The organism is Falsiroseomonas sp., assembly GCF_051860665.1.
GTDB lineage: Bacteria > Pseudomonadota > Alphaproteobacteria > Acetobacterales > Acetobacteraceae > Falsiroseomonas.
This window is the reverse complement of sequence record NZ_JBHYDM010000005.1, coordinates 1-108,568: the sequence shown is the minus strand read 5'-3', so window position 1 is coordinate 108,568 and position 108,568 is coordinate 1. Positions and strand designations below refer to the sequence as shown.

At 72.0% G+C, this 108,568-nt stretch carries 112 protein-coding genes (1 of these 112 cut by a window edge); 51 read left to right on the top strand and 61 right to left on the bottom strand.

The genetic code is table 11. From position 1 onward, the window contains the following. Window positions 1-2,368: the 3' portion of an FAD-dependent oxidoreductase gene (locus tag ACTIF1_RS07270; protein WP_439595724.1), read on the top strand. It extends 500 nt beyond the left edge of the window; the window shows 2,368 of its 2,868 coding nt (coding positions 501-2,868); its start codon lies beyond the left edge, outside the window; it ends in the stop codon at window positions 2,366-2,368. 6 nt (window positions 2,369-2,374) lie between these two features. Here the strand turns inward: ACTIF1_RS07270 and ACTIF1_RS07265 are convergent, their stop codons facing one another. The 4 genes from ACTIF1_RS07265 to ACTIF1_RS07250 form a co-directional block, all read right to left on the bottom strand. Then, on the bottom strand, window positions 2,375-2,671 hold the full coding sequence (locus ACTIF1_RS07265) for a hypothetical protein (RefSeq protein WP_439595723.1): 297 nt from the start codon (window positions 2,669-2,671) through the stop codon (window positions 2,375-2,377). Window positions 2,672-2,752: 81 nt separating this feature from the next. Next, window positions 2,753-3,745: a S1C family serine protease gene (locus ACTIF1_RS07260; RefSeq protein WP_439595722.1), complete on the bottom strand. Its 993-nt coding sequence runs from the start codon at window positions 3,743-3,745 to the stop codon at window positions 2,753-2,755. A gap of 192 nt (window positions 3,746-3,937) precedes the next feature. Next, window positions 3,938-4,267 (bottom strand): hypothetical protein, encoded by a 330-nt coding sequence (locus ACTIF1_RS07255; RefSeq protein ID WP_439595721.1) that lies wholly within the window; start codon window positions 4,265-4,267, stop codon window positions 3,938-3,940. An 80-nt stretch (window positions 4,268-4,347) separates the two neighbouring features. Continuing rightward, window positions 4,348-6,513 (bottom strand): malate synthase G, encoded by a 2,166-nt coding sequence (locus ACTIF1_RS07250; protein WP_439595720.1) that lies wholly within the window; start codon window positions 6,511-6,513, stop codon window positions 4,348-4,350. A 225-nt stretch (window positions 6,514-6,738) separates the two neighbouring features. Between ACTIF1_RS07250 and ACTIF1_RS07245 the strand changes: the two genes are divergently transcribed. The 5 genes from ACTIF1_RS07245 (at window position 6,739) to ACTIF1_RS07225 (ending at window position 11,617) form a co-directional block, all read left to right on the top strand. Then, on the top strand, window positions 6,739-7,488 hold the full coding sequence (locus ACTIF1_RS07245; protein ID WP_439595719.1) for a GntR family transcriptional regulator: 750 nt from the start codon (window positions 6,739-6,741) through the stop codon (window positions 7,486-7,488). 73 nt (window positions 7,489-7,561) lie between these two features. Continuing rightward, window positions 7,562-9,136 carry a gamma-glutamyltransferase family protein gene (locus tag ACTIF1_RS07240; RefSeq protein WP_439595718.1) on the top strand — a complete coding sequence of 525 codons (1,575 nt, stop codon included), beginning with the start codon at window positions 7,562-7,564 and terminating at the stop codon, window positions 9,134-9,136. Then, window positions 9,133-9,798 (top strand): GOLPH3/VPS74 family protein, encoded by a 666-nt coding sequence (locus ACTIF1_RS07235; protein ID WP_439595717.1) that lies wholly within the window; start codon window positions 9,133-9,135, stop codon window positions 9,796-9,798. Before ACTIF1_RS07240 ends, ACTIF1_RS07235 begins: the two co-directional genes overlap by 4 nt. 116 nt (window positions 9,799-9,914) lie before the next feature. After that, window positions 9,915-10,904: a Bug family tripartite tricarboxylate transporter substrate binding protein gene (locus ACTIF1_RS07230; RefSeq protein WP_439595716.1), complete on the top strand. Its 990-nt coding sequence runs from the start codon at window positions 9,915-9,917 to the stop codon at window positions 10,902-10,904. Window positions 10,905-10,957: 53 nt separating this feature from the next. Further along, entirely contained in the window at window positions 10,958-11,617 is a 660-nt protein-coding gene (locus ACTIF1_RS07225; RefSeq protein ID WP_439595715.1) for a GOLPH3/VPS74 family protein, read from the top strand. A 15-nt stretch (window positions 11,618-11,632) separates the two neighbouring features. Here the strand turns inward: ACTIF1_RS07225 and ACTIF1_RS07220 are convergent, their stop codons facing one another. Both ACTIF1_RS07220 and ACTIF1_RS07215 read right to left on the bottom strand, forming a co-directional pair. Then, on the bottom strand, window positions 11,633-13,156 hold the full coding sequence (locus ACTIF1_RS07220; RefSeq protein WP_439595714.1) for a TRIC cation channel family protein: 1,524 nt from the start codon (window positions 13,154-13,156) through the stop codon (window positions 11,633-11,635). Beyond that, a complete protein-coding gene (locus ACTIF1_RS07215; protein WP_439595713.1) occupies window positions 13,143-14,036 on the bottom strand; it encodes a polysaccharide deacetylase family protein in 894 nt (297 codons plus the stop codon). The genes ACTIF1_RS07220 and ACTIF1_RS07215 overlap by 14 nt, the downstream gene beginning before the upstream one ends. A gap of 69 nt (window positions 14,037-14,105) precedes the next feature. Between ACTIF1_RS07215 and ACTIF1_RS07210 the strand changes: the two genes are divergently transcribed. The 4 genes from ACTIF1_RS07210 to ACTIF1_RS07195 are packed head-to-tail and all read left to right on the top strand — an operon-like array spanning window position 14,106 to window position 18,246. Next, a complete protein-coding gene (locus ACTIF1_RS07210; protein ID WP_439595712.1) occupies window positions 14,106-15,533 on the top strand; it encodes an amidase in 1,428 nt (475 codons plus the stop codon). Window positions 15,534-15,545: 12 nt separating this feature from the next. Beyond that, window positions 15,546-16,427, top strand: coding sequence for a fumarylacetoacetate hydrolase family protein (locus ACTIF1_RS07205; protein WP_439595711.1), 882 nt, complete (start codon window positions 15,546-15,548; stop codon window positions 16,425-16,427). A 32-nt stretch (window positions 16,428-16,459) separates the two neighbouring features. Then, on the top strand, window positions 16,460-17,431 hold the full coding sequence (locus ACTIF1_RS07200; protein ID WP_439595710.1) for a Bug family tripartite tricarboxylate transporter substrate binding protein: 972 nt from the start codon (window positions 16,460-16,462) through the stop codon (window positions 17,429-17,431). An 8-nt stretch (window positions 17,432-17,439) separates the two neighbouring features. Then, window positions 17,440-18,246 (top strand): alpha/beta fold hydrolase, encoded by an 807-nt coding sequence (locus tag ACTIF1_RS07195; RefSeq protein WP_439595709.1) that lies wholly within the window; start codon window positions 17,440-17,442, stop codon window positions 18,244-18,246. Here ACTIF1_RS07195 and ACTIF1_RS07190 read toward each other — a convergent pair. Continuing rightward, window positions 18,243-19,865, bottom strand: coding sequence for an ABC transporter substrate-binding protein (locus tag ACTIF1_RS07190; RefSeq protein ID WP_439595708.1), 1,623 nt, complete (start codon window positions 19,863-19,865; stop codon window positions 18,243-18,245). The two genes, ACTIF1_RS07195 and ACTIF1_RS07190, sit on opposite strands and share 4 nt — an antisense overlap. 144 nt (window positions 19,866-20,009) lie before the next feature. Here ACTIF1_RS07190 and ACTIF1_RS07185 point away from each other — a divergent pair, with 144 nt between their 5' ends. After that, entirely contained in the window at window positions 20,010-21,188 is a 1,179-nt protein-coding gene (locus tag ACTIF1_RS07185; protein WP_439595707.1) for a M20 family metallopeptidase, read from the top strand. Window positions 21,189-21,330: 142 nt separating this feature from the next. Here the strand turns inward: ACTIF1_RS07185 and ACTIF1_RS07180 are convergent, their stop codons facing one another. Continuing rightward, the gene (locus tag ACTIF1_RS07180; RefSeq protein WP_439595706.1) at window positions 21,331-21,906 is read right to left on the bottom strand and encodes a histidine phosphatase family protein; all 576 of its coding nucleotides are present in this window, start codon (window positions 21,904-21,906) and stop codon (window positions 21,331-21,333) included. Window positions 21,907-22,013: 107 nt separating this feature from the next. On the opposite strand from ACTIF1_RS07180, the gene ACTIF1_RS07175 reads away from it, so the two are divergent. Further along, window positions 22,014-22,349, top strand: a complete 336-nt coding sequence (locus ACTIF1_RS07175; protein WP_439595888.1) for an acyl-CoA thioesterase — start codon at window positions 22,014-22,016, stop codon at window positions 22,347-22,349. Next, window positions 22,346-22,747, top strand: coding sequence for an acyl-CoA thioesterase (locus ACTIF1_RS07170; protein WP_439595705.1), 402 nt, complete (start codon window positions 22,346-22,348; stop codon window positions 22,745-22,747). Before ACTIF1_RS07175 ends, ACTIF1_RS07170 begins: the two co-directional genes overlap by 4 nt. Before the next feature lie 16 nt (window positions 22,748-22,763). On the opposite strand, the gene ACTIF1_RS07165 is transcribed toward ACTIF1_RS07170, so the two are convergent. Then, complete coding sequence (locus ACTIF1_RS07165) at window positions 22,764-23,735, bottom strand: tripartite tricarboxylate transporter substrate binding protein (RefSeq protein WP_439595704.1); 972 nt, start codon at window positions 23,733-23,735, stop codon at window positions 22,764-22,766. A 198-nt stretch (window positions 23,736-23,933) separates the two neighbouring features. On the opposite strand from ACTIF1_RS07165, the gene ACTIF1_RS07160 reads away from it, so the two are divergent. Continuing rightward, window positions 23,934-24,467 carry a hypothetical protein gene (locus ACTIF1_RS07160; protein ID WP_439595703.1) on the top strand — a complete coding sequence of 178 codons (534 nt, stop codon included), beginning with the start codon at window positions 23,934-23,936 and terminating at the stop codon, window positions 24,465-24,467. On the opposite strand, the gene denD is transcribed toward ACTIF1_RS07160, so the two are convergent. Continuing rightward, on the bottom strand, window positions 24,387-25,373 hold the full coding sequence (denD, locus tag ACTIF1_RS07155) for a D-erythronate dehydrogenase (RefSeq protein ID WP_439595702.1): 987 nt from the start codon (window positions 25,371-25,373) through the stop codon (window positions 24,387-24,389). The two genes, ACTIF1_RS07160 and denD, sit on opposite strands and share 81 nt — an antisense overlap. Before the next feature lie 118 nt (window positions 25,374-25,491). On the opposite strand from denD, the gene ACTIF1_RS07150 reads away from it, so the two are divergent. The 3 genes from ACTIF1_RS07150 to ACTIF1_RS07140 all read left to right on the top strand — a co-directional run bounded on the left by ACTIF1_RS07150 (window position 25,492) and on the right by ACTIF1_RS07140 (window position 28,854). Next, window positions 25,492-26,661 carry a diaminopropionate ammonia-lyase gene (locus ACTIF1_RS07150; protein WP_439595701.1) on the top strand — a complete coding sequence of 390 codons (1,170 nt, stop codon included), beginning with the start codon at window positions 25,492-25,494 and terminating at the stop codon, window positions 26,659-26,661. Between the two features lie 84 nt (window positions 26,662-26,745). Then, window positions 26,746-27,735, top strand: coding sequence for a Bug family tripartite tricarboxylate transporter substrate binding protein (locus ACTIF1_RS07145; protein ID WP_439595700.1), 990 nt, complete (start codon window positions 26,746-26,748; stop codon window positions 27,733-27,735). Between the two features lie 117 nt (window positions 27,736-27,852). Beyond that, window positions 27,853-28,854, top strand: coding sequence for a Bug family tripartite tricarboxylate transporter substrate binding protein (locus tag ACTIF1_RS07140; protein WP_439595699.1), 1,002 nt, complete (start codon window positions 27,853-27,855; stop codon window positions 28,852-28,854). A 4-nt stretch (window positions 28,855-28,858) separates the two neighbouring features. Here ACTIF1_RS07140 and ACTIF1_RS07135 read toward each other — a convergent pair whose 3' ends face one another. Further along, window positions 28,859-30,529: an acyl-CoA dehydrogenase family protein gene (locus tag ACTIF1_RS07135; protein WP_439595698.1), complete on the bottom strand. Its 1,671-nt coding sequence runs from the start codon at window positions 30,527-30,529 to the stop codon at window positions 28,859-28,861. Then, on the bottom strand, window positions 30,526-31,809 hold the full coding sequence (locus ACTIF1_RS07130; RefSeq protein ID WP_439595697.1) for an ABC transporter substrate-binding protein: 1,284 nt from the start codon (window positions 31,807-31,809) through the stop codon (window positions 30,526-30,528). Before ACTIF1_RS07130 ends, ACTIF1_RS07135 begins: the two co-directional genes overlap by 4 nt. 162 nt (window positions 31,810-31,971) lie before the next feature. Between ACTIF1_RS07130 and ACTIF1_RS07125 the strand changes: the two genes are divergently transcribed. The 5 genes from ACTIF1_RS07125 to ACTIF1_RS07105 all read left to right on the top strand — a co-directional run bounded on the left by ACTIF1_RS07125 (window position 31,972) and on the right by ACTIF1_RS07105 (window position 36,287). Continuing rightward, a complete protein-coding gene (locus ACTIF1_RS07125; protein ID WP_439595887.1) occupies window positions 31,972-32,970 on the top strand; it encodes an NAD(P)H-quinone oxidoreductase in 999 nt (332 codons plus the stop codon). A gap of 10 nt (window positions 32,971-32,980) precedes the next feature. After that, window positions 32,981-33,178 (top strand): hypothetical protein, encoded by a 198-nt coding sequence (locus ACTIF1_RS07120; protein ID WP_439595696.1) that lies wholly within the window; start codon window positions 32,981-32,983, stop codon window positions 33,176-33,178. 10 nt (window positions 33,179-33,188) lie between these two features. Next, window positions 33,189-34,544 carry an NAD(P)H-dependent oxidoreductase gene (locus tag ACTIF1_RS07115; protein WP_439595695.1) on the top strand — a complete coding sequence of 452 codons (1,356 nt, stop codon included), beginning with the start codon at window positions 33,189-33,191 and terminating at the stop codon, window positions 34,542-34,544. A 121-nt stretch (window positions 34,545-34,665) separates the two neighbouring features. Next, the gene (locus tag ACTIF1_RS07110) at window positions 34,666-35,523 is read left to right on the top strand and encodes a DMT family transporter (RefSeq protein WP_439595694.1); all 858 of its coding nucleotides are present in this window, start codon (window positions 34,666-34,668) and stop codon (window positions 35,521-35,523) included. Beyond that, complete coding sequence (locus ACTIF1_RS07105; protein ID WP_439595693.1) at window positions 35,520-36,287, top strand: alpha/beta fold hydrolase; 768 nt, start codon at window positions 35,520-35,522, stop codon at window positions 36,285-36,287. The genes ACTIF1_RS07110 and ACTIF1_RS07105 overlap by 4 nt, the downstream gene beginning before the upstream one ends. A gap of 4 nt (window positions 36,288-36,291) precedes the next feature. On the opposite strand, the gene ACTIF1_RS07100 is transcribed toward ACTIF1_RS07105, so the two are convergent. Both ACTIF1_RS07100 and ACTIF1_RS07095 read right to left on the bottom strand, forming a co-directional pair. Beyond that, window positions 36,292-36,492 carry a hypothetical protein gene (locus ACTIF1_RS07100; RefSeq protein WP_439595692.1) on the bottom strand — a complete coding sequence of 67 codons (201 nt, stop codon included), beginning with the start codon at window positions 36,490-36,492 and terminating at the stop codon, window positions 36,292-36,294. An 88-nt stretch (window positions 36,493-36,580) separates the two neighbouring features. Beyond that, on the bottom strand, window positions 36,581-37,477 hold the full coding sequence (locus tag ACTIF1_RS07095) for a metallophosphoesterase (RefSeq protein ID WP_439595691.1): 897 nt from the start codon (window positions 37,475-37,477) through the stop codon (window positions 36,581-36,583). Window positions 37,478-37,537: 60 nt separating this feature from the next. Here ACTIF1_RS07095 and ACTIF1_RS07090 point away from each other — a divergent pair, with 60 nt between their 5' ends. Beyond that, window positions 37,538-38,737: an FAD-binding domain-containing protein gene (locus ACTIF1_RS07090; protein WP_439595690.1), complete on the top strand. Its 1,200-nt coding sequence runs from the start codon at window positions 37,538-37,540 to the stop codon at window positions 38,735-38,737. Here ACTIF1_RS07090 and ACTIF1_RS07085 read toward each other — a convergent pair. The 7 genes from ACTIF1_RS07085 to ACTIF1_RS07055 form a co-directional block, all read right to left on the bottom strand. Then, a complete protein-coding gene (locus ACTIF1_RS07085; RefSeq protein ID WP_439595886.1) occupies window positions 38,679-39,356 on the bottom strand; it encodes a DNA-3-methyladenine glycosylase family protein in 678 nt (225 codons plus the stop codon). The two genes, ACTIF1_RS07090 and ACTIF1_RS07085, sit on opposite strands and share 59 nt — an antisense overlap. After that, window positions 39,356-40,633 (bottom strand): TRAP transporter large permease, encoded by a 1,278-nt coding sequence (locus tag ACTIF1_RS07080; RefSeq protein WP_439595689.1) that lies wholly within the window; start codon window positions 40,631-40,633, stop codon window positions 39,356-39,358. Before ACTIF1_RS07080 ends, ACTIF1_RS07085 begins: the two co-directional genes overlap by 1 nt. Then, window positions 40,630-41,226: a TRAP transporter small permease gene (locus ACTIF1_RS07075; RefSeq protein WP_439595688.1), complete on the bottom strand. Its 597-nt coding sequence runs from the start codon at window positions 41,224-41,226 to the stop codon at window positions 40,630-40,632. The genes ACTIF1_RS07080 and ACTIF1_RS07075 overlap by 4 nt, the downstream gene beginning before the upstream one ends. Window positions 41,227-41,284: 58 nt before the next feature. Further along, on the bottom strand, window positions 41,285-42,256 hold the full coding sequence (locus ACTIF1_RS07070; RefSeq protein WP_439595687.1) for a DctP family TRAP transporter solute-binding subunit: 972 nt from the start codon (window positions 42,254-42,256) through the stop codon (window positions 41,285-41,287). Window positions 42,257-42,388: 132 nt separating this feature from the next. Further along, complete coding sequence (dctP, locus tag ACTIF1_RS07065) at window positions 42,389-43,354, bottom strand: TRAP transporter substrate-binding protein DctP (protein WP_439595686.1); 966 nt, start codon at window positions 43,352-43,354, stop codon at window positions 42,389-42,391. 206 nt (window positions 43,355-43,560) lie between these two features. Then, window positions 43,561-44,190, bottom strand: a complete 630-nt coding sequence (locus tag ACTIF1_RS07060; RefSeq protein WP_439595685.1) for a YjbE family putative metal transport protein — start codon at window positions 44,188-44,190, stop codon at window positions 43,561-43,563. Between the two features lie 136 nt (window positions 44,191-44,326). Beyond that, window positions 44,327-45,760 (bottom strand): aldehyde dehydrogenase family protein, encoded by a 1,434-nt coding sequence (locus tag ACTIF1_RS07055; protein WP_439595684.1) that lies wholly within the window; start codon window positions 45,758-45,760, stop codon window positions 44,327-44,329. An 84-nt stretch (window positions 45,761-45,844) separates the two neighbouring features. Between ACTIF1_RS07055 and ACTIF1_RS07050 the strand changes: the two genes are divergently transcribed. After that, a complete protein-coding gene (locus tag ACTIF1_RS07050) occupies window positions 45,845-46,075 on the top strand; it encodes a hypothetical protein (protein WP_439595683.1) in 231 nt (76 codons plus the stop codon). On the opposite strand, the gene ACTIF1_RS07045 is transcribed toward ACTIF1_RS07050, so the two are convergent. After that, window positions 46,053-47,450: an L-lactate permease gene (locus tag ACTIF1_RS07045; RefSeq protein ID WP_439595682.1), complete on the bottom strand. Its 1,398-nt coding sequence runs from the start codon at window positions 47,448-47,450 to the stop codon at window positions 46,053-46,055. The genes ACTIF1_RS07050 and ACTIF1_RS07045 overlap by 23 nt on opposite strands. A gap of 41 nt (window positions 47,451-47,491) precedes the next feature. Here ACTIF1_RS07045 and ACTIF1_RS07040 point away from each other — a divergent pair, with 41 nt between their 5' ends. Next, the gene (locus ACTIF1_RS07040; RefSeq protein ID WP_439595681.1) at window positions 47,492-47,908 is read left to right on the top strand and encodes a gamma-glutamylcyclotransferase family protein; all 417 of its coding nucleotides are present in this window, start codon (window positions 47,492-47,494) and stop codon (window positions 47,906-47,908) included. Here the strand turns inward: ACTIF1_RS07040 and ACTIF1_RS07035 are convergent. Continuing rightward, window positions 47,839-48,810: a DMT family transporter gene (locus tag ACTIF1_RS07035; RefSeq protein ID WP_439595680.1), complete on the bottom strand. Its 972-nt coding sequence runs from the start codon at window positions 48,808-48,810 to the stop codon at window positions 47,839-47,841. The genes ACTIF1_RS07040 and ACTIF1_RS07035 overlap by 70 nt on opposite strands. After that, window positions 48,807-49,661: a DMT family transporter gene (locus ACTIF1_RS07030; RefSeq protein ID WP_439595679.1), complete on the bottom strand. Its 855-nt coding sequence runs from the start codon at window positions 49,659-49,661 to the stop codon at window positions 48,807-48,809. Before ACTIF1_RS07030 ends, ACTIF1_RS07035 begins: the two co-directional genes overlap by 4 nt. Window positions 49,662-49,767: 106 nt before the next feature. Between ACTIF1_RS07030 and ACTIF1_RS07025 the strand changes: the two genes are divergently transcribed. Next, window positions 49,768-50,820, top strand: coding sequence for a ketopantoate reductase family protein (locus tag ACTIF1_RS07025; protein WP_439595678.1), 1,053 nt, complete (start codon window positions 49,768-49,770; stop codon window positions 50,818-50,820). Continuing rightward, complete coding sequence (locus ACTIF1_RS07020) at window positions 50,817-51,575, top strand: SDR family NAD(P)-dependent oxidoreductase (RefSeq protein ID WP_439595677.1); 759 nt, start codon at window positions 50,817-50,819, stop codon at window positions 51,573-51,575. The genes ACTIF1_RS07025 and ACTIF1_RS07020 overlap by 4 nt, the downstream gene beginning before the upstream one ends. Window positions 51,576-51,577: 2 nt before the next feature. Here the strand turns inward: ACTIF1_RS07020 and ACTIF1_RS07015 are convergent, their stop codons facing one another. Next, complete coding sequence (locus tag ACTIF1_RS07015) at window positions 51,578-52,408, bottom strand: oxidoreductase (RefSeq protein ID WP_439595676.1); 831 nt, start codon at window positions 52,406-52,408, stop codon at window positions 51,578-51,580. A 97-nt stretch (window positions 52,409-52,505) separates the two neighbouring features. Between ACTIF1_RS07015 and ACTIF1_RS07010 the strand changes: the two genes are divergently transcribed. After that, window positions 52,506-53,402: a LysR substrate-binding domain-containing protein gene (locus tag ACTIF1_RS07010; RefSeq protein ID WP_439595675.1), complete on the top strand. Its 897-nt coding sequence runs from the start codon at window positions 52,506-52,508 to the stop codon at window positions 53,400-53,402. A 4-nt stretch (window positions 53,403-53,406) separates the two neighbouring features. Here ACTIF1_RS07010 and ACTIF1_RS07005 read toward each other — a convergent pair whose 3' ends face one another. Next, complete coding sequence (locus tag ACTIF1_RS07005) at window positions 53,407-53,610, bottom strand: hypothetical protein (RefSeq protein WP_439595674.1); 204 nt, start codon at window positions 53,608-53,610, stop codon at window positions 53,407-53,409. 175 nt (window positions 53,611-53,785) lie between these two features. Beyond that, on the bottom strand, window positions 53,786-54,937 hold the full coding sequence (locus ACTIF1_RS07000) for a M20/M25/M40 family metallo-hydrolase (protein WP_439595673.1): 1,152 nt from the start codon (window positions 54,935-54,937) through the stop codon (window positions 53,786-53,788). A gap of 196 nt (window positions 54,938-55,133) precedes the next feature. Between ACTIF1_RS07000 and ACTIF1_RS06995 the strand changes: the two genes are divergently transcribed. From ACTIF1_RS06995 to ACTIF1_RS06975, 5 genes are all read left to right on the top strand, one after another. After that, on the top strand, window positions 55,134-56,099 hold the full coding sequence (locus ACTIF1_RS06995) for a TauD/TfdA family dioxygenase (RefSeq protein WP_439595672.1): 966 nt from the start codon (window positions 55,134-55,136) through the stop codon (window positions 56,097-56,099). Between the two features lie 4 nt (window positions 56,100-56,103). After that, window positions 56,104-56,835 (top strand): aspartate/glutamate racemase family protein, encoded by a 732-nt coding sequence (locus tag ACTIF1_RS06990; RefSeq protein WP_439595671.1) that lies wholly within the window; start codon window positions 56,104-56,106, stop codon window positions 56,833-56,835. Window positions 56,836-56,894: 59 nt separating this feature from the next. Then, window positions 56,895-57,734: a KPN_02809 family neutral zinc metallopeptidase gene (gene ypfJ / locus ACTIF1_RS06985; protein WP_439595670.1), complete on the top strand. Its 840-nt coding sequence runs from the start codon at window positions 56,895-56,897 to the stop codon at window positions 57,732-57,734. A gap of 65 nt (window positions 57,735-57,799) precedes the next feature. Next, complete coding sequence (locus tag ACTIF1_RS06980) at window positions 57,800-58,537, top strand: metallophosphoesterase family protein (RefSeq protein WP_439595669.1); 738 nt, start codon at window positions 57,800-57,802, stop codon at window positions 58,535-58,537. Between the two features lie 46 nt (window positions 58,538-58,583). Continuing rightward, window positions 58,584-60,044: a M81 family metallopeptidase gene (locus tag ACTIF1_RS06975; protein ID WP_439595668.1), complete on the top strand. Its 1,461-nt coding sequence runs from the start codon at window positions 58,584-58,586 to the stop codon at window positions 60,042-60,044. 10 nt (window positions 60,045-60,054) lie between these two features. On the opposite strand, the gene ACTIF1_RS06970 is transcribed toward ACTIF1_RS06975, so the two are convergent. Together ACTIF1_RS06970 and ACTIF1_RS06965 are read right to left on the bottom strand one after the other, a co-directional pair. Continuing rightward, the gene (locus tag ACTIF1_RS06970; RefSeq protein ID WP_439595667.1) at window positions 60,055-61,047 is read right to left on the bottom strand and encodes a Bug family tripartite tricarboxylate transporter substrate binding protein; all 993 of its coding nucleotides are present in this window, start codon (window positions 61,045-61,047) and stop codon (window positions 60,055-60,057) included. Between the two features lie 153 nt (window positions 61,048-61,200). Next, window positions 61,201-62,199 (bottom strand): Bug family tripartite tricarboxylate transporter substrate binding protein, encoded by a 999-nt coding sequence (locus ACTIF1_RS06965; RefSeq protein WP_439595666.1) that lies wholly within the window; start codon window positions 62,197-62,199, stop codon window positions 61,201-61,203. Window positions 62,200-62,364: 165 nt separating this feature from the next. On the opposite strand from ACTIF1_RS06965, the gene ACTIF1_RS06960 reads away from it, so the two are divergent. The 5 genes from ACTIF1_RS06960 to ACTIF1_RS06940 all read left to right on the top strand — a co-directional run bounded on the left by ACTIF1_RS06960 (window position 62,365) and on the right by ACTIF1_RS06940 (window position 67,717). Then, window positions 62,365-64,131, top strand: a complete 1,767-nt coding sequence (locus ACTIF1_RS06960; RefSeq protein WP_439595665.1) for a glucan ABC transporter ATP-binding protein/ permease — start codon at window positions 62,365-62,367, stop codon at window positions 64,129-64,131. 139 nt (window positions 64,132-64,270) lie between these two features. Continuing rightward, window positions 64,271-64,708, top strand: a complete 438-nt coding sequence (locus ACTIF1_RS06955) for a CBS domain-containing protein (protein WP_439595664.1) — start codon at window positions 64,271-64,273, stop codon at window positions 64,706-64,708. A gap of 4 nt (window positions 64,709-64,712) precedes the next feature. Beyond that, window positions 64,713-66,275: an ABC transporter substrate-binding protein gene (locus tag ACTIF1_RS06950; protein WP_439595663.1), complete on the top strand. Its 1,563-nt coding sequence runs from the start codon at window positions 64,713-64,715 to the stop codon at window positions 66,273-66,275. 103 nt (window positions 66,276-66,378) lie between these two features. After that, window positions 66,379-66,645, top strand: a complete 267-nt coding sequence (locus tag ACTIF1_RS06945) for a hypothetical protein (RefSeq protein WP_439595662.1) — start codon at window positions 66,379-66,381, stop codon at window positions 66,643-66,645. A gap of 88 nt (window positions 66,646-66,733) precedes the next feature. Continuing rightward, window positions 66,734-67,717, top strand: a complete 984-nt coding sequence (locus ACTIF1_RS06940) for a TRAP transporter substrate-binding protein (protein ID WP_439595661.1) — start codon at window positions 66,734-66,736, stop codon at window positions 67,715-67,717. Window positions 67,718-67,738: 21 nt separating this feature from the next. Here the strand turns inward: ACTIF1_RS06940 and ACTIF1_RS06935 are convergent, their stop codons facing one another. Then, a complete protein-coding gene (locus ACTIF1_RS06935) occupies window positions 67,739-68,644 on the bottom strand; it encodes a DMT family transporter (RefSeq protein ID WP_439595660.1) in 906 nt (301 codons plus the stop codon). 114 nt (window positions 68,645-68,758) lie between these two features. On the opposite strand from ACTIF1_RS06935, the gene ACTIF1_RS06930 reads away from it, so the two are divergent. Further along, on the top strand, window positions 68,759-69,208 hold the full coding sequence (locus ACTIF1_RS06930) for a carboxymuconolactone decarboxylase family protein (protein ID WP_439595659.1): 450 nt from the start codon (window positions 68,759-68,761) through the stop codon (window positions 69,206-69,208). Next, window positions 69,205-70,092, top strand: coding sequence for an RNA polymerase sigma factor SigJ (gene sigJ, locus ACTIF1_RS06925; RefSeq protein ID WP_439595658.1), 888 nt, complete (start codon window positions 69,205-69,207; stop codon window positions 70,090-70,092). Before ACTIF1_RS06930 ends, sigJ begins: the two co-directional genes overlap by 4 nt. Here sigJ and ACTIF1_RS06920 read toward each other — a convergent pair. From ACTIF1_RS06920 to ACTIF1_RS06865, 12 genes are all read right to left on the bottom strand, one after another. Continuing rightward, window positions 70,089-70,268, bottom strand: a complete 180-nt coding sequence (locus tag ACTIF1_RS06920) for a hypothetical protein (protein WP_439595657.1) — start codon at window positions 70,266-70,268, stop codon at window positions 70,089-70,091. The genes sigJ and ACTIF1_RS06920 overlap by 4 nt on opposite strands. A gap of 70 nt (window positions 70,269-70,338) precedes the next feature. Continuing rightward, window positions 70,339-72,012, bottom strand: a complete 1,674-nt coding sequence (locus ACTIF1_RS06915) for an acyl-CoA dehydrogenase family protein (protein ID WP_439595656.1) — start codon at window positions 72,010-72,012, stop codon at window positions 70,339-70,341. Window positions 72,013-72,017: 5 nt separating this feature from the next. After that, window positions 72,018-73,226, bottom strand: coding sequence for a CoA transferase (locus ACTIF1_RS06910; RefSeq protein WP_439595655.1), 1,209 nt, complete (start codon window positions 73,224-73,226; stop codon window positions 72,018-72,020). A 43-nt stretch (window positions 73,227-73,269) separates the two neighbouring features. Then, window positions 73,270-74,973: a ShlB/FhaC/HecB family hemolysin secretion/activation protein gene (locus tag ACTIF1_RS06905; protein WP_439595654.1), complete on the bottom strand. Its 1,704-nt coding sequence runs from the start codon at window positions 74,971-74,973 to the stop codon at window positions 73,270-73,272. Between the two features lie 105 nt (window positions 74,974-75,078). Then, on the bottom strand, window positions 75,079-75,870 hold the full coding sequence (locus tag ACTIF1_RS06900) for a heme ABC transporter ATP-binding protein (RefSeq protein WP_439595653.1): 792 nt from the start codon (window positions 75,868-75,870) through the stop codon (window positions 75,079-75,081). 13 nt (window positions 75,871-75,883) lie between these two features. Further along, entirely contained in the window at window positions 75,884-76,960 is a 1,077-nt protein-coding gene (locus ACTIF1_RS06895; RefSeq protein ID WP_439595652.1) for a FecCD family ABC transporter permease, read from the bottom strand. Beyond that, the gene (locus tag ACTIF1_RS06890; protein ID WP_439595885.1) at window positions 76,960-77,826 is read right to left on the bottom strand and encodes a heme/hemin ABC transporter substrate-binding protein; all 867 of its coding nucleotides are present in this window, start codon (window positions 77,824-77,826) and stop codon (window positions 76,960-76,962) included. Before ACTIF1_RS06890 ends, ACTIF1_RS06895 begins: the two co-directional genes overlap by 1 nt. After that, a complete protein-coding gene (locus ACTIF1_RS06885) occupies window positions 77,826-78,854 on the bottom strand; it encodes a hemin-degrading factor (protein WP_439595651.1) in 1,029 nt (342 codons plus the stop codon). The genes ACTIF1_RS06890 and ACTIF1_RS06885 overlap by 1 nt, the downstream gene beginning before the upstream one ends. 19 nt (window positions 78,855-78,873) lie before the next feature. After that, window positions 78,874-80,898 (bottom strand): TonB-dependent hemoglobin/transferrin/lactoferrin family receptor, encoded by a 2,025-nt coding sequence (locus tag ACTIF1_RS06880; protein WP_439595650.1) that lies wholly within the window; start codon window positions 80,896-80,898, stop codon window positions 78,874-78,876. An 88-nt stretch (window positions 80,899-80,986) separates the two neighbouring features. Then, window positions 80,987-81,157 carry a hemin uptake protein HemP gene (gene hemP, locus ACTIF1_RS06875; RefSeq protein WP_439595649.1) on the bottom strand — a complete coding sequence of 57 codons (171 nt, stop codon included), beginning with the start codon at window positions 81,155-81,157 and terminating at the stop codon, window positions 80,987-80,989. Between the two features lie 141 nt (window positions 81,158-81,298). After that, window positions 81,299-81,649: a hypothetical protein gene (locus ACTIF1_RS06870; RefSeq protein WP_439595648.1), complete on the bottom strand. Its 351-nt coding sequence runs from the start codon at window positions 81,647-81,649 to the stop codon at window positions 81,299-81,301. A gap of 9 nt (window positions 81,650-81,658) precedes the next feature. Further along, entirely contained in the window at window positions 81,659-82,621 is a 963-nt protein-coding gene (locus tag ACTIF1_RS06865; protein ID WP_439595647.1) for a LysR family transcriptional regulator, read from the bottom strand. A 129-nt stretch (window positions 82,622-82,750) separates the two neighbouring features. Between ACTIF1_RS06865 and ACTIF1_RS06860 the strand changes: the two genes are divergently transcribed. The 4 genes from ACTIF1_RS06860 (at window position 82,751) to ACTIF1_RS06845 (ending at window position 87,089) form a co-directional block, all read left to right on the top strand. Then, window positions 82,751-84,292 carry an MmgE/PrpD family protein gene (locus ACTIF1_RS06860; RefSeq protein ID WP_439595646.1) on the top strand — a complete coding sequence of 514 codons (1,542 nt, stop codon included), beginning with the start codon at window positions 82,751-82,753 and terminating at the stop codon, window positions 84,290-84,292. 73 nt (window positions 84,293-84,365) lie between these two features. Next, a complete protein-coding gene (locus ACTIF1_RS06855; protein WP_439595645.1) occupies window positions 84,366-85,496 on the top strand; it encodes a bifunctional 2-methylcitrate synthase/citrate synthase in 1,131 nt (376 codons plus the stop codon). A 408-nt stretch (window positions 85,497-85,904) separates the two neighbouring features. Continuing rightward, on the top strand, window positions 85,905-86,543 hold the full coding sequence (locus ACTIF1_RS06850) for a hypothetical protein (protein WP_439595644.1): 639 nt from the start codon (window positions 85,905-85,907) through the stop codon (window positions 86,541-86,543). A gap of 75 nt (window positions 86,544-86,618) precedes the next feature. Then, window positions 86,619-87,089: a GNAT family N-acetyltransferase gene (locus tag ACTIF1_RS06845; RefSeq protein WP_439595643.1), complete on the top strand. Its 471-nt coding sequence runs from the start codon at window positions 86,619-86,621 to the stop codon at window positions 87,087-87,089. Window position 87,090: 1 nt separating this feature from the next. On the opposite strand, the gene ACTIF1_RS06840 is transcribed toward ACTIF1_RS06845, so the two are convergent. From ACTIF1_RS06840 to ACTIF1_RS06780, 13 genes are all read right to left on the bottom strand, one after another. Further along, on the bottom strand, window positions 87,091-89,436 hold the full coding sequence (locus ACTIF1_RS06840) for a polysaccharide pyruvyl transferase family protein (RefSeq protein ID WP_439595642.1): 2,346 nt from the start codon (window positions 89,434-89,436) through the stop codon (window positions 87,091-87,093). Between the two features lie 7 nt (window positions 89,437-89,443). Continuing rightward, window positions 89,444-90,079, bottom strand: coding sequence for a 3-oxo-tetronate 4-phosphate decarboxylase (otnC, locus tag ACTIF1_RS06835; protein WP_439595641.1), 636 nt, complete (start codon window positions 90,077-90,079; stop codon window positions 89,444-89,446). Beyond that, a complete protein-coding gene (gene otnK, locus ACTIF1_RS06830; protein WP_439595640.1) occupies window positions 90,072-91,355 on the bottom strand; it encodes a 3-oxo-tetronate kinase in 1,284 nt (427 codons plus the stop codon). Before otnK ends, otnC begins: the two co-directional genes overlap by 8 nt. 4 nt (window positions 91,356-91,359) lie before the next feature. Next, complete coding sequence (locus tag ACTIF1_RS06825; protein ID WP_439595639.1) at window positions 91,360-92,235, bottom strand: class I SAM-dependent methyltransferase; 876 nt, start codon at window positions 92,233-92,235, stop codon at window positions 91,360-91,362. Between the two features lies 1 nt (window position 92,236). Continuing rightward, entirely contained in the window at window positions 92,237-93,277 is a 1,041-nt protein-coding gene (locus ACTIF1_RS06820; protein ID WP_439595638.1) for a glycosyltransferase family 4 protein, read from the bottom strand. A 3-nt stretch (window positions 93,278-93,280) separates the two neighbouring features. Continuing rightward, window positions 93,281-93,679 (bottom strand): 6-pyruvoyl trahydropterin synthase family protein, encoded by a 399-nt coding sequence (locus ACTIF1_RS06815; RefSeq protein WP_439595637.1) that lies wholly within the window; start codon window positions 93,677-93,679, stop codon window positions 93,281-93,283. Between the two features lie 14 nt (window positions 93,680-93,693). Then, window positions 93,694-94,671, bottom strand: coding sequence for a zinc-dependent alcohol dehydrogenase (locus ACTIF1_RS06810; protein WP_439595636.1), 978 nt, complete (start codon window positions 94,669-94,671; stop codon window positions 93,694-93,696). Beyond that, on the bottom strand, window positions 94,668-95,447 hold the full coding sequence (locus ACTIF1_RS06805; RefSeq protein ID WP_439595635.1) for a RibD family protein: 780 nt from the start codon (window positions 95,445-95,447) through the stop codon (window positions 94,668-94,670). Before ACTIF1_RS06805 ends, ACTIF1_RS06810 begins: the two co-directional genes overlap by 4 nt. 161 nt (window positions 95,448-95,608) lie before the next feature. Then, a complete protein-coding gene (locus ACTIF1_RS06800) occupies window positions 95,609-96,121 on the bottom strand; it encodes a hypothetical protein (protein ID WP_439595634.1) in 513 nt (170 codons plus the stop codon). Beyond that, a complete protein-coding gene (locus ACTIF1_RS06795; RefSeq protein ID WP_439595633.1) occupies window positions 96,118-96,684 on the bottom strand; it encodes a hypothetical protein in 567 nt (188 codons plus the stop codon). Before ACTIF1_RS06795 ends, ACTIF1_RS06800 begins: the two co-directional genes overlap by 4 nt. 72 nt (window positions 96,685-96,756) lie before the next feature. Further along, a complete protein-coding gene (locus tag ACTIF1_RS06790; RefSeq protein WP_439595632.1) occupies window positions 96,757-97,152 on the bottom strand; it encodes a hypothetical protein in 396 nt (131 codons plus the stop codon). After that, entirely contained in the window at window positions 97,149-97,517 is a 369-nt protein-coding gene (locus ACTIF1_RS06785; protein ID WP_439595631.1) for a rod-binding protein, read from the bottom strand. Before ACTIF1_RS06785 ends, ACTIF1_RS06790 begins: the two co-directional genes overlap by 4 nt. Then, a complete protein-coding gene (locus tag ACTIF1_RS06780) occupies window positions 97,517-98,626 on the bottom strand; it encodes a flagellar basal body P-ring protein FlgI (RefSeq protein WP_439595630.1) in 1,110 nt (369 codons plus the stop codon). Before ACTIF1_RS06780 ends, ACTIF1_RS06785 begins: the two co-directional genes overlap by 1 nt. 193 nt (window positions 98,627-98,819) lie before the next feature. On the opposite strand from ACTIF1_RS06780, the gene ACTIF1_RS06775 reads away from it, so the two are divergent. Together ACTIF1_RS06775 and dksA are read left to right on the top strand one after the other, a co-directional pair. Beyond that, window positions 98,820-99,248 carry a flagellar assembly protein FliX gene (locus ACTIF1_RS06775; protein WP_439595629.1) on the top strand — a complete coding sequence of 143 codons (429 nt, stop codon included), beginning with the start codon at window positions 98,820-98,822 and terminating at the stop codon, window positions 99,246-99,248. Between the two features lie 134 nt (window positions 99,249-99,382). Further along, window positions 99,383-99,796, top strand: coding sequence for an RNA polymerase-binding protein DksA (gene dksA, locus ACTIF1_RS06770; RefSeq protein ID WP_216836391.1), 414 nt, complete (start codon window positions 99,383-99,385; stop codon window positions 99,794-99,796). Between the two features lie 168 nt (window positions 99,797-99,964). Here the strand turns inward: dksA and rsgA are convergent, their stop codons facing one another. Together rsgA and ACTIF1_RS06760 are read right to left on the bottom strand one after the other, a co-directional pair. Beyond that, window positions 99,965-101,038, bottom strand: coding sequence for a ribosome small subunit-dependent GTPase A (gene rsgA / locus ACTIF1_RS06765; RefSeq protein ID WP_439595628.1), 1,074 nt, complete (start codon window positions 101,036-101,038; stop codon window positions 99,965-99,967). Between the two features lie 11 nt (window positions 101,039-101,049). Next, window positions 101,050-101,778, bottom strand: a complete 729-nt coding sequence (locus ACTIF1_RS06760; protein WP_439595627.1) for an SOS response-associated peptidase — start codon at window positions 101,776-101,778, stop codon at window positions 101,050-101,052. A 152-nt stretch (window positions 101,779-101,930) separates the two neighbouring features. Here ACTIF1_RS06760 and ACTIF1_RS06755 point away from each other — a divergent pair, with 152 nt between their 5' ends. Then, a complete protein-coding gene (locus ACTIF1_RS06755; RefSeq protein WP_439595626.1) occupies window positions 101,931-102,752 on the top strand; it encodes an alpha/beta fold hydrolase in 822 nt (273 codons plus the stop codon). Between the two features lie 8 nt (window positions 102,753-102,760). On the opposite strand, the gene flgH is transcribed toward ACTIF1_RS06755, so the two are convergent. Genes flgH through ACTIF1_RS06735 form a run of 4 tightly spaced genes read right to left on the bottom strand, consistent with a single transcriptional unit; the run spans window position 102,761 to window position 105,995 of the window. After that, window positions 102,761-103,489: a flagellar basal body L-ring protein FlgH gene (gene flgH / locus ACTIF1_RS06750; RefSeq protein WP_439595625.1), complete on the bottom strand. Its 729-nt coding sequence runs from the start codon at window positions 103,487-103,489 to the stop codon at window positions 102,761-102,763. Beyond that, window positions 103,486-104,406: a flagellar basal body P-ring formation chaperone FlgA gene (flgA, locus tag ACTIF1_RS06745; RefSeq protein WP_439595624.1), complete on the bottom strand. Its 921-nt coding sequence runs from the start codon at window positions 104,404-104,406 to the stop codon at window positions 103,486-103,488. Before flgA ends, flgH begins: the two co-directional genes overlap by 4 nt. 5 nt (window positions 104,407-104,411) lie before the next feature. Then, window positions 104,412-105,197 carry a flagellar basal-body rod protein FlgG gene (gene flgG / locus ACTIF1_RS06740; RefSeq protein ID WP_439595623.1) on the bottom strand — a complete coding sequence of 262 codons (786 nt, stop codon included), beginning with the start codon at window positions 105,195-105,197 and terminating at the stop codon, window positions 104,412-104,414. Between the two features lie 51 nt (window positions 105,198-105,248). Further along, window positions 105,249-105,995 (bottom strand): flagellar hook basal-body protein, encoded by a 747-nt coding sequence (locus tag ACTIF1_RS06735; RefSeq protein ID WP_439595622.1) that lies wholly within the window; start codon window positions 105,993-105,995, stop codon window positions 105,249-105,251. 250 nt (window positions 105,996-106,245) lie between these two features. Here ACTIF1_RS06735 and ACTIF1_RS06730 point away from each other — a divergent pair, with 250 nt between their 5' ends. The 4 genes from ACTIF1_RS06730 to ACTIF1_RS06715 all read left to right on the top strand — a co-directional run. Further along, complete coding sequence (locus ACTIF1_RS06730) at window positions 106,246-106,782, top strand: flagellar basal body-associated FliL family protein (protein WP_439595621.1); 537 nt, start codon at window positions 106,246-106,248, stop codon at window positions 106,780-106,782. Then, window positions 106,779-107,897 carry a flagellar motor switch protein FliM gene (gene fliM / locus ACTIF1_RS06725; RefSeq protein ID WP_439595620.1) on the top strand — a complete coding sequence of 373 codons (1,119 nt, stop codon included), beginning with the start codon at window positions 106,779-106,781 and terminating at the stop codon, window positions 107,895-107,897. Before ACTIF1_RS06730 ends, fliM begins: the two co-directional genes overlap by 4 nt. A gap of 24 nt (window positions 107,898-107,921) precedes the next feature. Further along, window positions 107,922-108,380: a DUF6468 domain-containing protein gene (locus ACTIF1_RS06720; RefSeq protein ID WP_439595619.1), complete on the top strand. Its 459-nt coding sequence runs from the start codon at window positions 107,922-107,924 to the stop codon at window positions 108,378-108,380. Continuing rightward, on the top strand, window positions 108,380-108,568 hold a 189-nt coding region (locus ACTIF1_RS06715), incomplete at its 3' end, for a hypothetical protein (RefSeq protein WP_439595618.1). The genes ACTIF1_RS06720 and ACTIF1_RS06715, both read left to right, overlap by 1 nt.

Below are 108,568 nucleotides of genomic sequence, written 5' to 3'. Positions count from 1 at the left end.
CCGCCAGGGCGCCGAGATGCGCGCGCGCGCCATCGCCGCGGGCGTCGATTTCCGCTTCGGTGCGACCGTCTGGGGCGGGTTTGCGGCCGATGAGATCGCGGCGCTGGTCGAGGGCCGCAATGTCGTGTTCCGGCCGAAGCGGCTGGTGATCGCGGCGGGGTCGCATGAACGCCCGGTGCCGATTCCCGGCTGGACCCTGCCGGGGGTGATGACCACGGGCTGCCTGCAGACGCTGGCGCGGGCGAATCGCGTCTCGCCCGGGGACCGCGTGGTGATCGCCGGCAATGGCCCGCTGAACCTGCAACTCGCCTGCGAATTGGTGGAGGGCGGCGTGCAGGTGGTGGCGGTGCTGGAAGCCGCGCCCTTTCCCGGCTTTCGCGGCGTGCGCCAGGCGCTGCGGCTGGCCGCGGGGGCGCCGGACCTGGCCTGGGACGGGGCGCGCTACCTGGCGTTGCTGAAGCGCGCCGGCGTGCCGGTGATCTGGGGCGCCCGGCCCCTGGCGGCGGAAGGCGAGGGCCAGTTCACCGCGCTGCGCGCCAGCACGCCCAAGGGCGAGATCCGCCTCGTGGCCGATGCGCTGGCCCTGAACCTCGGCTTCCAGCCCGAGACGGGCCTGGCCCGCGCGCTCGGCTGCAGCCATCGCTTCGTCGATAGCGGCCTCGGCCGGCTGGAGACGGTCACCGACGCGGACGGCCGCACCAGCATTGCGGAAATCTTTGCGGTGGGGGATGGCGCGCAGGTGGGTGGCGCGCGCATCGCCTTGGCGCGCGGCCGGCTGGCCGGGCTGGCGGCGGCGCGCGATCTGCGTCCGGGCCTGCCGGACGATACCGCCAGCCGCCGTGCCCTGGCCCGCGCGGTGGGCTTCCAGGACGCGCTGTGGCGCTTCTTCGCCGTGCCGGAATTCGATGCGCGCAGCCTGGCGGACAGCACCACGGTCTGCCGCTGCGAGGAGGTCTCGGCCGGCACGCTGCGCGCGGCCATGGCGGCGGGCGCGGAATCGCTCGGCGCGGTGAAGAAGGCGACGCGCGCCGGCATGGGCCGCTGCCAGGGCCGGATGTGCGGCGCGACGGTCGCCCGCATCGTCGGCGCCTCGGAGGAAGCGGGCTTCGCCGCCCCCCGCGCGCCGCTGAAGCCGGTGCCGGCCTTGGCGCTCGCCATGGAGAAGCCGGAATGGCTGGAGGGCCCCAGCGCCATCCCGCGCCCCATCCTGCCCACCCACCACACCCCCGCCACCGGCCCGGCCGAGGCCTGCGACGTGCTGGTGGTGGGCGGCGGCGCGCTCGGCCTGTCCACCGCGCTCTATTGCGCCCGCGAAGGCCTGTCGGTGATTGTCGCCGAGCGCGGCGAGCCCGGGCAGGGCGCCACCACCGGCAATGCCGGCAGCCTGCATATCCAGCTGCATGCCTATGACAGCGCCGGCGCCGAGGAAGGCCCGGAAAGCGCCGCCGCCCAGGTGCTGACCATCGGCCCGGCCTCCGTCGCGCTATGGCGGGAGATCGCGGCGGAGGCGGGCGAATCCCTCGGCATCCGCACCGAGGGCGGCATCATGCTGGTCGAGACGGCGGAGGAGCTTCGCCGGCTGGAAGCCAAGGTGGCGATGGAACGCGCCTTCGGCGTGGACAGCCGGTTGCTGGGCGCGAATGAGCTGATGTCCGTCGCGCCCTATCTGGCGCCCGGTTTCGCCGGCGCGGCCTTCTGCGCGCCCGAGGGCCAGATGGACCCGCTGCGCGGCCTTTCGGCGCTGCTCGCCCTGGTGCAGCGGGCCGGCGCAACCGTGCGCGGCCATACCACCATCGCGGCCATCGCGCGGGAGGGCACGGGCTTCCGGGCGGAGACGGCGGCGGGCGGCGTGATCCGCGCCGGCCAGGTGGTGAATGCCGCCGGCCCCTGGGCCGGGGAATTCTCCCGGATGCTGGGCGCGCCGATCCCGGTGGGGGCGGCGGTGCAGCAGGTGATGGTGACGGAGGCGGCGGGCGGCGAGATCATGCGCCACCTGGTGCTGCATGGCAGCCGGCACCTCTCGGCCAAGCAGGGCGATGCCGGGCATCTGGTCCTCGGCGGCGCCTGGCCCGGCGTGCTGGACGGCTCGGGCCGCCCGCGCAACCTGCGGCCCTCCATCGAGGGCAATCTCTTCGTCGCCGGCACGGTGCTGCCGGCGCTGGCCGGGCTGCATGTCATCCGCGCCTGGACCGGCCTGAACGTGCAGGTGCCGGGCCCCATCCTGGGCGCGGACAGGAGGGTGCCCGGCCTGCACCATGCGGTGACCTTCAATGGCTGGACGCTGGGCCCCGTGGCCGGGCGGCTGGTGGCCGATGGCATAAGCGGGCGCACCGGGGCCGGGCGCGCCTTCTCGCCAAACCGGTTCTGAGGCCCTTCAGATGGGTCCGACCTCGGCAAAATAGCGCCCGACTTCCACCGGCGTCACCGGCAGGGTGCCGCTGCGCAGCAGCCGGTGCGCGCGGCCCGGGAAGCGCCGCGCCAGGGCGGCCACCGCCTGGTCGAGTGCATCCGCCGGCGAGAGGGTGGAGAAGCCGAGCTCCGTATCGCCGCGCCCATCCGGCGCGCGATCCGCCGCCGGGTCCGCGTGGCGCGGCGCGGCGTGCTCCGCCCATCGTTCCGCCTCATACCCGCAGGGGCGGGCTTCGAGCTCCGTCGACTGGGTATCCAGCATCGGCTGACCTCACGAAACCGTCAGCACCACTTTATCAACTGCTGGAGGAAGCGCAACAACTTCCGATTGATCTGCGCCGGCTCAATGCAGCCGCGGGGCCTTCAGGAAGCTGCTGCGATCCGCACTCACCACCGGCAGCACCAGCCGCCGTCCGTCCCGCTCCGCCGCCACATTCACCGAAACCCCCGCCGGGCCGCGCGACCAGAGGCTGCGCCACAGGCCGGCCAGGTCCGGCGCCTCGCTGTCGTCCAGGCCGAGGATGCGGTCGCCCGGGCGGATGCCGGCGCGTTCGGCGGGACCCCGCGCGGCGACCGAGGCGACCACCACGCCCTCCTCCTGATCCGCGCAATAAAGGCCGAGCCAGGGCCGCGGCGGCTTGTTGACGCGGCCATAGGCCAGCAGGTCGTCCAGGATGGGGTGCAGCAGGCCGATCGGCACGACCAGGTTCAGGTCCAGCTTGCGCCCCTTCGCATCGCGATGCTGCAGCACCAGCGACCCGATGCCGAGCAGCGTGCCATCCGGCCCGATCAGCCCCGCCCCGCCCCAGGAGGGATGGGCTGGTGCGGTGAACAGCGCCTCCTCCAGCAGATATTCCCAGTAGCCGGCAAAAGGCTCCTTCGCCACCACGGAGCAGGCCAACGCGCCACCCCCGGCGGCGGCGCGGCCGGTCTGCGGGGCGGCGGCCAGCACGGTCTGCACGCCGGCATCCGGCAGGGCGGCGGCGCCGAGCGGCATGGCCGGCGCCTCCAGCCGGCCCAGCGCCTGCACCAGGCCGAAGCCGGTCTCGAAATCATAGGCGAGCGCATGGCCGGGCACGACGCGGCCGGCGGCGGTCTTGATCCAGATGCTGTCGGCCTCGCCGATCAGGTAGCCGATGGTCAGCACCAGCCCGTCCTCGCGGATCACCACGCCGCTGCCCTCGCGCTCCGTCCCCAGGGTGCGGGCGGAGAAGGCATCGGCCGGCACGCGCGTCTTCAGGCTGACCACGGAGGCCAGGGCGCGGGGCAGGTCGAAGCTGTAATCGGCCGGGTCCGGCCGGGAGTCCTCAGGGATGTTCCAGTCCTCGTCCGCCATCCATCCACCCGTCTCTGGCCGCCCGCCGCAGGACCATCGCTTCTAGAACAACTCCGCCGCCGACCAAAGCCGCCGGGGCGGCCGGCGAAACCTTAGGCAACAGAGGCCGCAGGCAATAATCGGGCCGCCGCCTGGTCTTCAATGGCGCAGGGCCGGGCGGGTTCCTTCGCGCGATGTCGGGAGGCGAGGAGTCTAGTAGAGGTCGCCAGTCGCCGCGGGCGGTGGCGGCAGCGGGCTCGGCGCCAGGACCGGCTGTGCCAGGTTCGGCTGCGCCAAGGTCGCCGCCGGCAGTCCCTCCGCCCGCGGGCAGCGGAAGGCGATCTTATAGTCCCGCGCGCCGATCTCGCTGCGCGTCGCCTCGAAGCCCCGGCCCTGGGCTGCGCAGAACTGCCGCGCCCGCTCCACCCCCAGGCGCGCCGCGGTAGCGGCGGTGCTGGCATGGGTCGTCAGCCCATGGATGCCGGGTGCCAGCTCCGCCACCGGGCTGGCGGAGGTGCAGGCCCCGAGGGCCACGAAAAGCATCAGGACAGCAGGGCGTGGCAGGGCGGGGGGCTCCACGGGTCGTTTCGCCAGCCTAACCCTGCCCGCCGCCGGCTGCCAACTCAGCCGGCCGACTTGGCTTCGCGCCGCCGCCGGTGCAGCACGAATTCGGTATAGCCATTGGGCTGCGCCGCGCCTTCGAAGACGAGGTCGCAGGCCGCCTGGAAGGCCGGGCCGTCGAAGCCCGGCGCCATCGGCCGATAGGCCGGATCGCCGGCATTCTGGCCGTCCACCACGCCCGCCATGCGGCGCAGCGTCTCCTCCACCTGGGCGCGGGAGACGATGCCATGGCGCAGCCAATTGGCGATGTGCTGGGCGGAAATACGCAGCGTGGCGCGGTCCTCCATCAGCCCCACATCGTTGATATCCGGCACCTTGGAGCAGCCGACCCCCTGGTCCACCCAGCGCACGACATAGCCCAGGATGCCCTGGGCGTTGTTGTCCAGCTCCGCCTGCACATCGGCCGGCGCCCAGTTGGTGTCCTGGGCCAGCGGGATGGTCAGGATATCGTCGAGCCGGCCGCGCCGGCCGCCGGCCGCCAGCTCCACCTGCCGCGCCGCCACATCCACCTGGTGGTAGTGCAGCGCATGCAGCGTGGCCGCGGTGGGGGAGGGGACCCAGGCGGTATTGGCGCCGGCCTTGGGGTGGCCGACCTTCTGCTCCAGCATCGCCGCCATCATGTCCGGCATGGCCCACATGCCCTTGCCGATCTGCGCCCGGCCACGCAGGCCGCACAGCAGCCCGACATCGACGTTCCAGGCCTCATAGGCCGCGATCCAGGGCAGCGCCTTCATGTCGTTCTTGCGCACCACGGCGCCGGCCTCCATGGCCGTGTGGATCTCATCCCCCGTGCGGTCCAGGAAGCCGGTGTTGATGAAGACCACGCGGTCCCGCGCCGCCTTGATGCAGGCCTTGAGGTTCACCGTGGTGCGGCGTTCCTCGTCCATGATGCCCATCTTCAGCGTGGCGCGCTTCAGGCCGAGCGCGTCCTCGACCCGGGCGAAGAGGCTGTCAGCCAGCGCCACCTCCTCCGGCCCATGCATCTTGGGCTTCACGATATAGACGCTGCCGGTGCGGGAATTCATCCGCTTGCCGCGGATGTCGTGCAGGGCGATGGTCGAGGTCACCATCGCATCCAGCGCCGTCTCCGGGATCTCGGCGCCGTCCAGCGTCACCACATCCGTCATCATGTGGTGGCCGACATTGCGGACCAGCATCACGGAGCGGCCATGCAGCGTGACGGCGGAGCCGGCCGGGGTCTTCCAGGTGCGATCCGGGTTCAGCCGCCGGGTGATGGTCTTCCCGCCCTTCTCCAGATCGGCGGTCAGATCGCCCTTCATCAGGCCGAGCCAGTTGCGGTAGACGTCGATCTTGTCCGCCGCATCCACGGCGGCGACGCTGTCCTCGCAATCCATGATGGTGGTCAGCGCCGCTTCCATCACCAGGTCGGAAATGCCGGCGGGGTCGGTCTGGCCGATGGCGCTGGTGCGGTCGACATGCACCTCCAGGTGCAGGCCGTTGTTCACCAGCAGGATGGCGGTCGGCGCCCAGGGCTCGCCCTGGAAGCCCACGCATTGGCCGGGCCGCGCCAGGCCCACCTTGCGGTCCCCCTCCAGCGTCGCCACCAGCGCCCCGCCCTCGATGGCGTAGCCCCGGCTGTCGGCATGGCTGGCGCCGCCGGCCAGCGGCGCGGCCTGGTCCAGCACGCGGCGGGCGAAGGCGATCACCTTCTGGCCGCGCTTCGGGTTGTAGCCGCGGCCACGCTCGGCGCCGTCGGCCTCCGGAATCGCATCCGTGCCATAGAGGGCATCGTAGAGGCTGCCCCAGCGGGCATTGGCGGCATTCAGCGCATAGCGGGCATTGGAGACGGGAACCACCAGCTGCGGCCCGGCCATCTGGCCGATCTCGGCGTCCACATCCGTGGTGCCGACGCTGAAATCCTCCGGCTCCGGCAGCAGGTAGCCGATTTCCGCCAGATGCGCCTTGTAGGCGGCCAGGTCCACCGGCCGGGCGGGGTTGGCGCGATGCCAGGCATCGATCCGGGCCTGCAGCTCGTCCCGCTTCGCCAGCAGCGCGGCATTGCGGGGCGCGAAGTCGCGCAGCAGTGCCTCCAGGCCGGACCAGAAGCGGGCGGGCTCGACTCCGGTTCCGGGCAGGGCCTCGGCCTCGACGAATTGCCGGAAGGCCGAGTCCACGCCGAGGCCGCCAATTCGCACCGATGCTGCCACAATTCGTCTCCCATCCTGCGCGGCGGCTTTCCCGGGCCGGGCCGGCCGCATCTGCTCTGCCCCGGAAAGGGCCAATTCGCGCGTCATTAGGCGCAATCGGCCGGCCATCCAAGGGGCCCGGCCCTGGGGTCGATCCGTCCAGCCCCCTCACGGGGCGAGACAGGCGACTAGGTGATGTGTTGAAATGACCTTACAATACGTACGACCTGTCCAAGGCTGCCGCCCGTGAACGCCATCTCCGCCGAGGCTTTCGAGCCACCCGCCCCCGAGGATGCCAGCAGCGGCGACCAGCGCAGGCTGGCGCCCGTGCATCCGCGCACCATGGTCGAACAGGCCGCGGAGGCGGTGGTGGCCGCCGCCGCCCGGGGCGTCTTCCTGCCCGGGGACCGGCTGGTGGAGGCCGAGATCGCCCGCGAACTGGGCATCAGCCGCGTCCCGGTGCGGGAGGCGCTGCGCCTTCTGGAAAGCCAGGGCATCGTCGTCTCCACGCCCTATAAGGGCATGCGGCTGATGCAGGTGACCAACCGCGCGGTGGCGGAGCTGATGCGGGTGCGGACGGCGCTGGAATCCCTGGCGCTGCGGGAGATCCTGGCCGCCGGCCTGGCGACGACCGACCGCCTGGCCCCGGCCCGGCGGGCGGCGGAGCGCTACAATACGGTGGCGGAGGGGCCGGACACCGCCGCCATCGTGGCGGCGGACGAGGCCTATCACGGCGAGCTCTGCCGGCTGTCCGGCAATGGCGTGCTGCACGGCATCTGGCTGAGCGTGGCGCGGCAGCTTTCGGTGGTCTGGGGGCTGGGCCATGACGTGCGGCCGAAGCCGCGGATTTCCGCCGAGCATGGCGAGATCCTGGACCTGCTGGAGCGGGGCGACCTGGCCGCCGCGCAGGCGGCGCTCGACCGCCATCTGAGCTGGCACGAGGACCTGGATTTCGAGAAGGCCGTGGACCGCCGCCGCGCCGCCAAGTCGCGCTGATACGCAAGGCACGGGGGGCGGCTTGCGGCGCCGCCCGGCCGGGTCGATCCTCCGCCCATCCGGAGGATCCCGCATGTACCAGCCGCCCACCCACACCACCCAGCACTGGCAGGTCACCAAGCCCGCCGCCCGCGGCCGCCGGGGCATGGTGGCCAGCCAGTCCCGCGCCGCGGCCGAGGCCGGCATCGCCATCCTGGAGGCCGGTGGCAATGCGGCGGATGCGGCGGTCGGCATGGCCTTCGCGCTGGCGGCCATGGAGCCCTGGAACAGCGGCCTCGGCGGCGTCGGCTTCGCCCAGGTCGCCGCCCCCGGCGGCCCGGCCGAGACCTTCGATTTCGGCCCCGTCTCGCCGGCCGGGCTGGATGCCAAGGATTTCCCCACCACCGGCCGCATGAAGCAGGACCTCTTCGCCTGGCCGGAGGTGGAGGGCGACCGCAATATCCATGGGCCAATGAGCTTCTGCATCCCCTCCTCGGTCGCGGGCTACGCCCTGCTGCATGAGCGGCGCGGCCGGCTGCCGGCCGCCGAGGTGCTGGCGCCGGCCGTGGCGCTGGCCAGGCGCGGCCTGGCGCAGGACTGGTTCACCACGCTGAAGATCGCCAATGCGGCCTCCACCCTGAAGCTCTATCCGGAATCGGCGCGGATCTACCTGCCGAACGGCCTGCCGCCCGTCGCCCCCTACCAGGGCACGCCCGGCTTCTTCCGCCAGGGCCGCCTGCCGGAGACGCTGGAGCGGCTGCAGCAGGCCGGTTTCCGGGATTTCTATGAGGGCGAGGTGGCGGCCGCCATCGCCGCGGATGTGCAGGAGGCGGGCGGCATCCTCTCGGCCGCCGACCTCGCCGGCTGCCAGGCGCGGGTGCTGCCGGCGGTCTCCGTGCCCTGGCGCGGCCATAGGCTGCACCTGTCGAACGGCCTGACCGCGGCGCCGACCTTCCGCCGCGTCATGGCGCTGATGGAGGCGGCCGATTGGTCCGGGGAAGCGCCGGGCACCGCCTGGCACCTGGCCTTCGCGAAGGCGATGCAGGAGGCCTATGCGGAGCGTCTGGCAGGCCTCGGGGATGCCGAGCCCAAGGGCGCCGATAGCTGCACCACCCATCTGAATGTCTGCGACGCGGATGGCATGATGGTCTCCATGACCACCACGCTGCTCTCCTCCATGGGCTCCCGCGTCGTGCTGCCGCGGTCGGGCGTGCTGATGAACAATGGCGTGATGTGGTTCGACCCGCGGCCGGGCAGCGCCAATGCGATCGGGCCCAAGAAGCGGCCGCTGACCAATATGTCCCCCATCATCGTGGCCGATGCCGCCGGGGTGCCGGAGATGGCGCTGGGCGCCTCCGGCGGCCGGCGCATCCTGGCCGCGGTCTTCCAGATGCTGTCCCTGGTCACCGGCTTCGGCATGGACCCCGAGGCGGCGGCGCATTTCCCGCGCCTCGATGTCAGCGGGCCGGAGGGTGCAACGGCGAATCGCGACCTGCCGCAGGCGACGCTGGACGGGCTGGCGGCGATGGGGCCGCTGGAGGTGGTCGAGCATGCGGTGCTGCCGGTCAATTTCGCCTGCCCCAACCTCATCCAGATCCAGCCCGGCGGCGAACGCGTGGGCGTCACCGATGTGATGTCGCCCTGCTCCGCGGCGCTGGCGCAGCCGTGAGCGAGGGCGGCCTGACCCTGGCGGAGGAGATCGTCCTCCTCGCCCTGGATGACGAAACCGGCCGCCCGGTCGGCCGCAGCGGCATGGCGCCCGACCGGGCGCTGGCCGGCGCCCTGCTGATGCAGCTGGCGCTGGCCGGCCGGGTGGATACGGACCGGGACCGGCTGATCCTGGTGGATGCCACGCCCTTGGGCGAGCCGGCGCTGGACGCCGCGCTGGCCCGGCTGTCCGCGCCCGGCGCGCCGGGCGATGCCCGTGGCGCCATCCCGCTGCTGGCGCGCGACGCGCCGGCGGCCCGCGCCGCGATCCTGGACCGGCTGGTGGCCCGCGGCATCCTGCGGCGGGAGGAGGGAAGGGTGCTCTGGATCCTGCCCGACCGCCGCTATCCCAAGGCGCCGGGCCGGCCGGAGGTCACCGAGGCCCGCGCCCGCCTTCGCGCCCTGCTGCTGGAGGAGGAAATCCCGGCACCGCAGGACGCGCTGCTGCTCGGCCTGGTGCGCGCCGCAGGCCTGCTGCCGCTGCTGTTCACCGAGGCGGAGCTGGAGGCGGTGCAGCCCTGGCTCGGCGTGGTGACGCGGATCGAGAGCCTGAACCGCTCGCTCGCCGTCGCGGTTTCGGACGTCCGCGGCGTCGGCCTCGGGACCAGCCAGCGCGAGGGCTGATCGCGGCATACGATTTGCCTTGCTCCCCGGCAGAGGGGCAAGGCGTGCGACGGGCCCGGGCGGATGCCCAAGGCTTGTGCGCCACCCCTCGGTTTCTGACCGCTGGGAGCGCAACAATGACGACGCGTCGCAATCTTCTCGGCCTGGCCGCCGCCGGCCTGGCCGGCCCCCTGGCCGCCCCCTCCCTCGTCCAGGCGCAGACCGCCTGGCCGAACCGCTCCATCCGCCTGGTCGCCCAGTTTCCCCCGGGCGGACTGGTGGACACGGTGGCGCGGCTGATGGCCCCGGCCATGGCGCAGGCGCTGGGCCAGAATGTGGTGGTGGAAAACCGCCCGGGCGCCGGCGGCATCATCGGCACCGATACCGTGGCGAAGGCGCCGGCCGATGGCTATACGCTGCTGGTCAGCCATGCCTCGGTGCATGTCTTCTCCACCGCCACCCGCCCGACGCTGCCCTTCGACCCGATCAGCGACTTCACCCATATGATGCAGCTGGTGGAGGCGCCGAACATCATCCTCGTGCGGGCCAGCTCCCCCTTCCAGACGCTGGACCAGCTGGTGACGGCGGCGCGCACGCGGCCGGTGCGCTTCGGCTCCTCCGGCATCGGCTCCGCGCCGCATCTGCTGGGCGCCATGCTCTCCTCCGAGGCGCGGGCGCCGAACCTCGACCACATCCCCTATGCCGGCAGCGCGCCGGCCATGCAGGACGTGCTGGCGGGCAATATCGAATGCATGGTGGACCCGATCACCACCAATACCCAGCAGATGCGGGACGGGTCGCTGCGCGCGCTCGCCGTCTCCACGCCGCAGCGGCTGGCGATGTTCCCCAATGTGCCGACCTTTGCCGAGCTGGGCTTCCCCAAGCTGACCTCGGCGCAATGGCTCGGCCTGTCGGGGCCGAAGGGCCTGCCGGCGCCGATCGTGGAGCGGTTGACCTCCATCATCCCGCCGATCCTGGCGCGGCCGGAGCTGGCGGCCCGCTTCGTCGACCTGCAGACCATGCCGCGCAACCCGCCGCCGGCCGGCGAGGCCTTCGTCTCGATCATCCGCGAGGAGATCACCGAATGGACCGCGGTGGCGAAGCAGTTCAGCATCGTCGTCGCGTGACGCTGACGGCTGGCCGGCTTCGTGGTTAGCTCCCGGAAACACCGGGGGCCGCCATGTCGCTGACCATGCCGGAGGAGATCCTGCTGCTCCTCCTCGATGACGAGACCGGCAAGCCGGTGGGGCTGCCCGGCCCTGCCGGCGACCTCGCCTTGGCCGGCGCCATCCTGATGGAGCTGGCCCTGGCCGGGCGGATCGACACGGATCTGGACCGGCTGGTGCTGGTCCAGCCGCGGCCGACCGGGGATGCGGTGCTGGATGAGGTCCTGGCGCGGCTGGCCACGGCCACAGGCGCCGCCGAGCGCACCAGCCGCTGGTGGATCCAGGACATCGCCAAGTCCGGCGCCGCGCTGCGGGCGCAGGTGCTGGAGCGCCTGGTGGCGGGCGGCGTGCTGCGGCGGATCGAGGACCGCTTCCTCTGGGTCTTCCCCGAGCGCCGCTACCCCAAGGCCACCGGCCGCGCCGAGACGGCGGAAGTGCGCCGCCGGCTGCGCGGCGTGCTGCTGGAAGACGAGATCCCCGACCCGCGCGACGCGCTGCTGATCGGCCTGGCGAAATCCACCGGCCTGGTGCCCCTGGTGCTGTCGGAGGCCGAGCACGCCCAGGCGATGGCGCGGCTCGATCATGTGGCGGGGCTGGAGGAGCTGTCCCGCTCGCTGAGCGCGGCGACGCGGGATGTCTATGCGACGCTGCTGCGCCAGGGCGCCATGCACTGAACCCGCGGCCGCGCCTCAGGTCAGGCGCGGCGGGCGCCAGTCGAGCGCCAGGGCGGCCATGCGCGTCAGCACCGCGCCGACCACGGCCGCCACCACCACCACGACCACCTCGTCGATCTCGATCTGCGCCCCGCGCCAGATCAGGTAGCCGGAGAGCGTCAGGCTCCAGATCAGCGCGACCTCGCCATAGAATCCGGTCTTCAGGTTCGGGATCAGCCCGCCGCCGCGCAGCACGTCGCGCAGGACGCCGCCGCCCGCGCCGGTGATGGTGCCGAGCAGCGGCCCCCAGAGCCAGAAGGGCTCCGCCCGCATGCCGAAGGCGACCGTGACGCCCAGCACCGTGCTGGCGCCGAGGCCCAGCGCATCGGCCGCGTCGAAGAGCCAGCGGTCGATCCGCCGCCGCCGCATGGCGACCGTGAGCTGCGCCACCCAGAAGGCCAGCATGGCGCGGCCGCGCAGCAGGGCCCAGAGGTGCGCCGTCGCCCAGAAGGCGAGCACCGTGCCGAAGATCAGCTTCAGCAGCAGCGGGTCCCGCGCGATGCCGATGGGAAAGCGGCCGACCAGCAGGTCCCGCAGCACGCCGCCGGCGCTGGCGGTGACGCCGGCCAGCACGAAGGCGCCGAAGAGGCTCCATTGGCTCTGCCGCGCCGCCAGGGTGCCCGCCAGCGCGCTGGCCAGCACGCCGGTGATCTGCAGCACCCGGAACCAGCGGCTGTCGATGGTCTGGGACAGCAGCAGGGGGAAGCGGAAGCGCGCGGCGATCGCGTCCAGCGTGCCATCGGCGCGCAGCCCGGCGATGGCGGCATCGAAGGCGGCCACCGTCTCGGGCGGGGTGGCGCGGCTGAAGGCCAGGTGCAGCGGGATGCTGAGGCGCATCGCCTGTTCCTCCACCGCCTGTCCCACCCCGGCGGCGGTGATGGCAAGCGCCACGGAAAGCCGCTCCGCCAGGAAGCCGTCGATCTCGCCGGCCAGCAGGCGGCGGATATTGGTCAGGTCGTCATCCGCCGGGCGCACCAGGTCGGGCGCCGGGGGATCGGCGATCCATTCATCCAGCCCCGCGTGGAGATAGGAAAAGCCGCTGCGCACGCCCAGCCGGAAGCCATGCCCGCCGCGCAGATGCGCCTCCAGCCCGGCCGCGTCCCGGAAGCGCAGCGCCCTGGCCTCCCCGCGCCGCATGATCAGCACATTGGTATCGCTGCGGTAGGGGGCGGAGAGCGCATAGCGCTCGGCCCGCGCCGGCGTGGTCGGGATGCCGGTGACCAGGTCCAGGCTGCCGACCGCCACGGCTTCCAGCAGTGGCAGGTAGTCCAGCCTCGACCAGCGGATCTCCTGCCCCGCCCGGGTGGCGATGGCGCGCACCATCTCGATATCGAGGCCCGTCAGCTCGCCCTGCCGCAGATGCTGCTGCGGCTCGGAGGCATACCAGCCGGCCTGCAGGGCGCGACCCTCCGCGGCCCGCGCCGGATGGGGCAGGGCCAGCAGGGCCAGCAGGAGAAGCCGCAGCGCAGGCGCCAGCCAGCCGGCCTCAGGACGAGGCATGGTCCTTGCACCATTGCGCAGCCTGCGCATGGGTCGCGAACCACACGCCCTCATGCTTCTTGATCCGTGTCACCAGCCGGTCCAGCAGCGCGATGCGGCTGCGATGGCCGATGACATGCGGGTGCATGGTCAGCAGGAACATCCCGCCTTCCGCATAGGCACCGTCGAATTCCGCGGCAAAAATCTCCTCCACCGCGGAGGGCGGGGTATAGGGGCGGAGGCCCGAGAAGCGCAGCATGTTGAAATAGACCGCATCGTCCCGGATCCACTCCGGCGGCAGCTCGACGATCCCGGTGGGCTGGCCCTGGTCCAGCAGCTCATAGGCATCGTCATCCGCCATCAGGGAGCTGTCGTAGAGCAGCCCCATCTCCTTGATGATGGACAGGGTATCGACCGAGAAATCCCAGGAGGCCGTGCGCATGCCGACCGGCCGCTGCCCGCTGACCTTCTCCAGCGTGTCCCGCGCCCGCAGCGTCAGCTCGCGCTCCACGCCCGGGGGCAGTTTCGTATTCGCCTCATGGATCCAGCTATGGACGCCGATCTCATGGCCTTCCTGCGCCACGGCGCGCACTTCCTCCGGGTGCAGCAGGGCGGAGACGGCCGGGTAGAAGAAGGTGGCGGGGATGCCGTGCCTGGCCAGCAGGGCGCGGATGCGGGGGATGCCCTGGCGGTTGCCGTATTGCCCCTGGCTGATCCGCATCGGGCTCTGGTCATTGTCGCGCAGCGGAATGGTCTCGTGATCCGCGTCGAAGCTCAGCGTCACGCAGCAGCGCGCGCCATCCGGCCAATGGGTCGGGCGCAGGCTGCGCCCCGCCCGCGCCCGGCCCACGATCTCGCGCCATTCCGGCTCGCTCCATTCCCACGGATTGGCGCTGGTCATGCTGCGGGGTTTCCCTGGCCCTGGTGAGCGGCCATGCTGCGCGACATCGCCCCGATCCGGAAGCCCCGCATGACCACGCCGACCGATCCCGCCCAGATGACCGCGGAGCAGCTTCTGGCGCTCTACGCGACCCGCGCCTTGTCGCCCGTGGAGGCGCTGAAGGCGGTGATGGAGCGGGTGGCGCGCTACAACCCCTGGGTGAACGCTTTCGCCACCATGAACCCCCAGGCGCTGCGCCAGGCCGGCGAATCGGAGGCCCGCTGGGCCGCCGGCCGCCCGATGGGGATGCTGGATGGCGTGCCCTGCACGGTAAAGGATCTTTTGAACATCGCCGGCTTTCCCACCCGGCGCGGCAGCCTGACCACGGACCCGGCCCCCGCCACGGAAAACGCCCCCGCCGTGATGGGCCTGCTGGCCGAGGGCGCGGTCATCCTTGGGAAAACCACCACCACGGAATTCGGCTGGAAGACGCCGAGCGACTGCCCGCTGCATGGCGTCACGCGCAACCCCTGGAACCCGCAGCGCTCCGCCGGCGGCAGTTCCTCCGGCGCCGGGGCGGCCGGGGCGGCCTGCTTCGGGCCGCTGCATATCGGCACCGATGCCGGCGGCTCCATCCGCATTCCGGCCGCCTATTGCGGGCTGGTCGGGGTGAAGCCAAGCTATGGCCGCATTCCGCAATGGCCGCATGGCGCCTTTTCCGGCGTGGCCTGCGCCGGGCCGATGACGCGCAGCGTGGGCGATGCCGCGCTGATGATGTCCGCCATGGCCCGCCACGACCTGCGCGACCCGGTCAGCCTGCCGGATGACCCGCGCGACTGGCGGGCCGGGATGGACCAGGGGGTGGCCGGGCTGCGGGTGGCAGTGGTGCGCCGCCTGGGCTTCGAGCCGCCGCTTGACGAGGAAGGGGAGGCCGCGCTGCAGGTCGCCGCCAAGCTGCTGGCCGAGCAGGGCGCCATCGTCGAGGAGGCGGACCCCGAACTGCCCGATACCCGTGCCATCTTCTCCCGCGTCTGGGGGGTGGCCATCGCCCGCATCTGGAACGGTGCGACGGAGGAAAAGCGCGCCCAGCTCGATGCCGGGATCGAGGAGGTGGCGCGCCGGATGGGCGACATGTCGGCCGCCGATTTCCTCGGCGCCGATATGCTGCGGGTGGAATGCGGCCATGCCATGGCCCGCTTCCACCAGCGCTACGACCTGATCCTGACGGCGGCCACGCCCACCGCCGCCTTCGATGCGGATGCCCCCACCATCAAGCCGGTGGAGGCGCTGTGGCGCGACTGGGCGCCCTGGACCTTCGCCTTCAACCTGACCCGCCAGCCGGCGATCGCCGTGCCGATCGGCCTGGACGAGGCCGGCATGCCGCGCGCGGTGCAGGTGGCCTCGGCACTCTACCGCGACGACCTGGCCTTCCGCGCCGCCCGCGCCCTGGAACGCGCGGCCAGCCTCCCCCTGGCCAATCCGGCGGAAACCGGGCAGATGCGGGCGAAATTGAACTGAGGAGTCTAGGTCATGCGGCTGGTGACATTCACGCGTCCGGGCAAGCTGCAGCAGGAAGTCGGCGCGCTCGGCGCCGGCGATGCCGTGCTCGACCTGGCCGCCGCCGAGCCGCTGCTGCGCGGCCAGAGCATGCTGGACCTGGCCGCCGCGCCCGCGCTGCTGGACAAGGCCCGCGCGGCGCAGGCGAAGGCGCCGGTGGTGCAGGGCGCCAAGCTCTGCGCCCCCATCCCGCGCCCGCCCAAGAATGTCTTCTGCGTCGGCAAGAACTACCACGAGCACGCCAAGGAATTCGCGGGATCGGGCTTCGATGGGGGCGCCAAGGATGTGGTGCCGCCCTTTCCCGTCGTCTTCTCCAAGCCGCATACCAGCATCATCGCCCATGGCGAGAAGATCCTGGGGCATCTCGATACGACCGGCGGGCTGGACTACGAGGGCGAGCTCGGCGTGGTGATCGGGCAGGGCGGGCGCGGCATCGGCAAGGACGCGGCGCTGAAGCACGTCTTCGGCTATACCATCATCAATGACGTCACCGCGCGCCACCTGCAGAAGCGCCACAGCCAGTGGATCCTGGGCAAGGGCCTCGATACCTTCTGCCCCATGGGCCCCGCCGTGCTGACGGCGGATGAGGTGCCGGACCCGACGAAGCTTGTCCTGACCACTTGGGTGAATGGCGAGCAGCGCCAGCACGCGCCGGTGGCCGACCTGATCTTCGACATCCCGACCCTGATCGAGGCGATCAGCGCCGTCATCACGCTGGAGCCGGGCGATGTGATCGCGACGGGCACGCCGGCCGGCGTCGGCATCGGCTTCAACCCGCCGGTCTTCCTGAAGTCCGGCGATGTGGTGAAGATCGCCATCACCGGCATCGGCGAGCTGGAGAATGCGGTGGCCTGACGACGCCACTGGAAACGGGAGGAACCAAGAAAATGAACCGTCGCACCCTGCTGGGCGCCGCCGCCGCGCTGCCCTTCGCCGGCCAGGCTTTCGCGCAATCCGACTTCCCCTCCCGCCCGCTGAACATGGTGGTGGCCTTCCCGCCCGGCGGGCAGGCCGACCTCGCCGCACGGCCCACCGCCTCGGCCATGGAAAAAATCCTCGGCCAGGCGGTGGTGGTGCAGAATCGTGGCGGCGCGGCGGGGGCCATCGGCAATGCCTTCGTCGCCCGCAGCGCGCCGGATGGCTATACGACGCTGATGGCGCTGTCCTCGCTGGCGGTGATCCCCGAAGCCGAAAAGCTGTTCGGCCGCACGCCACCCTATACGGTGGACCAGTTCGCCCCGATCGCCCTGGTGAATGCGGACCCGACCATGCTGGCGGTGCCGGCCAGCGCGCCCTGGCAGACGATGGAGGAGTTCATCGCCGCGGCGAAGGCACGCCCGGGTGACATTCCCTACGGCTCTTCCGGCACCTACGGCACGCTGCATGTGGCGATGGAAATGCTCTGTGCCGCCGCCGGCATGCGGCTGCTGCACGTGCCCTTCAGCGGCGCCGGCCCCGCCATCACGGCGCTGCTCGGCGGCCAGATCCAGGCGCTGGCCTCCGCGCCCGGCACGCTGACGCAGCATGTGCAATCCGGCCGCGTGCGCGTGCTGGGCTGCTGGGGGAAGGATCGCGTGGCGTCCTTCCCCGATGTGCCGACCTTCATGGAAAAGGGTTTTGCGGAGGTCGAGTTCTACATCTGGGCCGGGCTCTTCGCGCCTGCCGCGACGCCCGCGCCGGTGCAGCAGAAGCTGCGGGACGCGGTGCGGCAGGCGGTGCGGGACCCGCAGCTGATCGCCGCCTTCACCGCGGCCGGCGCGCCGGTGGCCTATCTCGACGCGCCCGAATTTTCCCGATTCTTCGCCGAGGATAGCGCGCGGCTGCTGCGCGCGGTGCAACGCATCGGCAAGGTGGAATAGGCTCGCGCATGCAGGACGTCGTCTCCGGCCGCGCCATCCTGGCCGCGCAGGCGGCCGGGCAGGGCGCGCCGCTCGTCTTCCTGCACGCCAATGTCTGCGACAGCCGCATGTGGTCCGCGCAGATGGCGGCGCTGGCCGCCACGCATCGCGTCATCGCCTATGACCGCCGCGGCTTCGGCGGCACGCGGGCGGAGGCCGAGGATTTCTCGCCGGTCGCCGACCTGATGGCGGTGATCGAGGCGCTGGGCGAGGGGCGTCCGGTGACCCTGGTCGGCTGCTCCCAGGGCGGCAGGATCGCGATCGACGCGGCGCTGCTGCATCCCGCCCGCATCCGCGGCCTGGTCCTCATCGCACCCAGCCTGGGCGGCGCGCCGGAGCCGGCCCATCCGCCCGCGATCCGCGCGATGCTGGACCGGCAGAAGGCGGCGGAGGCGACGGGCGACCTCGATGCGGTGAATGCGCTGAAGGCGCGCCTCTGGCTGGACGGACCCCTGGCGGAGGAGGGACGCGTCGCGGGGCCGGTCCGGGACCTGTTTCTCGCGATGAACGGCATCGCGCTTCGATCTCCGCCGCTGGGCCAAAGCCGCGACACGGCGCCCGCCTTCGGCCGCCTGAACGAGCTGCGCATGCCCGCGCTGGTGGCCTGGGGCGAGCTCGACTTCCCGCACATCCAGGACCGTTGCCGCCAGATGGCGGAAGCGATGCCCGCGGCCACCGCCCAGGCATTGCCCGGCGCCGCGCATCTGCCGAGCCTGGAGCAGCCGGCCATCATCACCGGCCTGCTCCGGACTTTCGTGCAGCGCCTGGACGGTTAGGCCGCCCCGCCCCAGTTGGGCGCCGAGAAATCCATCACGAAGGATTTCGAGGCCTGCCAGGGCAGGTCCTTGCGCTTGCCCGTGAAATTCGCGGTCTGGAACAGCACGGTATAGGCGGGGTCCTCGCGCTCCGTCAGCGTCAGCAGGCGGCGGAAGGTGTCGCGGCGGCGGGCCAGGTCGGTCTCGGTCTGCAGCGCATCCATCAGCCGCGGCGCTTCCTCGTTCTGCCACTGGCCGCTGGCCCAGGTCTGGCCGCCCGGCGCATAGACGGACATCGGCGCGACCGGGTCGTTGAAGACCGCGGTATTGGAATTGTCGCAGAGGCCACGGCCCTCGAAGCGGCCGATGACCTGGCCCCAATTCTCCTTCATCTCGATCTGCACATTCAGCCCCGCCTGGCGCCAGCCCTCGACCAGGATCTGGGAGGAGGCGACCTGCAGCGTGTAGTAGTTGTTCAGCAGCTGGTAGGGGATCGGCTGGCCCTGGTAGTTGGCCTCCCGCAGCAGGCGGCGCGCCTCGGCCAGGTCGAAGCGCGGCGCTTCCCAGTCGGCCAGGTACATGTCGCCATAGACTTCCCATTGCAGGCCGCGCGGCACCGCGGTGCGGCCGCCCCAGAGGCTGTCGACGATCGCCTGCCGGTCGATGCTGTGCGACATGGCGCGGCGCACCAGCGGATTGGCCAGCACGGGATGCGTCTTGTCCCAGACGATCAGCCGGTTGTTGTTGATCGGGCCGCCGACGACGTGGTGGCGCGGGCTGCGCTCGATGCCCGGGATCTGGTCCGGCGGCAGGTCGCAGATGAAGTCGTAGTCGCCGGCCTGCAGACCCGCGACGCGGGAGGCGACGTCCGGCACCTCGACGAAGCGGATGCGGCGAAGCGGCGGGCGGCCGCCCCAGTAGTCGTCATGCGATTCCAGCACCAGGTCCTGGCCCGGGCGGAAGGAGGCGACGCGATACGGCCCCGTGCCCACCGGCTTGCGCGCCCAGTCCAGCCAGGTCGCGGCCTGCGCAAAGGCGGCGCGGGAGAAGATGGCGCCGGTGGTGCGCGTCAGGCGGCCTTCCAGCGTCACGTCGGGCACGCTGTTCACGAAGCGCACGGTGCGGCGGTCCACCACCTCCATGCGCTCGAAATTCGGGAAATGCGCGCGGCTGATGGCGGCGGCCTCGGGCGGCGGCGTCTTGCCAGCGGCGCCGGCGGTGGTGGAGACGAAGAGGCCCCGCGTATCGGCGGGCAGGCCGGTCCACATGCGCTCGTTGCTGAAGGTGAAGGCGACGTCCTCCGCCTCCATCACGCGGCCATCATGCATCCGCACATCGTCGCGCAGCGTGAGCTCCAGCGTCTTCGCATCGATGCGGCGCCAGGATGTCGCCAGCACCGGCTCCGCGCGCTGCGTGCGCGTCCAGTCGATGCCGATCAGCGGCTCGCAGAAGCTCGGCATGATGCGGAAGCCGACATTGGACTGTTCGCGCATCGGCTCCAGCGTGCCGGAGATGCTGACGATCTGCACGGCAACCGTGATGGAGGGCCGCGTATCCGGCCCGGCGCTTTGGCCGATGGCGAAGCGCGGCAGCAGCGCCGCGCCGGCGGTGGCGCCGAGGATGTGTCTGCGCTGGATCATGTGGCTGGCTCCCGTTCCGATCGGCGGCGGAAGCTAGGCGGGGGGGATGACCGCGGGATGACGCGGCGATGAAGGCTGCGGGACGCGCGGGCCTTTTCAGGCCTGGCGCCGGATGCGAGGCTGTCGCCCGACCGAGGAGAGCGGATGACCATGTCCACCGAGACCGACATCATCGAATGGCTGTCCACACAACGCGAGCCGATGATCCAGGTGCTGCGCGAGATGGTGGATACCGATGGCGGCAGCTACGACAAGGAAGGCGTCGACCGTGTCGGCGCGCAGGTCGCGCGCTTCATGCAGGCGCAGGGCATTCCCGTCGAAATCCTGCCGCAGCAGAAGCACGGCGACTGCATCCGCGCGATTGTCGAAGGCGGAGATGCCACGCGCGGCGGCAATGCCCGCGAGAACATCGTGCTCATGGGCCATCGCGACACGGTCTTCCCGAAGGGCGAGCCCACGCGCCGCCCCTTCACCATCGAGGGTGACCGCGCCTTCGGCCCGGGCGTTGCCGATATGAAGGCCGGGCTGGTGATGAACATGTTCGTCCTCGCCGCCTTCCGCAAATTCGGTGGCGCGCCGGGGCCGCTCGTCGCGCTCTTCACCGGCGACGAGGAGATCGGATCGCCCGAGGGGCGCCCGGTGATCGAGGCCGAGGCCAAGGCGGCGCGCGTGGTCTTCAATTCCGAACCCGGCCGGCCGAATGGCGGCATCGTCACGGGGCGCAAGGGCGGCGTCTTTTCCGTCTTCGACATCGAGGGCAAGGCCGCGCATTCCGGCGGCAATTTCGAGGCCGGCATCAGCGCCATCGGCGAGTTGGCGGCGAAGATCACCGCCATCCATGCGCTGACCGATCTCTCGCGCGGCATCACACTGAATGTCGGCCTGGTGACCGGCGGGCAGAGCGTGAACACCGTGGCGCCGCATGCCCAGGGCCAGATCGACCTGCGCTATGTGGAACCGGCCGACCGCGACGAGGTGATGGCGAAGATCCAGGCGATCATCGACCGCGCCTTCGTCCCGGGCACGCGCGCGAAGCTGACCATCAAGGGCGAGTTCCTGCCGCTGACGCAGTCGCCGGAGGCGGCGAAACTCTTCGCCACCTATCGCGCCGCCGCCACCGAATCCGGCTTCGACCCGAGCGGCGAATTCAGCGGCGGCTGCGCCGATAGCGGCTTCACCGCGGCGATGGGCGCGCCGACGCTCTGTGCCGTCGGGCCGGTGGGCGGCAAGGCGCATACGCCGGAGGAGTATCTGGAACTGTCGAGCCTGGTGCCGCGGGCGCAGGCGGTGGCGCGGGCGATCCTGAAGCTTGGGGCGGCCTGAGGGCGCGCGGAGCCCCCACCCCGACACAGCCTGTGGCGTTGCGGCAGCGCCGCAACCCCCCGCAGAGGCGGGGGAGGGAGGGGCGCGCGCGGAGCCTGGGGTTGCGGCGCTGCCGCAACGCCGTAGGCTGGTGGGGGCCGGGCTACCCCTCCACTCGCTGCCACCCCTCCAGCAAATTCCAGCCGACCCGCGTGAAGACGAACCCATTCCCGCCGCCGCGCCCCGGCTGATCCTCCGCCCGGCTGATCGCCACGCCCTTGATGTGGCACAGCAGCAGCGCGCCGACGCCGCCATGCGCCACGATCGCCACATCCCCCGGCGGCGCCTGCGCCAGCACAGCGCGCACCGCCGCCACGATCCGCGCCTGGGCATCTACCGCCCTTTCCCAGCCGCGCACGCTGCGCTCCGGCGCGGCGAAGAACTCATCCGCCACCGCCTCGAACTCCGCCGGCGGCAGGTAGCCGGTGGCGCTGCGGTCATTCTCCCCCAGCGCCGCCACCTCGACCAGCGCCAGTCCGAGATGCGCGGCCAGGATCGCCGCCATGTCGCGCGCCTTGCGCTCCTCGCTGCTGAACACCGAACGGATCGCCGGCACCCAGGGCTGCGCCAGCATGCCTCGCGTGCGCTCCAGCCCGCGTGGCGAAAGCGGCCAGTCCGGCACCGGTACGGAGGGGTCTATCGCGACCTCCGGATGCGTCAGGAAGTGGACTTGCGCCATGGCTGCCGTAAGGATGGTTGCGCCGCCACGCTACCACGGAGACAGGCTTGCCCAACCCACCCACCCGCACCCCGCCCGATACCGCGCCAAAACTGCGCACCATCGCCATGCCGGCGGATGCCAATCCCTCCGGCGACATCTTTGGTGGCTGGCTGATGGGGCTGATGGACCTGGCCGCCGGCAATGCCGCCGGGCGCCGCGGCCGCGGCCGGGTCGCGACCATCGCGGTGGAGGGGATGAAATTCCACATGCCGGTGCTGGTGGGCGACGAGGTCAGCATCTTCGCGGAAGTCGTCTCCGTCGGCCGCACCTCCATGCGCATCGAGGTCGAGGCCTGGCGGCGGGAACGCTCGGAGGAGGAGATGTGCCTGGTGACGGAGGGCGTCTTCACCTTCGTGGCCATCGACGAGAACCGGAAGCCGCGGCCCGTGCCGCCTGCATGATCCGCGAACACACCATCCGCTGGTCCGAATGCGACCCCTACGGCCATGTGAACCACACCGCCTACCTGATGCTGTTCGAGGATCTGCGCGTGGCGCATTGGCAGGCGCTGACCGGCGCGGCGCTGGCGCCGGATCGCCCGGGTCCGGTCGTGGCGCAGCTGGAGGTGCGCTATCTGCGCGGCGTGCGGTTCAATGAGGCGGTGACGCTGACCTGCCGCACCACCTCCTTCCGCCGCAGCTCCTATGTGCAGGACTATGCGCTGCTGGTGGATGGCGCCCCCTGCTGCACGGCGCGCGCCGTCTGCGTCGTCACGCGCCAGGATAGCGGGGAGAAGGTGGCGCTGACGCCGGAATGGCGCGCCGCGCTGGAAGCGCAGGGGGCGGAAGCGGCCGGCTGACCCGGCCGCCGGGCGGCTATTGCCGCCAGGGCCGCCGCTGCCACAGCCCCTGCAGTACCGCATGGTCGGCCCGCATCATGTCGCGGTAATCCTTGCCGACGAGCGGCCGCAGCGGCAGGCCGGTACGCTCGGCATCCGCGATCAGCGCGGGGTCGGCCAGCGCCTCGCGGAAGGCCGTCTCCAGCTTCACGCGGATCTCCTCCGGCAGGCCCGGCGGCGCGCCGATGCCGCGGGCGGAGCCGCCCAGCACGTCGTAGCCCTGTTCCTTGAAGGTGGGCACCTGGCCGGTCGGCGCCCAGCGCGCCGGGCCGCCCTGCGCCAGGCAGCGCACCCGGCCCTCCCGCAGCAGGGCCACGCCCTCGCTCATGTTGAAGCTGCCGACGGGCAGGCTGCCGCCCAGCACGTCACGCTGCACCGGCGCGGTGCCGTTATAGGGGATATGCAGCAGGCGGACCCCGGCCGCCTCCTCGAAACTCAGCTGCAGCATGTGGTCGTCGGAGCCGATGCCGGCGGTGCCGACGCCGATGCCTTCCGGATTCCGCCGCGCGGCTTCCTTCAGGTCGTCCAGCGTGCGCCAGGGGCTGTCGGCGCGCACCCAGAAGCCGCCGGGATCGTCCACCACATTGGCGATATAGGTGAAGTCCTCCGGCCGGTAGCGCGGCGTGCGCTCCACCGCGATGGCGTGCATCGCCGTATTGGTCAGGGCGCCCAGCGTGTAGCCATCCGGCGCCGCATTGAACAAGGCCTCGAAGCCCAGCTGCCCGGCGGCGCCGGGGCGGTTGACGATGGCGAAGCGCGCGCCGGGCAGGCGCGGCGTCACGAAATGCACGATGGGGCGGACCATATTGTCCACGCCGCCGCCGGGCGGGAAGGGGACGATGACCTCGATGGCGCGGTCGCCGGGCCAGGCGGCCTGGGCCAGGCGCGGCGCGGCGAGGGTGGCCGCGGATGCGGCGGCGGCACCCAGCAGGGTGCGGCGGGTGGTCATGGGCGGGTCCTCCCGGGGACGATTTCCGCCAGCATGGCGCCGCGGGCCGCCGCGCGCAACCGCTTGAAGTGGCGGCAAAATTCGTTCTACACGCCGGAACGGCCGCCACAGGCACAGCCGATGGCGGCCAGAGCCATCGCATCCTGGCCACCGCGCGGCGCGCCGCCGCATGCTGAGGGGAAAGCAGGAGAGACCGACATGGCCCGACGCCCCGCCCTGGCCGCCATCTTCGCCCCGATCCTCGCCCCGATCCTCGCCGCCGGCCCCGCTTTGGCGCAGACGCCCTTTCCCTGTCGGCTGGCGGCGGAGGGGAAGGACAGCCACCTGGTCGCCGAACGCTTCGAACTGGTGGTGCAGGCCGAGCCCCGCGCGGCGGCGCGTACCGAATACTGGATGGTGGTGCGCAACCCGCATCCCTGGCCCGCCGCCGTGCTGACCGGCATCAGCCTGCCCGGGGTGGTGGAGGCGCCGGCCGAGCCGGTGAAGGTGCCGCCGCGGCGCACGGCGGAGGTGCTGATCGGCTGGTTCCCGCTCGACATGTCCCGCGGCCGCCGCGCGCCCCCGCTGATCGAGGAGGTGCGCGCCGCCATGACCATCCCCTTCTGCGAGGTGCTGCGGCCCGAGGCCCTGGCCGGCCCGGCCGCCGCCGCCTCAGCCGGCGGCGCGGTCCCGGCGCGTCGCCTCCAGGTCGTCCGCGATGAAGGCGCGGATGATCTCCGGCAGCGTTTCTGACCGCACGAAGCCGAGGCCCGGGGCGCGGGTCGCGGCGAAGGCGGCTGGCCAGCCGGCGACGATCGCCTCCACCTCCGCATCCGGCACATGCCGGGCCAGGGCGCGGGCCTCGGGGCCTGCCACCTCCTCCAGCGCCACCAGCATCTCCGCGATGCTGGCCGAGAGGCCCGGCGGGTTGATGCCGCGGTCGCGGCCGAGCGCCGCGCTGTCCATCCCCGCCGCATGCGCCAGCCAATCCACCGCCCGCCGCGGCGAGCAGACCCAGACCCGGAAATCCTCCGCCACCGGATACTGCGCCGGCAGGCCCAGCAGCGGCTCCCGCAGCACGGCGGAGACGAAGGAGGAGGCGGCGCGGTTCGGCCGGCCGGGCCGCACCATCACCGTGGGCAGCCGGATCGAGACGACATCGAGAAAGCCGCGCCGGGTCGCATCCGCCAGCAGCAGCTCGCCGATCGCCTTCTGGGCGCCGTAGCTGTTGGTGGGAAGCTGCCGCGCCTCGTCCGGCACCATGGCGGACTGACCGCCATCGAAGGAGGCGACGGAGGAGGTGAAGACCACGCGCGGCGGGTGGGGAAGTTTGCGACAGACATCGATCAGCGCCTGCGTGCCGGCGATGTTGACCCGGATGCCCAGGTCGTAATCGGCCTCCGCCGCCGCGGAAACCACGGCCGCCAGATGCACCACGAGCCCGGTGCCGGGCGGGATGGCGCGGGCGAGATCCGCGGCATCGGCCACGTCGCCGGCCAGGCAATGGACGGGGAAGGGGGAAGCGAGCGGCGCGGGCTGGTGCAGGTCGAAGAGCGTCAGGGCGGTGATGGGCTTGCCGCCCACCGCGCCATCGGCCGCCAGCCGCGCCGCCAGCTTGCGGCCCAGAAAGCCGCCGCCGCCCAGGATGGTCACCTGCATGGCCTTGTCCTCATTCCCGATTCCAGGTGGCCAAATTGCCGGGGCGCGGGCGCGCCGCCAAGCACCCCCGGCACGGCCGGCGTTGCCCCCCTGCGCCCGGCGGGCCACTCTGCCCCGCATGATTCCCGATCGCCCCGCCCGCCTCCTGCTCAACCGCCGCCACGGCACGCCCGGCGTGGTGGTGCTGCCGGAGGCCAGTTTCCGCCGCGCCAGGGCGGAAATCACCGGCTGGCCCGGCTATGCGCCGACGCCGCTGCTGGCGCTCCAGGATGTGGCCGCCGCCGCGCGGGTCGCCGCCGTGCATTACAAGGACGAGGCCGGGCGCTTCGGCCTCGGCAGCTTCAAGGCCCTGGGCGGCGCCTATGCCGTGGCGCGGCTGCTGGTGGCGGAGCTGGCCCGTCGCGGGGTGGCCAATGCCGCCACCACGGCGGAACTCGCCGGCGGCGCGCATCGCGATGCGGTGCGGGAGATCACGGTGACCTGCGCCACGGACGGCAATCATGGCCGCTCCGTCGCCTGGGGCGCGGAGCGGCTGGGCTGCCGTTGCGTCATCTTCGTGCATGAGACGGTCAGCCAGGGCCGCCGCGATGCCATCGCCCGCTATGGCGCCGAGATCCGCGTGGTGCCCGGCAATTACGACGATGCGGTGCGGGAGGCCGCGCGCACGGCCGAGGCCGAGGGCTGGTTCGTCGTCTCGGACACCTCCTACGAAGGCTATACCGAGATCCCGCGCGACGTGATGCAGGGCTACCGCCTGATGGTGGAGGAGGCCGCGGACCAGCTGGGGGACCAGGCGCCGACCCATGCCTTCATCCAGGGCGGCGTCGGCGGGGTGGCGGCGGCAGTCGCCATCCACCTCCGCGCACGCTTCGGCGCGGAGGTGAAGATCATCGTCGTGGAGCCCGAAAAGGCCGCCTGCCTGCTGGCCAGCGCCGAGGCCGGGGCGGCGGTGGCGGTGGAAGGCGAGCTGGATACGCTGATGGCGGGCCTCGCCTGCGGCGAGCCTAGCCTGCTCGCCTGGCAGGAGCTGGAGCGCGGTGCCTTCGCCTTCATGACCGTCCCGGATGCCAGTGCGGTGGACTGCATGCGCCTGCTGGCGCGCCGCAGGCCGGAGATCGAGGCCGGGGAAAGCGCCGTGGCCGGGCTGGCGGCCCTTCTGCTGGCGGCGCGGGAGCCGCTGAGCCGCGCCATGCTGGGGCTGCAGGCGGAAAGCCGGGTGCTGCTCTTCGGCACCGAGGGGGCCACCGACCCGGATCTCTACGCAAGCTTGATCCATCCCTCGGATTGACCTGGCTTTGCTGCGGCGCGACATGCCGGGAACCCCAGGGCGCGCTGCGGCGCTGCCCGAACGTTCCAACTGGAGAAACGCCCCATGAACCGCCGCAAGCTCCTCGGCGCCGGCCTGGCCGCCATCGCCACCCCGCTGGCCGCCCCCGCCCTGATCGCCCCGGCCCATGCCCAGGGCAATTGGCCGAGCCAGCCGATCCGCCTGGTGGTGCCCTTCGCCGCCGGCGGCCCGACCGATATCCCCGCCCGCCTTTTCGCCGAGCGCATGGGCGCCGCCCTGCCGCAGCGCATCATCGTGGAGAATCGCACCGGCGCCGGCGTGCTGGTGGGCACCGAGGTGGTCGCCAAGGCGACCGATGGCCATACCTTCCTCTATACCACCGTGGCGCATGCCGTCCTCCGCGCCCTGTTCCAGCGCCTGCCCTTCGACCCCGAGGCGGATTTCGTGCCGGTGGCGCTGGTCGGCGTGATCCCGATGCTGATCACCGTGGGCAAGGATTCGCGGATCCGTGACCTCGCCGGCCTGCAGGCGGCGCTGAAGGCGGATCCGGGCGGCATGACCTATGCCTCCTCCGGCAATGGCGGCGCGCTGCACCTGGCGACGGAGCTGATGCTGCGCCGGATGGAGGCGCGCGCCCTGCACGTGCCCTATCGCGGCACGGCGGCGGCCATGCCGGATGTGCTGAACGGCACCATCCCGCTGATCGTCGATGTCGCCACCACCGCCGTGCCCTATGCCCAGCGCGGCGAGACCCGCGCGCTCGCGGTGATGGACACGGCGCGCCTGCCGCAGCTGCCGGACGTGCCGACCACGGCCGAGGCCGGTTTTGCGGGCCTCGAGGCCTATACCTGGCACATGGTGCTGGCGCCGAAGGGCACGCCGGCCCCGGTGGTGCAGAGCATGAACCGCGCCCTGATGCAGGTGGCGTCGGAGGCCGCGGTGCAGCAGCGCCTGTCCGACCTCGCCATGCGCCTGGTCACCGACAGCACGCCCGATTCCGCCGCCGCCTGGCTGCGGGACGAGACGCAGAAGTGGTCCGCCGTGGTGCGCGAGGCGAATATCACCATCAACTGAGACCACCCCAGGCCCACCGGCCCGGCGATCCTTGTTGACGCCGGGCCGCCCTCTCCCCGACTGTTCCACCCAAGAATTCAAATGGGCGGCACGGATCGCCCCGGGGAGAACATGTCCATGACGAATCCCATCCTCAACCGCCGACAGATCCTGGCCCTCGGCGCCGGCGCGCTGGCCGCGCCGGGACTGCTGGTGCGCCCGGCCGCCGCCCAGCCGGCCTGGCCCAGCCAGCCCGTGCGCATGGTGGTGCCCTTTGCCGCCGGCGGCCCCACGGATGTGCCGGCCCGCCTGCTGGCGGAGGAGATGTCCAAGGCCCTGCCGAACCGCATCGTGGTCGAGAACCGCACCGGCTCCGGCGTGGTGATCGGCACGGATGTGGTGGCGAAGGGGCCGCAGGACGGCTCCATGCTGCTCTACTCCACGGTGGCCCATGCGGTGACGCGGGCCATGTTCCCCTCGCTGCCCTTCGACCCGATCGCCGATTTCACCCCATGCGCCCTGGTCGGCCAGGTGCCGGTCATCCTGCTGGTGAACAACGATTTCCCGGCCCGGACGCTGGCCGAGTTCATCGCCCAGCTGAAGGAGAATCCGGGCAGGTACGACTATGCCTCCTCCGGCAATGGCGGCGCGGTGCATCTGGCGACGGAGCTGTTCCTGCACGCCGCGGGCGGGCTGCGGGCGAACCATGTGCCCTATCGCGGCAGCTCCGCCGCGCTGCCGGACGTGCTGTCCGGCCGCGTGCCGATGATCTTCGACATCGCCGCCTCCGCGCTGCCCTATGCGCGGTCGGGCCAGCTGCGGGCTCTGGGCATCAGCACGCGGGAACGCTCGCCGCTGGCGCCCGAGATCCCGACCATGATCGAGCAGGGCGTGGCGGGCTACGAGGCCTATACCTGGCACATGGTGCTGGCCCGCAGCGGCACGCCGCCCGCCATCATCCAGCAGGTGAACCGTGCGGTGAATGCCGCCGTCAGCCTGCCCGCGGTGAAGGAGCGGCTGCTCGGCATGGCCATGCAGGTGGTCTCCGACAGCACCCCCGATTCCGCCGCCGCCTATCTGCGCAGCGAGATCGGGGTCTGGGAGCCGCTGGTGCGCGCGGCGGGCATCCGGGCGAGCTGAGGCGTCAGGCGCCGGGGTCGGTCCAGAACCCCTCCGGCACCGTCTCCGCCTCCGCCGCCAGCGGGTCGCGTGGCAGCACCCGGTGGCGCAGCACGAGGCGGGCCAGCTCCAGCCGGCCCGCATCCTGCAGCCGCCTCGCCTCCCAGGCCATCGCGGCGGCGGAGGTCAGGTGATAGAGGGCGGAGGCCGCCTGGCGGGCCGAAGCCGGGTCCTCCTGCGCCCGCTCGGCCAGGGCCAGGGCGCGGTCCAGCGCCTCGGGGGCCTCGGGCAGGTCGGCGCCATGGCCCAGCAGGCCCAGCACATGCCGGCGCAGCACCGGCAGCGCCGCCTCCCGCTTCGCGGCGCGCAGCACATCCAGCGCCACGATATTGCTGGTGCCTTCCCAGATGCTGCCGAGATGCGCATCCCGCAGCAGCCGGGCATCCGGCCATTCCTCGATATAGCCGCAGCCGCCGCGCACCTCCATCGCATCGCCGGTGACGCGGCGCGCATCGCGGCAGGCGCGGAACTTCATCAATGGCGTCAGGATGCGGAGCAGGGGATAGGCGCCGTCCTCGCCCAGATCGGCACGCCGCAGCGCCTCCGCCGCCTGGAACATCAGGCTGCGCGCCTGCTCCATCGGCAGCGTCATCTTGGACAGCTGGCGGCGCATCAGCGGCATGTCCACCAGGCGCTGGCCGAAGGCGCGGCGGCGATGCGCGACGAAGAGCGCCTCCGTCACCGCGCGGCGCATCAGCCCGGCGGCGCGCATGCCATTCGACAGGCGGGAATTGTTGACCATGTCGGCCATCTGCCGGAAGCCGGCCTCGGGGTCGCCCACCAGATAGGCCGTGGCGCCTTCCAGCCGGATCTCGCCGCTGGCCATGGACCGCGTGCCGAGCTTGGGCTTCAGCCGCAGGATGCGATAGGCATTGTCGCTGCCATCCGGCAGCACCCTGGGCAGCAGGAACAGGGACACGCCGGCAAGCCCCGGCCCCGCGCCCTCCCGCCGCGCCAGCACCATGGCGAGGCCGGCATCCGGGTTGGAGCAGAACCACTTGTCGCCGGTCAGCGTCCAGCTTCCATCGGGCCTCGGCGCGGCCATCACGGCGGTTGCGGCAATATCGCTGCCGGCGCCCTGTTCCGTCATGAACATCGCGCCGTGGTGCAGCGCATCCAGGTCCTGGCTGGTCAGCGCCGGCAGGTAGAGCGCGACCAGCGCCGGGTCGCCGAAGCGGCGCAGCGTGCGCGTCAGGCTGTCGGTCATGGAGACCGGGCAGCACAGGCCGAATTCCGCCTGCACCAGAAGATAGGTGATCAGGTACTTGGCCGCTGGCGGCATCGGCGCCGGCCAGCCCAGCACGCCGGCGCGATGCGACAGGGCCGCCAGGCCGTATTCGCCGAAGGCGAGCCGCTCCATCTCGCGATAGGCCGGGTGATATTCGATGTGCTGCCGGTCCGCGCCGCGTCGGTCGCGGCTGTGCAGCACGGGCGGGTTGCGATCCGCGATGGCGGCCAGCTCATCCAGCCTTCCGCCGGCCAGCCCGCCCAGCCGGTCCAGATGCGGCCGCAGATGCGCCAGCAGATCGGGCGGCAGATAGAGCCCGGCCAGGCGCTCCAGCATCGGATCGGCGCGCCAAAGGTTCAGGCCGCGGCTGTCGGGAACCGCCTCCGGCCCCTGCGGAGCCGGATTCACGGCCCCAGCCGGCTCAGCGCCTCGGCAATCGCGGCCTCGGCCGGGGCGATCACCACCTGGCGCAGGCCGGGCGGGCTGCCCGGCGTGGCGGGGGCGGGCTGCCATTGGCAGAGCGGTGGCCGGGCGCGCAGGTTCTGGCCGCGCTCGTCGAAGCGCGCGCCCCAGCCGCAGGCGGTGCTGCCCTCGGCGATATCGGTGGCCAGCACGGCGGCGCGGATACGGTCCCGGTCCGGGCTGCCGGCGCGATGCAGCGCATCCAGCACCACCCGCGCCCCGGTGAAGCAGGCCAGGCCGTGGCCGGAGCGGGGTTCCGCGCCATAGCGGCGCAGATAGGCCTCGGCATAGGCCCGCGCGCCGGGCGCCACCCGCTCATTCACGGCGGAAGGTGTGAAATCCGCGCTCATCGTGCCGGTGAAGTCCGCGCCGATGCTGCGCGCGGTCTCGGCCAGGCCGTAGCCGCCGGCGGTGCCGATCACCATGCGCGGCCGCCAGTTCGCATCGCGCATGGCGCGGAACAGCAGCACCTCGTCGCCCGGCGCGCCGCTATGCAGCACCACCTCCGCATCCAGCCCGCGCAGCCGCTGCACCAGCGCCGCCAGGTCGGTCGGCCGCGGCGCATAGGCGGCGCGCTGCGCCAGGGTCCAACCCCGTTCGCCGATCGACGCCTCCTGCGCCGCGGCCACGGATTGCGCGCCCAGCACATCCTCCTGCGCGATGGCCAGGCGCAGCGAGGCCGGGCTCCGCGCCAGGGCGGTGGCCAGCAGCGCCACCCCATCCAGCGCCGTGGCGGCGAAATCCGCGGCGCGGGGGGCGACGCGGAAGACCCAGCGGAAGCCGCGTTCCATCACCGCATCGCCGGTGGCGCCGAGCTCGAAATAGGGCAGGCCCGCCAGCTCCGCGACCTGGGAGGCGGGCAGGGCGATGGCGGTGCTGAAGCTGCCGAGGATGGCGGCGACGCGATCCGGCCCCTGCGCCAGGCGGCGCGCCTCATTCGTGGCGGCGGCCTCGTCCGGCGCATCGGCGCGGACCAGGCGGATGGCGCGGCCGAAGACGCCGCCTGCGGCATTGCGGTCCTCCACGGCCAGCTCCACGCCGCGGAAGGATTCGTCGCCGAACAGGGCCGCCGGCCCGCTCAGGGGAAACAGCGCGCCCAGGCGAAGCTCCGCCGCGCCGGGCGTCGGCGCCTGCGCGCGCGCCGGCGCGCCAAGCGCCGAAAGGCCCAGCCCAGACCCCCCCGAAATGGCCAGCCCGCCGAAACGCCGGCGGCCGAAGCCCTGCATGCTGATCCCTTTCCCCGGGGCGCCCGGATGAGTTTCCCATGCGCCGCGCCGCGCGCACAACCCCGCGGGCCGCGGCGGGCAGCCTTGACGGGCCGCGCCGCCGCATGGTCCCTCGGGGCCCTGCCCAGCCGAGGAACCGCCATGCCCAGCCTGCCCGCCGAGATGACGCTGATCGACCACACCCAGGGCGGCACCGGCAAGGGCGGCGGGCCGGAGGTGCTGGTCGCCGCCCGCGGCCCGGTGCCCCAGCCGGCGGCGGATGAGGTGCTGATCCGCACCGAGGCGGTGGGCGTGAACCGCCCGGACGTGGCGCAGCGCAACGGCAGCTATCCGCCGCCGCCCGGCGCCAGCCCGGTGCTCGGCCTGGAATGCGCCGGGGAGGTCGTGGCGGTGGGCGCCGCGGTGACGCGCTGGAAGATCGGCGACAAGGTCTGCGCGCTGACCAATGGCGGCGCCTATGCCGCGTATTGCGCCGCACCCGAGGCGCAGACGCTGCCCTGGCCCGCCGGCTTCGACGCGCTGCACGCCGCCGCCCTGCCCGAGACCTATTTTACCGTCTGGGCCAATGTCTTCGGCCATGGCCGGCTGGCGGCGGGCGAGACCATCCTGATCCATGGCGGCACCAGCGGCATCGGCGTGACCGCCATTCAATTGGCGAAAGCCTTCGGCGCGACGGTCTATGCGACGGCGGGCAGCGCGGAAAAGGTGGCGGCCTGCCTGGAGCTCGGGGCGGATGCGGCGATCGACTACAAGACCGAGGATTTCGCCGAGCGCGTGAAGGCGCTGACCGGCGGGAAGGGCGTGGACGTCGTGCTCGACATGGTCGGCGCGCCGTATTTTTCGAAGAACATCCGCAGCCTGCGGATGGATGGCCGGCTGGTGATGATCGCCTTCCTGAACGGCCATGTGGCGGAACAGGTGGACCTGCGGCCGATCATGGTGAAGCGCCTGACCGTCACCGGCAGCACCATGCGGCCGCGCAGCACGGCGCAGAAGGGGGAGATCGCGCAGGCGCTGGAGGCCAAGGTCTGGCCGCTGCTGGCGCAGGGCAAGGCGGCGCCGCGCATCTTCCGCACCTTCCCGCTGGCCGAAGCCGCCGAGGCGCATCGGCTGATGGAAAGCAGCACCCATATCGGCAAGATCATGCTGACCACAGGCTGAGGGGGGGGCCGTGACGCTCTGGCTGGTCTTCGCCGCGGCGCTGCTGCTGCTGGGCCTGGCGGTGCGGCTGCGCGACCGCGCGCTGCGCCGGGCCGGGCAGGGGCTGGCGGTGCTGATGGCGCTGACCGCCACGCTGCTGCTGGCCCGCCGCCCCGGCACCGCGTTGCCGCTGCCGGGATCGCGGCCGCGGCCCTGGTATTCGCCCTGAGGAGCCTCGGATGAACCTGCACCGCCTGTTGCTGAAGCGCGAGGCCGAAGGCCGCCCCGTGCGCGTCGCCGTCATTGGCGCGGGCAAGTTCGGCTCCATGTTCCTGCATCAGGCGCCGCGCACGCCGGGGCTGCATGTGCTAGGCATCGCCGATCTCTCCATCCCCAATGCCCGCGCCGCGCTGGCGCGCATCCATTGGGCGCCCGAGGCCGGCGCCGCCCCCGATGCCGCGACCGCGGCCCGCACCGGCGCCACCTGGCTGACCGAGGACAGCCTGGCGCTGATCGCCGATCCCCATGTGGAGGTGGTGGTGGAGGCCACGGGCGACCCCGCCGCCGGCCTGGTCCATGCGCGCCACGCCATCCGCCACGGCAAGCATGTGGTGATGGTGAATGTCGAGGCGGACGTGCTGGCCGGCCCCCTGCTGGCGCGGGAGGCCGCGGCGGCGGGCCTCGTCTATTCCATGGCCTATGGCGACCAGCCGGCTTTGGTGGCGGAACTGGTCGACACCATCCGCGCCGGCGGTTTTTCGGTGGTCGCCGCCGGCAAGGGCACGAAATACCTGCCGGCCTATCACGCCAGCACGCCGGAGACGGTCTGGGATTTCTACGGGCTGACGGCGGAGCAGGCGCGTGCGGGGGCGATGAATCCGCGCATGTTCAACTCCTTCCTCGATGGCACCAAGTCCGGCATCGAGATGGCGGCGATCGCCAATGCCACCGGCCTCGCCCCGCCCGAGGATGGCCTGGCCTTCCCGCCCGCCGGCACCAGCCAGCTGCCGGACCTGCTGCGCCCGCATAACGAGGGCGGCATCCTGGCCCGCAAGGGCGTGGTGGAGGTGGTCTCCTCCCTCACGCGCGACGGCGCCGAGATCCCGGACAACCTGCGCTGGGGCGTCTATGTGGTCTTCGAGGGCGATACCGAATACGCCCGCCGCTGCTTCGCCGAATACGGCGTGGCCACCGATTCCAGCGGACGCTACGCCGCGCTCTGGCGGCCCTATCACTTCATCGGGCTCGAGCTCGGCGTCTCCGTCGCCTCCGCCGCGCTGCGGCGGGAGGCGACGGGCAGTTCGGAAAGCTGGGCGGCCGATTGCGTCGCCATCGCCAAGCGCGACCTACGGCCGGGCGAGGTGCTGGATGGCGAGGGCGGCGCCATGGTCTGGGGCAAATGCATCCCGGCCGCGCGGTCGCTGGCGCTGGGCGCCGTGCCGATCGGGCTGGCGCATGGCGTGGCGCTGGCCCGCGCGGTGCCGGCGGGGGCGCTGGTGACGGAGGCGGATCTGCAACCCCGGCGACCCGGTGGCGCCGGCCAGGCGGCGCGGGAGATGCGGGCGGCGCTGGTTGCGCTCGGGGCGCGCGCATAGTTGCGCACCTCGCCCCAATACATGCGGATCGACAATCGACAATTGTTGAATTGTAAGCTCAATCGCACAAATCCAGGCTTTTCCCGACGCGACGGGCGCGGTTAGGTTAACAGCAATGCCCATGGCGTCTGCCTTCCGGCTGCTTTTCGCAGCCGTCATCCTGTTTGGCGGTGCCTGGCCCATCACCAAGGCTGCGCTGGCGGATGCGTCCCCCCTGTGGTTCGGCACGGGGCGATCCGCGCTGGCGGCGCTGGGGGCGGCCATCCTGCTGGCGGCCCTGGGCCGGCTGCGCTTTCCGGTGGCGGAGGACCGCCGGGCGGTGCTCTTCCTTGGCCTGTTCCAGCTCGGCGGCTTCTTCGCGCTGACCCATCTGGCGGTGGCGCTGGTGCCGGCCGGGCGCACCGCGGTGCTGTCCAATGTCGTCACCTATTGGCTCATCCCGCTCTCCGTCCTGGTGCTGGGGGAGAAGGTCTCCGCCGCGCGCTGGTTCGCAGCGGGGCTGGGGCTGGCCGGCGCGGGCGTGCTGATCGGCCCCTGGTCGGTGGACTGGACGCAGCGGGATGCGCTGGTCGGCCACCTGATGCTGGTGCTGGCCGGGCTGCTCTGGACCATCGCCATCATCGCCTCCCGCAAATGGCCGCCGCGCACGCCGATGTTCGAGCTGCTGCCCTGGTGCTTCGGCATCGGCGCGCTGCTGCTGGTGCCGATCACGCTGGTGCTGGAGCCGGATGGCGGCGTCGGGCTCAGCTCCTGGCCCTATCTTCTCTATATCGGCCTCTTCGCGGCGCCGATCGGCACCTGGTGCGTGATCGAGGCCGGCCGCAAGCTGCCGGGGGCCGTGGCCTCCGTGGGCTTCCTGATGGTGCCGGCCTTCGGCGTGCTGGTCTCCACCCTCTGGCTCGGCGAGCCGCTGGGCTGGGATGTGATCGTGGGGGGCGGGCTGATCGTGGCCTCGGTCGTCCTGGCGGCCCGCGGATGAAGCTCGTGGTCGCCGAAGCGGGGCAGGGGCCCGCCGTCGTGCTGCTGCACGGTCTGCTGGGCGCCGGCCAGAACTTTGGCGCCATCCAGAGGCAATTGGCGGCGGAGGGCTTCCGCGTGCTGGCGCTGGACCTGCGCAACCACGGCACCTCCCCGCATGCCGCCGGCATGGCCTATGCCGATATGGCCGCGGATGTGGCGGAGACGCTGCAGGCGGAGGGCGCCTGGCCCGCCTCCGTGATCGGCCATTCGATGGGCGGCAAGGTGGCCATGGCGCTCGCCTTGACGCGGCCGGAGGGGGTGGCGCGGCTGCTGGTGGCGGATATCGCCCCCGTCGCCTATCCGGCGCCGCTGTTCAACGCCTATATCGCCGCCATGCGCGGGCTGGAGCTGCGCCCCGGCCTTGCGCGGCGGGAGGCGGATGCAGCCCTGGCGCCGGCGGTGCCCGCCGCGCCGCTGCGCGCCTTCCTGCTGCAGAACCTGGATTTTGCCCGCAACCCGCCGGCCTGGCGCATCGGGCTGGAGGAGATTGCCGCCGGCATGCCGGAGATCGGCGGCTGGCCCGACCTGCCGGGGCGCTATGAGGGGCAGGTCCTGGTGCTGGCCGGCGACCGTTCCGACTATATCCGGCCGGAGCATGCGCCGCTGTTCCAGCGCCTGTTTCCCGCCGCGACCCATGCCAGCATTCCCGCCGGGCACTGGCTGCATGCCGAGAATCCGCAGGCCTTCCTCGCGACTGTACGAGGGTTCCTGCGCGGGCTGTGACGGTTCAGGAGCCGCCGCGCAGGCCGGGGCGGGCTTCCTCCACCGCCTGGTCGCCCGGCGGCGGGCCGTCCTGCTCGGCGTTCCAGCCGCCGCCATAGCTGAAGGCCACCACGCCGCCGGTCACGCTATCCAGCGCCGCATCCTCCAGCGGCACCGGGCCCGGCGGCGTCTTGGTCGGCCCGGCTGGTGTCTTGCGATCCGTCATGGCCATTCCTCCGCCTCTCCTGGGCCAGCAGGACAGCACATGATGTACCGTCGCGTGAAGTATCAAGAAAGTTGACTGCCGCCGCGCGTCAGCCCAGGCGGACCAGCGTGATCTCCGGCGGCACGCCCATCCGCACCGGCAGGATCGAGGTGCCGAGCCCGCCCGAGACGACCAGGTGCTTCCCCGCCTCCTCCACATGCCCATAGGCATAGCGATTGCCGAAGGCGGAGGGGACATAGGGCGAGAAACCCGCCACCCGCACCTGCCCGCCATGCGTATGGCCACACAGCGTCAGCGCGACGCGATCCGCCGGCACATCGGGGAAGATATCGGGCTCATGGCAGAGCAGGATCACCGGGTCCCGGTCCTGCACCCCGGCCAGGGTACGGCCGAGGTGGTTGGCGCCGAGGTAGCGGCCGTCATCGGTCTCCCGGAAGGCCCAGAGGCTGCCGCTGCCGGCCACCCAGAAGCCGCGGCCGCGGAAGCCGGTCTTCACCGCCGCATTGTGCAGCACGGAGATCCCGGCCTCCGCCAGCACGCGCGCGGTGCGCGGCACGCCGCGGCGGAAGCGCTGCACCTGCGGGTCCTCCCACCAGTCGTGATTGCCCAGCACGGCATGCACGCCATGCGGCGCGCGCAGGCCGCGCAGCACGGCGGCCGTCTCCGCCACCGGGATGCCGTGCCGAACCAGCCGGCCGCCGCCCATGTAGTCGCCCAGCAGCACCACGAGATCCGGCTGCAGGGCATTGGTGGCGGCAACAATCTCGGCCACCCGCTGCAGCGGCATCTGCGGCTCGCAGGCATGGAGATCGGCGAGCGACGCGATGGTGATGGGCCTGTCGCGCGGCCAGTTCGGCGGGTTCAGCCGGTATTCGGCCACGCCCAGCCGGTAGGTGGGCTCGATCCAGAAGCCGTAGAGCCCGCCCACGGCGCTCGCCGCGGTCATTCCGCCCATCAGGGTCAGCAGCGCGCGACGGGTGGACATGATGCTGCCTTCAAGCTGGCCTCGGTTGCGGGATGGCGAAGCGGGCCGATCTAGGCCTGCATGACGATGGAAGACTTCCCCGCGGATCGCGCCGCGGCGCTGCGGCAGCTGGCCGCCTTCGGCCCGCGCATGGGGCCTGATTACGGGGCTGGCCGCAATATCGACCCCGGTCCAGGGCAGCCCGGCGCCGTCTCCCGCCTCTCCCCCGCGCTGCGCCACCGGCTGGTGACGGAGGCGGAGGTGGTGGGCACGGCGCTGCATCGGCATGGCGCGCAGGTGGCCGGAAAATTCATCGAGGAGGTCTTCTGGCGCAGCTACTGGAAAGGCTTTCTCGCATTGCGCCCGGCCCTCTGGGCGGATTACCGGGCGGAGCTGTCGCGCGAGCTGGCGCGGCTGGAGGCGGAGCCGGCGCTGCGGGCGGGCTACGACCGCGCGGTGCAGGGTGCCACCGGCATCGCCGGTTTCGACGACTGGGCGCGGGAACTGCGCGACTCGCATTGGCTGCACAACCACGCGCGCATGTGCTTCGCCAGCATCTGGATCTTCTCGCTTCGCCTGCCCTGGACGCTGGGCGCGGACTTTTTCCTGCGGCACCTGCTGGACGGCGATGCGGCCAGCAATACCCTGTCCTGGCGCTGGGTCGCGGGGCTGCATACGGCGGACAAGCCCTATGTCGCGCGGGCCGAGACCATCCGCCGCTGCTCGGCGGAGCGCTTCGCCCCGGCCGGCCAGATCGACGAGAACCCGGCCCCGCTGCCTTTTCGGCCGCCGCCGGCGCCCTGCCCGCTGCCGGTCCAGGGTCCGCTGCCGGAGGGCCCCGTCGCGCTGCTGCTGCATGAGGACGACCTGCATCCCGAAAGCCTGCTGCCCGCCGGGCTGAAGGTCCGCGCCATCGCCGGCTTCGCGGTGCCGGAGGCGCGCTCCCCGCTCGGCTGCGCGCCGGGCGTCGCACGTCATGCCTGGCAGGCGCTGGCCGATGGCCTGGCCCGCGCCGGCCGACATTTCGGCGCCCCCGCCATCGCCCTGGCGCCGGAGGCCGTGGCCGGCTGGGCGGCGGACCATGGCCTGCCGGTGGTGACGCCGGAGGCGCCGGTGGGCTGGACGGCGACGGCGCTGGAGGGGCTGGGCATCCCCCTGCATCCCATCCGCCGTGACTGGGACGCGGCCTGCTGGCCCGAAGCGACGAAGGGCTATTTCGCCTTCAGGCAGCGGATTCCCGCCTGGCTCGACCTGCTGGCGCCTTCGCCGCCTTCGGCTTGAGCCGCCGCAGCTTGTCCGCATCCGCCGCGCGCCAGAGGTACCAGGCGGCGATGCTGCGCCAGGGCGCCCAGGCCGCGCCGATCTCGGCCAGCTCCTTCGGCTTCGGCTGGGCCTCCAGACCGGCGGATACCTTCCAGCCCTCCCGGACGCCGAAATCATCCACGGGCAGCACGTCCGGGCGGCCGAGGGTGAATATGAGAAACATCTCCACCGTCCAGCGGCCGACGCCGCGGATGGCGACCAGCCGCTCGATCAGCGCCTCGTCCGAAAGCCGCGCCGCTGCCTCGCTGCTCGGCACCAGCCCGCCCACCGCCTTCTCCGCGATGTCGCGGATGGCGGCGACCTTGTTGCCCGAGAGGCCGCAGCCGCGCATCGCCTCCACCGGCGTCTGCAGCACCAGAGCGGGCGGCGGAAAATCGTGCCCGGGGTACAGCGCGACGAAGCGACCCAGAATCGCCTCCGCCGCGCGGCCATGCACCTGCTGGTGCGTGATGGCGCTGACCAGCGCCTGGTAGGGCTCCCGCACCACCGGCTCCAGCGTGCAGGGCCCGATGCGGCGGATCACCGCCTTCAGCACCGGGTCCCGCCGCAGGTGGCGCAGCGCGGCGGGGGTGGCGATCACCGGAAGACCAGGTGCGGCAGCGCCATGGTGATCCAGGGCAGGTAGGTGATGACCATCAGGCAGGCGAAGATGACGCCGATGAAGATCGGCAGGTAGCGCATCATCTTGTCCACGCCGGTGCCGGCCACCTGCGCCGCGGCGAAGAGGTTCACGCCGAAGGGCGGCGTGATCATGCCCATCGCCAGGTTCACCACCATGATGGTGCCGAAATGCACGCCATCGATGCCGAAACGCTCCGCCGCCTCGGCCAGGATCGGCGCCAGCACGATGATGGAGGCGCTGGTCTCGACGAACATGCCGACCACGAACAGGAACAGGTTCACGCCCAGCAGGTACATGCCCGCGCCGTCGAAGGTGGCGACCAGCCAGGCGGCCGCCGCATCCGGCACGCCCTGCCGGTTCAGCAGCCAGGAGAAGACGGCCGCGCAGGCGATGATGAACAGGATCACCGCGCTGCTGATCACAGACTTGCGGAAGATCGGGTACAGGTCGCGCCAGCCGATCTCGCGATGCACCGCCATGCCGACCAGGATGGCATAGGCGACCGCGACGACGCTGGCCTCCGTCGGCGTGGTGATGCCGCCATAGATGCCGCCCAGCACGACCACCGGCATGAACAGCGCGAAGCCGGCCTGGCGCGTGGCGGTCAGGAAGGGCAGGCGGCCCTCGCCATCCTGCTTGCCCCAGCCCTTGATGCGGCACCAGATCAGCACCGTGGCGACCAGCGCGCCGGAGATCATGATGCCCGGCCCGATGCCGGCGATGAACAGCTCCGGGATGCTGACCTGCGCCGTGACGCCATAGAGGATCATCGGGATCGACGGCGGGATGATGACGCCGAGCTCCGCCGCGGTCGCCTGCAGGGCGGCGGCGAAGGCCACCGGATAGCCGGCGCGGACCAGGGCCGGGATCATGATGGCGCCCACCGCGAAGGTGGTGGCGACGGAGCTGCCGCTGATGGCCGCGAAGATCATGCAGGTGACGACGCAGGTGGCGGGCAGCCCGCCCTGGATGCCGCCCACGATGGATTGCGCGAAGGCGACCAGGCGGCGGGAGATGCCGCCCACATCCATCAGGTTGCCGGCCAGGATGAAGAAGGGAATGGCGGCCAGCGGGAACTTGTCCAGCGCCACGAAAAGCTGCTGCGCCGCGACGATCAGCGGGAAGTTGGTATAGCCATGGATGCCGACGATGGCGGCAAGCCCGATGGCGACGGCGACCGGCACGCTGATGGCGAACAGCACCAGCATCACGGTGAGCATCATGCCGCTCATGCGGCGTACTCCAGCTCGGCTTCGCGCCGGTCGAGGAAATGGGCGACGGCGCCGATCATGGCGAAGACGGCGCCGATCGGGATCGCCGCATAGCCCCAGGACATCGAGACCTCGAGCCCCGCCATCTCCTGGAACTGCACGCGCTGCGCCATGGTCCAGCCGAACCAGAACATGATGCCCATGAGGGACAGGGAGCAGGCCAGCGCCGCCGCCTCCAGCCCCCGCCGCAGGGCGCCGGAGGACAGGCGATGCGCCACGTCGATGGAGACCAGCGCGCCGCCGCGCAGCGCCAGCGCCACGCCGAGATAGGCCATCCAGATCAGCGCCGTGCGCACCAGCGCCTCCGACCATATCGAGGGCGTTTCCGTGGCGAAGCGGGCGATCACCTGCCACAGCCCGGCCGCCGCCGCGATGGCCAGCGCCAGGCAGGCGAGGAGGGCGGCGAGGCCGGTGGTGATGCGGTCGAGCCCCAGCACGGCGGAGCGCAAGGCGCCCCTGGCGCCACCCCCGGAGCCTGCCCAGAGTGCCAGTAGCACGACGGCGAGCGTCACCGCCCCCGTCACCTGCAATGGCACCACGTTCATCATGTTCATCGCGTGGATTCCGGAGGCTGGAAGGGCAGGGCGCGCGGCCCTGCCGAAGGTCGAAGTCTCAATTGGCGCGCCATTCGCGGATGCGGCGCAGCGTCGCGGCATCCAGCGTCCGCTCCCATTCGGCGAAGGCGGGGGCCAGGGCGGCCTGGAAGGCGGCCGTGTCCACCTCCGTCACCACCGTCATGCCGCGGCGGCGCAGCTCGGCCACGCCCGCTTCCTCATCCGCCGTGACGCGGGCGCGGTTGGCGGCCTGCGCTTCCCGCGCCGCCTGCTGGAACAGGGCGCGATCGGCCGCGTTGAAGCGCGCCACCATGGCCGGGTTGCAGATCATCACCTGCGGCGAATAGACGTGGCGCGTCATGGTGAAGTGGCGCTGCACCTGGTTCAGGTTGTTCGCCACGATGACGGAGATCGGATTCTCCTGCCCATCCACCGTGCCCTGCTGCAGGGCCGGCAACAGTTCGGAGAAGGCCATGGGCGTGGGCAGCGCGCCCAGCGTGGTGAAGGCCCGGATATGCACCTGGTTCTCCATGGTGCGGATCTTCATGCCGCGCAGGTCGGCCGGGGTATGCACCTCGCGCCGCGAATTGGTCAGGTTGCGGAAGCCGTTCTCGATCCAGACCACGCCGACCAGGCCGCGCGCATTGAAGCGCGAGAGGACCTGCTGGCCGATCTCGGAATCCAGCACGCCGCGCGCATGGGTGGCGTCGCGGAACAGGAAGGGCACGTCGAAGATCCGCACCTCCGGCACGAAGTTGCCGACCGGGCCGGTGGAGGTGAAGGTGCAGTCGATGGTGCCGATCTGCACGCTCTCGACCATCTCGCGCTCATTGTCGTTGCGCTGGGTGGTGACGCTGTAGCGCCCGCCGGTCAGCCGCTCCAGCGCCGACTTGAAGGTGCTGGCGCCGACGCCCGTGTGGCTGTCGAGCGGCAGGGCATGCTGCACGGTCAGTTGCGTCTGCGCCTGCGCCGGCAGCGCGAAGGGCAGCAGGAGCGCGGCGGCAAGCGCCGCGCGATGGATGGTCTTCACGGACGGACTCCCCCAGGGACTGCGCGCCGTTGGTTCGGCGCTGCATGCTTCACCGGTATAGATGCATTGCGGTTGCGGCATCAATCCCGGGGGGGCGGGGCGCGGCGTGTCCCGCGCCCCGTCAGGCCAGGCTCAGTTCGCGCGCCAGTCGCGGATGCGGCGCAGCAGCGCGCCGTCCAGTGTGCGCTCATACTCGGTGAAGGCGGCGGCCAGCGCGGTCTGGAAGGCGGCGGCATCCACCTGCGTCACCACCGTCATGCCGCGGCGGCGCAGCTCGTCCACGCCGGACTGCTCATCGGCCGTCACGCGCGCGCGGTTGGCGGCCGCACCGGCCTTGGCGGCCTCCATGAAGGCGGCGCGGTCGGCGGCCGTCATGCGCGCCAGCATCTGCGGATTGCAGATCAGGATCGCCGGCGAATAGACGTGGCCGGTCAGCGTCAGGTAGCGCTGCACCTGGTTCAGGTTGTTCGCCACGATGACCGGGATCGGATTCTCCTGGCCGTCCACCGTGCCCTGCTGCAGGGCGGGCACCAGCTCGGAGAAGGCCATCGGCGTCGGCAGCGCGCCGAGGGTGGAGAAGGCGCGCATATGCACCTGGTTCTCCATCGTGCGCACCTTCAGCCCGCGCACATCGGCCGGCGTATTCACCTCGCGCCGCGAATTGGTCAGGTGGCGAAAGCCGTTCTCCATCCAGACCACGCCGGTGAGGCCGCGGGCGGCGAAGCGGCCGAGCATCTGCTGGCCGATTTCCGAATCCAGCACGCCGCGGGCATGGGCGGTGTCGCGGAACAGGAAGGGCACGTCGAGGTTGCGCGTCTCCGGCACGAAATTGCCGACCGGGCCGGTGGAGGTGATGACGCATTCGATCGTGCCGATCTGCGCGCTCTCGATCGCCTCGCGCTCATTGTCGTTGCGCTGGATCACGACGGTGTAGCGGCCGCCGGAGGCACGCTCGAAGGCCTCCTTCAGCGCGGTGGCGCCGGCGCCGTAGTGGCTGTTCAGCGGCAGCGGGTGCTGGATGGTGATTTGCGTCTGGGCCAGGGCCGGCGCGGCCAGCGGCAAGGCGAGGGCGGCGGCCAGGGCCAGCCGGCGGGACATGGTGATCAAAGGCGTCTCTCCCCAGGGACTGGGGCGCCCTTGGCGGCGCCCCTTGCTGTCCTTGGGTATAGGTGAAGCGGGCGGACCGCTTCAAGCCGTGGTGCTAGAGCCGTTTCACCGAAAGCGAAGACGGCGAAACAGCTCTAGCCATTTGTTTTAACGCATTTTCCGAGTCGCCTTGCGAAGCCGCAAGGCTCGAAAATGCTTCAATGCGCCGCCACCGCCGGCAGCGGCAGGCCGAGATGCAGCGCCTCATTCGCCGCTGCGGCACCCTCCCACAGCAGCTCGACGCCGATCCAGGCGATCAGCGCCAGGCCGACATAGGCGATGATCTTGTAGCGATCGAGCAGCTTCGCCAGCGCGCCGCCCAGCAGCCCCATCAGCAGGATGGAGACGGTGAGGCCGATGATCAGCATGGTGATGTTGTTTCGCGCCACGGCGGCCACCGCCAGCACGTTGTCGAGGCTCATCGAGACATCGGCGATGATGATCTGCCGCAGCGCCTGGAACAGGGTCTTGTCCGGCGCCGCGTGGCCGGCCTCCTGCTCCTCCGCCTGGTGGCGCAGTTCCTTCCAGAAGCCCCAGGCGATGTAGAGCAGCGCGAGCCCGCCGATGAGCTCGACCCACCACAGGCCCAGCAGCCAGGTGGCGCCCAGCGAGAAGACGATGCGGAGGACGGCGGCGGCGACGATGCCGAAGAGCACCGCGCGGGCGCGGAGCGCGGGGGGCAGGCCCGCGGCCGCCATGCCGATGACCACCGCATTGTCGCCCGACAGGATGATGTTGAGCCACAGAATCTCCAGGAACTGCGGTCCCTGGGCAAGCAACGAATCCATACCGTTCCTCCGGGCGCGGCACGCAGCGTGGCCGCTTCAACCCGGGGCGGAAACTATGGCGTGGATGCCATTTTCCACAGTTTCAATCCTGCAATCCAACGGCCATGCGCAAGATGCCCGTGGGATTAACGCCGGTTCAGCCGTGCCGGATGGCGATCGTCTTCAGGGCGCCAAAACCGTGCAGCGCCGCAAAACCCTTCTCCCGCCCATGGCCGCTGCGCTTCACGCCGCCGAAGGGCAGTTCCACGCCGCCGCCGGCGCCATAGTTGTTGACGAAGACCTGGCCCGCGCGGATGTGGCGCGCCAGGCGCAGCCCGCGGCCGATATCCTGGGTCCAGACGCCGGCGACCAGACCATATGCGGTGCCATTGGCGATGCGCAGCGCCGCCTCCTCATCGGCGAATCGGGTGGCGACCAGCACCGGGCCGAAGATTTCTTCCTGTGCCAGGGTGTGGGCCGCATCGACGTCATCCAGCAGCACCGGCTTCACGTAGTAGCCGCCCTCCGGCGCGTTGGAGGCCAGCCGGCCACTGGCCGCGTGGCGCAAGCCATCGCGCCGCGCGGTCTCCAGGAAGCCCTGCACCCGCCGCTGCTGCGCCAGGGTCACCAGCGGGCCGAGATCGAGGTCGCGCTCCGCCGGCCCCGCCTCCAACCGGGAAAAGCGCTCGGCCAGCGCGGCCAGCAGCCGGTCATGCACCTGCTCCTGCACCAGCAGGCGGGACCCGGCGGAGCAGGTCTGGCCGGCATTCTGGATGATGGCGCCCATCACCGCCGGCACCACCTGGTCCAGATCCGCATCGGCAAAGACGATTTGCGGGCTCTTGCCGCCCAACTCCAGAGTCACGGGGATGGTGCGCTCCGCCGCCGCGCGCTGGATCAGCGTGCCGACCTCCGGGCTGCCGGTGAAGGAGATATGGGCGACCAGCGGATGCGCCGTCAGCGCCGCGCCGGCCTCCTCGCCGAGGCCGGTCACCACATTCACCGCGCCCGCGGGGAATCCCGCCTCCGCCGCCAGCTCGGCGATCGCCAGCGTGGTGAGGGAGGCCTCCTCCGCCGGCTTCACCACCGCCGCATTGCCCATGGCCAGCGCCCCGCCGAGCGACCGGCCGAGGATCTGCATCGGGTAGTTCCAGGGGATGATGTGGGCTGTGACGCCATGCGGCTCCCAGACCGTCATGGCGAGGATCCCCTCGGCGGAGGGGATGGTCTCGCCATGCACCTTGTCGGCCGCGCCGCCGTAGAATTCGAAGTAGCGGGCGCAGGCGGCGGCATCCTGCCGCGCCTGGCGGATCGGCTTGCCGACATCGAGGGATTCGAGCGCCGCCAGGCGTTCCGCATCGCGCCGGATGAGCTCCGCCAGCTTCAGCAGCAGCCGGCCGCGCTCGGCCGCGGGCATGCGGCCCCAAGGGCCGGCCAGTGCGGCGTCGGCGGCGCGGCAGGCCGCATCCACCTCCCGCGCCGTGCCGCGGGCGATGCGGCCGATCTCGGCGCCGTCGGAGGGGTTGAGCACGGGGAGCGCGGCATCCGAGGCCAGGGCGCGGCCGCCGATGAAATGCAGGTGCTGGGTCATGCGCGGCTGGTAGCCTCGGGCCCTGGCGGCTTCAAGCGGCGCCCGCCTTGCGCCATGCTGGGCGCGCCGTGTCAGGAGGTCCCGATGACCGATCCGAAGGAAGCGCTGATCCGCGACCTGGTGGCCTGGATCGCCGCCGCGCCGCGCCCCTATGCGGAGGTGATGGACCGCTGGCGCACCAGCTGCCCGCGCCTGACGGTCTGGGAGGATGCCGCCGATCGCGGCCTGCTGGCCTGCGAGACGCGGGGCGACGCGCTATGGGTGGTGGCGACGCCGGCGGGCCGCGCCGCGCTCAGCCCAGCAGCGCCACCATAGCCCAGCCGACCACCACCACGCCGGCGAGCGAGGGCGCCAGCAGCCGCCAGATCTGCGCCGGCCGGGCGCCATCGGCCAGCAAGCCGCAGATCATCGCCGTGCCGGCAAAGGACATGCCCGCCCCGGCGGCGCCCGAAAAATTGTGCAGGGCAGGGGCCAGCAATGGCGGCAGCCCCGCCGCCTGGCCGAGCGCCGCCTGCACCGGCATCAGCGCGGCGTTGGAGCCGACATTGCTGCCGGTGACGATGCCCGAGGCCAGGCCCAGCACCGGCACCGCATAGGGCGCGGCCGGCCCCAGCCCCTCCGCCGCCGCCTGGGCCAGCGCGCCGGCGATGCCCGCCCCCGCCATCCAGCGCGCCAGCACCACGTAAAGCAGCATGGCGAGCGCTGGCCGCAGCGCGCGGGTCAGGGCCGCGCGGGCGCGCGGGCCGGGATCGGCCCGGCGCAGCAGCAGGCCCCCGCCGACCAGCCAGAGCACCACGGCGACATGGGTGATGGGGAAGCCGGGCAGGTCGGCATAGGGCGTCCAGGCCGGCGCAGCGGTCCAGGACCGCGCCAGCAGCAGCGCCGCGGTCAGCAGCAGGTAGGGGGCCAGCGACCGGAAGGCCGCGCGCCAGCCCTCGGCGCCACGCGGCGGGTCCAGGCGGTAGAGCGTGGCCAGCAGGGGGATGCCGGTGGCCAGGATGCCGGCGACCTCGAAGGGGAACAGGGCGTGGGAGGCCAGCAGGATGCCGGACATGGCCAGCAGCAGCCCCATCTGCACCGCCTTCTCCCGCGCCGGCACGGAGATGCCGGCTGCCGCGCACAGCCGCCAGAGCACCGGCCCCATCAGCAGCAGCCAGGCGGCATTCGGCCAGGCGGTCAGCGCCGCCACCTCCTGCGCCGGCAGGCCCGTCAGCGCCGCGCCGAGCGAAGTGCCCGGCCCCAGCCCGCCCCAGGGCACCAGAGTGAGGGAGAGCAGCGCCATGGCCCCGGCCGGCGCGCCGCGCAGCCCCATCCCGCGGATGGCCGAGAGGGCGAAGACGGCGCCGACGGCGAAGCCGGTGACGCTTTCCATGAAGCCGCCCATCAGCAGGGCGGCCACGAAGATGCGGCGCGGCGAGGGTTCGGTGGCCGCCGCGCCACCCCCGCGGCCGGCGACGGCGGCATGGAACAGCAGCCCGCCCATCACCACCGTGATGGGTTTCAGCGCGAGGAAGGCGCCGCGCAGCGTCTCCTCCGCCAGGAAGGGCAGGGTGGGCGCCTGCAGCGTCGCGACCACCGCCGGCAGCGCGGCGACCAGCGCGGCCAGCACCGCCGGCACCGGCCCGGCGCGGCCGGAGAGCAGCAGCGCCACCAGCAGCAGCAGCGGCGCGGCTTGCAGCAACAGCATCATGGTCTTGCCAATCCCGCGGCGGCGCCCCGATTCTGCGCGCCATGCCGCTTCTCTACGCCGCCTATGGCAGTAACCTCGATCACAGCCGGATGCAGGACCGCTGCGCGGGGGCGGAGCCCGCCGGCGCCCTGCTGCTGCCCGGCTGGCGCCTGGTGCTGCGGCGCTTTGCCGATATCGAGCCGGATGCCGGTGCCGCCCTGCCCATCGGCTTGTGGCGCATCAGCCGCGCGCACCTGCGCAGCCTGGACAAGTTCGAGGGTACGGCGCTGGGCATCTATGAACGCCTCGAGGTCACGCTGCCGAATGGTCCGAAAGCCTGGATCTATGCCGGGCGGCGGCTGCGAGCCGGACCGCCGGAGGGGTGGTATGTGCAGCATCTGCGCCTCGGCTACCGGGAATTCGGGCTGGCGCCCGGGCCGCTGGAGGAAGCGCTCTCGGCCTGCGGCTTCGCCGGCTGAATCGGCAGCGCCGCCTGGGCATTGGCGGCCAGCGGCGCCGCCCGGCGCTGCGCCACCTGCGCCTCCCGCCGCGTGATATAGACGGCGGAGCCCACGATCAGCGCCGCGCCCAGGCCGAGCCAGGCATCCGGCACCTCCTCGAAGAGCAGCACGCCGGTGGCGGCGGCGAAGACCAGGCGGACATAGGAGATCGGCGCCACGACGCTGGCATCCACCATGCGCAGCGCATTGATCCAGAGATGCATGGCGAAGGGCCCGCAAAGCCCGCATAGCACCAGCAGGAAAAGGTTGGTCCAGCCGGGCCAGGCGAGGCCGGGCAGCGCCACCGGCAGCGCGACCGCCACCGCCACCACGCCGATCCAGAACATGATGGTGCCCGTGCGCTCCGTCCGCGCCAGGGTCTTGGTGGTCAGCACGATCGCCGCGCCCATCAGGGCGGAGGCCAGCGAGGCCGCCAGTGGCCAGTCCAGCGCCACCGCCCCCACCGAGCCCGGGCGGACGATGGCGACGACGCCGCAAAAACCCACCAGCGTCGCGCTCCACCGCCGCCAGCGGACGCGCTCGCCCAGAACCGGCCCGGCCAGCGCCGTGACGAACAGCACGGAGGTGAAGGACAGCACCGTGGCGGTGGCCAGCGGCAGGCCGACGAAGGCGATGTAGTAGGTGTACCAGGACACCACCGAAAGCAGGCCGCGGAAGACCTGCATGGGCAGGGCGCGGGTGCGCGGCAGGGTCGGGTCGCGCAGCAGCGCAGGCAAGGTCCAGCCGAGCTGGCCCAGCGCGCGGGCCAGCACGAGGGTCGCCAGCGGCACGCCCTCGATGGCCTTCACCACCGTGGTTTCCAGGTTGAAGATGAAGCCGGCGGCGACGGAGAGCAGCGCCGCCTTGGCGAAGGGGCTCACCGCCGGCGCGCCTCCGCCACGGTGATCACCACGGCGCCGGTCAGGATGATGGCGGCACCGATCCAGCCAAACAGGTCCGGCACCTCGTTGAACAGGATCCAGCCGGCCGCCGTCACCACCACCAGGCGGAGATACTGGAAGGGCGCGATGGCACTCGCCTCGCCATGGCGCAGCGCCTCCGTCACCATGAAGATGATGCCGGGCATGACGGTGGCCACCACCAGCAACAACCCGATCTCCACCAGGCCCAGCGGCACCCAGGCGGCGATCGCCAGCGGCAGAACGCCGAGGCTGGTGAAGACGCCGACCCAGGCCAGCACCGTCAGCGTGCTGTCCGTGCGCGTCAGGCTGCGGGAGGGCAGCGTGATGCCGCACCAGGCGATGGCCGCGGCGATGGCCGCCGCCGCCCCCAGCGCATCCACCTGCGCCCCTGGCCGCAGCATGACGGCCACGCCCAGAAGCCCGGCGATTGTGCCGAACCAGCGCCAGCGATCCACCCGCTCGCCCAGGATCGGCGCCGCCAGCAGCGTGGTGAACATGACATTGGTGAAGGACAGCACCGTGCCCGTCGCCATGTCGAGCCGGGTGAAGGAATAGTAGTAGAGCCCCCAGCAGATCAGGGAGGAGGCGCCGCGCAGCAGATGCATCGGCAGCCGCTTCGTGCGGAACACCGCGAGGCCGCTGGTCGCGATGCGCGGCGTCACCCAGAGAAGCTGGCCGAGGGCGCGGGCCATCAGCTGCACCTCCACCGGAATGCCGCGCGCGGTCATCCAGCGGATCATCAGCACCTCCGCCGCGAAGAGCACGGCGGCGGCGGACATCAAGGCCGCGCCCTTCAGATTGCCACTCATTGACGCGGCGCTGGTCCTGTCTAGCCTGGGCGCAGGGTGGTCTGGCGGCGGCATGCCGCGCAAGGGCGCCCAGCGCATGACGGGCATCGGCGGAAAGGGATACAACTTGGCTGGCAGGACTGGGGCGCGGGAGGCGGTGGATCATGGGCCGATCCTGATCTGGGGCGCGGGCGCCATCGGCGGCACGGTGGGGGCGCATCTGGTGCGGGCGCGCCATGCGGTGGTCTTCTGCGACGTGGTGCCGGACCATGTGGCCGCCATCGCGGACCCCGCGCGCGGCCTGGTGATCGAGGGGCCGGTCGCGCAGATGAAGGTCAGCGCCCCGGCCTCGCTGCCCGGCGAGGTGAAGGGCGTCTTCCGCCGCATCTTCCTGGCCGTGAAGACCCACGACACGGAAGCCGCCTGCCGCCAGCTGCTGCCGCATCTGGCCGAGGATGGCTATGTGCTCTCCCTGCAGAACGGCCTGTGCGAGCGGGTGATCGCGGAGGTGTGTGGCGCGCATCGCACCATGGGCGCCTTCGTCAATTTCGGCGCGGACTGGATCGAGCCGGGCCGCATTCTCTATGGCAATCGCGGCGCGGTCGTGGTGGGCGAGCTGGATGGCGCGGCGACTCCGCGCGTTCATGCGCTGCACAAGCTGCTGGCTGAGACCTTCGAGCCGGATGCGGTGCTGACGCCCAATATCTGGGGCTATCTCTGGGGCAAGCTGGCCTATTCCAGCCTGCTCTATGCCCAGGGCCTGGCCGAGAAGGGCATCGCCGATACGCTGGCGCGCAGCGAACTGCTGCCGCTGGTCCGCGCGCTCTGCGGCGAGGTGATCGCCGTGGCCCGCGCCGAGGGCGTGACCCCGCTTGGCTTCAACGGATTCGATCCGGCGGCTTTCGGCCCGGGCGGCACCGAGGAGGCCGCGCGCGCCTCCATGATCGCGATGGAAGCCTTCAACCGGCCGAACGCCAAGACGCATTCGGGAATCTGGCGCGACCTCTGGGTGCGCCACCGCGCGACGCCCGCCGATGCGCAGATCGGCGCCGTGCCGCCGATCGGCCGCGCCCATGGCCTGGCCTGCCCGAAGCTGGAGCGGCTGATCGCCATGATCCACGAATGTGAGCGCGGCGCGCGCCCGATGTCGGACTCGAACCTGACGGAGCTGATGGCATGAACATCCGATATGACGGCGTGGTGGTCGCGGTGACCGGTGCCGGCCACGGCTATGGCCGCGCCATCGCCCGCGGCTTTGCCCAGACTGGCGCCAGGGTTTTCGCCTGCGACCTCTCGGCGGATGAGCTGAAGGAGACCGCGGAGACCGAGGGCAGCATCACCACCGCCGCCTTCGACCTGACGGCCAAGGGCGCCGCCGCCGGCTGGATCCGCGAGATCGAGGCGGCGACCGGCCAGCCCATCGGCGTGCTGGTCTGCAATGCCGGCGGCGTGCGCGGCCAGGTGATGCGCCCGATCGAGGAGGTGCCGGAGGAGGACTGGCACGCGATCTTCGACATCAACACCCACGCCGCCTTCAACCTGGCCAAGGCCGTGGCCCCCGGCATGAAGCGGGCGGGCACCGGTCGCATCGTCACCATCAGCAGCGGCGCCGGCCTCAAGGCCAGCCTCACCGGCATCCAGGCCTATTGCAGCTCCAAGCACGCCCTGGTCGGGCTGACCCGCCAGCTCTCCCGCGAATTCGGCCCCTACGGCATCACGGTGAATTCCGTCGCCCCCGGCTTCGCGCTGTCCAACCCCGCCTCCATCAAGCAGTTCGAGAGCTATGGCGAGGAAGGCCAGAAGGCCATGCTGAACCGCATCGCCATGCGCCGGCTCGGCGAGCCGGAGGACATGGCGCATGCGGTGATGTTCTTCGCCTCGCCCTTCGCGAGCTGGATCACCGGCCAGGTGCTGCAGGTCGACGGCGGCAGCTGACGTCAGCCGAAGGCGGTGGCGCGGCCCACCGCCTCCCAGTCCCGCAGATCCGCCAGCAGCGCCTCCGCATGGCCGCGCACCGCCTCCACCGCATCGGCGCCGAGCTGCAGGCGTAGCGGGGTTTTCTCGGCCCGCAGGGCCTGCGCCACCGCCGCGGCCGCCTTGGCGGGGTCGCCCGCCTGCGTGCCATCCATGCCATGGGCGAAGCCGCGGATGCCCGACAGCGCCTCCGCATAGGGGGCGAGCACCGGCATGTGGCGCAACGCGCCGCCGGCGAAGCCGGTGCGGAAGGCGCCAGGCTCGACGATCAGCACCTTCACGCCGAAGGGCGCCATTTCCTGCGCCAGCGCCTCCGCGGCGCCCTCCAGCGCGAATTTGCTGGCGGAATAGGCGCCGAAGCCGCCGAAGGACATCTGGCCGCCCATCGAGCTGAGCATCACCACCGCGCCCGATCGCTGCCCCCGCATGAACGGCAGCACGGCGCGGGTGACGGCGATGGCGCCGAAGAAGTTCGTCTCCATCTGGGCGCGCAGCTCGTGGTCCGGCGTCTCCTCGATGGCGCCGACGATGCCGTAGCCGGCATTGTTCACCAGCACGTCGATGCGGCCGAAACGCGCCATGGCGGCGGCGACCGCCGCCTCCGCCTCCGCAGGCTGCGTCACATCGAGGCGCAGCGCCAGCACACGCTCCGGCGCCAGGGCCAGGATCTCCGCCAGCTTCGCGGGGTCGCGCGCGGTCGCGACAACCGCATGGCCCTCGGCCAGGGCGTGGGCGGCGAAGGCGCGGCCGAAGCCGGTGGCGGCGCCGGTGATGAACCAGGTCTGCGGGGTCATGGGCCTCATCCCTTCCTGCGAGGTGGCCAGGATGGGGCAGGGGCGGCTTTGCGATAACGTGGTTTGATTCGCATGGGTCATGCGATATCCTTCAGCAATGCAGCGCGACCTGCTTCCGCATCTGCCGGTGGTCCTCGCCGTGGCCCGTTGCGGGGGATTTGCCGCCGCCGGCGCCGCGCTGGGCCTCGGCGCCTCCGCCGTGTCCCACGCCGTGCGGCTGGTGGAGGACCGGCTCGGCCTGCCCCTCTTCGCCCGCACCACCCGCAGCCTGGCCCTGACCGAGGCGGGCGCGGAGCTGGTCTCTGCCCTCGGCCCGGCCTTCGCCGAGATCGAGGAGGCGCTGGAGCGGCTGCGGGCTGCGCGGGGCGAGGTCTCCGGCACGCTCCGGATCAACGCCCCCTCGCTGGCGCTGCCGCTCGCGCTGAACGGCATCCTGGCCGAGATGGCGCGGCGCCATCCGGGCGTGACGGTGGAGGTCGTCACCGACAATGCGCTGACCGATATCGTCGCCGGCGGTTTCGATGCCGGAATCCGCCTTGGCGAGTTCATCGCCCAGGACATGGTGGCGGTGCGGCTGACGCCGCCCTTCCGCGCGGTGATGGTGGCGAGTCCGGCCTATCTCGCCGCCCGCGGCACCCCGGATTCGGTGGCGGCCCTGGCCCGCCATGCCTGCATCGGCTTCCGCCTGATCGCCTCCGGCGCCGTCTATGACTGGGAATTGTCGGAGGGCGGGCGGGAGGTCGCCGTGCCGGTGCGCGGGCCGGTCCGGGTGACGGACCCCATGGCCGCGCGCGACCTGGCTATCGCAGGGCTGGGCATCGCCTATCTCTTCGAGCCGCTGGTGCAGGCGGAGCTGGCCGAGGACCGGCTGCGCCTGGTGATGCCGGAGGCGGCGATCGAGGAGCCGGGCCTGTTCCTCTACCACCCGATGCGCGCCGCGGCGGCGCCGAAGCTGGCGGCGCTGCTGGCGGTGATCCGGGCGCGGCGGCCTTGACCGGCTACTGCGGCTGCGTCTGAGGCGGCCGCGCCTGACGCTGCTGGGACTGACGCTGCTGGGCCTGCTGTCGCTGGCGCTGCTGCTGCGCCTGCTGACGCGCGGCGCGGCGCTGCGCCTCCGTCTGCTGGGCGCGCTGGCGCAGGCGCTGGGTGCGGGTCTGCGGCGGGGCGCCGGGCGGCGTCGCGCTGTGCAGATCCTGGCGCATGTTCCAGTTCTGCCCATGCACAGCGCCGGAATTGGGACCGGTGATCGGCGCGCTTTGTGCCCAGGCGAGGCTTGGCAGCGCCAGCAGAACTGCAAGAACCAACCCAGCGCGCATGCTCACTCCCTCCCGCTCATGCGGTGGGATGATAACTCAGGAACGCGACGTTTCGCCAATCTCAAGAAAGGCGAGTCAGCAGCCCCGCGAAGAGCCGGCCGCGCGGCACCAGGCTGCCGACCTGGATATGCTCCTCCAGCGTATGCGCCCCGGCGCCGGCCACGCCGAGCCCATCCAGCGTCGGGATGCCCATCGCGCCAGTGAAATTGCCATCCGAGCCGCCGCCCGAGGATTGCGGCGGGATCTCGAAGCCGAGGCTGCGGGCCAGGCCCCGCGCCACGCCATGCAGCGCCATGGTGCCCGCATCCGGCTCCCAGACCGGCCGCGTCACGCCGCGCGTCACCTCCAGCGTCACATCCGGCGCCGAGGCCTTGAGCGCCAGCATGCGCGCGACCCCGGCATCGAGATCCGCCTGCCGCTTGGCCATCGACAGCACCTCGGCATCGCAATGCGTCGCCACGCAATTCACCCATTGCCCGCCATGGATCACGCCGGCGGAGAAGGTGCAGTCCTCCGTCGTCATCGCCTCGATCGCCAGCACCTGGCGGCACATTTCGCGGATGGCGGAGCGGCCCTCGCCGAGCGTCGCGCCGGCATGGCTGGGCCGGCCGGTGGTGCGCAGGCGGAAGCGGGCGATGGCATAGCGGCCGGTCACCACGCCGCCATCGGGGCGGGCGGGCTCCGGCACCAGCACGTAGCGGGCGCGGCGCGCCTCGGCCTCAATCAGGTCCCGCGTCGAGGGGCTGCCCACCTCCTCATCCGAGGTCAGCAGGAAGGTGACGGGCAGGGGCGTCGGCAGGCCGGCGCGCAGCACCTGGCGCATCGCCTCCACCGCCAGGAAGGTGCCGCCCTTCATGTCGAAGATGCCGGGCCCGCGGCAGGTGCCACCCTCCCGCTTCCACGGCAGCTTTTGCAACGTCCCCACGGGGTGGACCGTGTCGAGATGCGCGAGGATCAGGATGCCCGGCGTGGTGTCGCCGGCGGGATGCGGGAAGCGGGCGCGGATGCAATCGCCGAATCCCATGCGGCCGGGAATGCGCTCAACCCGCGCGCCCAGCAGCGCCAGGTCGCGCCCGGCCAGGTCCATCATGCGGCCCACCGCCGCGGCATCGAAGGTCGGGCTCTCGCATTCCACCCAGGGCCGCAGCCCGGCCAGCATCGCCTCCGTCTCGAAGGGCAGGTCGAGGGCGGGGGCGGTTTGGGCGTCGTCCATGGAAGGGTCTCCGGCGAAGGCGCCAGCCTGCGGGCAGGGCAGGCGGGAAGGCAAGAGACGGCGCCGCGGGACATGAAGGCGGGAGACATGTGCGGCCGGCGAGAGGGCTGTTAGTGTGGCGGGAATGAGTGACACCCCCCAGGCTTCCCCCCCCGCTCCCCCGCCCGCCCCCGCGCCTGCACAGCGGCTCCGCCTGGTGCCGCAGGCCGGCCCCGCCGCCTGGCGCGCCGCGGATCTCCGCCCCTCCGACTGGATGATCCCGGTGGGCGCGGAGGATCTGGCGGAGCTCGAACAGGCGGTGACCGCGCTCGGCGGCCGTGCCCCGGCGACCGCGGCGGAAGCGCCACTGCCGCGGCTCGGCGCCGTGCTGCGCGGCGCCGCCACGCGGCTCGATACCGGTCGCGGCTTCGTGCTGCTGCGCGGCCTGACGCTGGAGCGGCTGGGCGAGGCGCTGGCCGAGCCGCTGCTGATGGCGCTCGGCAGCCATCTGGGCCGGCCGCTGCCGGCCGAGGGCGGCGCGGTGCAGCGCCTGTCGAGCGCCGCCGGCGGCCCGCTGCGCTGGCGCTTCCATGCCGATGCGGCGGATGTCGTGGCGCTGCTGGTGATGCGCCAGCCGCCGGATGTGGACCCGGCCATGCTGGTGGCCGCCGCCACCGTGCACAATGAGATGATGAAGCGCGACCGCGCGGCGCTGGAGGTGCTGTACCGCCCGATGCCGCATGCCGCCCCCGGCGGCGCCGTGCTGAACCTGCCGGTCTTCAGCACCGCCTCCGGCGCCTTCGTCGGCCGCTATGCGCGCGATTCGATCGATGCCGCGCAGCGCCTGCCGGAGACGCCGCGCCTGACCGGCGCGCAGATGCAGGCGCTGGACCTGCTCGACAGCCTCTGCGCCGAGCCGGGGCTGGCACTGCGGATGGAGGTGCGGCCCGGCGACGTGCTGCTGTTCAACCCGCTGCAGGTCTGGAAGCGCCGCGCCGAGGGCCTGGCCGAGCCGACCCAGCCATCGGGCGAGTTGCCGCCGGGGGATGCGCCGCTCGCCCTCTCCACCGGGAGGCGGGAGGCGCTGCGCCTGCTGCTGCTGACCGAAACCTCCCGCGCCCTGCCCGAGGGGCTGCTGGCGCTGGCCACCGGGGCGGAGCCGCCGACCATGGTGGGAGGCTGAGCGCATGCGCATCCTCGTCGCCAATGCCAATACGACCCAGGCCATCAGCGCCGCCTGCGTCGCGGCGGCGGAGGCCGCGGCCGCGCCGGGCACCGAGATCATGGGTGCCACCCCCGCCTTCGGCCCGGCGGTGATCTCGACCCGGGCGGAAAATGCCATCGCCGCCCACGCCCTGCTGGCGACGCTGGCGGAGCATGCCGGGACCATCGACGCGGCGGTGCTGGCGGTCAGCCATGATACGGCGCTGGAGGCGGCGCGGCAGCTGATGCCCTGCCCGGTGATCGGCATGACGGAGGCCGCCTGCCTGACCGCCTGCCTGGTCGGCGGCCAGTTCGGCGTGCTGACGCTGGGCCAGGCCGGGCCCTATGAGGAGCTGGTGGCGCGGCACGGCCTGACGGCGCGCTGCGCCCAGGTGCTCGGCCTGCCTCTGACACCGCAGCAGGCCATCGCCAACCCCGATGGCGCGGCGGGCCAGGTGCTGGCGGCGGCGGAGGCGATGGCGGCGCGCTGCGATTCGGTGGTGCTGGCCGGCGCCGCGCTGGCTGGCATGGCGGAGGCGCTGCAGCCGCGATCGCCCGTCCCGCTGCTGGATGGCATTGCCTGCGCGGTGAAGTTGGCCGAGGCGCTGGTGGCGATGCGCCTGCCTAAGCCGCGCACCGGCAGCTATGCCGCGCCGCAGGGCCGCGCCGGCATCGGCCTGTCGCCGGCCTTGGCGGCCTTGCTGCGCGGGGGCTGAACCGCCGCAGGAACTACGCGCCTGCCGCGACGTTGCCATGCCGTCACGGAGGCTTCGGCATGCGATTGGGTGGTGGACGCGAAAGCGGGAATGTCGAGGACCGGCGCGGCGGGGGCGGCATCGGCCGCGGCGGCATCGCCATCGGCGGTGGCTTTGGCGGCGTGGTGCTGGTGGTGCTGGCGCTGCTGTTCGGCGTCGACCCCGCCGTGATCCTCGGCGGGCTGGAACAGGCGCCGCAATCCCAGGTGCAGCAACGCCCGACCAATGACGCGCCGGCGCAGGATCAGGGCGCGCGCTTCGTCCGCCGCGTGCTGGCCGAGACCGAGGATGTCTGGACCCCCGCCTTCCGCGAGATGGGCCGCGAATACCGCGCGCCCAAGCTGGTGCTGTTCAGCGGCGCGGTGCAGAGCGCCTGTGGCGTCGCCCAGGCGCAGGTCGGGCCCTTCTACTGCCCGGGCGACCAGCAGGTGTATATCGACCTCGACTTCCTGGCCGAGATGCAGCGCCGGCTCGGCGCACCGGGCGATTTCGCCGCGGCCTATGTCATCGCGCATGAAGTCGGCCACCATGTGCAGAACCAGCTCGGCCTGCTGGGGCGGGCGCAGCGCGGCGACAATGCCATGCAGGTGCGGATCGAGCTGCAGGCGGATTGCCTGGCCGGCCTCTGGGCGCGCCGCGCGCAGGATGCGCGGCAGATCCTGGAGGATGGCGACATCGAGGAAGGTCTCGGCGCCGCCGCGGCTGTCGGCGACGACCGGCTGCAGCGCCGCGGCGGTGGACAGGTGGTGCCCGAGAGCTTCACCCATGGCAGCTCCGCCCAGCGCGTGCGCTGGTTCCGCACCGGGCTGCAATCGGGCCAGCTGAATGCCTGCGACACTTTCGGGGCGCGGCAGCTTTAACCGGCTGTTCACGCCACGCTTGCGGCGGCAGCATCAGGCCCATCTCCGACGAAGGGCCGCCGCCGATGCGCCTCGCCATCCTGGCCGATACCCATGGCAATCTGATCGCGCTCGAAGCGGTGCTGGCCGATCTGCGGGCGCAGGCGCCGGACCTGGTGGTCAATCTCGGCGATCTCTGCACCGGCCCCTTCGACCCCGCCGGCAGCGCCGCGGCGCAGATGGCGCTGGGCTGCCCGACGCTGGCCGGCAATCACGAGCGCAACCTGGTGGAGGGCGACGATTCCAGCGGCTCCGTCGCCTTCGCGCGACCGCGGCTTTCGGCGGCGCAGATGGGCTGGATCGCCAGCCTGCCGAAGACGCTGCGCCTGGCGGATGGGGCGATCTTCGCCTGCCATGGCAGCCCGGCCGGCGGCGACATGGACTATCTGCTGGATGACGTGGCGGGCGGCCGCGCGGTGCTGGCCTCGGAAGCCGCGATCCTGCCGCGGCTGGCCGGGATCGGCGATGCGAAACTGGTGCTCTGCGGCCATACCCATATGCCGCGCGTGGTGCGGCTGGGCGAGGTGACCATCGTCAATCCCGGCAGCATCGGCATGCCGGCCTATGAGGACGACAACCCGGTCCCGCACGCCATCGAGACCGGCACGCCGCATGCGCGCTATGCCGTGGCGACGCGGCGCGCGGACGGCGCCTGGTCCGTCGACCTGCGCGCCGTCGCCTATGACTGGGAGGAAGCGGCGCGGCGGGCGGAGGCGCATGGCCGTCCGCAGGTCGCGCATTGGACGCGCACCGGCCGGGTCTAGCTCCGGTGGGGTCCCCCTGCCGGGCAAAGGTCCCTAGACTGTCGCCATGCCAAAGATCGCTGTCGCCCGCCTCTGGTTCGAGGGCAATTCCTTCTCCCCCACCGTCACGCCGCCCGAGGCGCTGCGCTCCCGCGAATGGGTCATGGGGGCGGAGGCACTGGCGCGCTATGCCGGCACCGGGACGGAGCTGGGCGGGCTCGGCCGCTTCCTGGGCGAGCGGCCGGACTGGCAGGCCACCATCCTGCGCTGCACCTCCGCCCAGCCGGGCGGGCCGCTGACGCGCGAGGCCTTTGGCGGTTGGCTGGAGGAGGTGCTGGAGGGGCTGCGCGCCGGCGGACCCTGGGATGGCGTTTATCTTTCGCTGCACGGCGCCTGCGTGGCGGAGGGCGAGCCGGCCGCGGATCTCGCCATTGTCCGCCAGGTGCGCGCGGCCATCGGCGCCACGCCGCTGACCGCCAGCTTCGATTTCCACGGCAATATGGCGCCCGAGCTGGCGACGCTGCTCGATGGCGCCAGCGTCTACCGCACCTATCCGCACCTCGACATGGACGCCACCGCGGGGCGCGCCCTGGCCCTGCTGGAACGCCGCCTCTCCGGCCAGCGGATCTTCGGGGCGATTCGGAAAATTCCGCAGGTGCTGCATTCCTTCCACATGCGCTCCGAAGCCGGGCCGATGGCGGAGGTATGGGCGGAAGCGGCGGCGCTGCAACGGGCGGAGGTGCTGGAGGCCGCGCCCTTCGGCGGCTTCTCCTGGGGCGACACGCCCCATGCCGGCCCCAGCGGCATGGCCTGGGCCACCACGCCAGAGGCCGCCGCCCGCGCGGCCGAGGCGGTGCGGGACGCCATCGCGGCGCGCCTGCCGCGCTTCGGCGTGACGCTGCCGGGGCCGGAGGCGGCGCTGGCCACCGCGCTGGCCGCCCCGCCCGGCCTGGTGGCGCTGCTGGACCCGGCGGACAATCCGCTTTCGGGCGGTGTCGCGGACAGCCCCGGCCTGCTGCGCGCGCTGATGGAGGCCGCGCCGGGCGTGCCCACGGTCTTCGCCTTCCTGCACGATCCCGTCACGGTTGCCGCGGCGCGGGCGGCGGGCGAGGGGACGGCTGCGGACTTCGCCCTGGGCGCGCGGACCACGCTGGATTTCGGCCCGCCGGTTGCCGTCTCCGCCACGGTCGAAAGGCTGACGGAGGGTCGCTTCACGAATGCCGGCCCGATGGAATGCGGGGCGCCGGTCGATCTCGGCGCCACCGCGGTGCTGCGCGTGGGGGGCTGGCTGCGCATCATCGTCACCAGCCGCAAGGAAGCCGCGGTGGATCCGGGCTTCTTCGCGCTGCATGGCATCGACCTCGACGCCACGCGGCTGCTGGCGAACAAGGCGAAGAACCATTTCCGGGCCGCCTTCGCCGGGCGCTGCGCCGCCATCGTCGAATGCGACTGTCCCGGGCCGGCGGCGCTGGACCTGGCGGCGCTGCCCTTCCGCCATGTGCCGGCGGCGTGGCTGCGCCCGGTCTGATCGCGCCCCCTCAGTCCAGCCGTGCGCCGGCCAGGCGGACCACCTCCTGCCACTTGGTGTTCTCGGCCGCGATGAAGGCCGCGAATTCCTCCGGACCGAGCGGGTGCGGCTCCGCGCCGATGCTGCGCTGGCGTTCCACCACCTCCGGGATGCGGGAGATCTCGGCGATGGCGGTGGCGTAGCGCTGCAGGATGGGGCGCGGCATGCGCGCCGGCGCCTGCACGCCGAACCAGGCCACCGCCTCGAAGCCCGAGATCCCGGCTTCCTGCACCGTGGGCACATCCGGCAGGGCGAACCAGCGCTCCATGCTGGTGACGGCCAGGATCTTCATGCGGCCATCACGCGCCTGCGGCAGGTAGGCGGGCAGGTTGTCCACGGCGACGTCGATATTGCCGGCGATCAGGTCCGGGATCACGCCGCCGGTACCGCGATAGGGCACATGCGTCATCTGGATGCCGGCCCGCACCTTCAGGTATTCGCCGCAGAGATGGCCGGAGGTGCCATTGCCCGGCGTGCCGTAGTTCAGGCGGCCGGGATTGGCCTTCGCATAGGCCAGGAATTCCGTGAAATTCCGCACCGGCAGATTGGCGTTCACCATGATGCCATTGGCCACCAGATTGGCCAGCGCGACGGCGGCCAAGTCCTCGGCCCGATAGGGCATGCGGCTGTAGAGGAACTGGTTGATGCTGGCGGTGCCGATCGTGCACATCAGCAGCGTGTGGCCATCGGGGTCCGCCTTGGCGACCATGTCGGCGCCGAGATTGCCGCCGGCGCCGGGGCGGTTGTCCACCACGACGGGCTGGCCCAGCATCGGCGTCAGCCGCTCCGCCAGCAGCCGCGCCGTGAGGTCCGTGGCGCCACCACCCTGGAAGGGCACCACGATCCGCACGGGGCGGGAGGGCGCCCAAGGGGACTGGGACTGGGATTGGGACTGGGCCCCGGCCGTGCCGGTGAAGGGAAGGGCGAGGGCGGCCCCGAGGGCGCCGCGGCGGGTGATGTTCATTCCTGGATCTTCCCCATCGCCCGCCAGGCTGGCGGGCCGCTGTTGCGGGGCCGCCCGTCCGGGATTCGGCGGGAGGGCCCCATCGCCGCCTGCCTAGGCCGGCGCCACGGCTCGGCACAAGGTCCGCCCGCCGCGCTCGCCTTCACAGGTGGTCTATTCCACGCGGGCGCCGGAGCGCTGCACCACCTCGGCCCATTTGGTGATTTCCGCCTTCACGAATGCGTCGAAACTCTCCGGGCTGGTGCCGCCATCGGGCGTCAGGTTGGGGGGCATGCCGCCGAGGTCAGCGAGGCGCCGCTGCATCTCCGGCTCGCGGATCAGGGCGTTCAGCTCGTCCGAGATGCGCCTGATGATCGGCGCCGGGGTGCGGGCCGGGGCCTGCACACCGAACCAGGCGGTGGCCTCCACGCCGGGGAAGCCGGCCTCCGCCGTGGTCGGCACCTCCGGCATCGCCGGCGTGCGCTCCTTCGTGGTCACCGCCAGCGGCCGCAGCCGGCCGTCGCGCAGATGGCCGATGACGGAGGGCAGGTTGTCCACGCCCACCTCGACGCGGCCGGCGATGATCTCCTGCATCATCGGGCCGGCGCCGCGGAAGGGCACATGGGTCATGTCGATGCCCGCCTCCAGCTTCAGCAGCTCGCCCGTCATGTGCAGGGAGGTGCCGGCGCCGGAGGAGCCGTGGTTCAGCGTGCCCGGCCGCGCCTTGGCCAGCGCCACCAGCTCCGCCAGCGTGCGGGCCGGGACCTGCGGATTGACGAAGATGGCGTTCGGCACGCGCAGCATCAGCCCGACCGCCGCCAGATCCTCCGGCTTCACCGGCATGCGGGCGCCATAGAGGGCATAGTTGATGGCGCCGCCGCTGATGGTCTGCATCAGCAGTGTGTGGCCATCGGGCTCGGACTTCGCCACCACGTCATTGCCGATATTGCCGCCGGCGCCGGGCCGGTTCTCCACCACCACCTGGGTGCCGAGCCGGCGGCCCAGCGGCTCCGCCAGCAGCCGGGCGGCGATGTCGGTGGTGCCGGCGGGCGGGAAGCCGACGACGATGCGGATGGGGCGGCTGGGCGACCAGCCTTGCGCGCGGGCCAGGCCGGGCAGCAGGGCGGGGGCGGCGAGTGCGGCGCCCAGGGCGGCGCGGCGGGTGATGGTCATGAAAGTCTCCTCCGTGAACCGGCTGCGGAAACTTCTGTCCCGCTCTGCCGCTTGCATACTGTTCCTGCCGCAGATGACCGGCCCCTTGCAAGCCGGAGGGTTTTTCGCGACGAGGGGAGCGGCCTCCGCCCGCCTCGCCGGGTCGGGGGAGGGAAGGACCCGTCGATGCAGTTCATGCGGCTTTACCTGCGGGTGCTCCAGCTTCTCGGGCCGGATCGCTGGATCGCCTATGGCCTGGGCTTCGCCGCCCTGGCCCTCGCCGGGCTGCAATTCCTGGAGCCGGTGCTCTTCGGCCGGGTGATCGACCTGCTGTCGCGCTCCGAGCGGATGAGCACCGCCGACCTCTGGACCGAGGCGCTGGCGCTGCTGGTGCTCTGGGGCGCGGTGGGGCTCTCGCTGATCGGCGCCAATGTGGCCGTCGCCCTGCTGTCCGACCGCATGGCGCATCGCAACCGCCTGACCATCATGGCGCGCTACTTCGAGCATGTGCTGTCCCTGCCGCTGTCCTTCCACGGCGATACGCAATCAGGCCGGCTGATGAAGGTGATGCTGGTGGGGGCGGACAATCTGTTCGGCCTGTGGCTGTCCTTCTTCCGCGAGCACCTGACCACCTTCATCGCCGCCGTGGTCCTGCTGCCGCTGACGCTGGCCATGAACTGGCGGCTAGGCCTGCTGCTGATCGGGCTGGTGATCCTGTTTGCCGTGGTCTCCGCCTGGGTGATCCAGAAGACGGAGGCCGCGCAGGGCCGGGTGGAGACGCTGCAGACACGGCTCGCGGGCAATGCGCAGGATGCGCTGTCCAATGTCGTCGTCGTGCAGTCCTTCTCCCGCCTGGCCTCGGAGGCGCGGCTGTTCGGCGACATCGTGCGCCAGGTGATGGACAACCAGTTCCCGGTGCTGACCTGGTGGGCGGTGGTCGCGGTGCTGACGCGGGCGGCCTCCACCATCACGGTCATCGCCATCTTCGTCCTCGGCACCATCCTGCATGTGCAGGGCCAGGCCACGGTGGGCGAGATCGTCTCCTTCATGGGCTTCGCCACCCTGCTGATCGGGCGGCTGGAAGGGGCGGTGGGCTTCGTCTCGCGCCTCGTGTTCCAGATGCCATCGCTGGAGGAGTTCTTCGCGGTGCTGGATGCCCGCTCCTCGGTGCCGGAGAAGCCGGATGCGCTGACGCTGGCGCGGGCGACGGGCGCGGTGCGCTTCGAGAATGTGGCCTTCGCCTATCCCGGCGGCCCACCGATCCTGCGCGAGGTGGATATGGATGCGCCGCCCGGCCGCACCATCGCGCTGGTCGGCCAGACCGGCGCCGGAAAATCCACCGCCATGGCGCTGCTGCAGCGGCTGTGGGACCCGGTGGAGGGGCGCATCACGCTGGATGGCCATGACCTGCGCGACCTGACGCTGGACAGCCTGCGCCGCAACGTGGGCGTGGTGTTCCAGGAAAGCCTGCTGTTCAACCGCACCATCCGCGCCAATCTGCTGATCGGCCGGCCCGATGCGACGCAGGAGGATCTGGAGCGCTGCTGCCGCATGGCGGAGGCGCATGACTTCATCATGGCCAAGCCGCAGGGCTACGACACGCTGGTGGGCGAGCGAGGCAGCGCGCTCTCGGGCGGCCAGCGGCAACGCCTGGCCATCGCGCGCGCCCTGCTGAAGGACCCGCCGGTGCTGATCCTGGACGAGGCGACCAGCGCGCTGGATGCGGCGACCGAGGCGCGGGTGCAGCGCGCACTCCGCGCCCTGATGAACGGCCGCACCACCTTCGTCATCGCGCATCGCCTGTCCACGGTGCGGGATGCCGAGGAGATCCTGGTCTTCGAACAGGGCCGCGTGGTGGAGCGCGGCAGCTTCTCGGAGCTTGTCGCGCTGGGCGGGCGGTTTGCGGAGCTGGTCAGGACGCAGCTGACGGGGAGCGAGAGCGAGGCCGCCTGAATGCGGCAGTGCACAACGCTGGCTTGCGGCGCGGGTGCGGCCACACGGAATGCTTGAACCTGCCCCTGCCTGCCTGCCACCATCCCCCCCTCGGCCGGGCGCACCCTGGCGCTCCCGGCCGCAACGGGAGGATCGAACCATGACCATCGCCATCATCCTGAAGCGCAAGGGCGCCGAGGTGATCTCGGTTGCGGCGCAGGACGAGGTCGGCCACGTGGCGCAGGTGCTGGCGCAGAACCGGATCGGTGCCGCGCTGGTCCGCGATGCCGGGGGCGACGTGCTCGGCATCGTCAGCGAACGCGATATCGTGCGCGTCGTCGGCACGCATGGGGCGGAGGCGGTGCACCTGCCCGTGGCGCAGTTGATGACCCGCGCCCTGCATACCGTCACGCCCCGCACCCGCATCCCGGAGGCGCTGGCGCTGATGACCGACCGGCGCGTTCGTCACTTGCCGGTGCTGGAGGAGGATGGCAGCCTCGCCGGCATGGTCTCGATCGGCGACCTGGTGAAGGCGCGGATCGAGGAAGCGGTGCATGAGGCCGAGGAACTGCGGCACTACGTCGAAAGCGCGGGGTGACAGGATGCGGCTGCGGGTTCTGACGACGCTTTTCGTGGCGGCCAGCTCGGCCGCCCTGGCCCAGAACCTCACCGTCGCCACCGGCGCGCCGCCCACCTCGGTGGATCCGCATTTCTACAACGCGGCGCCCAACTTCGCGCTGTCCATGCATATCTTCGACCGGCTGGTGGAACGCGATGCGGAGGTGAAGGCCTATCCGGGCCTCGCCGAATCCTGGGACGCCATCGCGCCCACGGTCTGGGAATTCAGGCTGCGCCGCGGCGTCACCTGGCATGACGGCACGCCCTTCACGGCGGAGGATGTGGCCTTCTCCATCGCCCGGCCACCGCTGGTGCCGAACAGCCCGGCCAGCTTCAGCCCCTTCGTGCGCGCCATCCAGCGCACCGAGGTCGTGGACAGCCACACGGTCCGCTTCCACACCGCCGCACCGCATCCGCTGCTGCCGGTGGAGCTCGGCTCCATCGCCATCGTCGCCAGGCATGCGGCGGAGGGGCGGACGACCGAGGATTTCAATGCGGGCCGCGCCGCCATCGGCACCGGGCCCTATCGCATCACCCGCGCCGTCGCAGGCGATCGCTTCGAGCTGGTGCGCAACGACGCCTGGTTCGGCCCGCGCCAGCATTGGGAACGCGTGACCTATCGGGTGGTGGCGAATGACACGGCGCGCGTTTCCGCCCTGCTCGCCGGCGATGTCGACCTGATCGACCAGGTGCCCTCGACCGATCTCGCGCGCCTGAAGCGCGACAGCCGCGTTGCCATCGCGGAGGTGCAGGGGCTGCGCCTGATCTTCATCGCGCCGGACCGGTCGCGTCGCGGCAGCCTGCCCTTCGTCACGGACCATGACGGGCGCCCGCTGGAGGTGAACCCCTTCGACGACCTCCGCGTGCGCCGCGCGCTGAACATCTCGGTGAACCGGGAGGCGCTGACCGAGCGGGTGATGGAAGGGGCGGCAGCCCCCGCCGGGCAATGGATGCCGGCCGGTACCACCACCCATGCGCCGGAAGTTCCGGTGCCGGCCTTCGACCCGGAGGCCGCGCGACGGCTGCTGGCGGAGGCGGGCTATCCGGAGGGTTTCCGCATGACCCTCTTCACGCCGAACGACCGGTATCCGAACGACGCCCGCACCGCCCAGGCGGTGGCGCAAATGTGGAGCCGCATCGGCGTGCGCACGGCGGTGGAGGCGGTGCCCTGGACCAGCTTCTCCGCCCGCGCCGCGCGCCAGGAATTCCCGATCCGCCTGGCCGGCTGGGGCAGCAGCACCGGAGAGGCGGGCAGCGTGCTGATCAGCGTGCTCGGCACCTTCGATCGTGCGGCGCAGCGCGGCGCGGCCAATGCCGGGCGCTATTCGAACCCGGCGCTGGATGCGCTGACCGACCGCGCCGCCACGCTGCTGCCGCTGGAGGAGCGGGCCGCGGTGCTGCGGCAGGCGATCAAGCTCGCGACCGATGACGTGGCGATGATCCCGCTGTTCAACATCACCAATGCCTGGGCCACGCGGCGCGGCCTGGTGCATGAGCCGCGGATGGATGAGCGCACCATCGCCATGGGCACGCGCCCCGCGCCGTAAGGCGCCGATGGCCATCGCCCCGAAGGGCTTTGATCCAGGTCAAGGACCCCGGCGCCGCATGGGTTGAGACTGCCCGGCACGACAACAACGCCAGGAGTCCCGCATGAACCACCAGCACCGCAAGGTCCTGCACGCCCTCTTCGCCCATCCGGTCAGCGCGAATATCGACCCGAAGCATGCGCTGGCGGTCTTCGAGGCGGTGGGCGCGGAGGTGAAGGCCGGCGGGCATGGCCAGGTGAAGGTCTCCCTCAATGGCCATACCCAGGGCTTCCACGAGACGCGCCACAGCCTGTCGAAGGAGGAGGTGGTGGAGATGCGGAAATTCCTGACCACGGCCGGCATCGATCCGGAGCGCGATTTTCCGCTCTAGCCGGCGCCTGCCCAAGGGGGTTGCTCAGCCGGCCGGTTGAAGGCGATGCTTGCGCCATGGAGATGAACATCCAGGGGACAGCTTCACCATGACGTCACGCCGCCAGATCCTCGCCGCCGCCGGCGCGGCCCTCGCCATGCCGGCCCTCGGTCGCGGGGCCGCCGCGCAGACGCGCTGGCAATTCGCGACGCCCTATGCCGATGGCAATTTCCACACCCGCAACATCCGCCAGATGCTGACGGAGATCGAGGCGGCCACCAGCGGCCGGCTCGGCTTCCAGCTGCATTCCAACGGCGCGCTGCTGCCGATGCCGCAGATCAAGCGCGGCGTGCAGACCGGCCAGGTGCAGGCGGGTGAGATCCTGCTGACCGCCTATTCGAACGAGGATGTCTTCTTCGACGCGGACGCCATTCCGCAGCTGGTCACCAACTACCCGCAGGCGAAGAAGCTGGCCGATCTGCAGAAGCCCTATATCGAAGCGCGCATCGCCCGACAGGGCCTCACCCTTCTCTATATGGTGCCCTGGCCGCCGGCCGGCCTCTATGCGCAGAACCCGATCCCGACCATCGAGGGGCTGCGCGGCCTGCGCTTCCGCACCTTCAGCCCGGCCACGAACCGCTTCGCGGCGCTGGTCGGCGCGCAGCCCACGCTGGTGCAGTCCGCCGAACTCGCCCAGGCCTTCGCCACCGGCGTGGTGCAGGCGCAGATCACCTCCGCCGCCACGGGCGTGGATACCGCCGCCTGGGACTATGCGAAGGTCTTCACGCCGCTCGGCTTCTCCATGACCAAGAACGCCGTCCTCGTTTCCCGCCGCGCGCTGGAGGCGCTCTCGCCCGCCGACCAGGCCGCGGTCCGCACCGCCGCCGCCGCGGCCGAGGCGCGCGGCTATGAGCTGAGCGCGGAGGCGCAGCGCAGCACGGAGGCGACGCTGGGAGCCCGCGGCATGCAGATCGTCCCGCCCACCGAGGAATTCCTCGCAGGCCTCCGCCGCATCAGCGCGACCATGACGGATGAATGGGTGGCCCGCGCGGGGGCGGATGGCGCGAAGCTGATCGCCGACTACCGGGCCTGACCGAGGGCGGCGCCGCCGGGGCTACCGGCGCCGCGCCAGCAGGGCGACCAGCTGGTCGGCGAACACCACCAGCACGGCCGCCAGCACCACCAGCACCGCGCCGGCCAGGCTGGGCAGCGCCGGCACCAGGCCGAAGACCAGCAGGTCGAAGAGCACGGCCCAGAGCAGGGCCGTGTATTCGAAGGGGGCGAGCAGGGAGATCGGCGCGCGGGCCACCGCCTCCGTCATGCAGATATGCGCGAGGCCGCCGGCGATGCCGGCGCCGACCAGCCAGGCGAAGGAAAGGCCCTGCAGGGACGCCCAGCCGAAGGGCAGCGTCGCCAGCCCGCCCGCCGCGCAGATCAGCGAGAAATACAGCACGATGGTGCCCGGCAGCTCCGTCGCCGTCAGCCGCTTCACCTCCACCCGGGCGCCCAGCGTGGTGGCCGCCGCGGCGAGCGCGGCACCGACGCCGATCAGCGTCGCGGCATCCAGTCTCGGCCCGATGAAGGCCGGCGCCAGCATCAGCAGCACGCCGCCGAAGCCGAGCAGCGCCGCGCCGCCGACCAGCCAGCTCGGCCTCTCCCGCAGCACGATGACACCGACCGGCACCGCCAGCAGCGGCGCCAGGAAGCTGAGCGCGGTGGCGAGTGCCAGCGGCAGCTTGGACAGCGCCAGGAAGGAGAAGAACATGGAGGCGCAGCCATAGGCGCTGCGGCGGAGATGACTGAAGGGGTTGCGCGTGCGCAGCCCGCGCGGGAACTGGCCGCGCCAGGCGAGATAGGCGACCACCGGGATCAGCGCCCAGGCGCTGCGGTGGAAGACGATCTGCCCGAGCGGCGCCTCCGCCGAGGCCAGCCGCACCATCATGGACATGATGGTGAACAGCAGCGTCGCCGTCAGCCGGAGCGCGATTCCCCAGGCCGGGTGTTCCCGTTTGCCGCTCATGCCGGTTCCAGATTGCCGTGCCGCGGTCCTAGCAGAGGGCGCGCGGGTGCGGCACCCTGTCACAACCGGGGCCGCTGCCTCGTCCTGTGCATGATCACCAGGATGGAGTGGATCATGACACCGCGCCTCGACTATTTCACCGCCGCCCCCGAAGCCATGAAGGGCATGCTCGCCTTCGAGAAGGCGGTCGCCGCCAACCCGCTGGACCACGGCCTGCGGGAGCTGGTGAAGATGCGCGCCTCGCAGATCAATGGCTGCGCCTTCTGCCTCGACATGCATGCGCGCGACGCCCGCAAGGCCGGCGAGACGGAGGCGCGCCTCTACCTGCTGAATGCCTGGCGGGAGGCGCCGCACTATACGCCGCGCGAACGCGCTGCACTCGCCTGGACCGAGGCGCTGACCCTGGTCGCCAGCAGCGCCGCGCCGGATCCGGCCTGGGAGGGGCTGGCGCCGCATTTCAGCGACGCGGAGAAGGTAGCGCTCAGCCTGCTGATCTGCGCCATCAACAGCTGGAACCGCCTCGCCATCGGCTTCCGCGCCGTGCCGCCGCTGCCGAAGGCATGACGCAGGACGCGCTCCAGGATTTTGCGCCGCTGCGGCCCGAGCTGGTCGGGCTCGCCTATCGCATGACTGGGTCGCGCGCCCAGGCCGAGGATATCGCGCAGGAGACCTTCCTGCGCTGGTCCATGGTCGACCGGGCGGCGGTGGAGGCGCCGCGCGCCTTCCTGCTGAAGGTCGCGGCGCGGCTCAGCCTCGACCACCTGAAATCCGCGGCGCATCGGCGGGAGGCCTATGTCGGCCCCTGGCTGCCGGAGCCGATCGTCGAGAGCCTGGAGGCGCCGCAGCAGGTGGCGCTGGGCCAGGCGCAGGACCTGTCGGTCGCCTTCCTGCTGACGCTGCAACGTCTGTCACCGGCGGAGCGCGCCGTGTTCCTGCTGCACGACCTCTTCGAGACGCCCTTCGAGGAGCTCGCCACGCTGCTCGGCCGCAGCGCGCCCGCCTGCCGCAAGCTGGCAACGCGGGCGCGGGACCGGCTGGGGACGCCGGCGCCGCGCTTCGCGGTGGCGGAGGCCGAGGCGGCGCGGATCGCGCGCGCCTTCTTCGCCGCCTCCCGCGGTGGGGACCTGGCGCCGCTGCGCGACCTGCTGGCGGAGGATGTGGTGCTGCACACGGATGGCGGCGGCGTGCGGTCCTCAGCGCTGAACCTGATCACCGGCGCGGATCGCGTGGCGCGCTTCTTCCTGGGCCTGGCGGCGAAATGGCCGGGGCAGGCGGCGCCACTGCATGTCGGGCGCATCAATACGCTGCCGGGCTTCGTGACGCTGGAGGCGGACGGGCTGCCGCAGACCACCGCGCTGGAATGGCACGAAGGCCGCATCGTCGCGATCTATATGGTGCGCAACCCCGCCAAGCTGGCGGCCATCCGCACCGGATTGGTGCCTGCTTAGCTGGCGTCAGGCGGGTTGCGGCGCTGCGAATAGGTGATGAGGCCCATCACGATCGCAATCACGCCCGCCACCGCCGCCACGCCGATCAGGGCCAGCGAAATCCCGAACTGCAGCACCCGTGCCACCAGGGCCAATGCGGTCAGACCCACCGCGATCACGATCACCCATCGAAGCATGCTCTGCCATTCCCTCGGCTGAGCCCAGACAGCGCGCCGAGGGTGCAAGGGTTCCGCCTGGCAAAAACCTTCAGTTGATCCGGCCGAGCATGCCGCGCACGATCACCTGCGCCTGGATTTCCGCCGCCCCCTCGAAGATGGACAGGATGCGCGCGTCACACAGCACGCGGCTGATCGGGTATTCCACCGCATAGCCGTTGCCGCCATGGATCTGCAGCGCACAATCCGCATTGGACCAGGCGACGCGGGCGGCGAGCAGCTTGGCCATGCCGGCCTCGATGTCGCAGCGGCGGTCGGCATCCTTCTGGCGGGCGGCGAAATAGGTGAGCTGCCGCGCCATCATGGTCTCCGCCACCATGAAGCCGAGCTTGCCGTAGACGCGCGGGAAATGCTGGATCGCCTTGCCGAACTGCTTGCGGTCCCGCGCATAGCCGGCGCCGAGCGCGATGGCATTGCGCGCCACGCCGAGCGCCCGGGCCGCGGTCTGGATGCGGGCGCTTTCAAACGTCTCCATCAGCTGCTTGAAGCCGCGACCCTCGACGCCGCCGAGCAGATTGGCGACGGGGACTTCGAAACCATCAAACGTGATCTCGTATTCCTTCATGCCGCGATAGCCGAGCACCGGGATTTCCGTCCCCGTCATGCCCGCGGCGGGGAAGGGATTCTCGTCCGTGCCACGCGGCTTCTCCGCCAGCAGCATCGACAGGCCCTGGTAACCGGGGGCCTCCGGGTCGGTGCGGACCAGCAGCGTCATCAGGTCGGAGCGCGCGCCATGGGTGATCCAGGTTTTTGCCCCGTACACCTTGAAGACGTCGCCCTCGCGGACGGCACGCGTCCGCAGACTGCCGAGGTCGGAGCCGGTATCGGGCTCGGTGAACACGGCGGTCGGCAGGATTTCCCCCGAGGCAATGCCGGGCAGGAATTTTGCCTGTTGCTCCGGCGTGCCGCCGAGGCGGATGAGTTCGGCGGCAATCTCCGAGCGGGTGCCGAGCGAGCCGACGCCGAGATACGCCCCCGAAAGCGCCTCGGAGACCAGGCACATCGCCACCTTGCCGAGGCCGAGGCCGCCATGCTCCTCCGGCACGGTCAGGCCAAACACGCCCATCTCCGCCAGTTTTTGCACCGTCGGCAGCGGGATCAGCACGTCGCGGCGGTGCCAGTCCTGGGCGTAAGGCGCGATCTCCGCGGCGGCAAATCGCAGGAACTCGGCCTGGGTCGCCTCCAGCAATTCGTCCTGCAGGAAGTCGGCGCCGTGATTGTCCTCCGTCGCGGCCTCGGCCAGCAGGCGGCGCGCGGCGTCCAGCGCCGGCAGGTCGGACAGCGTGGCCAGCGCCGGCTCGGCCATGTAGCGGGCCACGGCTTCCGGCGGCACGCCCATATCGGCGGGGCGGATGATTTCGGACTGGCTCATCGGGATGCCGCCCGAGAGCTGCGCCAGGTATTCGGCAAAGCCCAGATGCAGGATGGCCTGTTCGACCGCGCCGAAGCGGCCGGCCGCGTCCAGCCGCTGCGCCCAGGCCAGCGTCTCCCGCAGCGCCGCCACATAGGTGGCCTGCCAGGCCAGGCCATGGCCGGCGAGCTGGTGCCGCTCCAGCAGGTCGGCGCGCACCTTGCCGGCCGGCGCCAGCAGGCCGGCGATGGCGCGGCGCGTTTCCTCATGCAGGCGTTCCGCGGCGGCAAGGCCGGCGGCGGCGCGGGTGAGCAGGTCGCGCGTGGTGGTGAGGTTGCCTGCGATCTGGTCCATGCGCCTTACTCCTGGGGGCCGGCGATGGTGCCGGCGTCATGCAGCTTGCCGATGGCGGAGGTGGTGAGGCCGAGCACTTCCGCCAGCACCCGGTCGGTATCCTCGCCCAGGCGCGGCGCCGGCGCGGCCGGCGCGCGTTCGGCAAAACCCAGCGGCACGGCCGGCGCCAGGATCTCGCCGACGCCCTGCTGGGAAATCCGCGAGAACATCGGATTGGCGGTCGAACACCGCGCATCCTCGCGCACGAGCTGGCCGAAATCCTGGTAGGGGCCCCAGAGCACGCCGGTGCCGGCGAAGGCCTCGCCGATCTCGGCGAGCGTATGCTTCGCGAACCAGGGGGCCAGCACCGCATTGATGGCGTGGCGCGCCTCGAAGCGGCCGCCCTCGTCGTTCAGGTCGACATCCAGCATCGGCCCGATCATGGCGATTTTTTCGGAAAGGCCCGTGGCCTTGCCGACCGCGGCCCATTGCCGGTTGGAGATGGCGCAGACCATCACGCGGCGGCCGTCCTTCGTCGGGAAGTCGCGGCCCCAGGCGCCGTAGAGGTCATTGCCCATGGGCGGGCGCACGCTGTTGTTCACCTGGACATCGGCGACATAGCCAAGGGTCGCCACCGAGGCGAGCATCACGTCGGACAGCGCCAGCGTCACCTCCCGCCCCTGGCCGTCCCGCCGGCGGGCGCGTTCGGCGGCGAGCAGCCCGGTGGAGAGGTAGAGGCCCGCGGCGATGTCCCAGGCCGGCAGCACATGGTTGACGGGCTCACCGCCCGTGCCCGTCGCGGTCGGAAAACCGCTGGCGCAATTCACGGTGTAGTCCACGGCGCCGGAGCCATCATGATTGCCCGTCAGGCGCATCATGATGAGGTCCTCGCGGTGCTTCGACAGCTCGCCAAAACTCATCCAGCCGCTGGCGGGCAGGTTGGTCAGCAGGATTCCCTTGCCTTCGCCGGGCGCGCAGATCAGCGCGCGGGCGATCTCGCGCCCCTCCGGCTTGTGCAGCGCCAGCGCCACGCTGCGCTTCGACTTGTTCAGACCGGTCCAGTAGAGCGAGGTGCCCGTCGGGGCCAGGGGCCAGCGGCGATAGTCGATATTGCCGCCGATCGGGTCGATGCGGATCACCTCCGCGCCCATCTGCGCCAGCGTCATGCCGCCGATCGGTGCCGCGATGAAGGCCGAGACCTCGACCACTCGCAGATCGCTGAGAATGCCCTGCATGCGAACCCCTTCCTGGATATCCAATCTTGGATACAAGAGGGGTTTAGAACCGGAGCAGCAGCCGGGACAACACCGCCCCCTCCTCCAATTCACGCACCCCGGCCCCCTCGGGCCGGCGCGTGATGCGGTTCACGCCTTCGAGCTCGATCTGCGCCCGCTCCGAAAGCTGCAGCCGAAGCCCGCCACCCCAGGAGGCCAGCCGCCGCGCGCCGGCATCGCTCGCATTGTCCGCGGCGCGGCCCTCGTCGCGGAACAGGTAGAGCACCAGGCCCAGCGGATCGGCCGACCAGGGGGGCGTGACCTGGGTCGCGGCCTGCAATTCCAGGCTGCCGGCGATGGCGCGGTCGCCGGCGATCTGCCCGGCGAAGAAGCCGCGGCCCAGCCGGTTGCCGCCCAGGTAGAATTTCTCCGCCGGCGGCAGGGCATCATCCGCCCATTGGATCGCGCCGGCGCCGTAGAGGGACAGCACCCAGCCCTCCGCCGGCTGGAATAGCGGCTGCAGGCGGGAGGCTTCGGCCGCCAGGCGAAAGAAGCCGAAATCGCTGCCCAGCCGCGCGCTGGTGCCATGGCTGCCGGTGCTGGCGCCGAAAACCTCGAGGCCCCGATGCAGGCGCAAGCTGGCGGAGCTGACGGCGGCGGCGGGGGCGAAGCCGAGAAGGGCATCCCGCGCCTCGCCCTCCAGCCCCAGCCGCAGGGCGCGCACCGCATCCCGGCTCGCCTGCTCCCGCGGCGCGCCCTCGCCGGGGCGCAGCCGCACCAGGCTTTCGAAGGCGTCGAGCTGGGCGGTGAGCGTCAGGTTGCGCGGGCGGGACCGGATCAGGGGCTGGGCCAGGGAGAGGCCTGCCACCCGTGTCTCCCCGGCATAGCCCAGCGCGGCCAGCGCCCCCCCCGGCGCGGCGCGGCCGGCGCCGGCAAAGCCGCGCAGCCGCAGGCCGGAGCCGCCAAGGAAGACCTCGTGGCTGAACTGCCCGAAGCTCTGGCCGTGCTGGTCGGACTGGAACAGCGCCACCTCGCTGCGCTCGCCGAAGCGGGTGACGGCGTTCAGCTGGCCGACCAGAAGCCCCTGCCAGGCGCCGGTCGCGGTATTGCCGCGATTGTCCAGGCTGGCGAAGCCGGAGAGCGGCGCGCGTTCCAGCCGCACCAGCAGCTGCAAGGCGCCGGGCTCGCCCTCGATCGGCCGCAGCAAGCCGCGGGCGGTGACGCCGGGGATATCGCCGGCCAGCAGCAGGGCGCGTTCCAGCGCGGCATGGGGCAGGGGGCGCTGGCCGATCAGCGGGTCCAGGAAGCGCCGCACCTGGCGCGCCGCGGGGCCGATCTCGCCCTCCAAAGCCACCTCGGCCACGAAGCCCTCGGTGACCGTCAGCAGCAGGTCCACCTGGCCCTCCGCCCCGGCCACCAGGCTGGCGCCGACCGCGACATAGGCGAAGCCGGCGGCGCGATAGGCACCGAGCACGGCCAGCCGCGCCGCCTCGATCTCCGCCAGCGTCACGCTGCGTTGGGCGAGCCCTTCGGGCCGCAGCGCGGCTTCGGGCAGCGCGGTATGGCCGCGGATGCGCACGGCGCCGAGCGGCAGGCGGCGGGTGGCGCCGGGGCCGGTGACGGCCTCCGGCTCCGGCGGCAGCAAGGCGGGGCCGAGGCTGGGGGCAGGGGCGGGGGCGACGCGCTCGATCAGCCCGGGCTGTGGCGGTGGCGGCTGGACCTGAGCCTGAGCCTGGGCCGGGACCTGGGCGGGCAGGCCCCAGGCCAAGGCGAGGGCAGCCAGGCGGGTCGTGGAAAAAGCCCGATACGCCGCCACTGCCACCCGGAACCCCGCGCCCTGTTCAACCCCCGCGCGACGACCCTGGCGTAACCCTTAGCCCGGCGTCAACGCACCTTCGGCGCCCAGCAGCGGAATCGGGCCCAGCCCCGGCATATGCCGGAAGGGAAGGCCATAGACGCGCTCCAGCAACTCGGTGTGCAGCGCCTCCTCCGGCGGGCCGCAGGCAATCAGCCGGCCCTTCTCCAGCAGCGCCACCCGGTCCGCGACGAAGGCGGCCTCCTGCAGGTCGTGCAGCACCACCAGCACCGCCAGGCCCCGCCCGGCCAGGCGCTTCAGCAGGCGCAGCAGCGCCGCGCGGTGGCCGGCATCCAGGCTGGCCGTGGGCTCGTCCAGCATCAGCGCCGCCGGCATGGAAGCGCCATCCAGCTGCGCCAGGGCGCGGGCCAGATGCACCCGCTGGCGCTCCCCGCCGGAGAGGGTGGCGTGGTCGCGCCCGGCCAGATGGGTGACATCGGCCTCGGCCAGGGCCGCCGCGATGGCCTCCTCGTCCCGCGCGGTCTGGGCCGGCGCGCCATGCCAGGGCAGGCGCCCCAGCGCCACCACGGCACGCGCCTGCATCGGGAAGGCCACGCCCACATGCTGGCCCAGCACGGCGCGGCGCCGCGCCAGGGCGCGCGGATGCCAGGCGGCCAGTCTCCGGCCTTCCAGGCTCGCCGTGCCGGCGCCGGGCCCTTGTTCGCCGGCCAGGATCTTCAGCAGGGTGGACTTGCCGGCGCCGTTCGGCCCGGCCAGCACCAGCACCTCGCCCGGGCGCAGTTCCAGCGACACATCGGTCAGCAGCGCGCGCCCGCCGGCGCGGAAGCCGATTCGCTCCGCCGCGATCATGCGCCGGACCCGGTCATGCTCGCGCGCCTGCGGCGCGACGCAGCAGCCACAGGAAGAAGGGCGCGCCGAGCAAGGCGGTGACCACGCCCACCGGCAGCTCGGCCGGCGCCGCCAGGCTGCGTGCGGCGAGATCCGCCAGCACCAGCAGCGCCCCACCGAGCAGGGCGGAGCCCGGCAGCACCAGCCGGTGGCCGGAGCCGAAGGCCAGCCGCAGCAGATGCGGCACCACCAGGCCGACGAAGCCGATCAGCCCGGTGAAGGCGACGCCCGCCGCGACGGCAATCGCCGCCAGCGTCACCGCCACGCGCTTCAGGACCTCCACCCGATGGCCGAGATGGAAGGCCTCCGCCTCGCCCAGCAGCAGCGCATCCAGGGGGCGGGCCAGGGCGATCAGCCCGAGCGTCGGCAGCCCCACCAGGGCGGCGACCACCGGCACCTGGTCCCAGCGCGAGCCGGCCAGGCTGCCCAGGGTCCAGAAGGTGATGTCGCGCACCTGGCGGTCATCCGCCGTGAAGATCAGCAGCCCGGTCAGCGCGCCGGCCAGGGCATTCACCGCGACGCCGGCCAGCAGCAGCGTCGCCACGCCGGTGACGCCGCCGATGCTGCCGAGGCGCGCCATCAGCAGCGTCGCCCCCAGCCCGCCGAGGAAGGCGGCGAGCGGCAGCATCCACAGGCCCAGCGCGCCGGCGGCCACGCCGAAGACGGTGGCGCCGAAGACGATGGCGGCGACGGCCGCCAGCGCCGCGCCGGCCGAGACGCCGATCAGGCCCGGATCGGCCAGCGGATTGCGGAACAGACCCTGCATGGCCGCGCCCGCGGCGCCCAGGCCGGCGCCGACCAGCGCGGCCATCAGCACGCGCGGCAGGCGGATGACGCCGAGCACCGCGGCATCGCGCCGGAATTCGGCCGGCAGCGGCGCCAGGCCCAGCCAATCCGCCAGCACGGCGCCGAGCCCGCCCGCCGAAATCCGCGCCGGGCCCAGCAGCACGCCCGCCGCCATGGCCGCCAGCAACAGCAGCACGCCGCCCGCCAGCACCAGGGCGGTGCGGTCGGCGGCACGCGGCGGCGGGGCGATGCGGGCGATGTGCATCACACCCAGGGCCGCGCGGGCAGCTGCGGCAGGGCGGCGCCAGGATGCAGCCGTGCGGCCAGGTCGCGCCGCGCATGCGCCGCGCGCGGGCCGAAATTCAGCAGATAGGCGCCATCGAGCGCGATCACGCGGCGGCTGGCGGCAGCCGGCGTGACGGCGAGGGCGGTGGCGCGCAGCAGGGAATCGACGCCGCCGGCCTCGGTCAGCGCATGGTCCATCATCACGATGACCTCCGGTGCCAGCTGCGCCGCGGCCTCGGCCGAGAGCGGGCGGTAGCCGGCGAAATCGCGGACGCAATTCTCGGCGCCCGCGGATGCCAGCATCACATCCGCATGGGTGCCGCGGCCCGAGACCAGCGGCGCGCCGCGCGCGGCGGAGAGCACGAAGAGCGCGCGCAGCGGCCGCAGCGCGGCGATCGGCGCATCCAGCGCGGCCCAGTCCGCGCCGACCGCCTCCGCCAGCGTGCTGCCATCCTGGCCGAGCGCCTGGGCGATGGTCGTGATCTTGCGCCGCACCGCCGCCGCACCCGCGCCATCGGGGATCAGCGAGACCGGCGCACCGGCCGCGCGCAGCACGGCGATGGCCTGCGGCGGCCCGGCCTCGTCGGAGAGCAGCAGCAGGTCCGGGTTCAGCGAGATCAGCCCCTCCGGCGCCAGGGACCGGAGATAGCCGACCTGCTGTAGCGACCGCGCCGGAGCGGGGAAGAGGCTGGTGCTGTCCACCGCCACCACCTGGCCGCCGGCGCCGAGCGCGAAGACCGTCTCCGTCACCGCGCCGCCGACGGTGACGAGGCGGCCGGCCGCCGCCCGCGCCGTGCCGGCGAGGGGCAGCGTGGCCGCCAGCCCGAGCAGCGCGCGGCGACGCATCACGCGGCGCGGTCCGAGGGCCAGGGCGTGCCCGAAACCTCGGCGACCACCGCGCGCCAGTCCTCGCGCTCCGGCTGGCCCGGCTTGCGGGCGCCGAAGATCATGGCGATGGTCTCGCCGGCCTCGTCCAGCAGCTCGATCGAGGTGACCTCGCCATCCGCGGTCGGCTTCACCACGCGCCAGGCCTCGGCGACGCCCGCCTCGCGCAGATGCAGGTTGAAGATCGGGTCCAGCACGTTGAACCAGCCCGGCGTGGCGCGCAGCCGGGTGACCGGGCCGGTATGGATCTGGATGGCGCTGCGATTGCCGACGAAGACCATGATCGGCACCTCGGCGCTCGCCGCGCGCTGCAGCGTGGCCGCGGCGGCGCTGGGCGGCAGACGCAAGGCCAGGTCCTCGCCGACGAGCCTGAAAGCCTGGCGGCGGCTGGCCTTGTGGCGGCGCAGCAGGGTGACGAAGTCGTGCGTATCCTGCAGCGCCAGCCATTCCGCGCGGAACTTCGCCTGGTCGACCGGGGTCTCGGCGGCGGGCGCCGTGGGCTCGGGCGGCGTCATCGGCGGCAGGGCGGCGAGCGGCGTGGTGAATTCCTCGACCAGCGCATCCCAGGCGGCGCGGTCCGTCTCCTCCGTGGCGAAGACCTTGTGGACCGCCGTGCCGTCCTTGTCGAAGATCTGGATCGAGGGACGCTCGCCGCCCAGCGCATAGGCATGCGCCCAGCGGCCGGGGAAGAGGCGCAGGTCGATATCCGGGCCGAGCACCAGGATATGGCCGGGGCCGGAGGAGACGTCCTGGAAGGCGCCATGCCGCTCATGCACCGCATTCTCGTTGCGGGTCAGCGCCATGATCCGGCCGAGGCGCGGCAGGGCGCCGAACAGCGCGCCCCATTCCGGCTTCAGCGCGGTCACTGTGCCGGTGGCGCCGCAGGCGACCAGCGCGGCTTCCGTGGTGCCGAGGCGCTGCGCCGCGTCGCGGGCCCGCACCGGGCCCGACTTCAGCAGCTCCGCATGGCGTTCGTTCAGGCTGGGCATCTTGGGTTCACTCCTCGGATCAGAAGCTGACGCGCAGCGCGCCGCGGATATTGCGGCCCACATCGTAGAAGGGCGGGGAGGGGTCGCTGTTCCAGTTGGACCGGCGGTAGGCATGGTCGAAGACATTGTCGATGGCGAGCGAGAGCCGGACATTCTGGGCGAAGTTCGGCGTCCAGGAGGCATGCAGGTCGAGCAGGCCGTAGCCGCTGGTCTGCTGCGCGACCCCCGCCACATTCGGCGCGCGGTCCTGTTCCGCCGTCGCGGTGATGCGGCCGCCGACCACCACGCCGTGCTCCAGGAAGCGATAGCCGCCGGAGAGGGTGACGCGATGCGCCGGGATGGAGGCCAGCGGCTGGTCGGTGACGCGGTTGTCGCCCTTCAGCGCCGCCGCGCCGATGCCGGCATACCAGAGGCCGGCATCATACTGCGCCTCCGCCTCCACACCCTCGATCCGCGCCTCGGCCACATTGGCGGTCACGGTGGTGGTGCGCAGCACGGTCTGCTCGATGAAGTCGTCCACGTCGTTGCGGAAGGCCGCGACGCGGATGCGCAGCCGGTCGCCGCCCTGCAGCACGTCGGAGAAGCGGAGATTCGCCCCCACTTCCTTGTTGCGCGAAACCTCCGGCCGCAGGTTCGGGTTGGCCACGAAGTTGTTGCCCGGGAAGTGCTGCCCGCCGACATAGAGCTCGGTCAGCGAGGGGGCCCGAAAGCCCTCGGCATAGCTGACATAGGGCTGCAGCCAGGGGGTGACCTGCCAGGCGAGCGAGACGCGGGGGGAGGCGCGTTCGGAGTTGCGGTCGTTCCGCCCGTCCGGGCTTTCCTGCTCGAAGCGGTCCAGGCGCACGCCAGGGGTCAGGGTGAAGGCGCCGAGGCCGATCTCATCCTGCACGAAGAAGGCGGTGATGGATTGCTGGGCGGAGGGGAATTGCGGCCGGTCCACGCCATTGGCGCGGCCTTCCTGCTCGTCTCGGTAGATCTCCGTGCCGAAGGTCAGGGCGTGGCGCGTCGGGCCGAGGCCGAAGCGGGAGGTGTTCTGGGCATCGATGCCGACCGTTGTCAGCTCCGTCCGATCGCGCACGCGGGCGCCGGTCAGGCGCTGCTCCGTCAGGTCGACATGGGTGCGGTAGAGCACGACCTGCGGGTTGAACAGCGGCAGGGCCGGGTCGTCATAGGACCAGCGGAAGGACAGGTTTTCCGAGACCGTGTCGCGGTCGGTGATGCCGGTGGTGGTCGCGGTATTGGCCGAGATCGGGATCTGGTGGTCGTCGCGGAAGCGCAGCGCCGAGAGCTGGAAGCGGTGGTGGCCGGGGTTCCAGCTCAGCTTGCCGAGGAGCGAGGTGGCATTGTCCCCAGTATAGGGAATGGTATTGCCCGCGCCGTCCTCGAAATTGTTGTTGGTGAAGCCGGCGATGGCGCCGAGGAGGGAGAAATCGCCGGCGCGGGCGCCGAGCGCCAGGCTGCCGCGCGGCCCGCTGCCCTGGCTCTGCCAGCCGGCGCCGAGCGTGCCGCCGAAAGCCGCGCCGGGCTGGAGAATGTCATCGACCTCGATGGTCCGCAGCGAGATGGCGCCGCCCAAGGCGCCCGAGCCATAGAGCGTGGAGGCCGGGCCGCGCAGCACCTCGACCTGGCGCAGCAGGTCCGGATCCACGAAGGTGCGGCCGCGATGGCCTGCGTTGAAGTTGTTCCGCGCGCCATCCGTGCGCAGCACGATGCGCTCATCCCCCAGGCCGCGGATGATCGGCTGCAGCGCCGTGGTGCGCGGCGCGCCGGAGGATTCGACGCCGGGGATGTCCTGGATCAGGTCCACCACGCTGCGCGCGTCGCGGCGCTCGATCTCCTCCCGCCCCACCACCGTCACCGGGGCGGCGACATCGCCGGAGACGGCGCGGGTGCGGGTGGCGGTGGTGGTCACCGCATCGAGCGGCGTGACGGCGGTGGTGCCTGTCGCCGCCGGCTGGGTCGCCTGTTGGGCGGAGGCCGGCGCGGCGGCGAGGGCGAGGATGGCGGCGGTCAGCGACGCGTGGGCCAGGCGGCGGTCAGCCATGAGGACGCTCCGGTTGAGGGCGGTTGGCCTGGCTGGCTGTCACGGGGGGGCTGGCACGCGTGGCTGGCTCGGCGGGGGGGGGGGGCGACTACTTCGTCAGGATGAGCTTGTCGTTGCTGGTCAGGCGCAGGCGGTAGGTGTCGCCATGATGCTGGATCAGCAGCTCACGCGCGCCGCGCAGCAGCTCGGTGCTCGGCACCGTCGCGGGGGGCAGCGGCGGCGCGGGCGTGTCCAGGGGCGCAAGGGCGGTCTGGGTCATGCGAGGACTCATCGGGAAGTGTCACAAGCTTGCTACCGCAAGTGCGAGTCATTCGCAATAGAGTTGACGCCCCGCCGGCAACCGGCGCCCGCCGGCGCCGGGGTGTTTCGCCAGGCAAAGCGGGGCCTGCGGCCCCGCCGTTCAGCCGCCGCGCGGGCCGCGCGGCCGGCCGCGCCGGATCACCTGCGCGCCGCGCCCGCCGCGGCTCTCGGCCGCCAGCGCCAGGGTGGCGGAGGCATCGGCTGCCTCGGCTTCCTGCAGCGTCTCCGCCGGCGGCGCCGCCACCTCGCCGGCCGCGGCGCCGAGCAGCGGCGTCAGCGTGCCATGCGTCTCGTAGAAGCCGCTATCGGCGCGCTGGGCCAGATGCGGCACGCCGTCGAGGCGGAAGATGCGCCGCTGCATGGTGAGACGGGCCACCTGATCTTCGGTGGCGGGGATGAAGGCGCAACCCGCCGCGCGGGCTGCCCTGACCTGGTCGGGGGAGAGATCCATGTGCGGGGGTTAGCGCATCCGTCCGGCTTTGTCTGCCGGGGCAAGCGCCGGCGCGACGGGTTGTTGCGCCTCCATGGGCGTTGGGAACAGCGTTTCGGCCAGGGACAGCGCCAGGCGCACCGCCTCGCTCTCCCGCTCCGCATGCCAGGCGAGTGCCACGCCCACCGCATGGATCGGGCCGGCGAGGGCCCGGAAGGCGACTCCGGGCGGCCGCAGCCGCGCCATGCCGGCCGAGACGAGCGCCACGCCGAGTCCCGCCGCGACGAAGCCGAGCTGCGCCATGGCGGAGCCCACCTCCCGCTCCGCGCGCGGCGCGAAGCCGGCGGCGCGGCAGGCGGCGACCATGGCATCCGAATAGGCGGGGCTGATGGCGCGCGGCAGCACCAGCATCGGCTCATCCGCGAGTTCCGAAAGGTCCAGGGGTCCCGTGCCGGCGGCCAGGCGATGCGCCTCCGGCAGCGCGGCCGCCAGCACGTCCCGCCCCAGGCTGCGCAGGCGCAGCGGGTGGCGGTCCCTGTCGAGGCGGAGCAGCGCGAGGTCCACCTCGCCCCGGCGCAGCGCCTCCACCGCATCGGCCGTGTCCATCTCCCGCACCGCGATGGCCGAGGAGGGGCGCGCCGCCTGCAGGCCGCGCACCAGCGGCGGGAGATAGTCGAAGAGCGCGGAGGTGACGCAGGCGAGTGCGACCGGCGCATGGCGACCCTCGCGCAATTCGCGGGCGAGCTGCTCCACCTGGCCGGCGCCTTCGGCCAGGCGTCGCGCCAGCGGCAGCAGCGCCTCTCCGGCGCGGGTCGGGCGCACGCCCTTGCCGGTGCGCGCCAGCAGCAGCACGCCCAGCTCCCGCTCCAGCGCCTGGATCTGCGCCGTGAGCGGTGGCTGGGAGATGCCGAGCCGCGCGGCGGCGCGCCCGAAATGCCCTTCCTCGGCGACGGCCAGGAAATGGCCGAGGCGGCGGACCAGACGGAAATCCATGTGCCTTCAGCCTCACGCGATCCGGAAAGCCTATCGCGTTGCCACGCCAATCGGAATGGACGATGAGGCGCATGCGGTCCACAAGAACCGCCGGCCCATTTTCTCCACGGCAGATCGAGGAAGCCAAACATGAAACTGCATCCTGTGAAGGTGCATCCCTCCAAGGCGCTGCTGGCGCGCGAGGATCAGCTGGCCTGGAAGATGGCCGCGGTCGCGACCGACAAGGTGGCGGTGCCGAAGGACACGACGGCGATGATCATCAACCGGATCATCGACAATGCCAGCGTGGCGATCGCCGCCATCAACCGCCGCCCCGTCGTCTCCGCCCGCGGCATGGCGCTGGGCCATGCGAAGAAGGCCGGCGGCGCGACCGTCTTCGGCGTGAAGTCCGGCACCACCGTCTCCCCCGAATGGGCGGCCTGGGCGAATGGTACGGCGGTGCGCGAGCTCGATATGCACGACACCTTCCTGGCCGCCGACTATTCCCACCCGGGCGACAATATCCCGCCCGTGCTGGCGGTGGCGCAGGCCATGGGGCGGTCCGGCCGCGACCTCGTGAGGGGCCTGGCGACGGCCTATGAGCTGCACATCAACCTGGTGAAGGCGATCTGCCTGCACGAACACAAGGTGGACCACATCGCCCATCTCTGCCCCGCGGCGGCGGCCGGCATCGGCACGCTGCTCGGCCTGAAGCAGGAGGTGGTCTTTCAATCGATTCAGCAGGCCCTCCACACCTCCGTGAGCTTCCGCCAGTCGCGCAAGGGCGAGATCTCCTCCTGGAAGGCCTATGCGCCGGCGCATGCCGGCAAGCTGGCGGTGGAGGCGGTGGACCGCTGCATGCGCGGCGAGGGTGCGCCGAGCCCGATCTATGAGGGGGAGGATTCGGTCATCGCCTGGGTGCTGTCGGGCCGCACCCAGGCCGACAGCAAGGGCCGCAAGACGGTCTACGACCCCATCTACTACGAGGTGCCGCTGCCCGAGGCCGGCGAGGGCAAGCGGGCGATCCTGGACAGCTACACCAAGGAGCACTCGGCCGAGTACCAGTCCCAGGCGCTGATCGACCTGGCCTTCCGGATGCGGGAGCAGATCGCCGATATGGAGGCGATCGAGAAGATCATCATCCATACCAGCCACCACACCCACTATGTGATCGGCACCGGCGCCAACGACCCGCAGAAGATGGACCCGAAGGCGAGCCGGGAGACGCTGGACCATTCCATCATGTACATCTTCGCCGTCGCCCTGCAGGACGGGCGCTGGCACCATGTGGACAGCTACGCGCCGAAGCGCGCCGGCCGGGCCGATACCGTCCGCCTCTGGCACAAGATCGAGACCACCGAGGATCCGGAGTGGACCGCGAAGTACCATTCGCGCGACCCCGAGGTGCTGGCCTTCGGCGGCCGCGTCGAGATCCTCATGAAGGACGGCACGAAGCTGGTGGATGAGCTCGGCGTCGCGAACGCCCATCCGAACGGCGCCCGCCCCTTCGGGCGGGAGCAGTATATCCACAAGTTCCGCACCCTGACCGAGGGCATCATCACCACGCGGGAGCAGAACCGTTTCCTCGAACTGGTGCAGGACCTGCCGAAGCTGACGGCGGAGCAGCTGGGCGGGCTGAACCTGGTGCTGCCGGCGGGGACGCTGGCCGAAGCGAAGCCGGGCATCTTCTGAAACCCGCGGGCCAGCAGGACGGGAGCGGGCGGCACCGCCGGCCGCTCCCCACGCCGAAACACGGAGAAACCCAATGACCGAACCCACCCTCTACAAGGGCCTCGTCGGCGTCTACGCCGATGTCTCCGCCATCTCCAAGGTGATGCCGGAGACCAATAGCCTGACCTATCGCGGCTATGCCGTGCAGGACCTCTGCGAGGAGACCGACTTCGAGCAGGTCGCATATCTGCTGTGGAACGGGGAACTTCCGACCGCGGCGCAGCTTGAGGCCTTCCGGGCGGAGGAGAGGGCGAACCGCGCGCTTTCGCCGGCGCTGCTGCGCGTGCTGCGGGACTTCCCGAAGGACGCCCACCCGATGGACGCCATCCGCACCGCCGTGTCCTTCATGGGCATGGAGGATCCGGAGGCGGCCGATGTCTCCGACGCCGCGCAGCGGCGCAAGGCGATGCGGCTTTTCGCCAAGGCGCCGACGGCGGTCGCCGCCGCCAACCGCCTGTCCAAGGGGCTGGAGCCGATCGAGCCCGATCCGGCCTTGCCGTACTGCGAGAACTTCTTCCACCTGGTCTTCGGCAAGGTGCCGCAGCCGGAGGTTATCAAGTCCTTCGACGTCTCGATGATCCTTTACGCCGAGCACACCTTCAACGCCTCCACCTTCACGGCGCGGACGGTGACCTCGACCGGGGCGGATATCCACGGCGCCATCACCGCCGGCATCGCCGCCCTGAAGGGGCCGCTGCATGGCGGCGCCAACGAGGCGGTGATGCATATGCTGAAGGAAGTCGGCTCGCCGGAGGCGGCGGTGGACTGGCTGGAAGGCAAGTTCGACCATCGCGCCCTGGTGATGGGCTTCGGCCACCGCGTCTACAAGAGCGGTGACTCGCGGGTGCCCACCATGACCAAATACGCCGAGAAGATGGCAGAGGTGGTGGGCGACCGGCGCTGGATGGAGACCAGCCGCGTGCTGGCGGCGCAGATGCTGAAGCGCAAGAACATCCACCCCAACCTCGATTTCCCGGCAGGCCCCGCCTACTACCTGATGGGATTCGACATCCCGATGTTCACGCCGATCTTCGTCTGCTCGCGCATCACCGGCTGGGCGGCGCATGTCTTCGAACAGGCCGCCGACAACCGGCTGATCCGCCCGCTGTCGCACTATACCGGCGTCGAGCAGCGTGCGGTCCCGCCTCTCGCAGCAAGGGGTTAATGCAATTCGGCGCGCCGGTTCCAGCCGGCGCGCCGTGCTCTCCGAAGCGCCCGGGACGCATCGCGCGCCGCGCTTCGTGCACAGCGGATGCACAAGCCTGCACCGCTTTCGTGCGATTCCGTTTGACAGGCAGGTTGCACACACGGATAGCGTGACGATGCACGCATCGCTTGACGCGATTCGCGCAGCGCCCGCCGCCCCACTTCCGCGACAGGATGCTGCGCAGCGCGACAGCGAGGTGCGCAGCAGGAAGGATCGGTCCATGGACCGCAGGCTCGTGGGGCAGAGGATCGTGCATCGCACGCCGCGTCCCGCACCGCCGCAGGACATCACCCCGGCGTCGCCACAAGGCGCCACCGTGATGCCGTCTTGCGGCGGGAGAGTGGTCGGGGAAGGCGTCGCGCGGCATTGCGCCGCGCGTATCGCGATGCGGCAGGGCGCCGCGACGCGGGCACCTTCCACCGGCGCCGGCGTGAGACGGACGGCGGCACGACGTGGCACGGCGCGATACGGGATTCGTGCCGGCCGCGGAACCGCACGTTCCAACCTGACTTTGTGGGGTGTGGCGCGGTGCAAGCCGGGCAGCCCCGCCAGCACCAGCGGAACACCAATCACCGGAACGAAGCGGAGATCCTGACCAACATGACCGACATCAACGAGACGATCGCGACGGAAGAGGCCGCGCCGCGCGCCCAGCCGATGGCGATGGCCGCCGCCCGCAAGACGGCGAAGAAGCCGGCCGCGAAGAAGCCCGCCGCCGCCAAGAAGCCGGCCGCGAAGAAGGCCGCGCCGAAGAAGGCCGCCGCCGCCAAGAAGCCGGCTGCCAAGAAGGCCGCGCCGAAGAAGGCCGCCGCCCCGAAGAAGGCTGCGCCGAAGAAGGCCGCCGCGCCGCGCAAGGCGGCGCCGAGCGCCGCCGCCAAGGCCGCCTCCTCCGCCCGCTCGGAGGCCGCCCGCAAGGGTGCCGCGACGCGCGCCGCGAAGAAGGCCGCCGCGGCTGCCGCTGCCGCCGGCGAGGCGCCGGCCGCGACGCCCGAGGCCGCTTCCTAAGCCTGACTGCCATCCCGGCGAAAGGGCGTCGTCCGCATGCGGGCGGCGCCCTTTTCGCGTCCAAGGGCCCCTCGCATGACCCACCGCATCACCGCCCTGCCGCGCGACCAGCGCCATCGCCTGGCGCCGCTGCTGGCGCTTTATGCCGCCGAGATGCGCGACGTGCTCGCAGGCGCCGCCACCGCGGCGCCGGAGGCCCAGGCGGCGCTGCTGGCCGCGCATCCGGCGGCCGAGGTGCTGCTGGCGGAGGATGCCGCCGGCGTGCCGCTCGGCTTCGCCATTCTCTTCGACCTGCCCGAGGTGGTCTTCGCGCGTCACTGCGGCATGCTGGACGATCTCTTCGTGCGACCAGAGGCACGCGGCCGCGGCATCGCCCGCGCCCTGATCGGCGCCGCGGTGGCGGAGGGCCAGACGCGGGGCTGGAGCCATCTGCGCTGGATCGTGCCGGAGGCCGATACCGCGGCCATCGCGCTGTATGAGCGCATTGCCACCCGCGCCGACTGGCGCAGCTACGTGGTGCGGATCGACCCCGCGGCCTCGCTATAGGTCAGGCGCGGGTCAGCATCAGGCTCTTCAGGAAGATGCCATAGGTCCGCGTGGCCTTGCCGATGCCGAGGCTGGCGGGGCTGGTCGGGTCGCTGATGCCGAAGGTCAGCACCAGCCGGTCGCCTTCCGGCACCGCGCGGTCCAGCGGCACGCGCAGCACCTGCTCCGCCGCATCGGTCAGGCGGAATTGCGCCAGCTCGGCATCGCCCACCTGCACCGTCACCACCTGCGGGCGGCCCGGGCCCGGCAGCATCGCCCGCAGGGTGAGGAGCGCCTGCAGCCCCTGCATCCCGCGGCCACCGAGCTGGATGGACAGCCGCGGCTGCGGTCCTTGCGACCAGGCGCCCTCGCGGAAGGGGGCCGACCAGCCGCCCAGCAGGCGCAGGCGGCTGGTCTCCTGCGGCGACACCTGGAAGGCCTCGTCCAGCGGCACGGGCTCGGGGCGCAGCAGCACGCCATGCGCCTTCAGCGCCTCGACCGGCGGGAAGGTGGCCAGCATCGCCGGACCATCCAGCTGCGGCAGCGGCATCGGCGTGGCGCGGCAGGCCTCCTGCAGCGTCTCCGCGCGCAGGATGTGCCAGCGATCGGTGCCGAGGTAGTAGTCGGTGAACTTCAGCTCATCCTCGCCCATCAGCGGCCGGTGCCAGATGGCGGGCACGCCCAGCGCCTCCGCCACGATCAGCCCGTGGAGCGAGGAGGAGACCACCAGCTCGCAGCGCAGCATCCGCGCCATCATGGTGAAGAGCTGGCAATCCGGCGACTGGATGCGGGCGGCATGCTCCGGGTAGAGCCGGCGCATCGCCAGCTGGTCCCGGTAATGCGGCACGATCAGGATCTCCTCCCGCGGCTGGTCGGCCGCCGCGGCGCGCAGGCGAGCGATTTCCTCGGCGAAGATATGGGGGATCAGGCTGGCGGGGTCGAAGAACTGCGTGACGCGGCCCGTGTCGAAGCCGCGCCGGCGCAGCAGGTCCATGGAGATGGGGCCGCGCGTGGCATAGACATGCAGCTCGCCCGGCGCATTGCGCAGCTCCGCCCGTGCGCCATTGCAGCCGCTGCCCCAGATCACGTCGCCATGCCGCGCGCTCTGGATGACGGAGCCCACGGTCATCAGCCGCTGCCCCTTCTCCTGATCGTTGACCAGCCGGGCCTGGGTCAACCGCGTCAGCAGGTGCGGGCCGGTGAGGTCGCCGAAATTGCCGAAGGCGAAATGCCCGCGCACCCCGTTCTGCGGCAGTTCGGGGTCGCGGACGGAGGTGGGATAGCCCAGCCACCAGAAGGTCCGCAGCTCCAGCCCCTCGGGATCCTCCGGCAGGGCATTGCCCGGCTCCGCCGCGGGCCAGGCGGGCAGTGCGGGCTGGCGCAAGGCCGGCAGCATCGCGGCTTCCAGCGCCGCATGCGGCAGGCGCCGCAGCGCGGCGCATTGGTTGTGCATGCCGTAGGAGACGACCAGCGCGTCCTCCTCCGCCACCAGGCCCATCGGATAGACATCCTCCACCACCCGGCCGTCCAGCTTCGGGCGCTGTGCCAGCGCCGCATCGGCGCGCGTCACCTCAAGCACCGGATGCGCGGAATGGGAGAGGGGCGCGAAGGGCGGCGCCGCCTGCATCTCGAAGGCCGGCGCGACGTAGTGCATGTTGTTGCGCATGTCATGCGTCCGCCGGCGATCGGACAGGAAGACCGAATGCAGGATCATCACCAGCCTGTCGCCGCGGCGCAGCGGCGGCGTGCCGCCGCGCAATTCGCCATAGGTGTGCTGGTAGGCCGAGGCATCCCATTCATGCCGGAAGGCCGCGGTGCAGGGGATGCGGTCCGGCTGGTCCAGCGCGACCTTCAGGATGACCAGCGGCGCAAAGCTGTAGATGGCATAGAGATCCGCCCCATGCGCGAAGAGGATCCAGTTCTTCTCCACATCGCGCCGGGGCCCGTCCTTCACCAGCTCCCGCGCCGGGCCCAGCGGCAGCAGCGTCGCCGGGTCCAGCTCCACCAGGTAGATGCGGTTGGGCAGCGGGCGGCTGCCGGAATTGAAGTGCAGGAACAGCCGGTCGCCGAGCGAGACGAAGCGCGGATCGGCCGGGCGTTCGTGATTGCCGGGGGGCACCAGCCCCACATCCGCATAGGTCAGGTAATCGGAGAAGGGGATGGCGCTGCCGGGGATGGGGCGGTAGGCGGCATCCAGGCGGCAGAGCGCGATGCGCTTTTCGGCCTCGGTCGCCACCCTTGTGGCCATCACCAGGTCGGCGCCATGCCGGTGGATGGCATTGTTGAAGACATAGGGCGGGTCCGTCGCGTCCCACCAGGCATCCGGGACCAGGGCCCGGCTTTCGAAAAGGTACTGCTGGCCGATCATCGGGGCCTCAGCCGAAGGTCCGCAGCAGGTCGTCCACCTGCGCGGCATCCAGCGCCCGCACGCCCGGCACGCCGCGCAGCATCAAGGCCAGGCGCGCCGCCTCCTCCAGCTCCTCCGCCGCATGCACCGCATCGGCCAGCGTGGCGCCGGAGACGACGGGGCCGTGATTGGCCAGCAGCAGCGCCTTCGCATCCCGCGCGGCCTCGTGCACGGCCGGCTCCATCGCCGCATCGCCCGGGCGGTAATAGGCCACGCAGGGCAGGCGGCGGCCGATGCGCATGACGAAATAGGGCGTCAGCGGCGGGATCTCCGCATCGCCGCCCTCGGGTGCGAGGCACGAGATGGCGGTGGCATGGGTGGAATGCAGATGCACCACCGCCCCCGCCTCCGGCCGCGCCTGCAGCACGGCGCGATGCAGGAAGACCTCCTTCGAGGGCCTGTCGCCCGACAGGTGCTTCCAGTCCGGCCCAAGCTTGCTGATCCGCCCCGCCTCCAGCCGGCCGAGGCAGGAATTGGTTGGCGTCATCAGATAGCCGTCCGGCAGACGGACACTGATATTGCCCGCGGTGCCGACGCTGTAGCCGCGCTCGAACAGACTTCTGGCCAGTTCGACGAGCTGGGCGCGGGCGGCGTCCTCAGACATGGGCAAACGCCTTCAGGAAGAAGTCGCGGGCGCCGAAATTGCCGGACTTCAGCGCCAGGTGGATGCTGGCGGGCTCCGCGCCCCCGGCGGAGCCGGCCTCGGCAAAGGTCCAGGGCACGCCCGGGTCGATCTCCGCGCCGATGCGCAGCTGCTGCACGCCCAGCGCCGAGACCACGGCACCCGAAGTCTCGCCGCCCGCCACCACCAGCCGACCGACGCCGCGCGCCACCAGCCCCTGCGCCACCGCCGCCAGCGCGTGCTCCACCAGCGCGCCGGCGGCCTCCCGCCCCAGCTTCGCCTGCAGCGCCGCCACCTTCTCGGGCGGCGCGCTGGCGGCGATCACCACGGGCGTCTCAGCGTTCAGCTTGCCTTCGGTCCATGACAGCGCCTGCGCCGCCAGTGCGGCGGCATCCGGCGTCGCCAGCACATCCAGCTCCAGCACCGGCGCGTGGTCGCGGGCAAAGCCGATCTGGCCGAGCGTGGCGCGGGAGCAGCTGCCGGCGACGACGGCACAAAGGCCCTTGGGCGCCGGCAGCGCCGCCGCATCGGGCCGCGCCGGCAGCAGGCCGCGGGCGCGAAAATTCGCCGGCAGGCCCATGGCGATGCCGGAACCGCCGGTGATCAGCGGATGGTGCGCCGCGGCCTCCCCGATCGCGACCAGATGCGCATCGGTCACGGCGTCCACGATGGCATAGCGCCGCCCGCCCTCGGCCAGGCGGGTCATGGCGTCGCGGATGGCATGCGCGCCGCGCTCCACCACCGCGAAGGGCACCAGCCCGACCGAGCCCTCCGTCTGCCGCCCCAGCACGCGCACCAGGTTCGGATCGCGCATCGGCGTCAGCGGGTGGTTTTCCATCCCGCTCTCGTTCAGCAGATGCGCCCCGGCGAAGAGGTGCCCCTGGTAGATGCTGCGGCCATTGGCGGGGAAGGCCGGGCAGGCGAGGGCGAAGCCGGCGCCGAGGCGCTTCAGCAGCGCATCCGCGACGGGTCCGATATTGCCGGCATCGGTGCTGTCGAAGGTCGAGCAGTATTTGAAGAACAGCTGCTTCGCGCCGGCCGCCAGCAGCGCCTCCGCCGCCGCCAGGCTTTCGGCCACCGCCTCGGCCGCCGGCGTGGTGCGCGACTTCAGCGCGACGACGATGGCATCCGCCTCGGGCAGCGGACCGGTCGGCACGCCGATCACCTGCACCGTCGCCATGCCGTTCTTCACCAGCATGGAGGCGAGGTCGGTGGCCCCCGTGAAATCGTCGGCGATGCAGCCGAGCAGCAGCGGCATGTCTCTATTCCTTGGGCGGCAGGCAGAGCAGATCGGCATGGCCGATGCGGGCGGAGAGGCGGGCGAGGCCAGCCTGGGCGCGGCGGTCCATGGCCCAGTCCAGGATGCGGCGGCGGTCGCGGCGCAGCTGGCCCATGGCGGCCTGGGCATGGCCGCTGGCGAGCTGCGCGGCCATCATCGGGTCCTGGCGCGGAATGCGCCAGTCACTCGGCGCACGCTGCACGGCATAGCCATGGGCGGCGAAGGCCGCCGCGATGACGGAAGGCGCGCGGGCGCCCAGCGCGATGCCCCCGAATCCCTTGTCGCGCAGCTGGTCGCGGGCAAAGCCGCGCGCCACCAGCGCATCCGCGCGATGCGGCGGGTCGAAGCGTTCGCGGCCGGTGACGTTCAGCGCGGCGTAGAAGGGCAGGCGGTGCTTCGCGCAGCCGGCGGCAATGCGAGAAATCCAGTCCTCGGAGACGAGGTCGCAGAGCGCGGTGTTCACCACCGCATCCACCTTGTCGAGCGGCAGGCCCCGCGGGGCGTCGCGCAGATCGGCGATCAGCCCCTCCATCCGCCAGGCCCCGCCCGGCGCATGGACCAGCAGCGTCTTGCGGCCGGCGAAGGTGGCGCGCCAGTCCTGCGCCTCGGCGAAATCCGCCGTGGTGCCGAAGGCGCGGGAGAGCAGGCCGCCATCCGCATCCACCAGGGTCCAGGCCTGGGCGCGGCCGATCACCGGCGCCATCCAGCGCATCAGCGACCCGGTGCCGGCGCCGAGATCGAGCAGCCGCGGCCGCGCCGGCAGGGCCTCGGCCAGTTGCGCGGCAAGGTCCAGGCTGCGCGCGGCGGCGTCATGCGGCTCGCGCAGTTCCAGCCAGTCGCCATCGAAGCTTTCGGCCATGTCAGCCTGCCGCCTTGAGTTCGGCGAGGAAGGCGGTGGCGCGATCCTCCCAGCGTGGCAGTTTCTGGCCCGCTGCCCAGGCGGCCTCGGCCATCTCGGCGCGCAGATCGGTGTCGAAGATGGCGCGGCGCATGGCCTTGCCCAGCGAGACCACGTCGCCGGGCGGCGAGATCACGCCGGCCTCCACCGGCACCACCTCCGCGATCGCGCCGCCGGCGGTGATGGCGACCGGCACGCCGCGCGCCAGGGCCTCGGCGGCGGCCATGCCATAGCCTTCCCAATGCGTCGCCAAGGCAAACAGATCCGCGCCGGCCCAGAGCGCATCCAGCCGCGCGCCCGTGACCTCGCCGGCGAAGGTGACGCGGCTGGCGAGGCCCAGCTCCTCCGACAGCGCGCGCAAGCCTTCGGCATGCACCGCATCGCGCGGCGGGCCGACGATGGTCAGCGACCAGTCCAGATCCGAAAGCGTGCCGAGGGCGCGCAGCAGCACGTCATGCCCCTTGCGCGGCACCAGCGTGCCGATGGCGAGGATGGCGCAGCCGGGGCCGCCGGAGCCGGTGCTGCGCGGGGCGGGGTCGGTGCCCGGCTCCACCACGCCGATGCGGTCCTCCGCCACGCCGAATTCGGGCGGCAGGCGCCGCGCGGTCAGCGGGCTCGTGGCGACCAGCCGTGCCATCTGTGGGAAGATCGCCTGTTCCGCCGAGCGCAGCGCATCGCGCACCGGGCCGGGATTGCCGTGTTCCAGCGCCGTCGGGTGATGGATCAGCCCCAGGGCGCGGCGCGCGACCAATTCCTCCAGCAGCGGCTGGAAGGCGGGCAGGCCGAGGCCATCGATGATGAGGCGCGCGCCCTGCGGCACGGCCGCCAGCGCGGCGCGGGCGCCGGCCAGGGCCTCGGTATCCGGCAGCGGATGCGCACCGGGCAGCTCGATGACCGGCACGGCATGGCCCTGGGCGCGCAGGCCGGCGATCAGGCGGCGGTCATAGCCATAGCCGCCGGAGATGGCCTCCAGCGGCGCGGGGACGAGAAAGGCGATATCCACAGGTCAGACGGGCCCCTCGAAGGCAGCCCAGGCGACGTGGCTTTCGCGCAGCAGGATCTTCAGCCCGGTCACCGCGCGGCCGCCATCGCCCAGCACGCCATCGCGGCAGGCCTTGGCCAGCAGCCCATGGATATGCAGGCAGAGATACTCGGTGGTGGTGTTCTTGCCGGCGAAGGCCTCTTCCGCATCCAGGTTGCGATAGTCCATCGGCGCGAGGATGGCGCGCAGATGGTCCTTCGCCAGGCCGATATCGACCAGCAGATGCAGGTCATCCAGCTGCGGCGCGCGGAACTCGGCTTCCACGATGAAGGTGGCGCCATGCAGCCGCTGCGCCGGGCCGAAGGCCTCGCCGCGGAAGCTGTGCGCGATCATGATATGGTCGACGACGGTCAGGCTGAACATGCGCGCATTCACTCTCAGGAATAGGTGACGACGGGGCAGAGCGGTTGATGTGCGCCCGATGGTGGCGACAGCAAGGCGCCATAGGCCTCCGGCAGGTCTGAAAAGGCCGTATCGGGTCCGAGCAGCGCATCGAGGCGCGCATCCTCCAGCAGCGAAAGCGCGAGCGCGAGGCGTTCCCCGTGGGTGCGCCGCCCGCGCATGGCCGGCGCCACATGGCCCACCTGAGTGGAGATCAGCGAGAGCCGCTTCGCGTGAAAGGCCTCGCCCAGCGGCAGCTCGCAGGCACGGTCGCCGAACCAGGAGGCCTCGATGACGCGCCCCTCGAAGCCGCAGCGCGACAGCGCCAGGCGCAGCCCCTCGGCGCTGGCCGAGGCATGGATCACCAGGTCGCGGTCCGCCGGCGCCTCCGCCGGCGCACAGAAGGTCGCGCCGAAGGACTTCGCCAGCTCCGCGCGCGTCGCATCGAGGTCGCAGACATGCAGGTCGAGGCCCGGGATGCGGCCGAGCAGGAAGGTGACCAGCAGCCCGACCACGCCGGCACCGACCACCAGCACCCGCTCGCCGACCAGCGGCCGCGCATCCCACAGGATGTTCACCGCGGTCTCCATATTGGCGCCGAGCACCGCGCGGCGGTCCGGCACCGCATCGGGGATGGGGATGCACATGCCGGCGGGGGCGACGAAGGCGTCGTGGTGCGGGTGCAGGCAGAAGACGCGGCGGCCATGCAGGTGCGGGGGCCCCGCGCGCACGGTGCCGACCGCGGCATAGCCATAGGAGAGTGGGGCCGGGAATTCGCCGTATTGCAAGGGCGCGCGCATCGCCGGCCATTGGCTTTCCGGCACGCGGCCGGCGAAGACCAGGCGTTCGGTGCCGCGCGAGATGCCGGAGGCGGCGGTGACGACCAGCGCCTGGTCCGGTCCGGGCACGTCCAGCTCCTGCTCGCGCAGCTCGGCCTGGAAGGGGCCGGTGATCCAGAATGCCTGGGCCTTCATGGCGCGGAACCTTCGCAGCAGATGCCGGGCCGCGCGCGGCCGAGGGCGATGTCGAAGAGCATATCCTCGCCGATGCGGTGCGGGGTCCAGTCGAAACGCAGGCCCTGGGCGATGCGCTTCGCCGGCGGCAGGGAAAAGGCGGGGATGCCGGAGCCCAGGATGATGGGCGCGACCGTCAGGTGCAGCCGATCCAGCAGCCCCGCGCCGAGGAAGGCGGAGACGGTGCGCCCGCCCCCCTCCACGAAAATTCTGGTCCATCCACGCGCCGCAAGGTCGCGCAGCAGCGCGGGCAGGTCGGGCTGCACCAGCACCTCCGCCTGGCCATGCATGGCGGGGCCCGGCGTGCTGGCGACGAGAAGGGTGGTCGCGGCGCCGTCGCAAAAGACCCGGTGCGTGGCGGGCAGGCGGCGCTGCGGGTCCAGCACTACGCGCACCGGGTTGGGGCCGGGCACTTCGCGCGTCGTCAGCCGCGGGTCGTCGTGATGCACCGTGCCGGCGCCCACCAGCACCACGTCGCAGAGCGCGCGCAGGCGATGCGTGTGCAGGATATCGCCGCGGCCGCCGATCCACTGGCTGGCCCCGTTGTCGCAGGCGATGCGCCCGTCCAGGGTCTGCGCCAGCCGGCCGATCACGATGCAGCCATCGGGCGACGTGGGCGGCGTCAGCAGCGGGGCGAAGAGCGCGCCGAGCGGGCCTGCGGGTGGCGCGCAGCCCTCACGCGCCGCGAGAAGCGCAGCCCATTCAGCAGTTTCGGCAGGCAGTGGGGCATCGGTCATGTCTGCGCATGCTATGCCGAAGCGGCGGCATTGCGGCAACGCCGCATCAACAGGGGCGGCAGCGCCGCATCAACAGGGGCGGCAACGCCGCATCAACAGGGGCGGCAACGCCGCATCAACAGGGGCGGCAGCGCCGCATCAACAGGGGCAGCAACGCCGGATCAGCGCAGCGCCGCCCCGGGGAACAGCGGCAGCAACAGCTCCGCGGCCATTCCCGCCAGCAGGGGCAGCGCAAAGCTCGCCATCAGGCGCAACAGGATGAAACGCCCGCCCAGAATCGGCAGCTCCCAGGCCAGGGTCCGGTGCATGCCCAGGATCGCCCAGCCCGAAATCAGCGCCACCATCTGGGAGGGGCCGGCGCCGGCCTTGAGAAAGCCGAGCACCAGCGGAAATGTGACGAAGGGCCCGCCCGGCAGCATGCCGCCCGCGAGCGAGGCCAGCACCACGCCCACAAAGCCGCTATCGGGGCCGAGCCATTGTTCCGCCCAGCCGGCCGGGATCAGCTCCGCGATGAAGGCGGCCATGGGCAGGGCCATCAGCATCACCGGCAGCACCCGCCACAGCGCGCCGCCGGCATCCGCCACCGCGCGCCGGCCCACCGCGGGGCTGCGCCGCAGGCACATGGCGAGCGCGCCCAGCGCCACGACCCAGATGGCGACGACGCCGAAGCTCATGCGCCGCGATCCGGCCGCGTGGTCGCGACACCCTGCATGCCGGGCGCATCCGCCGGGCTCCAGCGGATCGGAAGCCAGCGTGCGATCAGCCCGGCCAGGATGGGCAGCGGCAGGCCGCAGAGCAGGCGCAGCAGGGCGAAGTCATGCCCGAGGATCGGCAGTTCCCAGACGACGATGCGCTGGAAGCCGTTCAGCGACCAGGCGAGGACGAAGGCGATCAGCGCGCCGCGATCCGCCCCGGCCTGGGCCAGCACCAGCACCACCGGGAAGGCCGCCACCGGCCCGCCCGGCATCGCCATGCCGGCGGCGGTCGCGACCAGCAGCCCGCGCAGCCCGCTCTCGGCGCCCATCCAGCGGGCCAGCGCGCCGGGCGGCACCAGCTGGCGCAGCGCGGCGGAGAGCAGCAGCCCGCCGAGGATGGAGGGCAGCACCGTCAGGATCAGGTCCCAGGTGGCGCCCAGCGCATGCTGCACGGCAGCCCAGCCGCGCAGCCAGCCGACCGCGAGGGCGGAGGCCAGGGTCAGGACCGTGATGACCAGGAATGTTGCGTTGCGGCGGAGCATGCGGGGTACCCAAGCTGCGCCCCCGCATGCGATCCGGCAAGCCGCCCCGCCGTGACAGCTTCCGGCGCCGGTTCAGGCCCGGGCGGAAAGCGACAGCGGCGCATGCCGCCCGTCGCGATGCAGCCCGTGCTCGCCATAGGTGCCGGGCCGGGCCGGGCGGGTGGCGCCGGCGATGGTCTCGATGACGCGCGACTGCAGGTCGATGGCGCGTTCCAGCAGGCGGCGATTCTCCGCGCCCAGGTCGCGCAGCCGCAGCGCCAGCTCCTCCACCCGCGCGCGATCCGCGCCCTCGGCCTTGCTGTCGGTGCGGCGGGCGGCGTCATAGGCGGCGGCGAAGGCGTCGGAGGCCTGCTGCTTCGGCCGCGCCAGGGCGGCGGCGGAGGTCAGGTCGAGTCGGGCCAGCGCCTCGTTCTCGGCGCGCAGCGCCTCGGTCAGGCGATGGGCGGCAACGATCAGCGGCTGCATCATGGGGAAGATCCTTCCGGGTTGGGGGTGGGATTGCGTGTCGTGCCGTTTTGGTCGCCGTTGGTCTGGGTCTGGCCGGCGAGGCGGGTGAGCTCGCGCAGCACCGCCTCCCCGATTCCGAGGCCGCCTGTCTTGGCGAGATCCTTGGCGATGGCGTCGACCAGCATCGGGCGCCACTGGCCCTCCGCCGCGCCGCCGCCGAAGGGCGCCTTGGTGTCCAGGCCCTGGAACATCGGCTGCAGCAGCGCGCCGAGGGCCTGGGCCTCGAAATCCTGGGCCGCGCGCCGGAGGGCGGCGGGGTTCTGCGCCGCGCCCGGCCGGGCGAGCGGGGAAGGGGCGGCGGTGCTGCGCGGGGCGGTGATGCTCATCAGCGCACCTCCAGCTCGGCCTGCAGCGCGCCGGCCGCCTTGATGGTCTGCAGGATGGTGATCATGTCGCGCGGCCCGACGCCGAGGCCGTTCAGCCCGCGCACCAGCTCCTCCAGCGTCACCCCGCCGCGCAGGATGCCGAGGCGGCGTTCGGACTGGTCGTCCACCTCCACATTGGTGCGCGGCACCACCGCGGTCTGCCCGCCGGCCAGCGCATTGGGCTGCACCACCTGCGGCGTTTCCGTGATGCGGATGGTCAGGTTGCCCTGGGCGATGGCGACGGTGGACAGGCGCACATTGGCGCCCATGACGATGGTGCCGGAGGCTTCCTCGATCACCACCCGGGCGATCTGGTCCGGCTGCACGCGCAGCTGCTCGATCTGGGCGATGAAGGCGACCGAATCGCGGCCGGTGAGGCTGACGCTGACGGTGCGCGGATCGGTCGCGGTCGCCGGATTGCCGCCGGTGCTGCCATTGATGGCCGCGGCGATGCGCCGCGCCGTGGTCAGGTCCGGATTGCGCAGCGACAGGCGCAGGCGATCCCCGCCCGCAAAACTGTAGGCCACCTCGCGTTCCACCGTCGCGCCATTGGCGATGCGGCCGGCGGTCGGCACACCGCGGGTGACGGAGCCGGCGGCGCCGCGGGCGGAGACGGCGCCGGTGACGATCGGCCCCTGCGCCACGGCATAGACCTCGCCATCCGCCGCCAGCAGCGGGGTGACCAGCAGCATGCCGCCGGTGAGGTTGGTGGCATCGCCGAGCGCGGAGACGGAAATATCGATCCGGCTGCCGGTGCGGGCGAAGGCGGGCAGGTTGGCGGTGACCATCACCGCGGCCACGTTGCGCGTATCCAGCTGGCGTTCCTGGTCGCGGGTATTCACGCCGAGCCGTTCGAGCACGCCGATCAGCGATTGCCGGGTGAAGACGGCGCTGCGCAGCTTGTCGCCGGTGCCGTTCAGCCCGACCACCAGGCCGTAGCCGACCAGCTGGTTCTCACGCATGCCCTCGACATCCGCGATGTCCTTGATGCGGACCTGCGCCAGGGCGCCCATCGGCGAGAGGAACAGGATGAACAGCAGCAGGGCCATGCCGCGCCGCAGGTCGCTCATCCTCAGGCAAGGTTTTGTCGCCACACTGCTCCTCCTCGCCGCCGCCATCCTGGTGGAGGGGCGTGGGCAGGCCTCCGCAAGCGGTGTGCCAGCGCGGGGATGGCCCCGGGGGCGCCGGGACCGGCAGGCTTTGCCGGGGCGGGGCAGGGGCTGCCGGGGGCCGGCAGATAGTGGTGCGACGGGAGGAAGGCTGATGGCGGTGGGACCGGTGGGGCCGGCGGGATTCAGCGGCGTGCAGGCCGGCCGGGCGCGCCGCGGCGCCGGCGGCTTCGTGCTGCCCGGCGTGGCGGAGGAACCCGCCGCCCCGCAGGCGGCCAGCGCGCCACCGGCCCTGACGGGCCTGCTGGCGCTGCAGGAATCGGACGCTCCGGAGCCGCCCGAGGCGCCGGCCGAGCGCGGCCGCCGCCGCGCCGCGCGGGCACTGGAGGAGTTGCGCGGGCTGCAGCTGGACCTGCTGCGCGGCTCGCCCGGGGATGCCGGGCGGCTGGAGCGGCTGGAGCGCCTGGCGGCCGCCCCCGAGGCGGGGCTCGAACCGGCGCTCGCGGCCCTGCTGGCGGAGGTTCGCCTGCGCGCGCGGCTGGAATTGGCGCGAAGAGTCGCAACCCGACCGTCATCCAACTGAAAACCGGGCGCTAATCAGGAACTTGCGCCCAAACGAGGCCTTGCACGCGCCCCATTGCCGCCACTATGGTCCGGCCGCTTTCGCCCCCCGGGCGCCGGGCCCTGGGCGGCTAAGGTTGGGGAAGTCCTGCCATGCTGGTAACCTTGCCGCCGGATTATCGTCCGAGCAGCGACGAAGAATTCATGAATCCACTCCAGCTGGAGTATTTTCGGCAAAAATTACTGAAGTGGCGGAGTGACCTGGTTCGTGAGGCCGGCGAGACCCTGACCTCCATGGGGCAGGGCGGCATCATCGAGGCGGACCTGACCGACCGTGCCAGCGTGGAGACCGACCGCGCGCTGGAGCTTCGCACCCGTGACCGCGCCCGCAAGCTGATCTCCAAGATCGACCAGGCGCTGGAGCGGGTGGAGAATGGCACCTACGGCTATTGCGAGGAGACCGGGGAGCCGATCGGCCTGCGCCGGCTGGAGGCCCGCCCGATCGCCACCCTGTCGATCGAGGCGCAGGAGCGGCACGAGCGGATGGAGCGGGTGCACCGCGACGACTGAGCGAGACTTGCAAGGGATCGGTCCTGCCCGATTCCGAGGGCAGCCTGTTCTGCGTGACGGCCACCAATGCCGTGCGGCCGATCGCCGGGGCCGTCCGGATCACCACCGTCGCGGCCCCGGGCGGCGGGGCCTCCAGCGGCGTGTCGATGCGCTGTCCGGCCTGAGGCCTCAGGAAGACGGGTCGAGCAGGCCCTTCTTGGCCGAGCGGTAGCTGCGCTGCTGCCCGGCCTGGCGGCGGCGCTGCACCTCCTGCGCCGCCCGATCCTTGGCCTGGCCCGATTCCGCCAGCTCCTGCTCCAGCTTGCGGAAATGCGCCCAGCGCTCGGCATCCAGCGTGCCGGCCTCCAGCGCCGCGCGCACGGCGCAGCCGGGCTCGGTGGTGTGGCTGCAGTCGCGGAAGCGGCACGTCGTGGCCAGTTCCTCGATATCCTCGAAGACCGCGCTGAGCCCCGCCTCGGCGTCGATCAGCCCGACCTCCCGGATCCCCGGCGTGTCCAGCAGCAGCCCGCCGCCGGGCAGCAGGATGAGGTGGCGGGAGCTGGTGGTGTGGCGCCCCCGCGCATCGGCCGCGCGGATCTCCTGCGTCGCCATCCGCTCCTCGCCCAGCAGGGCATTCACGAGGGTCGACTTGCCGACGCCGGAGGAGCCGATCAGCACGCAGGTCTCGCCCGGCCGGATGTGTGCCCGAAGGGCGTCGAGGCCGCGGCCCTCGCGCGCCGAGACGACCAGCACCGGGCAGCCGGTGGCCATGGCGGCGACCTCCGCAGCCTCGGCCTCGGGGTTTTGGGACAGGTCTGCCTTGGTCAGCACCACCACCGGGCGCGCGCCGCTCTGCCAGGCCGCGGCCAAGAAGCGCTCCAGCCTGCGCGGATTGAGGTCCGCATTCAGCGAGGTGACAACGAAGACCACGTCGATATTGGCCGCGATCACCTGCAGGGTCTGCACGCTGTCCGCCGCCCGGCGCACGAAGGCGGTGCGGCGTGGCAGCACGGCGTGGATGGTGGCGGTCGCCTCCTCGGCCTTGGCGGCGAGCACCAGCCAGTCGCCGGCGGCCGGATAGCCCGCCTCCCGCGCCGCATGCCGCAGCCGGCCGGACAGCCGGGCGGTCAGGATGCCGAGGTCGGTCGCCACCAGATTGGCCTCGCGCCGCTGCACGATGATGCGGCCGGGGATATGGCCGGGGCGGGCCTCCGCCGCGAAGGCCGCGCGCCAGGACTCGGACCAGCCGTAGGCTTCGATCAAGCGCGGGGCACCTAGGCGACCCAGTCCGGCGGGGCGTCGTCCAGCTCGGGTGGCGGGCTGGCGGTGGGGTCGCGGCGGGGCAGGCGGGCGTCGTTCTCCGCCACCTTGCCGACGCGGTTGTCGACCGGCCAGGCCAGCAGCTCCTCCGCCGGGCAGGGCACCAGCAGTTCCTGCAGCTCCTCCGGCTCGGCCGGTTCCTCGCCCAGCCAAGCATCCCAGACCTCGGGCGGCAGCACCACGGGCATGCGGGGATGCACCAGGGCCTGCTTCTCATTCGCCTCCGTCGTGATGACGGTGAAGGTGCGCAGCCAGGCGCCGTCCGGCTGCTTCCAGCCCTCCCACAGGCCGGCGACGGCCATCGGCTCCCCGCTGGCCAGCGCCACGGCATAGGCCTGCTTGCTGCCGTCCTCGGCCTTCTTCCATTCGTAGAAGGCATCCATCGGCACCAGGCAGCGCCGCTTGCGGAAGGCTTCGCGGAAGGAGGGTTTTTCCAGGATGCCATCGGCGCGGGCGTTCATCAGCTTCGCCGCGTCCTTGGCATCGGTCGCCCAGCGCGGCACCAGGCCCCAGCGCAGCCGGTCCAGATGCCGCTCCCCGCTTTCGGGGTGGCGCCGCACCACCAGGCTCTCCTGCGTCACGGCAATGTTCCAGGAGGCGGCGTGGTTCGGCAGCGGATTGCTGGTGGCGAAGACCTGCGCCAGGTCCGAGGGCGTTCGCTGCAACAGATACCTTCCGCACATGCCTGCCGCATCCTCCTCGCCCAATGGGCCAAGGATAGCAGGTTGCGCGGGTTCGGGGAAAACCGCGGCGCCGCGGTCGTTGCCAAGGGCGGCGCAACGCCAGCGGGGCCGGGGGCGTTCTGGCCTTCGAAGAACAGGAAGAACGTCCCCCCATGCCCCTGATCAAGACCCGCGACGGCACCCAGCTCTACGCCAAGATCTGGGGCAGTGGCCGCCCCGTGCTGCTGACCCATGGCTGGCCGCTTTCCGCCGATAGCTGGGACGACCAGGCCATGGCGCTGGCCGAGGCCGGCTTCCAGGTCATCGCCTATGACCGCCGCGGCTTCGGCCGGTCCGAGCAGCCCTGGACGGGCTATGACTACGACACGCTGGCCGATGACCTGGCCGATGTGATGGAAGCGACCGGGGCGCAGGACGCCGCCATCATCGGCTTTTCCATGGGGGGCGGCGAGGTGGCGCGCTACATGTCCCGCCACGGCGGCAAGGGCGTGCGCCAGGCCGGGCTGATCGCCTCGGTCGTGCCCTATATGCTGAAGACGGCCGACAATCCCGAGGGCGTGGCGCAGACCGTCTTCGACGAGATGACGGCGCAGATGAAGGCCGACCGTCCCAGCTTCTTCGCCAGCTTCTTCAAGCAGTTCTACGGTGTCGGCATGCTCTCCAGCCCGGTCAGCAGCGAGCTGGTGGACTGGACGGTGAATACCGCGATGCTGGCCGGGCTGAAGCCGACGCTGGCTTGCGCCGCCGCCTTCGCCACCACCGATTTCCGGCCCGACCTGCCGGCCATTACGGTGCCGACGCTGATCATCCACGGCACCGCCGACGCCACTGTGCCGATCGACGCCTCCGCCCGCCCCGCCGCGCGCGGCATCCGCCAGGCGCAGCTGATCGAGTACGATGGCGCCCCTCACGCCCTGGCCGCCACGCACAAGGACCGGCTGACGCAGGACCTGCTGGCCTTCCTGCGCGGCTGATCCGCCGCTCAGAAGGGCAGGATGGTATCCAGGATCTGCTGGCCGTAGCGCGGCGCCTGGACGTCGGAGAGCGTGCCCCGCCCGCCATAGGCGATGCGCGCCTCCGCCAGCCGGTCGTGCTTCACCGTATTGTCGCTGGCGATGTCCTGCGGCCGGATCACGCCGGTCACCGTCAGGTCGCGCAGCTCGTGGTTCACCCGCACCTGCTGCCGGCCGGAGACGACCAGGTTGCCATTCGGAAGGGTCTGGGTGACGGTCGCCGCCAGGCGCAGCGTCACCGTCTCCGTCCGCCGCATGGTGCCGACGCCGCTGGTGGTCTGTGCACCATTGGTCTGCACCAGAGCGGAGGGGTCGATGGTATTGGGCAGCAGGCGGGTGAGGGAGCTTTCCAGCCCCAGCAGCCGCGGCAGGCCCATTGTATCCGTCCCCTCGCGCTCCCGCTCCGTCGTGTTCTGCAACTGGGCGGTATCCTGGATGCTGACCAGCACGGTGATGAGATCCCCCACCGAGGCCGCCCGCTGGTCGCGCAGGAAGGTGCGGCTGCCCGGTCGCCACAGGCTGTTGCCGCCATGCGTCGGCGCCTGCGGCGCGGGCATGGGCATGCTGACGGGCTGGTAGCCCGGCGCCGCGGTGGGGCTGGTGACCGGCGCCAGCGCCGGGGCGCGGCCGATCTCGGAAAGCCGCTCGCAGGCGGGCAGCGCCAGCAGCAGCGGCAGGACAAGGCGCAGGCGGGTCATCGGCGGGACTCCACGCGGACGCGGCCGGGCCCGATGGCGCGGGCCTCCACCACGATCCGGCTTCCAAGGTTCATCACCGGCAGCAGGGCACCGCGCGCCGCCCCCTCCATGGCGCGGCCCTGCGCGGTCACCGCCAGGCCGGGGATGTCGTATTGCATGGTGACGGTGCTGCCGCGCTCCACCACCAGGGGCTGGGACAGGTTCACCATCATCAGCGGCTGGCCGGGCGCGGCCGGGCGGCGCAGCGCCTGGCCCACCGCCTGCTCCGGGCTGTTCGCGGCGCCGGGGCGCAGCTGGGCGGCCGGCACGCGTTGCAGGCGCACATCCTCGGCCTGCACCACCTCGCCCACCGCCATGCGCCGGGTGGCGACCAGCATCGGCAGCGTCGTCACGGCACGGCCGGCCAGCCGCAGGCGCTGGGTGGCCATGCCATCCGCCAGCACCGCCAGGCTGGCGCCGAAGCGCTGCGTCGCGGGGTCGAAGACCGCCTGTTCCACCGTGATCTGCGGGAAGGCGGCGGGCGGGATCAGCGGCGGGTTGAAGGCCTGCAGCTCCAGCTCCGCCTCCTCCTCCACCCCCTGCGGGCGGAGTGCGATGCGCAGCGCCTCCAGCACCTCCTCCCGCGCCAGGGCGCGGCCGGGGCGGTCCAGCACCACGCGATCCGCACCGCCGGTCGGGCGCCAGGGGATGTTGTTGCGCCGGGCGATGGCGACGAGCTGCGCCGCCTCCACCACCAGGCGCTGGCCCGGGGCCGGGGCGGGGCCGAGCGGCGTGGCGCCGCGCGCGCCCAGGCCCTCGAACAGGTCGTCGAGCCGGACGGTCGCTTCCTCCACCGTGGCGAAGGGGCGCAGCGTCGCCAGCTCCTGCGCCAGGGCAGGCTGGGCGAGGGCCAGGAGCAGCAGGGGCAGGATCCGCATGGCGTTCACCGCAGCCGCGACAGGGTGGAGAGCATCTCGTCGCTGGCCGAGATGACGCGGCTGTTCATCTCATAGGCGCGCTGGGCGGTGATCAGGTTGGTGATCTCCTGCACCACATTCACGTTCGAGGTCTCGACGAAGCCCTGCAGCACCTGGCCGAAGCCCGGCGCGCCGGGCGCGCCCTGCTGCGCGGCGCCGGAGCCGGGGGTGGCGAGCAGCAGGTTGTCGCCGACCGCCTCCAGCCCCGTCTCATTGGCGAAGATCGCCAATTGCAGCTGGCCGACATTCTGCGGGTCCACCTGGCCGTCCAGCTTGGCCAGCACCTCGCCATTGGCATTGATGGTGACGTCGCGCGCCGCGGCCGGGATGGCGATGCCGGGCTGCACCACATAGCCATCCGCGGTCACGATCGTGCCTTCCGGCGACAGGGCGAAGGTGCCGTCGCGGGTATAGGCGGTCTCGCCCGAGGGCAGGGTGATCTGGAAATAGCCGTTACCGCGGATGGCGAGATCGAAGCGGTTCTCGGTCTGCGACAGGTTGCCCTGTTCGGAGATCCGGTAGACCGCGCCGGTCTTCACGCCGAGGCCGACCTGCGCGCCGGAGGGCAGCACGCTGCCGGTATCGGCGGACTGGCTGCCGACGCGGCGCAGGTTCTGGTAGATCAGGTCCTGGAATTCGGCCCGCCGGCGCTTGTAGCCGGTGGTGCTCATATTCGCGATATTGTTGGAGATGACCTCGACGTTCGTCTGCTGGGCCATCATGCCCGTGCCGGCGATATGCAGGCTACGCATCTTGTTTGATCTCCTGGGGCGTTCGCGGCAGGCTGATGTTCGAGGTGCGCATCACCGGCGCCGCAGGATGCGGTCGACGGCGGAGCCGAGGCGCTCGCCTTCCTTCTCCGCCATCTGCGCGACGAACTGGAATTCGCGCATCTCCTCGGTCATCCGGGTCAGCTCGATCACCGGGCGGACGTTGCTGCCCTCCATCGCGCCCTGGACCACACCCGGGCGCTCCACCACCTCCGGCTGCATGGCCTCCGGCGCGGCATAGATCCGGTCGCCCTCGGCATTCAGCTGCTGCGGATCGGCGAAGCGCACCACGCGCAGCCGGCCGACCGGGCCGTTCTCCGTCCGCAGCGTGCCATCGCCCATCACCTCGATCCGGCTGTCGCCCTGCGCCACGCGGATCGGCTGGCGGTCGGTGCTCAGCACCGCGAAGCCCTCCGCCGTCACCACCTGGCCCTCCGCGTTCAGGCTGAAGCGGCCGGCGCGGGTGAAGCGCTCGCCGCGCGGGGTCTCCACCGCGAAGAAGCCCTCCGGCGTGCCGAGTGCGAGGTCCAGCGGATTGCCGGTGGTGGCGACGGCGCCCGGCATGGTGTCCCGCCAGGTGGCGCGGTCCTGCGCGAAGGCGAGGTCCCGGCCCCCCTGCGGCACCTGGGCATCCAGCTGGCGCTCCAGCACCGTGCCGAAGAGGGGGCGCGCGGCGCGGAAGCCCGGGGTATCGGCATTGGCGATGTTGTTGGCCGTCACCGCGGAGGCGCGGGTCTGCGCCACCAGGCGGGACAGGACGATATAGCCGGGGCTGTCCATGACGATCGGGCTCCGCAAAGCATTCGGGGGGCATAGGGCAAGTCCCGTGCCAGCCGTGCGGCGGGCGCGGCCGGGGTGCGTCCTGCAGCTTCTGCCGGGTCGGGGCAGGAATCGCCGCGGGGGCCGGCAAGCCCGGCCTTGCCATGCCCCCGGTTCACGCCGAGGGGGCCGCCGTCACCCTTCCTTAAGGGACCCGCGTCATGCTGCGGCTCGCCGGGGCAAACCCGGAAGGAAAGGCGCGGGCAAAAGCATGGCGGCGGCAGCGGCAGCCAAGATGGATGCGGCGGCGGAGGGCGAGGCCCCCCCGGCCAAGGGCGGCGGCAAGAAGAAGCTGCTGCTGATCCTTTTGCCTGTCCTCCTGCTGGGTGGCGGCGGCGCCGGTCTGTGGTTCACCGGCATCCTGCCCGGCCTGCTCGGCATGAACCCGCCCCCGGCACCCACCGAACAGGCTGATGCCGAGCCGCCACCCCCGCCGCGCAGCCCGCCCGCCTTCGTCGAGCTGCCGGATATCATCGCCAATCTGAACGCCACCGGCCGCCGCCCGGTCTTCGTCCGCCTGAAGGCCAAGCTGGAGATCAGCCGCGCCGAGGATGCGGCCGCGGTGACCGAGGCGATGCCCCGGCTGATGGACCTGTTCCAGACCTATCTGCGGGAGGTGCGGCCCGAGGAGCTGCGCGGCAGCGCCGGCACCCACCGGCTGCGGCAGGAGCTGATGGCCCGCGCCAGCCTGGCCGCCGCGCCGGCGCGCGTCACCGACGTGCTGTTCATGGAAATGCTGATCCAATGAGCGGCGAGAATCCCAATGGCACGCCGGAGGAGGACGACCTCGCCGCCGCCTGGGGCGCCTCGCTGGAGGCGGAGGGCGCGGCGGCGCCGGACCCCTTCGACGATGCGGAAGCAGCATTGCCGGCGGATGCCGCCCGCGTGCTCAACCAGGCCGAGATCGACAGCCTGCTGGGCTTCGACAACGGCCCGGCCGGCGACAATGGCGAGAGCGGGATCGAGCGGATCATCTCCGCCGGCCTCATCGCCTATGAACGCCTGCCGATGCTGGAGATCGTCTTCGACCGGCTGGTGCGGCTGATGTCGACGACGCTGCGCAACTTCACCTCGGACAATGTCGAGATCTCGATCGATGCGATGACCTCGCTGCGATTCGGGGACTACCTGAACTCCATCCCGCTGCCGGCCATGCTGGCCGTGTTCAAGGCGGAGGAGTGGGACAATTACGGGCTGGTCGTGGTCGACAGCAGCCTGATCTATTCCATCGTGGACGTGCTGCTGGGCGGCCGGCGCGGCACCGCCGCGATGCGCATCGAGGGCCGGCCTTATACCACCATCGAGCGCACGCTGGTGGAGCGGCTGATCACCGTGGTGCTGGCCGATCTGCGCGCGGCCTTCGAGCCGTTGTGCCCCGTGACCTTCCGCTTCGACCGGCTGGAGGTGAATCCGCGCTTCGCCGCCATCTCCCGCCTGTCCAATGCCGCCGTGCTGTCCCGCCTGCGGGTGGACATGGAGGATCGCGGCGGGCGGATCGAGATCATGCTGCCCTATGCGACGCTGGAGCCGGTGCGCGAGCTGCTGCTGCAGCAGTTCATGGGCGAGCGCTTCGGCCGCGACAGCATCTGGGAGACCCACCTGGCGGAGGAGCTGCGCCAGACCGACGTCTCGCTGGACGTGGTGCTGGACGAGCAGACCATGCTGCTGTCGCAGGTGCTGCGGCTGAATGTGGGCGACCGCATCACCCTGTCCTCCCCGCCCGGCGCGCCGGTGCGGCTGCGCTGCGGCGATGTCGCGCTGTTCGAGGGGCAGCTGGGCCGGCGGGAGAACCGCCTGGCGGTGCGGATCGATGGCGGGCGGGAGATTCCGCAGGAAGCCGCCGCCGCGGCGCGCATCGCATGAGGGCCCGGGCATGAGGGGCGGGGCATGAGCACCCTGGAATGGCTGGCGCAGGGCGCGCTGCTGCTGCTGCTGGCGCTGGCCGTGCCCTTCGCCTGGCGGCTGGAGCGGCAGATCGTCGCCCTGCGACGCGAAGGCGCGGCGCTGGAGGCGGGTGCCGCCGGCATCGCCGCGGCCAGCGAGGCGGCGGAGGCGACGCTGACGCGGCTGCGCGGCACCGCGGAACAGGCCGGCCGCGCGGTGGCCGAGCGGGTCGCGGTGGCCGAGCCGCTGCGGGAGGATCTCCGCTTCCTGACGGAGCGGGCGGAGATGCTGGCGGATCGGCTGGATGGCCTGGTGCGCCAGGCGCGCCCGGCGACCGGCGCCGCCCAGGGCTATGGCGGCGCGCCGTCCGAGCCGGCCGCGATGCCGGAGGCCCCGCCCGGCCCCGCCCCGCGCAGCGAGGCCGAGCGCGAATTGCTGCGCGCCCTGCGGGGGATCCGCTGATGGCGCGCGGACCGGCCACCCTGCGGCGCCTTCTGGCGCGACGCATTCCGCGGCTGCGGCTGCTGCCCATCTGCTTCGGCGTGATGGCGCTGCTGGCCGTGGCGAAGCTGGAGCGGATGTGGCGCATGGGCGATGCGGCCATGGAGGTGATCGGCGCGGCCCAGGCCGCCGATCCGCCGCCGGCCGCG

Bases quoted from the DNA above. Each gene is read 5' to 3' on its own strand.
- ACTIF1_RS07265 (WP_439595723.1), bottom strand. From the start codon at position 2,671: ATGCTGGATACCCAGTCGACGGAGCTCGAAGCCCGCCCCTGCGGGTAT.
- ACTIF1_RS07260 (WP_439595722.1), bottom strand. From the start codon at position 3,745: ATGGCGGACGAGGACTGGAACATCCCTGAGGACTCCCGGCCGGACCCG.
- ACTIF1_RS07255 (WP_439595721.1), bottom strand. From the start codon at position 4,267: ATGCTTTTCGTGGCCCTCGGGGCCTGCACCTCCGCCAGCCCGGTGGCG.
- ACTIF1_RS07240 (WP_439595718.1), top strand. From the start codon at position 7,562: ATGTACCAGCCGCCCACCCACACCACCCAGCACTGGCAGGTCACCAAG.
- ACTIF1_RS07230 (WP_439595716.1), top strand. From the start codon at position 9,915: ATGACGACGCGTCGCAATCTTCTCGGCCTGGCCGCCGCCGGCCTGGCC.
- ACTIF1_RS07225 (WP_439595715.1), top strand. From the start codon at position 10,958: ATGTCGCTGACCATGCCGGAGGAGATCCTGCTGCTCCTCCTCGATGAC.
- ACTIF1_RS07220 (WP_439595714.1), bottom strand. From the start codon at position 13,156: ATGCCTCGTCCTGAGGCCGGCTGGCTGGCGCCTGCGCTGCGGCTTCTC.
- ACTIF1_RS07215 (WP_439595713.1), bottom strand. From the start codon at position 14,036: ATGACCAGCGCCAATCCGTGGGAATGGAGCGAGCCGGAATGGCGCGAG.
- ACTIF1_RS07210 (WP_439595712.1), top strand. From the start codon at position 14,106: ATGACCACGCCGACCGATCCCGCCCAGATGACCGCGGAGCAGCTTCTG.
- ACTIF1_RS07205 (WP_439595711.1), top strand. From the start codon at position 15,546: ATGCGGCTGGTGACATTCACGCGTCCGGGCAAGCTGCAGCAGGAAGTC.
- ACTIF1_RS07200 (WP_439595710.1), top strand. From the start codon at position 16,460: ATGAACCGTCGCACCCTGCTGGGCGCCGCCGCCGCGCTGCCCTTCGCC.
- ACTIF1_RS07195 (WP_439595709.1), top strand. From the start codon at position 17,440: ATGCAGGACGTCGTCTCCGGCCGCGCCATCCTGGCCGCGCAGGCGGCC.
- ACTIF1_RS07190 (WP_439595708.1), bottom strand. From the start codon at position 19,865: ATGATCCAGCGCAGACACATCCTCGGCGCCACCGCCGGCGCGGCGCTG.
- ACTIF1_RS07185 (WP_439595707.1), top strand. From the start codon at position 20,010: ATGACCATGTCCACCGAGACCGACATCATCGAATGGCTGTCCACACAA.
- ACTIF1_RS07180 (WP_439595706.1), bottom strand. From the start codon at position 21,906: ATGGCGCAAGTCCACTTCCTGACGCATCCGGAGGTCGCGATAGACCCC.
- ACTIF1_RS07175 (WP_439595888.1), top strand. From the start codon at position 22,014: ATGCCGGCGGATGCCAATCCCTCCGGCGACATCTTTGGTGGCTGGCTG.
- ACTIF1_RS07170 (WP_439595705.1), top strand. From the start codon at position 22,346: ATGATCCGCGAACACACCATCCGCTGGTCCGAATGCGACCCCTACGGC.
- ACTIF1_RS07165 (WP_439595704.1), bottom strand. From the start codon at position 23,735: ATGACCACCCGCCGCACCCTGCTGGGTGCCGCCGCCGCATCCGCGGCC.
- ACTIF1_RS07160 (WP_439595703.1), top strand. From the start codon at position 23,934: ATGGCCCGACGCCCCGCCCTGGCCGCCATCTTCGCCCCGATCCTCGCC.
- denD (WP_439595702.1), bottom strand. From the start codon at position 25,373: ATGCAGGTGACCATCCTGGGCGGCGGCGGCTTTCTGGGCCGCAAGCTG.
- ACTIF1_RS07150 (WP_439595701.1), top strand. From the start codon at position 25,492: ATGATTCCCGATCGCCCCGCCCGCCTCCTGCTCAACCGCCGCCACGGC.
- ACTIF1_RS07145 (WP_439595700.1), top strand. From the start codon at position 26,746: ATGAACCGCCGCAAGCTCCTCGGCGCCGGCCTGGCCGCCATCGCCACC.
- ACTIF1_RS07140 (WP_439595699.1), top strand. From the start codon at position 27,853: ATGACGAATCCCATCCTCAACCGCCGACAGATCCTGGCCCTCGGCGCC.
- ACTIF1_RS07130 (WP_439595697.1), bottom strand. From the start codon at position 31,809: ATGCAGGGCTTCGGCCGCCGGCGTTTCGGCGGGCTGGCCATTTCGGGG.
- ACTIF1_RS07125 (WP_439595887.1), top strand. From the start codon at position 31,972: ATGACGCTGATCGACCACACCCAGGGCGGCACCGGCAAGGGCGGCGGG.
- ACTIF1_RS07115 (WP_439595695.1), top strand. From the start codon at position 33,189: ATGAACCTGCACCGCCTGTTGCTGAAGCGCGAGGCCGAAGGCCGCCCC.
- ACTIF1_RS07110 (WP_439595694.1), top strand. From the start codon at position 34,666: ATGGCGTCTGCCTTCCGGCTGCTTTTCGCAGCCGTCATCCTGTTTGGC.
- ACTIF1_RS07105 (WP_439595693.1), top strand. From the start codon at position 35,520: ATGAAGCTCGTGGTCGCCGAAGCGGGGCAGGGGCCCGCCGTCGTGCTG.
- ACTIF1_RS07100 (WP_439595692.1), bottom strand. From the start codon at position 36,492: ATGACGGATCGCAAGACACCAGCCGGGCCGACCAAGACGCCGCCGGGC.
- ACTIF1_RS07095 (WP_439595691.1), bottom strand. From the start codon at position 37,477: ATGTCCACCCGTCGCGCGCTGCTGACCCTGATGGGCGGAATGACCGCG.
- ACTIF1_RS07090 (WP_439595690.1), top strand. From the start codon at position 37,538: ATGACGATGGAAGACTTCCCCGCGGATCGCGCCGCGGCGCTGCGGCAG.
- ACTIF1_RS07080 (WP_439595689.1), bottom strand. From the start codon at position 40,633: ATGAGCGGCATGATGCTCACCGTGATGCTGGTGCTGTTCGCCATCAGC.
- ACTIF1_RS07075 (WP_439595688.1), bottom strand. From the start codon at position 41,226: ATGAACATGATGAACGTGGTGCCATTGCAGGTGACGGGGGCGGTGACG.
- dctP (WP_439595686.1), bottom strand. From the start codon at position 43,354: ATGTCCCGCCGGCTGGCCCTGGCCGCCGCCCTCGCCTTGCCGCTGGCC.
- ACTIF1_RS07060 (WP_439595685.1), bottom strand. From the start codon at position 44,190: ATGGATTCGTTGCTTGCCCAGGGACCGCAGTTCCTGGAGATTCTGTGG.
- ACTIF1_RS07055 (WP_439595684.1), bottom strand. From the start codon at position 45,760: ATGACCCAGCACCTGCATTTCATCGGCGGCCGCGCCCTGGCCTCGGAT.
- ACTIF1_RS07050 (WP_439595683.1), top strand. From the start codon at position 45,845: ATGACCGATCCGAAGGAAGCGCTGATCCGCGACCTGGTGGCCTGGATC.
- ACTIF1_RS07045 (WP_439595682.1), bottom strand. From the start codon at position 47,450: ATGATGCTGTTGCTGCAAGCCGCGCCGCTGCTGCTGCTGGTGGCGCTG.
- ACTIF1_RS07040 (WP_439595681.1), top strand. From the start codon at position 47,492: ATGCCGCTTCTCTACGCCGCCTATGGCAGTAACCTCGATCACAGCCGG.
- ACTIF1_RS07030 (WP_439595679.1), bottom strand. From the start codon at position 49,661: ATGAGTGGCAATCTGAAGGGCGCGGCCTTGATGTCCGCCGCCGCCGTG.
- ACTIF1_RS07020 (WP_439595677.1), top strand. From the start codon at position 50,817: ATGAACATCCGATATGACGGCGTGGTGGTCGCGGTGACCGGTGCCGGC.
- ACTIF1_RS07015 (WP_439595676.1), bottom strand. From the start codon at position 52,408: ATGACCCCGCAGACCTGGTTCATCACCGGCGCCGCCACCGGCTTCGGC.
- ACTIF1_RS07010 (WP_439595675.1), top strand. From the start codon at position 52,506: ATGCAGCGCGACCTGCTTCCGCATCTGCCGGTGGTCCTCGCCGTGGCC.
- ACTIF1_RS07005 (WP_439595674.1), bottom strand. From the start codon at position 53,610: ATGCGCCAGGATCTGCACAGCGCGACGCCGCCCGGCGCCCCGCCGCAG.
- ACTIF1_RS07000 (WP_439595673.1), bottom strand. From the start codon at position 54,937: ATGGACGACGCCCAAACCGCCCCCGCCCTCGACCTGCCCTTCGAGACG.
- ACTIF1_RS06990 (WP_439595671.1), top strand. From the start codon at position 56,104: ATGCGCATCCTCGTCGCCAATGCCAATACGACCCAGGCCATCAGCGCC.
- ypfJ (WP_439595670.1), top strand. From the start codon at position 56,895: ATGCGATTGGGTGGTGGACGCGAAAGCGGGAATGTCGAGGACCGGCGC.
- ACTIF1_RS06980 (WP_439595669.1), top strand. From the start codon at position 57,800: ATGCGCCTCGCCATCCTGGCCGATACCCATGGCAATCTGATCGCGCTC.
- ACTIF1_RS06975 (WP_439595668.1), top strand. From the start codon at position 58,584: ATGCCAAAGATCGCTGTCGCCCGCCTCTGGTTCGAGGGCAATTCCTTC.
- ACTIF1_RS06970 (WP_439595667.1), bottom strand. From the start codon at position 61,047: ATGAACATCACCCGCCGCGGCGCCCTCGGGGCCGCCCTCGCCCTTCCC.
- ACTIF1_RS06965 (WP_439595666.1), bottom strand. From the start codon at position 62,199: ATGACCATCACCCGCCGCGCCGCCCTGGGCGCCGCACTCGCCGCCCCC.
- ACTIF1_RS06960 (WP_439595665.1), top strand. From the start codon at position 62,365: ATGCAGTTCATGCGGCTTTACCTGCGGGTGCTCCAGCTTCTCGGGCCG.
- ACTIF1_RS06955 (WP_439595664.1), top strand. From the start codon at position 64,271: ATGACCATCGCCATCATCCTGAAGCGCAAGGGCGCCGAGGTGATCTCG.
- ACTIF1_RS06950 (WP_439595663.1), top strand. From the start codon at position 64,713: ATGCGGCTGCGGGTTCTGACGACGCTTTTCGTGGCGGCCAGCTCGGCC.
- ACTIF1_RS06945 (WP_439595662.1), top strand. From the start codon at position 66,379: ATGAACCACCAGCACCGCAAGGTCCTGCACGCCCTCTTCGCCCATCCG.
- ACTIF1_RS06940 (WP_439595661.1), top strand. From the start codon at position 66,734: ATGACGTCACGCCGCCAGATCCTCGCCGCCGCCGGCGCGGCCCTCGCC.
- ACTIF1_RS06935 (WP_439595660.1), bottom strand. From the start codon at position 68,644: ATGAGCGGCAAACGGGAACACCCGGCCTGGGGAATCGCGCTCCGGCTG.
- ACTIF1_RS06930 (WP_439595659.1), top strand. From the start codon at position 68,759: ATGACACCGCGCCTCGACTATTTCACCGCCGCCCCCGAAGCCATGAAG.
- sigJ (WP_439595658.1), top strand. From the start codon at position 69,205: ATGACGCAGGACGCGCTCCAGGATTTTGCGCCGCTGCGGCCCGAGCTG.
- ACTIF1_RS06920 (WP_439595657.1), bottom strand. From the start codon at position 70,268: ATGCTTCGATGGGTGATCGTGATCGCGGTGGGTCTGACCGCATTGGCC.
- ACTIF1_RS06915 (WP_439595656.1), bottom strand. From the start codon at position 72,012: ATGGACCAGATCGCAGGCAACCTCACCACCACGCGCGACCTGCTCACC.
- ACTIF1_RS06910 (WP_439595655.1), bottom strand. From the start codon at position 73,226: ATGCAGGGCATTCTCAGCGATCTGCGAGTGGTCGAGGTCTCGGCCTTC.
- ACTIF1_RS06900 (WP_439595653.1), bottom strand. From the start codon at position 75,870: ATGATCGCGGCGGAGCGAATCGGCTTCCGCGCCGGCGGGCGCGCGCTG.
- ACTIF1_RS06895 (WP_439595652.1), bottom strand. From the start codon at position 76,960: ATGCACATCGCCCGCATCGCCCCGCCGCCGCGTGCCGCCGACCGCACC.
- ACTIF1_RS06890 (WP_439595885.1), bottom strand. From the start codon at position 77,826: ATGCGTCGCCGCGCGCTGCTCGGGCTGGCGGCCACGCTGCCCCTCGCC.
- ACTIF1_RS06885 (WP_439595651.1), bottom strand. From the start codon at position 78,854: ATGCCCAGCCTGAACGAACGCCATGCGGAGCTGCTGAAGTCGGGCCCG.
- ACTIF1_RS06880 (WP_439595650.1), bottom strand. From the start codon at position 80,898: ATGGCTGACCGCCGCCTGGCCCACGCGTCGCTGACCGCCGCCATCCTC.
- hemP (WP_439595649.1), bottom strand. From the start codon at position 81,157: ATGACCCAGACCGCCCTTGCGCCCCTGGACACGCCCGCGCCGCCGCTG.
- ACTIF1_RS06870 (WP_439595648.1), bottom strand. From the start codon at position 81,649: ATGGATCTCTCCCCCGACCAGGTCAGGGCAGCCCGCGCGGCGGGTTGC.
- ACTIF1_RS06865 (WP_439595647.1), bottom strand. From the start codon at position 82,621: ATGGATTTCCGTCTGGTCCGCCGCCTCGGCCATTTCCTGGCCGTCGCC.
- ACTIF1_RS06860 (WP_439595646.1), top strand. From the start codon at position 82,751: ATGAAACTGCATCCTGTGAAGGTGCATCCCTCCAAGGCGCTGCTGGCG.
- ACTIF1_RS06855 (WP_439595645.1), top strand. From the start codon at position 84,366: ATGACCGAACCCACCCTCTACAAGGGCCTCGTCGGCGTCTACGCCGAT.
- ACTIF1_RS06845 (WP_439595643.1), top strand. From the start codon at position 86,619: ATGACCCACCGCATCACCGCCCTGCCGCGCGACCAGCGCCATCGCCTG.
- ACTIF1_RS06840 (WP_439595642.1), bottom strand. From the start codon at position 89,436: ATGATCGGCCAGCAGTACCTTTTCGAAAGCCGGGCCCTGGTCCCGGAT.
- otnC (WP_439595641.1), bottom strand. From the start codon at position 90,079: ATGTCTGAGGACGCCGCCCGCGCCCAGCTCGTCGAACTGGCCAGAAGT.
- otnK (WP_439595640.1), bottom strand. From the start codon at position 91,355: ATGCCGCTGCTGCTCGGCTGCATCGCCGACGATTTCACGGGGGCCACC.
- ACTIF1_RS06825 (WP_439595639.1), bottom strand. From the start codon at position 92,235: ATGGCCGAAAGCTTCGATGGCGACTGGCTGGAACTGCGCGAGCCGCAT.
- ACTIF1_RS06815 (WP_439595637.1), bottom strand. From the start codon at position 93,679: ATGTTCAGCCTGACCGTCGTCGACCATATCATGATCGCGCACAGCTTC.
- ACTIF1_RS06810 (WP_439595636.1), bottom strand. From the start codon at position 94,671: ATGAAGGCCCAGGCATTCTGGATCACCGGCCCCTTCCAGGCCGAGCTG.
- ACTIF1_RS06805 (WP_439595635.1), bottom strand. From the start codon at position 95,447: ATGACCGATGCCCCACTGCCTGCCGAAACTGCTGAATGGGCTGCGCTT.
- ACTIF1_RS06800 (WP_439595634.1), bottom strand. From the start codon at position 96,121: ATGAGCTTCGGCGTCGTCGCCATCTGGGTCGTGGCGCTGGGCGCGCTC.
- ACTIF1_RS06795 (WP_439595633.1), bottom strand. From the start codon at position 96,684: ATGCTCCGCCGCAACGCAACATTCCTGGTCATCACGGTCCTGACCCTG.
- ACTIF1_RS06790 (WP_439595632.1), bottom strand. From the start codon at position 97,152: ATGATGCAGCCGCTGATCGTTGCCGCCCATCGCCTGACCGAGGCGCTG.
- ACTIF1_RS06785 (WP_439595631.1), bottom strand. From the start codon at position 97,517: ATGAGCATCACCGCCCCGCGCAGCACCGCCGCCCCTTCCCCGCTCGCC.
- ACTIF1_RS06780 (WP_439595630.1), bottom strand. From the start codon at position 98,626: ATGAGCGACCTGCGGCGCGGCATGGCCCTGCTGCTGTTCATCCTGTTC.
- ACTIF1_RS06775 (WP_439595629.1), top strand. From the start codon at position 98,820: ATGGCGGTGGGACCGGTGGGGCCGGCGGGATTCAGCGGCGTGCAGGCC.
- ACTIF1_RS06760 (WP_439595627.1), bottom strand. From the start codon at position 101,778: ATGTGCGGAAGGTATCTGTTGCAGCGAACGCCCTCGGACCTGGCGCAG.
- ACTIF1_RS06755 (WP_439595626.1), top strand. From the start codon at position 101,931: ATGCCCCTGATCAAGACCCGCGACGGCACCCAGCTCTACGCCAAGATC.
- flgH (WP_439595625.1), bottom strand. From the start codon at position 103,489: ATGACCCGCCTGCGCCTTGTCCTGCCGCTGCTGCTGGCGCTGCCCGCC.
- flgA (WP_439595624.1), bottom strand. From the start codon at position 104,406: ATGCGGATCCTGCCCCTGCTGCTCCTGGCCCTCGCCCAGCCTGCCCTG.
- flgG (WP_439595623.1), bottom strand. From the start codon at position 105,197: ATGCGTAGCCTGCATATCGCCGGCACGGGCATGATGGCCCAGCAGACG.
- ACTIF1_RS06735 (WP_439595622.1), bottom strand. From the start codon at position 105,995: ATGGACAGCCCCGGCTATATCGTCCTGTCCCGCCTGGTGGCGCAGACC.
- ACTIF1_RS06730 (WP_439595621.1), top strand. From the start codon at position 106,246: ATGGCGGCGGCAGCGGCAGCCAAGATGGATGCGGCGGCGGAGGGCGAG.
- fliM (WP_439595620.1), top strand. From the start codon at position 106,779: ATGAGCGGCGAGAATCCCAATGGCACGCCGGAGGAGGACGACCTCGCC.
- ACTIF1_RS06720 (WP_439595619.1), top strand. From the start codon at position 107,922: ATGAGCACCCTGGAATGGCTGGCGCAGGGCGCGCTGCTGCTGCTGCTG.